General features: G+C 73.6%; 90 protein-coding genes. 44 read left to right on the top strand and 46 right to left on the bottom strand.

All coding sequences use genetic code 11. The features are described 5' to 3' along the window. The 4 genes from VE614_RS19375 to VE614_RS19390 form a co-directional block, all read right to left on the bottom strand. On the bottom strand, positions 1-3,699 hold a 3,699-nt coding region (locus tag VE614_RS19375), incomplete at its 3' end, for a beta-ketoacyl synthase N-terminal-like domain-containing protein (RefSeq protein ID WP_324938280.1). Between the two features lie 72 nt (positions 3,700-3,771). After that, positions 3,772-4,707 carry a thioesterase domain-containing protein gene (locus VE614_RS19380; protein ID WP_324938283.1) on the bottom strand — a complete coding sequence of 312 codons (936 nt, stop codon included), beginning with the start codon at positions 4,705-4,707 and terminating at the stop codon, positions 3,772-3,774. Continuing rightward, entirely contained in the window at positions 4,694-4,957 is a 264-nt protein-coding gene (locus VE614_RS19385) for an acyl carrier protein (protein WP_324938286.1), read from the bottom strand. The genes VE614_RS19380 and VE614_RS19385 overlap by 14 nt, the downstream gene beginning before the upstream one ends. A 25-nt stretch (positions 4,958-4,982) precedes the next feature. Continuing rightward, complete coding sequence (locus tag VE614_RS19390; protein WP_324938288.1) at positions 4,983-6,293, bottom strand: NAD(P)/FAD-dependent oxidoreductase; 1,311 nt, start codon at positions 6,291-6,293, stop codon at positions 4,983-4,985. Between the two features lie 418 nt (positions 6,294-6,711). Between VE614_RS19390 and VE614_RS19395 the strand changes: the two genes are divergently transcribed. Together VE614_RS19395 and VE614_RS19400 are read left to right on the top strand one after the other, a co-directional pair. Continuing rightward, positions 6,712-7,137 carry a DUF3291 domain-containing protein gene (locus VE614_RS19395; protein WP_324938291.1) on the top strand — a complete coding sequence of 142 codons (426 nt, stop codon included), beginning with the start codon at positions 6,712-6,714 and terminating at the stop codon, positions 7,135-7,137. Continuing rightward, positions 7,134-8,690 carry an MFS transporter gene (locus VE614_RS19400; protein ID WP_324938293.1) on the top strand — a complete coding sequence of 519 codons (1,557 nt, stop codon included), beginning with the start codon at positions 7,134-7,136 and terminating at the stop codon, positions 8,688-8,690. The genes VE614_RS19395 and VE614_RS19400 overlap by 4 nt, the downstream gene beginning before the upstream one ends. Before the next feature lie 74 nt (positions 8,691-8,764). Here VE614_RS19400 and VE614_RS19405 read toward each other — a convergent pair whose 3' ends face one another. After that, a complete protein-coding gene (locus tag VE614_RS19405) occupies positions 8,765-8,971 on the bottom strand; it encodes a hypothetical protein (protein WP_324938296.1) in 207 nt (68 codons plus the stop codon). Between VE614_RS19405 and VE614_RS19410 the strand changes: the two genes are divergently transcribed. Further along, the gene (locus tag VE614_RS19410; RefSeq protein WP_324938299.1) at positions 8,970-9,410 is read left to right on the top strand and encodes a YchJ family protein; all 441 of its coding nucleotides are present in this window, start codon (positions 8,970-8,972) and stop codon (positions 9,408-9,410) included. The two genes, VE614_RS19405 and VE614_RS19410, sit on opposite strands and share 2 nt — an antisense overlap. A gap of 21 nt (positions 9,411-9,431) precedes the next feature. Here VE614_RS19410 and VE614_RS19415 read toward each other — a convergent pair whose 3' ends face one another. Continuing rightward, positions 9,432-10,133: a FadR/GntR family transcriptional regulator gene (locus VE614_RS19415; protein WP_324938302.1), complete on the bottom strand. Its 702-nt coding sequence runs from the start codon at positions 10,131-10,133 to the stop codon at positions 9,432-9,434. Positions 10,134-10,264: 131 nt separating this feature from the next. Between VE614_RS19415 and VE614_RS19420 the strand changes: the two genes are divergently transcribed. Both VE614_RS19420 and VE614_RS19425 read left to right on the top strand, forming a co-directional pair. Next, positions 10,265-10,789 carry a gluconokinase gene (locus VE614_RS19420; protein ID WP_324938305.1) on the top strand — a complete coding sequence of 175 codons (525 nt, stop codon included), beginning with the start codon at positions 10,265-10,267 and terminating at the stop codon, positions 10,787-10,789. 75 nt (positions 10,790-10,864) lie between these two features. Continuing rightward, positions 10,865-12,262: a gluconate:H+ symporter gene (locus VE614_RS19425; RefSeq protein WP_324938308.1), complete on the top strand. Its 1,398-nt coding sequence runs from the start codon at positions 10,865-10,867 to the stop codon at positions 12,260-12,262. A gap of 84 nt (positions 12,263-12,346) precedes the next feature. Here VE614_RS19425 and VE614_RS19430 read toward each other — a convergent pair whose 3' ends face one another. Together VE614_RS19430 and VE614_RS19435 are read right to left on the bottom strand one after the other, a co-directional pair. Continuing rightward, on the bottom strand, positions 12,347-13,906 hold the full coding sequence (locus tag VE614_RS19430; protein ID WP_324938310.1) for an APC family permease: 1,560 nt from the start codon (positions 13,904-13,906) through the stop codon (positions 12,347-12,349). Positions 13,907-14,000: 94 nt separating this feature from the next. Continuing rightward, entirely contained in the window at positions 14,001-14,987 is a 987-nt protein-coding gene (locus tag VE614_RS19435) for a hypothetical protein (protein WP_324938313.1), read from the bottom strand. 288 nt (positions 14,988-15,275) lie between these two features. On the opposite strand from VE614_RS19435, the gene VE614_RS19440 reads away from it, so the two are divergent. The 7 genes from VE614_RS19440 to VE614_RS19470 all read left to right on the top strand — a co-directional run bounded on the left by VE614_RS19440 (position 15,276) and on the right by VE614_RS19470 (position 20,309). Beyond that, complete coding sequence (locus tag VE614_RS19440; RefSeq protein WP_324938316.1) at positions 15,276-16,166, top strand: DMT family transporter; 891 nt, start codon at positions 15,276-15,278, stop codon at positions 16,164-16,166. A 43-nt stretch (positions 16,167-16,209) separates the two neighbouring features. After that, the gene (locus VE614_RS19445) at positions 16,210-16,725 is read left to right on the top strand and encodes an NUDIX hydrolase (protein WP_324938319.1); all 516 of its coding nucleotides are present in this window, start codon (positions 16,210-16,212) and stop codon (positions 16,723-16,725) included. 37 nt (positions 16,726-16,762) lie between these two features. Next, a complete protein-coding gene (locus tag VE614_RS19450; protein ID WP_324938322.1) occupies positions 16,763-17,155 on the top strand; it encodes a YidH family protein in 393 nt (130 codons plus the stop codon). Then, a complete protein-coding gene (locus VE614_RS19455; RefSeq protein ID WP_414719609.1) occupies positions 17,143-17,475 on the top strand; it encodes a DUF202 domain-containing protein in 333 nt (110 codons plus the stop codon). Before VE614_RS19450 ends, VE614_RS19455 begins: the two co-directional genes overlap by 13 nt. Positions 17,476-17,615: 140 nt before the next feature. Then, positions 17,616-17,912 (top strand): hypothetical protein, encoded by a 297-nt coding sequence (locus tag VE614_RS19460; protein ID WP_324938327.1) that lies wholly within the window; start codon positions 17,616-17,618, stop codon positions 17,910-17,912. Positions 17,913-18,066: 154 nt separating this feature from the next. Continuing rightward, positions 18,067-19,089: a phosphotransferase family protein gene (locus VE614_RS19465; protein ID WP_324938330.1), complete on the top strand. Its 1,023-nt coding sequence runs from the start codon at positions 18,067-18,069 to the stop codon at positions 19,087-19,089. A 5-nt stretch (positions 19,090-19,094) separates the two neighbouring features. After that, positions 19,095-20,309, top strand: coding sequence for an acyl-CoA dehydrogenase family protein (locus VE614_RS19470; protein WP_324938333.1), 1,215 nt, complete (start codon positions 19,095-19,097; stop codon positions 20,307-20,309). 76 nt (positions 20,310-20,385) lie between these two features. Here VE614_RS19470 and VE614_RS19475 read toward each other — a convergent pair whose 3' ends face one another. Genes VE614_RS19475 through VE614_RS19485 form a run of 3 tightly spaced genes read right to left on the bottom strand, consistent with a single transcriptional unit; the run spans position 20,386 to position 23,446 of the window. Continuing rightward, positions 20,386-20,979, bottom strand: a complete 594-nt coding sequence (locus tag VE614_RS19475; protein ID WP_324938335.1) for a TetR/AcrR family transcriptional regulator — start codon at positions 20,977-20,979, stop codon at positions 20,386-20,388. Positions 20,980-21,005: 26 nt separating this feature from the next. Further along, the gene (locus VE614_RS19480) at positions 21,006-22,685 is read right to left on the bottom strand and encodes a class I adenylate-forming enzyme family protein (protein ID WP_324938338.1); all 1,680 of its coding nucleotides are present in this window, start codon (positions 22,683-22,685) and stop codon (positions 21,006-21,008) included. After that, positions 22,682-23,446, bottom strand: coding sequence for an SDR family oxidoreductase (locus tag VE614_RS19485; RefSeq protein WP_324938341.1), 765 nt, complete (start codon positions 23,444-23,446; stop codon positions 22,682-22,684). Before VE614_RS19485 ends, VE614_RS19480 begins: the two co-directional genes overlap by 4 nt. A gap of 183 nt (positions 23,447-23,629) precedes the next feature. Between VE614_RS19485 and VE614_RS19490 the strand changes: the two genes are divergently transcribed. After that, positions 23,630-24,862, top strand: a complete 1,233-nt coding sequence (locus tag VE614_RS19490; protein WP_324938344.1) for a DUF1343 domain-containing protein — start codon at positions 23,630-23,632, stop codon at positions 24,860-24,862. A 50-nt stretch (positions 24,863-24,912) separates the two neighbouring features. On the opposite strand, the gene VE614_RS19495 is transcribed toward VE614_RS19490, so the two are convergent. Further along, positions 24,913-27,711 (bottom strand): penicillin acylase family protein, encoded by a 2,799-nt coding sequence (locus VE614_RS19495; protein ID WP_324938346.1) that lies wholly within the window; start codon positions 27,709-27,711, stop codon positions 24,913-24,915. Positions 27,712-27,940: 229 nt separating this feature from the next. On the opposite strand from VE614_RS19495, the gene VE614_RS19500 reads away from it, so the two are divergent. Both VE614_RS19500 and VE614_RS19505 read left to right on the top strand, forming a co-directional pair. Further along, positions 27,941-28,543 carry a hypothetical protein gene (locus tag VE614_RS19500; protein ID WP_324938350.1) on the top strand — a complete coding sequence of 201 codons (603 nt, stop codon included), beginning with the start codon at positions 27,941-27,943 and terminating at the stop codon, positions 28,541-28,543. A gap of 179 nt (positions 28,544-28,722) precedes the next feature. Next, positions 28,723-29,463, top strand: coding sequence for a 3-keto-5-aminohexanoate cleavage protein (locus VE614_RS19505; protein ID WP_324938353.1), 741 nt, complete (start codon positions 28,723-28,725; stop codon positions 29,461-29,463). 20 nt (positions 29,464-29,483) lie between these two features. Here VE614_RS19505 and soxR read toward each other — a convergent pair whose 3' ends face one another. Further along, positions 29,484-30,062: a redox-sensitive transcriptional activator SoxR gene (gene soxR, locus VE614_RS19510; RefSeq protein ID WP_324938356.1), complete on the bottom strand. Its 579-nt coding sequence runs from the start codon at positions 30,060-30,062 to the stop codon at positions 29,484-29,486. Positions 30,063-30,191: 129 nt separating this feature from the next. Here soxR and VE614_RS19515 point away from each other — a divergent pair, with 129 nt between their 5' ends. Further along, positions 30,192-30,653, top strand: coding sequence for a MaoC family dehydratase (locus tag VE614_RS19515; protein WP_324938359.1), 462 nt, complete (start codon positions 30,192-30,194; stop codon positions 30,651-30,653). Between the two features lie 13 nt (positions 30,654-30,666). Here the strand turns inward: VE614_RS19515 and VE614_RS19520 are convergent, their stop codons facing one another. The 3 genes from VE614_RS19520 to VE614_RS19530 form a co-directional block, all read right to left on the bottom strand. Continuing rightward, a complete protein-coding gene (locus VE614_RS19520; RefSeq protein WP_324938362.1) occupies positions 30,667-31,290 on the bottom strand; it encodes a TetR/AcrR family transcriptional regulator in 624 nt (207 codons plus the stop codon). Between the two features lie 60 nt (positions 31,291-31,350). After that, positions 31,351-31,587 carry a YiaA/YiaB family inner membrane protein gene (locus VE614_RS19525; protein ID WP_324938365.1) on the bottom strand — a complete coding sequence of 79 codons (237 nt, stop codon included), beginning with the start codon at positions 31,585-31,587 and terminating at the stop codon, positions 31,351-31,353. A gap of 106 nt (positions 31,588-31,693) precedes the next feature. Next, the gene (locus VE614_RS19530; protein ID WP_324938367.1) at positions 31,694-32,845 is read right to left on the bottom strand and encodes an acyl-CoA dehydrogenase family protein; all 1,152 of its coding nucleotides are present in this window, start codon (positions 32,843-32,845) and stop codon (positions 31,694-31,696) included. A 102-nt stretch (positions 32,846-32,947) separates the two neighbouring features. On the opposite strand from VE614_RS19530, the gene VE614_RS19535 reads away from it, so the two are divergent. Next, on the top strand, positions 32,948-33,589 hold the full coding sequence (locus VE614_RS19535) for a TetR/AcrR family transcriptional regulator (RefSeq protein WP_324938371.1): 642 nt from the start codon (positions 32,948-32,950) through the stop codon (positions 33,587-33,589). A gap of 59 nt (positions 33,590-33,648) precedes the next feature. Then, on the top strand, positions 33,649-34,359 hold the full coding sequence (locus VE614_RS19540) for a winged helix-turn-helix domain-containing protein (protein ID WP_324938374.1): 711 nt from the start codon (positions 33,649-33,651) through the stop codon (positions 34,357-34,359). Positions 34,360-34,392: 33 nt separating this feature from the next. Here VE614_RS19540 and VE614_RS19545 read toward each other — a convergent pair whose 3' ends face one another. From VE614_RS19545 to VE614_RS19580, 8 genes are all read right to left on the bottom strand, one after another. Continuing rightward, positions 34,393-35,490, bottom strand: a complete 1,098-nt coding sequence (locus tag VE614_RS19545; RefSeq protein ID WP_324938377.1) for a Zn-dependent alcohol dehydrogenase — start codon at positions 35,488-35,490, stop codon at positions 34,393-34,395. A gap of 47 nt (positions 35,491-35,537) precedes the next feature. Further along, positions 35,538-36,926, bottom strand: coding sequence for an aldehyde dehydrogenase family protein (locus tag VE614_RS19550; protein WP_324938379.1), 1,389 nt, complete (start codon positions 36,924-36,926; stop codon positions 35,538-35,540). A gap of 106 nt (positions 36,927-37,032) precedes the next feature. Beyond that, entirely contained in the window at positions 37,033-37,509 is a 477-nt protein-coding gene (locus VE614_RS19555) for a DUF3574 domain-containing protein (protein WP_324938382.1), read from the bottom strand. Positions 37,510-37,659: 150 nt separating this feature from the next. Then, complete coding sequence (locus VE614_RS19560) at positions 37,660-38,892, bottom strand: MFS transporter (RefSeq protein WP_324938385.1); 1,233 nt, start codon at positions 38,890-38,892, stop codon at positions 37,660-37,662. A gap of 55 nt (positions 38,893-38,947) precedes the next feature. Further along, complete coding sequence (locus tag VE614_RS19565; protein ID WP_324938388.1) at positions 38,948-40,405, bottom strand: citrate:proton symporter; 1,458 nt, start codon at positions 40,403-40,405, stop codon at positions 38,948-38,950. 157 nt (positions 40,406-40,562) lie between these two features. Next, a complete protein-coding gene (locus tag VE614_RS19570; RefSeq protein WP_324938390.1) occupies positions 40,563-42,794 on the bottom strand; it encodes a molybdopterin oxidoreductase family protein in 2,232 nt (743 codons plus the stop codon). A 118-nt stretch (positions 42,795-42,912) separates the two neighbouring features. Further along, positions 42,913-43,530, bottom strand: a complete 618-nt coding sequence (locus tag VE614_RS19575) for a TetR/AcrR family transcriptional regulator (RefSeq protein WP_324938393.1) — start codon at positions 43,528-43,530, stop codon at positions 42,913-42,915. 80 nt (positions 43,531-43,610) lie between these two features. Then, the gene (locus VE614_RS19580; protein ID WP_324938397.1) at positions 43,611-44,210 is read right to left on the bottom strand and encodes a hypothetical protein; all 600 of its coding nucleotides are present in this window, start codon (positions 44,208-44,210) and stop codon (positions 43,611-43,613) included. 189 nt (positions 44,211-44,399) lie between these two features. On the opposite strand from VE614_RS19580, the gene hmgA reads away from it, so the two are divergent. From hmgA to VE614_RS19595, 3 genes are all read left to right on the top strand, one after another. Continuing rightward, on the top strand, positions 44,400-45,749 hold the full coding sequence (hmgA, locus tag VE614_RS19585) for a homogentisate 1,2-dioxygenase (RefSeq protein ID WP_324938399.1): 1,350 nt from the start codon (positions 44,400-44,402) through the stop codon (positions 45,747-45,749). Between the two features lie 63 nt (positions 45,750-45,812). Beyond that, the gene (locus tag VE614_RS19590; protein ID WP_324938402.1) at positions 45,813-46,562 is read left to right on the top strand and encodes a GntR family transcriptional regulator; all 750 of its coding nucleotides are present in this window, start codon (positions 45,813-45,815) and stop codon (positions 46,560-46,562) included. A gap of 22 nt (positions 46,563-46,584) precedes the next feature. Next, on the top strand, positions 46,585-47,736 hold the full coding sequence (locus VE614_RS19595) for a type ISP restriction/modification enzyme (protein ID WP_324938405.1): 1,152 nt from the start codon (positions 46,585-46,587) through the stop codon (positions 47,734-47,736). 66 nt (positions 47,737-47,802) lie between these two features. On the opposite strand, the gene VE614_RS19600 is transcribed toward VE614_RS19595, so the two are convergent. After that, positions 47,803-48,516: a TetR/AcrR family transcriptional regulator C-terminal domain-containing protein gene (locus VE614_RS19600; protein WP_324938408.1), complete on the bottom strand. Its 714-nt coding sequence runs from the start codon at positions 48,514-48,516 to the stop codon at positions 47,803-47,805. A 63-nt stretch (positions 48,517-48,579) separates the two neighbouring features. Here VE614_RS19600 and VE614_RS19605 point away from each other — a divergent pair, with 63 nt between their 5' ends. From VE614_RS19605 to VE614_RS19615, 3 genes are read left to right on the top strand one after another with little or no spacing between them, the layout of a single operon-like run. Further along, the gene (locus VE614_RS19605) at positions 48,580-49,521 is read left to right on the top strand and encodes an ATP-binding cassette domain-containing protein (protein ID WP_324938411.1); all 942 of its coding nucleotides are present in this window, start codon (positions 48,580-48,582) and stop codon (positions 49,519-49,521) included. Next, positions 49,518-50,300 (top strand): ABC transporter permease, encoded by a 783-nt coding sequence (locus VE614_RS19610; protein ID WP_324938414.1) that lies wholly within the window; start codon positions 49,518-49,520, stop codon positions 50,298-50,300. The genes VE614_RS19605 and VE614_RS19610 overlap by 4 nt, the downstream gene beginning before the upstream one ends. Before the next feature lie 59 nt (positions 50,301-50,359). Then, positions 50,360-51,556: a CaiB/BaiF CoA-transferase family protein gene (locus VE614_RS19615; RefSeq protein ID WP_324938417.1), complete on the top strand. Its 1,197-nt coding sequence runs from the start codon at positions 50,360-50,362 to the stop codon at positions 51,554-51,556. Between the two features lie 41 nt (positions 51,557-51,597). Here VE614_RS19615 and VE614_RS19620 read toward each other — a convergent pair whose 3' ends face one another. The 3 genes from VE614_RS19620 to VE614_RS19630 all read right to left on the bottom strand — a co-directional run bounded on the left by VE614_RS19620 (position 51,598) and on the right by VE614_RS19630 (position 53,366). After that, positions 51,598-51,867: a hypothetical protein gene (locus tag VE614_RS19620; protein WP_073942132.1), complete on the bottom strand. Its 270-nt coding sequence runs from the start codon at positions 51,865-51,867 to the stop codon at positions 51,598-51,600. Positions 51,868-51,993: 126 nt separating this feature from the next. After that, positions 51,994-52,806 (bottom strand): anti-sigma factor, encoded by an 813-nt coding sequence (locus tag VE614_RS19625; protein WP_324938424.1) that lies wholly within the window; start codon positions 52,804-52,806, stop codon positions 51,994-51,996. Next, a complete protein-coding gene (locus VE614_RS19630) occupies positions 52,803-53,366 on the bottom strand; it encodes a sigma-70 family RNA polymerase sigma factor (RefSeq protein WP_324938426.1) in 564 nt (187 codons plus the stop codon). The genes VE614_RS19625 and VE614_RS19630 overlap by 4 nt, the downstream gene beginning before the upstream one ends. A gap of 151 nt (positions 53,367-53,517) precedes the next feature. Between VE614_RS19630 and VE614_RS19635 the strand changes: the two genes are divergently transcribed. The 4 genes from VE614_RS19635 to VE614_RS19650 all read left to right on the top strand — a co-directional run bounded on the left by VE614_RS19635 (position 53,518) and on the right by VE614_RS19650 (position 59,629). Then, the gene (locus VE614_RS19635) at positions 53,518-55,044 is read left to right on the top strand and encodes a DUF4331 domain-containing protein (RefSeq protein ID WP_324938429.1); all 1,527 of its coding nucleotides are present in this window, start codon (positions 53,518-53,520) and stop codon (positions 55,042-55,044) included. Positions 55,045-55,153: 109 nt separating this feature from the next. Further along, positions 55,154-56,518: a tetratricopeptide repeat protein gene (locus tag VE614_RS19640; RefSeq protein ID WP_324938432.1), complete on the top strand. Its 1,365-nt coding sequence runs from the start codon at positions 55,154-55,156 to the stop codon at positions 56,516-56,518. Next, positions 56,515-57,972 carry a nickel transporter gene (locus tag VE614_RS19645; protein WP_324938435.1) on the top strand — a complete coding sequence of 486 codons (1,458 nt, stop codon included), beginning with the start codon at positions 56,515-56,517 and terminating at the stop codon, positions 57,970-57,972. Before VE614_RS19640 ends, VE614_RS19645 begins: the two co-directional genes overlap by 4 nt. Before the next feature lie 52 nt (positions 57,973-58,024). Further along, the gene (locus VE614_RS19650) at positions 58,025-59,629 is read left to right on the top strand and encodes a serine/threonine-protein kinase (protein ID WP_324938438.1); all 1,605 of its coding nucleotides are present in this window, start codon (positions 58,025-58,027) and stop codon (positions 59,627-59,629) included. 46 nt (positions 59,630-59,675) lie between these two features. On the opposite strand, the gene VE614_RS19655 is transcribed toward VE614_RS19650, so the two are convergent. Beyond that, positions 59,676-60,479, bottom strand: a complete 804-nt coding sequence (locus VE614_RS19655) for an SGNH/GDSL hydrolase family protein (protein WP_324938441.1) — start codon at positions 60,477-60,479, stop codon at positions 59,676-59,678. Positions 60,480-60,848: 369 nt separating this feature from the next. On the opposite strand from VE614_RS19655, the gene VE614_RS19660 reads away from it, so the two are divergent. The 7 genes from VE614_RS19660 to VE614_RS19690 all read left to right on the top strand — a co-directional run bounded on the left by VE614_RS19660 (position 60,849) and on the right by VE614_RS19690 (position 70,457). Then, the gene (locus VE614_RS19660; RefSeq protein ID WP_324938444.1) at positions 60,849-62,054 is read left to right on the top strand and encodes a S8 family peptidase; all 1,206 of its coding nucleotides are present in this window, start codon (positions 60,849-60,851) and stop codon (positions 62,052-62,054) included. Between the two features lie 140 nt (positions 62,055-62,194). Continuing rightward, the gene (locus VE614_RS19665; RefSeq protein ID WP_324938447.1) at positions 62,195-62,689 is read left to right on the top strand and encodes a hypothetical protein; all 495 of its coding nucleotides are present in this window, start codon (positions 62,195-62,197) and stop codon (positions 62,687-62,689) included. A gap of 1 nt (position 62,690) precedes the next feature. Next, on the top strand, positions 62,691-63,803 hold the full coding sequence (locus VE614_RS19670) for a GNAT family N-acetyltransferase (protein ID WP_324938449.1): 1,113 nt from the start codon (positions 62,691-62,693) through the stop codon (positions 63,801-63,803). 316 nt (positions 63,804-64,119) lie between these two features. After that, complete coding sequence (locus VE614_RS19675; protein WP_324938452.1) at positions 64,120-64,941, top strand: glycosyltransferase family 2 protein; 822 nt, start codon at positions 64,120-64,122, stop codon at positions 64,939-64,941. Continuing rightward, positions 64,938-65,954 carry a glycosyltransferase family 2 protein gene (locus VE614_RS19680; protein ID WP_324938455.1) on the top strand — a complete coding sequence of 339 codons (1,017 nt, stop codon included), beginning with the start codon at positions 64,938-64,940 and terminating at the stop codon, positions 65,952-65,954. The genes VE614_RS19675 and VE614_RS19680 overlap by 4 nt, the downstream gene beginning before the upstream one ends. Continuing rightward, positions 65,951-66,754, top strand: coding sequence for a polysaccharide deacetylase family protein (locus tag VE614_RS19685; protein ID WP_324938458.1), 804 nt, complete (start codon positions 65,951-65,953; stop codon positions 66,752-66,754). Before VE614_RS19680 ends, VE614_RS19685 begins: the two co-directional genes overlap by 4 nt. Further along, entirely contained in the window at positions 66,747-70,457 is a 3,711-nt protein-coding gene (locus VE614_RS19690; protein ID WP_414719611.1) for a lipopolysaccharide biosynthesis protein, read from the top strand. Before VE614_RS19685 ends, VE614_RS19690 begins: the two co-directional genes overlap by 8 nt. A 9-nt stretch (positions 70,458-70,466) precedes the next feature. On the opposite strand, the gene VE614_RS19695 is transcribed toward VE614_RS19690, so the two are convergent. Further along, positions 70,467-71,876: a GH39 family glycosyl hydrolase gene (locus VE614_RS19695; protein WP_324938461.1), complete on the bottom strand. Its 1,410-nt coding sequence runs from the start codon at positions 71,874-71,876 to the stop codon at positions 70,467-70,469. Between the two features lie 165 nt (positions 71,877-72,041). Here VE614_RS19695 and VE614_RS19700 point away from each other — a divergent pair, with 165 nt between their 5' ends. Together VE614_RS19700 and VE614_RS19705 are read left to right on the top strand one after the other, a co-directional pair. Further along, entirely contained in the window at positions 72,042-73,151 is a 1,110-nt protein-coding gene (locus VE614_RS19700) for a DUF5925 domain-containing protein (protein ID WP_324938463.1), read from the top strand. Positions 73,152-73,166: 15 nt separating this feature from the next. Beyond that, a complete protein-coding gene (locus VE614_RS19705) occupies positions 73,167-73,946 on the top strand; it encodes a DUF72 domain-containing protein (RefSeq protein ID WP_324938465.1) in 780 nt (259 codons plus the stop codon). 337 nt (positions 73,947-74,283) lie between these two features. On the opposite strand, the gene VE614_RS19710 is transcribed toward VE614_RS19705, so the two are convergent. Beyond that, a complete protein-coding gene (locus tag VE614_RS19710) occupies positions 74,284-74,655 on the bottom strand; it encodes a GntR family transcriptional regulator (RefSeq protein ID WP_324938468.1) in 372 nt (123 codons plus the stop codon). 71 nt (positions 74,656-74,726) lie between these two features. On the opposite strand from VE614_RS19710, the gene VE614_RS19715 reads away from it, so the two are divergent. The 3 genes from VE614_RS19715 to VE614_RS19725 all read left to right on the top strand — a co-directional run bounded on the left by VE614_RS19715 (position 74,727) and on the right by VE614_RS19725 (position 76,514). Further along, positions 74,727-75,659, top strand: coding sequence for a GNAT family N-acetyltransferase (locus VE614_RS19715; protein WP_324938471.1), 933 nt, complete (start codon positions 74,727-74,729; stop codon positions 75,657-75,659). Beyond that, complete coding sequence (locus VE614_RS19720; protein WP_324938474.1) at positions 75,640-76,143, top strand: DUF402 domain-containing protein; 504 nt, start codon at positions 75,640-75,642, stop codon at positions 76,141-76,143. Before VE614_RS19715 ends, VE614_RS19720 begins: the two co-directional genes overlap by 20 nt. A gap of 233 nt (positions 76,144-76,376) precedes the next feature. Continuing rightward, positions 76,377-76,514 (top strand): hypothetical protein, encoded by a 138-nt coding sequence (locus VE614_RS19725; protein WP_324938476.1) that lies wholly within the window; start codon positions 76,377-76,379, stop codon positions 76,512-76,514. Here VE614_RS19725 and VE614_RS19730 read toward each other — a convergent pair. Further along, positions 76,511-76,960, bottom strand: a complete 450-nt coding sequence (locus VE614_RS19730) for a GNAT family N-acetyltransferase (protein ID WP_324938479.1) — start codon at positions 76,958-76,960, stop codon at positions 76,511-76,513. The two genes, VE614_RS19725 and VE614_RS19730, sit on opposite strands and share 4 nt — an antisense overlap. 168 nt (positions 76,961-77,128) lie before the next feature. Between VE614_RS19730 and VE614_RS19735 the strand changes: the two genes are divergently transcribed. After that, positions 77,129-78,244: a lytic polysaccharide monooxygenase gene (locus VE614_RS19735; RefSeq protein WP_324938482.1), complete on the top strand. Its 1,116-nt coding sequence runs from the start codon at positions 77,129-77,131 to the stop codon at positions 78,242-78,244. Between the two features lie 58 nt (positions 78,245-78,302). On the opposite strand, the gene VE614_RS19740 is transcribed toward VE614_RS19735, so the two are convergent. Then, entirely contained in the window at positions 78,303-79,163 is an 861-nt protein-coding gene (locus VE614_RS19740; protein ID WP_324938485.1) for an esterase/lipase family protein, read from the bottom strand. Between the two features lie 175 nt (positions 79,164-79,338). Then, the gene (locus tag VE614_RS19745; RefSeq protein ID WP_324938488.1) at positions 79,339-79,782 is read right to left on the bottom strand and encodes a MarR family winged helix-turn-helix transcriptional regulator; all 444 of its coding nucleotides are present in this window, start codon (positions 79,780-79,782) and stop codon (positions 79,339-79,341) included. A 108-nt stretch (positions 79,783-79,890) separates the two neighbouring features. On the opposite strand from VE614_RS19745, the gene VE614_RS19750 reads away from it, so the two are divergent. Further along, complete coding sequence (locus tag VE614_RS19750) at positions 79,891-80,265, top strand: cupin domain-containing protein (protein WP_324938491.1); 375 nt, start codon at positions 79,891-79,893, stop codon at positions 80,263-80,265. Here the strand turns inward: VE614_RS19750 and VE614_RS19755 are convergent. From VE614_RS19755 to VE614_RS19765, 3 genes are read right to left on the bottom strand one after another with little or no spacing between them, the layout of a single operon-like run. After that, positions 80,243-80,818: a GNAT family N-acetyltransferase gene (locus VE614_RS19755; protein ID WP_324938494.1), complete on the bottom strand. Its 576-nt coding sequence runs from the start codon at positions 80,816-80,818 to the stop codon at positions 80,243-80,245. The two genes, VE614_RS19750 and VE614_RS19755, sit on opposite strands and share 23 nt — an antisense overlap. 9 nt (positions 80,819-80,827) lie before the next feature. Beyond that, on the bottom strand, positions 80,828-81,796 hold the full coding sequence (locus tag VE614_RS19760; protein ID WP_324938496.1) for a DNA polymerase Y family protein: 969 nt from the start codon (positions 81,794-81,796) through the stop codon (positions 80,828-80,830). Then, positions 81,793-85,368: a DNA polymerase III subunit alpha gene (locus tag VE614_RS19765; RefSeq protein ID WP_324938498.1), complete on the bottom strand. Its 3,576-nt coding sequence runs from the start codon at positions 85,366-85,368 to the stop codon at positions 81,793-81,795. Before VE614_RS19765 ends, VE614_RS19760 begins: the two co-directional genes overlap by 4 nt. Before the next feature lie 141 nt (positions 85,369-85,509). Between VE614_RS19765 and VE614_RS19770 the strand changes: the two genes are divergently transcribed. Then, the gene (locus VE614_RS19770) at positions 85,510-86,544 is read left to right on the top strand and encodes a DUF3533 domain-containing protein (protein ID WP_324938501.1); all 1,035 of its coding nucleotides are present in this window, start codon (positions 85,510-85,512) and stop codon (positions 86,542-86,544) included. A gap of 17 nt (positions 86,545-86,561) precedes the next feature. Here VE614_RS19770 and VE614_RS19775 read toward each other — a convergent pair whose 3' ends face one another. The 7 genes from VE614_RS19775 to VE614_RS19805 form a co-directional block, all read right to left on the bottom strand. Continuing rightward, on the bottom strand, positions 86,562-87,161 hold the full coding sequence (locus VE614_RS19775) for a 2'-5' RNA ligase family protein (protein ID WP_324938503.1): 600 nt from the start codon (positions 87,159-87,161) through the stop codon (positions 86,562-86,564). A gap of 84 nt (positions 87,162-87,245) precedes the next feature. Beyond that, positions 87,246-88,328: a S1 family peptidase gene (locus tag VE614_RS19780; RefSeq protein WP_324938506.1), complete on the bottom strand. Its 1,083-nt coding sequence runs from the start codon at positions 88,326-88,328 to the stop codon at positions 87,246-87,248. 372 nt (positions 88,329-88,700) lie between these two features. Then, positions 88,701-89,603, bottom strand: coding sequence for a S1 family peptidase (locus VE614_RS19785; protein ID WP_324938509.1), 903 nt, complete (start codon positions 89,601-89,603; stop codon positions 88,701-88,703). 220 nt (positions 89,604-89,823) lie between these two features. Next, on the bottom strand, positions 89,824-90,606 hold the full coding sequence (locus tag VE614_RS19790) for a DUF1684 domain-containing protein (RefSeq protein ID WP_324938512.1): 783 nt from the start codon (positions 90,604-90,606) through the stop codon (positions 89,824-89,826). 107 nt (positions 90,607-90,713) lie between these two features. Beyond that, positions 90,714-92,471 (bottom strand): FAD/NAD(P)-binding protein, encoded by a 1,758-nt coding sequence (locus tag VE614_RS19795; RefSeq protein WP_324938515.1) that lies wholly within the window; start codon positions 92,469-92,471, stop codon positions 90,714-90,716. Beyond that, positions 92,468-93,316, bottom strand: a complete 849-nt coding sequence (locus tag VE614_RS19800; RefSeq protein WP_324938518.1) for an amino acid ABC transporter permease — start codon at positions 93,314-93,316, stop codon at positions 92,468-92,470. Before VE614_RS19800 ends, VE614_RS19795 begins: the two co-directional genes overlap by 4 nt. 361 nt (positions 93,317-93,677) lie before the next feature. After that, on the bottom strand, positions 93,678-94,892 hold the full coding sequence (locus VE614_RS19805) for a DUF5685 family protein (RefSeq protein ID WP_414719612.1): 1,215 nt from the start codon (positions 94,890-94,892) through the stop codon (positions 93,678-93,680). A gap of 353 nt (positions 94,893-95,245) precedes the next feature. Between VE614_RS19805 and VE614_RS19810 the strand changes: the two genes are divergently transcribed. Then, entirely contained in the window at positions 95,246-95,683 is a 438-nt protein-coding gene (locus VE614_RS19810) for a cell division protein SepF (RefSeq protein WP_324938525.1), read from the top strand. A 41-nt stretch (positions 95,684-95,724) separates the two neighbouring features. Here VE614_RS19810 and VE614_RS19815 read toward each other — a convergent pair whose 3' ends face one another. Then, complete coding sequence (locus VE614_RS19815; RefSeq protein ID WP_324938527.1) at positions 95,725-96,915, bottom strand: acyl-CoA dehydrogenase family protein; 1,191 nt, start codon at positions 96,913-96,915, stop codon at positions 95,725-95,727. Positions 96,916-97,026: 111 nt separating this feature from the next. Then, positions 97,027-98,575, bottom strand: a 1,549-nt coding sequence (locus VE614_RS19820; protein WP_324938530.1) for an MFS transporter, incomplete at its 5' end; no start/stop codon positions are given.

Below are 98,575 nucleotides of genomic sequence, written 5' to 3' on the forward strand. Positions count from 1 at the left end.
CACCCGCTTGATCGAGTCGATCCCCAGATCGGCCTCGACGTCCATCCCCGGCTCCAGCATCTCCACCGGATAGCCGGTCTTCTCCGCCACCGCCCCCAGCAACGCCTCCATCACACCGGAGACGGGAACGGAAGCAGGAGCTTCCGGCTGGGGCTGAGGCTCGGGAGCCGCCGTGGCCTCGACGGTGACGGCGGAGGAGAGGAAGTTCGCGATGTCCTCCAGCGTGCGCAGCTCGGCGAGTACTTCCGGGTCGACGTCGTCGGAGACCGGATACGCCTCCTGCAACGCACCGAGAATCTGCACCCGCTTGATCGAGTCGATCCCCAGATCGGCCTCGACGTCCATCCCCGGCTCCAGCATCTCCACCGGATAGCCGGTCTTCTCCGCCACCGCCCCCAGCAACGCCTCCATCACACCGGAGACGGCAACCGCAGGGACCTCGGGCTCGGGCTCCACCCCCGCCACGGGCTCCGGCACCGCCGCGGGCTCCACCCCCGCCACGTGCTCCGGCACCGCCGCGGGCTCCACCCCCGCCACGTGCTCCGGCACCACCACGAACTCCGGCTCCGGCTCCGGCTCCGGCTCCGGCTCCACAGCCGGCGCGCCCTCCCCCCGCAGCGCGTCCAGCAGCAACCGGGTCGACCGCTCGTGGGCCGCGCCGATGGCGGCGCCGTGTTCCCGGATGAGCCGTACGGCGGCTTCCGTGGCGGGGTGGCCGCCCGCGCGGACGGCCTCCTCCAGGGCACGAACGGAGGCGTGGACCGTGTCGGCGTGGGCGGTGAGGATCTCCGCCTGGAGTCCGAGGCCTTCGCGGAGCACGGTGGTGACGCCGGTCCCGGTCTCCGGCGGCTGGGGCGCCGAGGCGAGCGCCAGGGGCTGGGACAGGGCGTCGCGGTAGGCCGTACGGCGTTCCTCGGTGACGTAGTTGATGCCGCGCAGCGGGATGCTCGGGCCCTTGCGGGCGGGCTCGGGCCGGGCGGGCGCGACGTGGTCGTCGAGGCCGGTGAGGGGCAGGCCCAGGACGGCGAGTTCGAGGGCGGCGCGTTTGAGGGCGAGTTCGCCGTCCTTGGCCGGGCCGCCGTCCACCGCGAGGGTGACGACGTCGGCGCGGCCTTCGAGGATGCGGTCGACGAGGTCGGTGAGGACGCGCTTGGGGCCGAACTCGACGAAGACGCGGAAGCCGTCGGCGTACATGCGCTCGATGCCCGCGACGAAGTCGACGGGGTGGAGGAGCTGGTCGACGAGGGTGCGCCGGCTGGCGGCGGCGTCGGTGCCGTAGGAGGAGCCGGGGGCGTTGGCGTACACCGGGATGGCGGGGGCGGCGAGCGCCGTGCGCTCCACGGCCTCGCGGAAGGCGTCGGCGGCGTGGGCGACGAAGCCGGTGTGGAAGGCGGCGGAGACGGGCAGCCGGGTGGCGGCGATCCGGCGGCCGGAGGCATCGGCGACCAGCCGCTCGATCTCTTCGGTGGGGCCGCCGACGACGATCTGGCCGGGCGCGTTGATGTTGCAGATGGCGACGTTGCGGTAGGTCGCGATCAGGCCCTGGACGTCGGTGAGGGGCGCGCGGATGGCGGCCATGGCACCGGGGTCGAAATCGGCGGGGGCGTTCTCGGGCGGGGCCATGGCCCGGCCGCGGGCGCGGGCCAGGGTGGCGAACTGGTCGTCGTCGAGGGCGCCGGCGGCCCACAGGGCGGTGAGTTCGCCGAAGCTGTGGCCGATGGCGCCGTCGGGCCGGAAGCCGAGTTCGCGCAGCCAGGTGTACTGGCCGGAGGCGAGGGCGCCGATGGCGGGCTGGGCGTAGTCGGTGCGGCGCAGGGCCGTCTCCTGTGCGCGGCGGGCGGCGTCGGTGAACGCGGGCGGCGGGAAGACGGTGCGGGCCAGGGTGTCGGGGCTTTCGGTGAGCCGGTTGGCGCGGTCGAACGCGGCGCGGACGGGCGGCAGGGCGAGGGCGGCGCCGCGGCCCATGCCGACGTACTGGCTGCCCTGTCCGGCGAAGACGGCGGCGGTCTTCGCGCCGGCGGGCAGGGCGGTGCGGCGGTAGGTGATGCCCTTGGGGTGCTGCCAGGACGCGGCGTCGGGGCGGGCGCGCAGCAGCTCGACGGCGGTGGCGCGCAGTTCGTCGAACTCGGCGTCGGTGCGGGCGGCTATGCCGAGGCGGGCGTGCTGTTCGGGTATCGGGCCCTCGTCGGGGCCGGCGCCGTTGTCGACGCGGGCGGCGAGCGCCTCGGGTCCGGCGGCGTGCCACAGGCCCCAGCGGACGACGGGGCCCAGGACCCGGGCGTCGCCGCCGCGCGCCGAGTCGTGCTCCTCCAGGACCATGTGGAAGTTGGTGCCGCCGAAGCCGAAGGAGGAGACGGCGGCGCGCCGCTTGTCGCGGGCCGGGTCGAGGATCCAGGGGCGGGCCTCGGTGTTGACGTAGAACGGGGTGCTCGCGGGGTCGACGGCGGCGCTCGGGTGCTCGACGTTGATGGTGGGCGGCAGCACCTTCTGGTGCAGGGCGAGGGAGAGTTTGATGAGGCTCGCGGCGCCCGCGGCGGCCTTGGTGTGCCCGATCTGTGACTTGACGCTGCCGATGGCGGCGTAGCCGTGGTCGTCGGTGCCCGCGGAGACCACGGCGGACAGGGCGGACAGCTCGGTGTGGTCGCCGACGGCGGTGCCGGTGCCGTGCGCCTCGAAGAGTTCGACGGAGCCGACGGGGATGTTGGCGTCCTCGTAGGCGCGGCGCAGGGCGAGCTGCTGGCCCTCGGCGCGGGGCGCGTAGATGCTCTTGAAGCGGCCGTCGCTGGAGGTGCCGATGCCGCGCAGCACGGCGTAGATCCGGTCGCCGTCGCGTTCGGCGTCGGCGAGCCGTTTGAGGGCCAGCATGCCGATGCCCTCGCCGATCAGCGTGCCGTCGGCGGACTCGTCGAAGGGCCGGATGAGCTGGCTTCTGGAGAACGCCGGGGTCTTGCTGAAGCACAGGTACATGAGGATCGTGTTCTCGGCGTCGCAGCCGCCGGTGATCATCAGGTCGGCGCGGCCCTCGATCAGCTCGCTGACGGCGAGTTTGACGGCGGCGAGGGAGCTGGCGCAGGCCGCGTCGACGGTGCAGTTGGTGCCGCCGAGGTCGAAGCGGTTGGCGATGCGTCCGGCGACGACGTTGCCGAGCATGCCGGGGAAGGAGTTCTCCTCCCACGGGATGTACGCCTTCTTGAACCGCTCGGCGATCTCCTCCGCGTCCTGCTCGCTGAGGCCGACGCTGCGCACGACCTCCTTCAGGACGGGTGTCTGGAGGCGCGCGGAGAGCGGCTGGGTCAGCGAGTTGGCGCCGGTCACGCCGAGGACGACGCCCGTGCGGGAGGCGTCGTACCAGTCCGCCCGGTCGGCTCCGGCGTCCCGCAGTACGTCCCGTGCGACGGTGAGGGAGAGCAGCTGGAGGATGTCGGTGACCTCCAGGGTGTTCGGCGGCAGCCCGAACTCCATCGGACTGAAGGCGATCTCGGGCAGGAAGCCGCCGCGCCGGACGTAGGTCTTGTCCTCGGCGGCGGGGTCGGGGTCGTAGTAGTCCTCGGGGTTCCAGTGGGAGGCGGGGACGTCCTCGATGCAGTCGGCGGCGTCCACGATGTTGTGCCAGAAGGCGCGCACGTCGCGCGACTTGGGGAACAGGCCCGCCAACCCGACGATCGCGATCGGTGTCTCGGCAAGACGTGGGTAGCGCACGATGGTCCTCCGATGGTCCTGTGGGTCATGCGTGTCGGGTGCGGCGGGGGGTGGGAGCGACGGGCGCGCCGGTCAGCCGCCGGGGCGGGGGCTGACGGGCTGGAGCGGTGCGGTGAGCAGGGCGGCGAGGGCGGCGCCGGTCTCCGGTTCGCCGAGCATCGTGTAGTGGTCGCCGGGCACGTGCCGCAGCCGCACGGGGCGTCCGCTCAGCTCGCTCCAGCCGAGGTCGGGGCTGGCGGGCAGCAGCGAGCGCTCCGGTTTGACGACGGTGACGGTCCGGTCGAGCGGGGCGGGCAGATACCCGGCGGTGCAGCGGTTGTTGCGGACGAGTCCGGCGTGGAAGGCGGTGTACAGCTTGCGCAGCCCGGCCGGTTCGGTCCCGGCGGGCAGCACGCCCTGCGCCACGGCCGCGTCGAGCAGGGCGTCCAGGTCCCGGGTGGCGGCGGAGCCGGTGACCAGGCGGTGCCCGCGGCGGGCGCCGAGGTACATCGCGAACCAGTCGAGCAGCATGGCCGGTTCGAGCGCGTCGTCGGGCCGCTGGAAGGCGGCGACGGGCGCGATCGAGTCGAGGACGACCAGCTCCCGCAGGGTGCCGGCGCGCCCTTCGGCGTCGAGCCGGGCGGCGATCTCGTAGCCGACGACCCCGCCGAAGGACCAGCCGACCAGGGCGAAGGGCCGTTCGGTGAGCCCGGCGGCGGTCAGTTCGGCGAGGCAGCGCGCGGCCAGCTCGCGGACGCCGATGACGGGCGCGGCCGGGTCCAGGGCGGCGGTCACGTACTCGGTGACGGTCCCCAGGTCGCACAGGTACGGTGCGGTGTCCTCGGGCAGCCGGTCCGCGAGGTCCGCCCACGCCGAGGCCGGCAGGGCGCCGGGGTGCACGGCGACGACGGGACGGACCGCCGGGCCCGCCGGGCCGGCCGCCGGACGCAGCGCGCTCAGCAGCGGTCTGGGCGGCGGTGGGCGGCGCGGGGGCCCGGCCGGGCCGGGGGCGGTGTCAGGCCGCGACATGCCGGGTGCTCTCCTCGGCGATGTGCTCGGACAGCGCGGCGATGGTCGGGTGGTACCAGAGCGCGGTGGCCTCCAGTTCGAAGCCGAGCCACTTCTCCAGTTCGCCCGCGAGGATCAGCGCCTCCGTGGAGTCCAGGTCGAACTCGTCGAAGTAGCGCTCGGCGTCGATCTGCTCCCGCTCCACGCCGAGCCGTACGGCGAGCCTCTCGACCAGCCAGGCCCGGGCCTCATCGGCGGTGACACGCTGCATGACGGATTCCCCTCAGTCGGTTCTGTCAGTGCTCTTCGCTGTGCGGCCGGTGCTCTCGCCGTTCGCGGGCGACCGCCTCGGCCGCCTTGCGTCCGGAGACGAATCCGGCCTCGTGGGAGCCGATGAGATCGACGCCGATGCGCGGTGCGTGGAAGTAGGAACCGGCCAGTTTGATCCGGCCGCCGGCCGCGTTGACGTCGTAGATCGTGCGCTGCATGGCCCGTACGCCGAGGTCGATGACGGGATGGGTGAACGGCAGCTCGCGCACCACGAGTTCGTCGCGCGGGACGATCGGCGAGTCGAGGGTGACGAAGTAGTCGTGGCGGGCGGTGAAGCCCTGCAAGGCGTTCATGTGGTACGCGACCCAGGTGCGGGGGCGGCCGTCGACGGTCTTCAGGCCGTAGTTCCAGCTCTGCCAGCGCTCCCGGCGGGGCGGCATGGCGGCGGGGTCGGTGTGCAGGATCGCGCGGGTGGGGCTGTAGCGGACCTTGCCGAGGATCTCCGCCTGGAGCGGGGTGGGCCGCTCCAGCATCGCGAGGGTCTGGTCGGCGTGCGCGGCGAGGACGGCGTAGTCGTAGCGCTCCTCGCCCGCGGCGGTGGTGACGACGACGCCGCCGTGCTGCTCGCGGACCCGGGTGACCGGGGCGCCGGTGCGGACGGTGCCGCTCAGGCCGGCGACGACCCGGCGGACGTACTCGACGCTGCCGCCGGCGACCGTCTTCCACGCCACGGACCGGCCGCCGAGGCCGCCGGGGTCGTGGGACATGAAGAAGGCGATCACCGTGGTGGCGGGCATCTCCCAGATCAGCTCGGCGGGCACCGACCAGACGGCGGTGGCGAGCAGCACCACATAGCCGTACTTGAAGGCGTCGCTGTAGCCGCCGCGGTCCAGGTAGTCGCCGAGCGAGAGGTCGGTGCGCCCCCGCAGGAAGTCGCGGGGGGCCTCGCGGTGGAAGCGTTCGGCGTCCCGCCACAGCGGCAGGAAGTCCGCCGGGTAGCGGGCGGCGATCGCGTTCTCGTCCAGCTCGAACTCGGCGGTGCCGTAGTCGAGTCCGCGGTCGAGGTCGAAGAAGTCGAAGCCGCCGGTGTGGTCCAGGGCGGTCACGCCGAGCTTGTCGAAGAACGCGGTCAGCTCGGGGTACGTGCGCGCGTTGAAGACCACGAAGGCCGTGTCGACGCCGATCGTCCGGCCGTCCTCGTCGACCTCCACGGTGTGGGCGTGACCGCCGGGCCGGTCCTGGCTCTCGTACACGGTGACTTCGACGTCGTCCGGCAGATGATGGGCGGCGGAGAGTCCGGCGATCCCGGCTCCGACGACAGCGACACGGGTGGTCATGGCAGGGCTGCACCTCGGCTCGAACGGTTCGACGACAGGGAAGGGCACGGTGGACGCGACGGCCGATGCGCAGAGGGCTGATACCTCTGAAAGGGGCGCCCCGCGCTGTGCTGGTGCCGCTGGTGCTCGGCGGTTGGCGCAGAAGAACCGTAGGCGCGGCGCGAAATGAGCGTCAATCGGTCCATCGGGGACGGCCTTCGGCCCATCGAAGGCTTCGATCGGAGTGACTCCGGGTGACCCGGGGTGTCCGGATCGGGGGGCGTGGGGGCTCCGGGACCGTGGCTCGCGTGCCGTCCATGGGGTCCGGCGGCGGGATCGGCCGGAATTCACTCGTACGGGGGTGACCGGAATCGGGGGCCCGCGGACTCTGTTGAGAGTGGCGGCCCGATCGGCCGCCGTACGAGCGAGGGGAGCCCGCATGCCCACGATTCCCTGGATGCCCGGCACCGGCCCGGACCGCGGCGCGGCCGGCGAGCCGGGCCGGCCGGTGGTCATGGCCTCCCGGCTGGAGCTGAGGTCGCTGCTGAGCGTGCCCCGGTTCTTCCTGCTGTCGCTGATCGTGTTCCGGCAGGTCCTCAGGTCGCCGGGGCTGATCGGGGCCTCGCTGCGGGCCGAGCCGCTGAAGCGGACGTTCTGGACGCTGTCGGCCTGGCGGGACCGGGCGGCGCTGGAGGAGTTCAACCGGACCGACCCGCACGCGAAGAGCGTGCGCGGGCTGCGCCCGGTGATGAAGGGCTCGGTCTTCGTGTTCTGGAACGCCGAGACCGGCGAACTCCCCATCGGCTGGGACGAGGCGCGGCGCCGCCTCGCCGACCAGGCCGCGAAGGAGGCCCGGCGCGCATGAGCACGGCTCCGGCCGAGCCGGAGGGCGCGCAGCCCGCCGCGGCCCCGCCCCCGGCTCCGGTAGTCCCGCACGCCCGGCTGGTGCTGCTCGCCGCCTGCCTCGGGCTCTTCATGTCGTTCATCGAGGTCACCGCGGCGATCTCCACGCTGCGGGCGCTCCAGGTCGACCTCGGTGTGGCGCCCGCCGACCTCAGCTGGGTGTCGAGCACGTACACCCTGGTGGTCGCGGCCTGTGTGCTCTCCGGCGGGGCGCTGGGCGAGCGGTTCGGGCGGCGCCGGATCTTCCTCGCCGGAGTGGTCCTGCTCGCGGCCGGCTCCCTGGTGGTGGCGGCGTCGGACGGGTACGGGTGGGTGCTGCTCGGCCGGGGCGTCAGCGGTCTCGGCGGGGCGCTGGTGCTGCCGACCTCGCTCGCGCTGATCACCACCACGTTCTTCGTGGACCTGCCGCGCATGCTGCGGTACATCGCGATCTGGGTGTCGGTGTCCGGCATCGGCCTGGCCGTGGGCCCCCTGCTGGGCGGGCTGCTGCTGGAGGTGTCGGGCTGGCGGGCGGTCTATCTGGTGAACACGCCGCTCGCCGTCCTCACCGTCCTGGTCACACTGCGCGCGGTGACCGAGTCCCGGGTGCCGGACCGGCCGCTGGACCTGGCCGGGCAGCTCTGGGCGGTGCTCGGGCTGTCCACGCTGATCTACGGCATCGCGGTCGGCGGCCGGCTGGGGTACGACGACCCGCGGGTCGTCGCGGTCCTCGCCGTGGCCGCCGGGACGCTGACCGCGCTGGTGCTGACCGAACGGCGGGCGCCGGTGCCGATGCTGGACGTGCGGATGATGGGCAACGTCCGCTACGCCGCCGCACTGTGCGTCGCCGCGGCCGCTCTGTTCGTGTTCGTCGGCGTGGTCTTCGTCGAGGTGCTGTTCCTGCAACGGGTGCGGGAGCTGGGACCGTTGGCCACGGGTGTGCGGCTGCTGCCCGCGATGCTCGCCTTCGTGGCGGCCACGTTCGCGGCGCAGCGGCTCGCCGGCCGGGTGCGGCCGGGGCTGCTCCTGGCGGGCGGGTCACTGATCACCACGGCCGCCGCGCTGGTGCTCCTGCTGCAACGCCCGGACGGCGGCTACGGCGTCACCGCGCTCGGTCTGGTGCTGGTGGGACTGGGCAGCGGGCTGGTGGTGGCGCCGTCCACGGCGGCGGCGTTCGAAGTGGTGGAGGGGGCGCAGATGGGCGCCGCGTCCGCTGCGGTGACGGCGTTCCGGCAGGTGGGCTCGGTGCTGGCGACGTCGGTGCTCGGCGCGGTGCTGGCGCTGCGGTTCCTCGGCACCCTGCCGGAGCGGCTGGCCGAGCGCGGCATACCGGAGCGCACCGCCGACCGGGTGCTGGCGGTGGCCCGGGCCGGCGGCAACGGCTCCGCGCGCCGCTCCCCCACCGAGGTGACGGACGCGCTCGCCGACGCCTTCACCGCCGGCGTGCACAGCTCCCTGTGGGTGGTCGCGACCGTCGCCCTCACGGCATCCGCCCTGGCGGCGACACTGCTGGCCCGCAGCCCCCGCAAGAGCTGACCCCCCGGCCCCTCCCAGGCGCGGGGTACTGCGCGACCAGCCACACCTCACCCGCACCCCGATCCGCAGGCATCTCACCCCGGTCCCGGAGGCGACTTGTTCAGTTGCGTACGTCCGGCACCTTCCGCTTCTTCCAGCTGGGGCGGCCGGGGATGGTGGACCGTGAGGCCCTCGGCCCGCAGGATCTCCATGTCGCCGCGCACGACCCGCACACGATGTGCGCATGCCGCGGCGGCGGCACGCTCTTCGCACAGGCGGTGGTGCAGCAGAATGGAGGGCATGTCCCGACGCAGCTCCCCTCACCGGCGCCGCACCGCCCCCGGCCGCACCACCTCCGCCCCCGCCGACAAGCCCACATGCCCTTGCGGCCTCGCGGAGACCTACGACGCGTGCTGTGGCCGATTCCACCGGGGTGCGGAGGCCGCACCGACCGCGGAACGGCTGATGCGTTCGCGCTACAGCGCCTTCGTGCGGCGGGACGAGGCGTATCTGCTGCGCACCTGGCACCCCCGGACCCGCCCCCCGGGCGTCGACGTCGACCCGGGGACGCGGTGGACCGGCCTGGAGATCCTGGACACCGCCGACGGCAGCGCGTTCCACACCACCGGCACGGTGACCTTCCGGGCCTCGTTCCGGGGCGGCGCGCTGCACGAGCGCAGCCGCTTCGAGCGGGTCGACGGGGCGTGGGTGTACGTGGACGGGGACTTCCTCGACGGCTGAGGAGCCCGACGTCCAGGAGCGCTACGGCGCCAGGACGTCCAGCTCCTGGAGCGCCCCCACGGTGATCTCCCGGGTCAGCTGCTCCGCGCGGTCCGCGTCGCGCGCGCGGACCGCCTCCGCGACCCGGACGTGCAGGGTGACGGCGGCCGGGTCGGGGTCCTCGAACATCACGTCGTGCTGGGTACGGCCGGTCAGCACCTCGGCGACGACATCGCCGAGCCGGGCGAACATCTCGTTGCCGGAGGCGGTGAGGATCACCCGGTGGAAGGCGACGTCGTGGAGGAGGTAACCCTCCAGCTGGTGACCGCGCGAGTGCGCGACCATGCCGAGCGCGCACTCGGTCAGCTCCGCGCACTGCTCGGCGGTGGCGTGCTGCGCGGTCAGCCGCGCGGCCACCGGCTCGATCGCGGAGCGCAGCACGGTGAGCGAGCGCAGCTGGTGCGGCCGGTCGGCGCCGGCCAGCCGCCAGCGGATGACCTGCGGGTCGTAGACGTTCCACTCGGCCTTGGGGCGGACCGTGACGCCCACCCGGCGGCGGGACTCGACGAGGTGCATCGACTCCAGGACACGCACCGCCTCGCGCATCACGGAGCGTGAGACGTCGAAGCGCTGCGCCAGCTCGTCGGTGCGCAGGACGCTGCCCGGGGGGTACTCGCCCGCGGTGATCTCGGGGCCGAGGGTGTCCAGTACATGGCCGTGCAGCCCCCGGCCGGGTGTGCTCATGCACACAGAGTACGGGGCGGATCACGCCGCCAAAAAGTCAGACTTATTCATCACAGTCTCTTGAATTCGTCGTACCTAATGCGTTTCAGTTAGCCGAACATCACCGTGTCGACGAAGACAGCGAGGCAGCGATGAAGACCCCCCACGTCGTCGTGGTCATGGGAGTCGCGGGCACCGGCAAGACCACCATCGGTCCCCTGCTTGCCGCCCGGCTCGGCGTCCCCTACGCCGAGGGCGACGACTTCCATCCCCAGGCCAACATCGCCAAGATGACGGCCGGGACCCCGCTCACCGACGAGGACCGCCTCCCCTGGCTGGACGCCATCGGCGGCTGGGCGGACGGCCGGGCCGGACTCGGCGGGGTGGTCAGCTGCTCCGCGCTCAAGCGGTCGTACCGCGACCGGCTGCGGGCCGCCGCGCCGGGGCTGGTCTTCGTGCACCTCACCGGCGACCGCGCGCTCATCGAGGACCGGATGTCGCACCGGCAGGGCCACTTCATGCCCACCGCGCTGCTCGACTCCCAGTTCGCCACCCTCGAACCGCTCCAGGCGGACGAGGCGGGCGTCCCGGTCGACGTCTCCGGCGGCCCGGAGGACATCGCGCGCCGTGCGGCCGAGGCGCTGGAGCAGCTCCCCGGACCGGCCGCCGCCCGGTAACCCCGGTCTTCCTCCCTCCGGCCCCGCCCGCCCGGGCGCCCTCTCCCCCATCCCCGTACCTGCAAGGGAACCCCCGTGACCAGACTCAGCGTCGAGATGCTGGCAGCGGACACCGCCGAGCCCATCACCTCGGCCGGTCATGCCCAGCTGGGCATCGCCGTACTGGCGGGCATCGCCGTCATCGTCCTGCTCATCACCAAGTTCAAGCTCCACGCCTTCCTGGCGCTGACCATCGGGACACTGGCGCTCGGCGCCTTCGCCGGAGCACCCCTGGACAAGGCCATCGCCAGCTTCACCACCGGCCTGGGCTCCACCGTGGCGGGCGTCGGCGTGCTGATCGCGCTCGGCGCGATCCTCGGCAAGATGCTCGCCGACTCCGGCGGCGCCGACCAGGTCGTCGACACCGTCCTCGCCAGGGCGGGCGGAAAGTCGATGCCGTGGGCGATGGTGCTGATCGCCTCCGTGATCGGGCTGCCGCTGTTCTTCGAGGTCGGTGTCGTCCTGCTGATCCCGGTCGTGCTGATGGTCGCCAAGCGCGGCAACTACTCCCTGATGCGGATCGGCATCCCCGCGCTCGCCGGTCTGTCCGTGATGCACGGACTGGTCCCGCCGCACCCCGGCCCGCTCGTCGCGATCGACGCCGTGGGGGCCAACCTCGGCGTGACGCTGGCGCTGGGCGTCCTGGTCGCCATCCCCACCGTGGTCATCGCCGGTCCGGTCTTCGCCCGGTTCGCCGCCCGCTGGGTCGACGTCCCGGCCCCCGACCGGATGATTCCGCAGCGCGCCTCCGACGAGCTGGACAGGCGCCCGAGCTTCGGCGCCACCCTGGCCACCATCCTGCTGCCGGTCGTGCTGATGCTCGCCAAGGCGCTGGTGGGCATCGTCGTCGACGACCCCGAGAGCACCGTCCAGCGCGTCTTCGACGTCGTCGGCTCCCCGCTGATCGCCCTGCTCGCGGCCGTCCTGCTCGGCATCTTCACCCTCGCCCGGCCCGCCGGGTTCGCCAAGGAGCGGGTCCAGGGGATGGTCGAGAAGGGCCTCGCGCCCATCGCGGGCATCCTGCTGATCGTCGGCGCGGGCGGCGGCTTCAAGCAGACGCTGATCGACTCCGGCGTCGGCCAGATGGTCCTCGACATCTCCGAGGACTGGTCGATCCCGGCGCTGCTGCTGGCCTGGCTGATCGCCGTGGCGATCCGGCTGGCGACCGGCTCGGCGACCGTGGCGACCGTCTCCGCGGCGGGCCTCGTCGCCCCGCTGGCCGCCGACATGTCGACCACCCACGCCGCGCTGCTCGTCCTCGCCATCGGTGCCGGCTCCCTCTTCTTCAGCCATGTCAACGACGCCGGGTTCTGGCTGGTGAAGGAGTACTTCGGGCTGAACGTCGGCCAGACGATCAAGACCTGGTCGGTGATGGAGACGATCATCTCGGTGGTCGCGGGGGCGCTGGTACTCCTGCTGTCGCTGATCATCTAGCCGTACGGCCGCCGGCCGTGAGACGGCATGAGACGGACAGGGCCCACCTCCCCCGGGGTGGGCCCTGTCGCGTCCGCCGGTCCGCTACGACCCGTCCGCCGCCTTGTCCAGCTGGAACGCCTCGTTGCCGAGGCCGATGCGGGCGTGGGTCTCGGGGGCGCGGGAGCGCAGCACCATGCCGAGTACGGCGCCGGCGAGGGCCGCCGCGGCGATCAGGCCGGGCAGCACCCAGCTCAGCGCCGACTCCGGGCCGGTGCCCACCAGCACGTCGAAGTCCTTCACGGTGTAGCCGGCGATGACGAGGAGGGCGAGTCCGGCCAGTGTGGAGGTGACCAGCCGCCAGGCCTGCGCGCCCGCGGCGCCCCGGCGGGCGAAGAACACCACGACGGACAGGGAGGCGGTCGCCATCAGCAGGATCACGCCGAGGGCGCCGACGTTGCCGCCCCAGGTGAACAGGTGCAGCACCGGTTCGGTGGGGTCCCCGGCCGGCTTGTCGTCGGCGATCGCGAAGGCGATGACGACGAGCGCCGAGATCACCGTCTGGAGCAGCGAGCCGGTGCCGGGCGCGCCGCTGGCGCCGGTGGTCCGGCCGAAGGCACGCGGCAGCAGGCCCTCGCGGCCCATGGCGAAGGCGTAGCGGGCGACGACGTTGTGGAAGCTGAGCAGCGCGGCGAACATGCCGGTCACGAAGAGGACGTGCAGCACGTCGGTGAAGGTGCCGCCGAGGCGGGACTCGGTGAGGAAGAACAGCAGTCCGGCGCTCTGCTCCCGTGCGGTGCCCACGATGTGGTCGGGGCCGGTGGCGACGGTGATCGCCCAGGAGCTGAGGGCGAAGAAGACGGCGACGAAGCCGACGGCGAGGAACATCACGCGGGGCACCAGGATGTGCGGGCGGCTCGTCTCCTCGGCGTAGACGGGGGCCTGCTCGAAGCCGGTGAAGGCGGCGATGCAGAAGCACAGGGCGGTGCCGACACCGGCGCCGGTGAGGGTGCCGGGGTCGAACGCGGCGAGGGACAGGCCCTGCGGGCCGGGGTCGGCGACGGCGGCGAGGTCGAAGATGACGACGAGCGCCAGCTCGATCAGCAGCAGCACGCCGAGCACGCGCGCGTTGACGTCGATCTTCAGCCAGCCGAGCGCGCCGACGGCGGCGACGGCGGTGAGCGCCGGGATCCACCAGGCGATCTCGATCTCGGCGTAGGTGGCGAGGAGCCCGGCGACCTCGAAGCCGAAGATGCCGTAGATGCCGACCTGGAGGGCGCTGTAGGCGGCCAGGGCGACGAAGGAGGCGCTCGCTCCGGCGGTGCCGCCGAGGCCGCGGGAGATGTACGCGTAGAAGGCGCCGGCGTTGTGCACGTGCCGGCTCATCTCGGCGTAGCCGATGCCGAACAGGACGAGGACCACGCCGAGGATGACGAAGAGGAGCGGCTGGCCCACGATGCCCATCACCGCGAATGTGGTGGGCATGACACCAGCGACGACCATGATCGGGCCGGTCGCCGCGAGCACGGACAGCAGCAGGCCGCCCGTGCCGAGGCGGTCCGCGCGCAGGGCGCGTTCCTCTCCCTTGAAGGTGCTGATGCCGTCGGCGCCGGAGGGGCCGCCCGCCCCGGTGCTCGTACTCGTTCTCGATCTGCCCGTCGTCATCAGGGGACCGTCCTTGTGTCGGGGGTGAGAGGTGAGGGGCTGTCGTGGAGCTGGGGACCCGCGCGGGCGGGCGGAGGGCGGTGCGGGTGCGGGGTCACCCCGTGCCGAGCGCCCGGTCGCGGGCGGCGCGGAAGGCGACGAGCGGGTCCCGGTCCGGATAGGACCACGGCTCGGGCGTGACGTGGTCGCCGATGCGGTGGAACAGGGCGGCGGCCTCGGCGCCCCGGCCCTCGCAGTACTTGGCGTGCGCGAGGAAGTTCAGGTCGACCAGGCGGCGGGGGTGACCGTCGTACTCCCACTCCAGCCACCAGTCGAAGGCGGCCTTCATCACCTGCCGGGCCCGGCGGCCGACCCAGTGCCCGGAGGCGGCGGGGTCGGCGGGCTCGAAGCCGTGCGCGGCCAGCACCCGGTAGCGCTCGGCGTGCGCGATCACGGGCAGGATCGCCAGCGGTGAGTCGGCGGGCGCCTGCTCGGCGGCCCAGGCGGCGAAGTCGTACACCTCGTGCAACGGGTCCGGGCCCGCGTCGGCGCGGCGCTCGGCGAGCCGGGCGACCATCAGATGGTGGGCGTGATGGTGGTCGGCGTACCGCGCGCGCACCTGCTCGAAGGTCCGTACGACCTCGTCCTGGCTGCCGAGGTGCCGCTCCACGAGGAGCAGACCGAGCCAGGGGGTGGGGTCGGCGGGCGTCCGGGCGGCGGCGGCCCGGCAGGCCTCGCGGACCCGGTCGGGTTTCTCCTTGCCGCGCACCGCGCGCCAGACCCGGGCCAGGACGAGCAGCACGCCGGCGTCGGCGGAGTCGGGTTCGGCGAGCAGCCACTCGTGGGCCCAGGCGGCGCTGTACGGCTCACGGGCGAGGACGACGGCGCGGTGGCCGCGCCGGTCCCAGTCGTCGCCCGTGCGGGCGAGCAGGGAGCGGGCCGCCTGCCAGCGCCCCTGGGCGAGCGCGGCGCGGGCGGCGGCGAGTTCGGTGTCGTCGAGAGCCGAGTCGAGACCCCGGTCGCTCCCCCAGGTTCTCGACTTCCCTCGAACAGGGCGGGACCCCCATCGGCCGCGGCCGAGGGGAGGCGGGGACGGGGACACCTCGGACGTTCCTCGGGGCTTTCTCTCAGCTGACTCGGGGACGTGCTCTGCCATCGGTTGATCACGCACAGCAAACCCCCCGCCAAGGCTCGCCGTCAAGCGCCGCTGGTACATGACACGCGTCAACGCCGTTCACACCGGCGGGACTTGCGGGGACGGGCGAGTGGGCGGCCGACCGCCCCGCATTCGTGTGTGATGTGCGTCATAGCGCACCGTCGAAGCACCGCTCAGCATGGCCGGAAGCACCCCGTTTGCCCGGCTCCGCCGAATGATCACCCAGGGAGCAGCTTGTCCATCATGGTTCTGATGCTCGCCCTGAGCGCCGCCTGCTGCCTGGGCTTCGCCTTCGTCCTCCAGCAGAACGCGGCCCAGCGCGCACCCCGCTCCGACTTCCTCTCGCCGCGGCTGCTGCTGGACCTGGCGAAGGTGCCCAGCTGGCTCGGCGGCATCGGCCTGATGGCCGTGGGCATGGCCCTCGGCGCCATGGCGCTCGGCCAGGGGGAGATCTCCCTCGTGGAGCCCCTGCTCGCCACCAATCTGCTCTTCGCCCTCGCCCTGTCCCGGCACCGCACCCGGCAGCCGCTCGGCCGCCAGGGCTGGCTGGGCCTGGCGCTGCTGGCGGGCGGCGTGACCGCGTTCCTGATGGCCGGCGAGCCGCGCGGCGGCCAGGCGGTCACCGATCCGCTGCGGCACTGGCTGATCATCGGCGTGATGGTGGGCGCGGCGCTGCTGCTCACCGGGTACGCGCGACGGCTGCGCCTCGGCTCCGGCCCGGTGCTGCTGGCGGTGGCGGCGGGGCTGCTGTACGGCGTGCAGGACGCGCTGACCCGGGAGAGCGGACAGCGGTTCGAGGAGGGCGGCCTGTCCGGGCTGCTGGCCTCCTGGCAGCCGTACGCCGTGCTGCTGCTCGGCGTGACCGCGCTGGTGCTGGTGCAGAGCGCCTTCGAGACCGCGCCGCTGCGCAAGTCGCTGCCCGCCCTGACCGCGGCCCAGCCGCTGGCCGGCATCGCCTGCGGCGTCGGCTTCCTCGGCGACCGGCTGCACACCGACACCGCGGCGCTGGCCGGGCAGGCGACGGGACTGGCCGCCGTGGTGGGCGGCATCCTGCTGCTCGGCATGCACCCGGCACTCCCGCAGGGCACCGCCGCCGCCCGCGTCCCCGCACTGCAACCCGGCTGAGGCGGGGCCCCGGCGGCGGTGCCGGGCCTGGTTGGATGGCCCCATGAGCGCCGCGGACGAGATCCTGGACATCGTCGACGAGGACGACCGTGTCATCGGGCAGTACCCACGGGGCGAGGTGTACGCGAGAGGCCTGCGCCACCGCTGCGTGTTCATCCTGGCGCGCGACGCCGACGGCCGGATCTTCGTCCACCGCCGCACCCCGACCAAGCTGGTCTTCCCCTCGCTGTACGACATGTTCGTCGGCGGGGTGGTGGGCGCGGGCGAGTCGTACGACGACGCCGCGCTGCGCGAGGCCGAGGAGGAGCTGGGCGTGAGCGGCCTGCCGCGCCCGCGGTTCCTCTTCAAGTTCCTCTACGACAACGGCTCCGGCGGCTCCTGGTGGTCGGCGGTCTACGAGGTCCGCTGCGAGCTGCCGGTCCGCCCGCAGGTGGAGGAGGTCGCCTGGCACGCCTTCCTGCCGGAGACCGAGCTGGCACGGCGCCTGCCCGACTGGGAGTGGGTCCCGGACGGCCTGGCGGCGTACGAGCGGCTGCGGGAGCGGCGCCGGACCGCTTGATCTGCCCCGCCCGGCCCCTGCCGGTACTGTCGTACGCGTGATCGAAGTCCTGCGGAACGCCCGTCTGTGGTTCGCCCCCGCCCGGGTCCGGGACGAGGGCGGCACCCCCGACTACCGGTTCTCGCTGGCGAACGAGCGCACCTTCCTGGCCTGGCTGCGCACCGCCCTGGCCCTGATCGGCGGCGGTTTCGCGGTGGACCAGTTCCTGCCGGACCTGCGCTGGGGCTGGCGGGTGGGCCTGGCGCTCGCGCTGCTGGCGGCCGGCGTGCTGTGCTCGCTGCGCGCCGTCAACCACTGGATCCGCTGCGAGCGGGCCATGCGCCGCGGCGAGGATCTGCCGGTGTCCCGGTTCCCGGCCCTGCTCAGCCTGGTCGTCGCGGTGGTGGCCGTGGCGATGGTCGTCGTGGTGCTGTTCGGATGGGAGGGGTGAGCGAGGCCGCCCCCGGGGAGCGGGACCCGGGCCTGCAGCCCGAGCGGACCCGGCTCGCCTGGCGGCGTACGACCCTCTCCGTGACGGTCGCCGCCGTGCTCGCCATGCGGACCTCCCTGCACGAGGGGCCGGCCACCGCGGGGATCGTGTCCTGCGCGCTGTGCTTCGCGCTCTGGCTGGGCTTCCTGCTGCTCGCCCACCGCCGTATCCGCGCCCTCGCCACGACCGCCCGCCCGGCGGCGCTGTCCCCGCGCCACGCCACGGCGGTGACGCTGTGCACGGTGGCCCTGGCGGTGTGCGCGGCGGCCCTCCTCCTCTAGGGCACCTGGTCGCTTGAGGCACCTCAAGCCGCCCCTGCGGGGTACGCGGACTTCATGCACCCTGTTGACCAGGAATGCCCCTTTCCTTCCCGGGCACCCTCACCACCCTCATGGTCACGTCACGCAGGAAGTGAGCACCCATGACGACCCTCCACCAGGAACACCTCGCCCACTCCCACACCCACGGCCCGGACTGCGGCCACACCCAGGTCCCGCACGGCGACCACGTCGACTACGCCCACAACGGCCATCTGCACCGTGAGCACGGCGGCCACTGGGACGAGTGCGAAGCCGACGGCCACACCACCCATCCGGACCACGAGCACCGGCACGGCGAGGACTGCGGCCACGCCACGGTGCTGCACGGCGACCACATCGACTACCTCCACGACGGCCACCGGCACGCCGAGCACGAGGGCCACTGGGACGACCACTGACGGTCGCCCGGAGCGGCCCCCGACGGCTCCCCGTTTCCCACGGGGAGCCGTCCGCCTATCGTGGCTCTGATCACGTTCGCTCCGCCCACTGGACGGCATACCGACCGGTCGGCATCATGAGTCGGGACCCGTTCACCCGTCCGTAGGAGCGACGATGAGTCCCGACCACCCGCCAGGCCTCGATCCCGAACGGCTGCGCGCCCTGCTCGACCGTGAGCGCCCCGGTCTCGTGCAGGGCCCCCTGACCGGCCGGCTGATCGAGGGCGGGCGGTCGAACCTCACCTACGCCGTCACCGACGGCACGACGAAGTGGGTCGTACGCCGCCCCCCGCTCGGCCACGTCCTGGCCACCGCGCACGACATGAAGCGCGAGCACCGGGTGATCAGCGCCCTGCACCCGACGAACGTGCCGGTGCCCCGCCCGGTCCTGCTCTGCGAGGACGAGGAGGTGCTGGGGGCGCCCTTCTACGTCATGGACTTCGTCGACGGCACCCCGTACCGCACCGCCGACCAGCTCGCCCCGCTCGGCCCCGAGCGCACCCGCGCGGTGGCGCTGGGCCTGGTGGACGCCCTCGTGGAGCTGCACGCCGTGGACCCCGCCGAGGTGGGGCTCGACGGCTTCGGCCGCCCCGAGGGCTTCCTGGACCGCCAGCTGCGCCGCTGGGGCAAGCAGCTGGACGCCTCCCGCAACCGCGAGCTGGCCGGGATCGACGAGCTGCACGCCGCGCTCGGCCGCGATCTGCCCCGCTCCCCCGCCCCGGCCGTCGTGCACGGCGACTACCGGCTCGACAACGTTCTCATCGGCGACGACGACCGGATCAGGGCGATCCTCGACTGGGAGATGTCCACGCTCGGCGACCCGCTGACCGACCTGGGTCTGCTGGTCATGTACAGCATGCCGCTGGGCTTGCCCGGCTCCCCCGTCTCCACCACCGCCGAGGCCCCCGGCCACCCGGCCCCGGCCGAGCTGATCGAGCGCTACGCCGCCCGCTCGGGGCGCGACGTCTCCCAGGTCTCCTGGTACACGGCGTTCGCCTGGTTCAAGCTCGCCGTGATCCTGGAGGGCATCCACTACCGCTACACGCTGGGCCAGACGGTCGGGCAGGGCTTCGATCGCATCGGCGACCTGGTGCCGGTCTTCATCCGGCACGGTCTGACCACTCTTCAGGAAGGCTGACGGACATGGACTTCGCGTTCGACGCGCGCACCGAGGAGCTGCGCGCCAGGCTGCTCGCCTTCATGGACGAGTACGTCCACCCCGCCGAGGCCGTCGCCCACGAGCAGCGGGAGCGGCTCGCCTCGCCGTGGGAGACCCCGGCCGTGGTCGAGGAGCTGAAGGCGGAGGCGAAGCGGCAGGGGCTGTGGAACCTCTTCCTGCCCGACGCCGAGCACGGCGCCGGTCTCACCAACCTCCAGTACGCCCCGCTCGCCGAGATCACCGGCCGCTCCCCGCAGCTCGCGCCGACCGCGACCAACTGCGCCGCGCCGGACACCGGGAACATGGAGGTGCTGGCCCAGTTCGGCGACGAGGCGCAGAAGAAGCAGTGGCTGGAGCCGCTGCTGGCGGGCGAGATCCGCTCGGCGTTCGCGATGACGGAGCCCGAGGTGGCCTCCTCCGACGCCACCAACATCACCACGCGCATCGAGCGGGACGGCGACGAGTACGTCATCACCGGCCGTAAGTGGTACATCTCCGGGGCGATGAACCCGGACTGCAAGATCTTCATCGTGATGGGCAAGACCGACCCGGACGGGCCGGACATCCGCCGCCAGCAGTCCATGGTCCTGGTCCCCCGCGACACCCCCGGCGTCACGGTCGAGCGCGCCATGCGGGTCTTCGGCTACGAGGACCACTGGCACGGCGGCCACGCCGAGGTGATCTTCGATCACGCGCGCGTGCCGGTGGCGAACCTGATCGGCGAGGAGGGCGGCGGTTTCGCCATCGCCCAGGCGCGGCTCGGCCCCGGCCGCATCCACCACTGCATGCGGCTGATCGGCATGGCCGAGCGGGCCATCGAGCTGATGTGCCGGCGGGCGGTCTCCCGTGAGGCCTTCGGCAAGCCGCTGGCCGGGCAGGGCGTGATCCACAACTGGATCGCCGACGCGCGCGTGACGGTGGAGCAGCTGCGGCTGCTGGTCCTGAAGACGGCCTGGCTGATGGACACCGTCGGCAACCGGGGCGCCCACACCGAGATCCAGGCCATCAAGATCGCCACGCCCCGCGCGGTCGTCGACATCATCGACAAGGCGATCCAGCTGCACGGGGCGGGCGGCGTCAGCCAGGACTTCCCCCTGGCCGAGCTGTACGCCGGCGCCCGCACCCTGATGATCGCCGACGGCCCGGACGAGGTGCATCAGCGCTCGCTGGCGCGGCGGGAGCTGAAGAAGTACATGTGAGGCGTGTGTAAGGGGCGGTCATCATGACGACCGCCCCTTACACCTGCCCTCGTTCCCTCGTCGCCCGTACCGCCCGTTACGGCCGCAGCGCCCGCAGCAACAGGTCCGCCAGATGGTCGGCGACCTGCTGCGGGGTGAGCGGGCCGTCGGGGCGGTACCAGGTGGACAGGTGGTGGACCGAGCCGAAGTGGTAGTCGACCACCAGGTCCGCCGGGGTCGCCGTGGAGAAGACGCCCGCCTCCTGGCCCTCCTCGATCAGCGCGCGGAAGCGCTCGTGGTAGCGCCGCCGCTCGGCCCGCACCTGCTTGTTCTTCTCCGGGCTGAGATGGTGCATGGAGCGGAAGAAGATGGACGCGTCGTCCAGGTTCTCGATCGTGGTGACCACGACGTCCGCCGCCGCGTCCCGCACCCGCTTCTCCACCGGTTCGTCGGCGTCCGCGAAGGTGTCGAGACGCTCCTGCTGGAGGCGCAGCACGCGCGCGTACACCTCGTGCAGCAGGTCGTCCTTGGATCCGAAGTAGTGGTACAGCGCCCCCTTGGTGACGCCGGCCGCCTCGACGATCTCCTGCACCGAGGTGCGGTCGTACCCCTGCTCGGCGAAGAGCCGGGTGGCGGCGGCCAGCAGCCGCTGCGGCACAGGAGTCCCGTCGCCCTCCGTCGTCCTGGGCACCGCGCCACCTGCCTTTCCGTGTTGCCTTACCGATTGTGCTGCGTGTTGTCCCGCGTGCGGGAACGCAGTTCCCGACGGAGGATCTTCCCACTCGCCGTCTTCGGCAAGTCGGGCAGGATCTCCACCTGCCGCGGGTATTTGTAGGCGGCCAGTCTCTCCTTGCAGTACGCCGCCAGCTCGTCCGGGGCCGTGTCGGCGTCCGGACGGAGGCTGACATAGGCCTTGACGGTCTCCCCGCGGTACCCGTCGGGCACCCCGACGACGGCCGCCTCGCGCACCGCCGGATGCGTGTGCAGGACGTCCTCGACCTCGCGCGGCCACACCTTGAAGCCGGACGCGTTGATCATGTCCTTCTTGCGGTCGACGACGTACAGCCAGCCCCGCTCGTCCATGAACCCGATGTCCCCGGTGCGCAGCTCGCCGTCCGGGAAGGTCTCGGCGGTGGCGTCGGGCCGCCGCCAGTAGCCGGGCACGACCTGCGGACCCCGTACGACGATCTCGCCGTGCTCCCCGAACGGCAGCTCGGCGCCCTGCTCGTCGACGATCCGCACCACCGTGTCGGGCCCGGGCACGCCCACCGCGAGCGTTCCGGAGGCCGGATCGACGGGCGCCTCCCGGTGCGGCGGCACGGAGGCGCAGGGCGCGGTGCACTCGGTGAGCCCGTAGCCGTTGCGGATGTACGGCCCGAAGCCGGCCCGGAACCTCTCCACCAGGGCGGGCGGCAGCGGGGCACCGCCGGAGGAGATCACCCGGAAGGACGCGAAGTGGTCCCGGGTGGCCTTCGGGTGCGCGGCCAGCGCCATGAAGGCCGTGGACGGGCCGACCGTGTAGTGCGGCCGGTGCTCGGCGAACGCGTCGAGCACCACCCCCGCCTCGAACCGGTACGCCAGCACCAGGGTGCCCGCGCTGTTCAGGCAGGCGCCGAACTCGCAGACCATGCCGGTGATGTGGAACAGCGGTGCCAGCGCGAAGTACACCGGCGCCGCGGGCAGCCCGAGCCCGGTCCGCTGCCGCTCGGCGACGTACATGATGTTGCCGTGGGTGTTGGTGGCGCCCTTGGGCGTGCCGCTGGTGCCGGACGTGTAGCTGATCAGCGCGAGGTCGCCGGGCCCCGGCTCGCGCCCCTCGGGCGCCCGGTGCCCGGCACGGGCCACGGCGGTCAGGTCGTCGGCGTCGGCGGCCCGCGGCAGCCGCTCGAACCCCAGCACCCGGTCGTCGCCGCGGGTCTGGAAGTCCAGTTCGCAGGCGGTGAGCGCGATCCGCACCGGCGAATCCGCCGCCGTGTCGCGCAGATACCCCTCCCAGGCCCGGTCGGAGCAGATCAGTGCCTTGACCTCGCCGTCCCGCAGCACATGGGCCACCTCGCCCGACTTGTACATCGGGTTCACCGGCACCACCACCGCGCCCGCCTTCCAGGCGCCCAGCACGGCGAGCACGAAGTGCGGGGAGTTCTGCAGCAGCACGGCGACCCGGTCGCCGCGCTCCAGGCCCCGGGCGGCGAGATGCCCGGCCACCGAGTCGCTCAGCTCGTCGGCCTCCCGGTAGCTCAGCCGCCCGTCGAAGTAGGTGAGGAAGGTCCGCTCGGGCGCCTCGGCGACCGCGTGCCGCAGGGCGCGCACCAGCGAGTCCGCCGGGCTGACGGGCGCCTTCTGGACCTCCTCCAGCAGGTCCAGCCAGGGCTTGGCCGCGTACCGGGAGCCGGTCACCGCGCCGCCTCCCACTTCCGCTGGAGGTGGTTCATGCTGCCCAGCCAGCGGTCGGGGTCGGCGGCCCGCGCCTGGTAGTACCCGGCGACCTCGGGGTGCGGCAGGACCAGGAACCGGTCCTCCTCGATCCCGGCGAACAGCGCGTCGGCGACCGCCTCCGGCTCGATTGCGGTGGGCGCCAGCACCAGGTCGCCCGCGCTGCCGCTCCCGGTCAGCATGTCGGTCCGCACGCCCTGCGGACAGATGGCGTGCACCTTGACGCCCCGGTGCCGGTACGTCAGCGACAGCCACTCGGCGAAGGCGTAGGCACCGTGTTTGGTGACGCTGTAGGGGGCGGCCCCGATCATGGTGAGCAGCCCGGCGGCCGACACGGTGGACACGAACCGCCCGCCGCCCCGCTCCAGCCACTCGGGGAGCAGCGCGTGCGCCGCCCGCACATGGGCCATGACGTTGACGTCCCAGGCGAGCGCCCACACGTCCTCACCGGCCGCCTCGGAACCGCCCGAGGCGACGCCGGCGTTGGCGCAGTACACGTCGACGGCCCCGCCGAGTGCGTCCCGCGCCTCGTCGACGATCGCGGAGGCGTCGCCCGGCACCGCGACGCCGCCGATCTCCGCGGCGACGGCCTTGGCCTTCCCGGCGTCGAGATCGTTCACCACGACCCGCGCCCCCTCCCCGGCGAACCGCCGCGCCAGCGCGGCCCCGATCCCGCCACCGGCCCCGGTGACCACCACTCCCGCACCCTGCACGGCTTCCACCATCGGTCTCCTTCGACGCGACGCCACACGGCTCTGCCCCCGCGACTCGTCAGACTAACCGGTCGGTATGTCACAAGGAAGGGCGGGCGAAGAAGGGGCGCGGGGAAGCGCGCGACCGGTCCCCCACCGCGCCGCGCCCTGCGACACTCCCTGCGGGAGCACTCCACCACCACCGGAGGTCACCGCATGAAGCTCTCCAGACGCACCCTCCTGGCCACCACCGCCGCCCTGACCGCCACCGCGACCCCCGCCACCGCGGCCCCGCGGGGAACCCGCCGCCTCCGCACCGGCTTCGAACGCCTCGCCGAGGACGGCTACGGCATCCTCCGCGGCGAGCGGGTCGGCATCGTCACCAACCCGACCGGCGTCACGCGGGACGTCCGCCACATCGTCGACGTCATGCACGCCGACGACCGCGTGGACCTGAGGGCCGTCTTCGGCCCGGAGCACGGCTTCCGCGGCACCGCCCAGGCCGGCGGCTCCGAGGGCCGCCACGACGACCCGGCGACGGGCCTCCCGGTCTACGACACGTACCTGAAGAGCGGCCAGGCCCTCGCCGGCATCTTCACCGCCTCCGGCGTGGACACGGTCCTCTTCGACATCCAGGACGTGGGCGCCCGCTTCTACACCTACATCTGGACCCTGTACGACTGCATGGCGGCAGCCCGTCTCGCGGGCAAGCGCGTCGTCGTCCTCGACCGCCCGAACCCGGTCACCGGCCGCGCGGCCCGAGGCCCGGTCCTGCGCAAGGAGTTCGCCACGTTCATCGGCCGGGAGCCGATCGCGCAGGCGCACGGGATGACGGTGGGCGAGCTGGCCCGGCTGTTCAACGGGGAGTTCCTCACCACGCCGGTGCCGCTGGACGTCGTACGGGTGACCGGCTGGAAGCGGTCGGCGTTCCACGACGGCACCGGGCTGCCGTGGGTGCCGCCGAGCCCCAACATGCCGACCCCCGAGACCGCGCTCGTCTACGCGGGCACGTGTCTCTTCGAGGGCACGAACCTCTCCGAGGGCCGGGGCACGACCCGCCCCTTCGAACTGCTGGGCGCGGAGGGCGTCGACGGCCGCTGGGCCGCCGCGGTGAACGAACTCCGGCTGCCCGGCGTGCACTTCAGGGAGGCGTACTTCGCGCCCACCTTCTCCAAGTTCCAGGGGAAGACGGTCGGCGGCGTCCAGATCCACGTCCACGACCGGGCGGCGTACGACCCGGTGCGCACCGGGATCGCCCTGCTGGTGACCGCCAAGCGGGTCTGGCCGGGCTTCGCCTGGCGGCCGGACCACTGGATCGACAAGCTCACCGGCTCCACCCGGGTCCGCACCCTGATCGACGCGGGGGCGGGCACGGACGACGTGGTCGCGGACTGGCAGCCGGAGCTGGCGGCCTTCCGGGCGGTCCGCGAGGAGTACTTGCTGTACTGACGTGCCGGCGGCGGGCCGCGTCCGCCGGCCCGCCGCCGCGCCGGAGCGGCTCACCGGTGTGAGGTGAACTCCACGACCTGCTGATACGTCGGCCGGTTCTGCCAGCCGACCGTACGGTGGCCGATGCCGCCCAGAGCCCGGTGGACGATCGCGTCGGCGCACCACTGGTCGCCCGCCGCGCAGTGCGCGTCGCCGGGGTAGACCTGGGCGGCGGTCTTGGCGGCCGCCTCCTTCAGGGTGCCGATCAGGGTGTCCCGGCAGGCGGTGAGGCTGCCGCCGCCGCAGTACTCGTCCGCGAGCGGGCCCCGCACCCGCTCGCCGAGAACCGCGCGGAGGTCCTTGTCGACATAGCTCCACCAGCCGTACTGGAAGGCGCTGCCCGCGTGGGCGCCGGTCGGGCCGTGGGCGGCCGACGGGGACTCGTCGACGGGCAGGTTGGCGGTGAACGCGGTGTACAGGTCTCTGCCGAGGCCGGGTTCGAACTCGGCCCTCACCAGCAGCGGCCACCAGGCGTCCAGGACGCGGATCGCCTCCGCGTGGCCGTAGGTCTTCGAGCCCGCCGGGGCCACCGTCCGCTTGCCTCCGGCGGACAACCAGGCCTGGAGCCTGCTCACGGCCGTCGCGGCGGCCGGATCGGTGACCGGCGCGCTGGTGACCACCTTGAGCAGGCGGGGCAGCACATGCCCGGCGCGCAGATCGGCGAGGCCCGCGTCGGCCATCGCCTTCACCAGGGACGCCCGGGTCACCCCGCCCGCCTCGACCAGCTTCGCCACCCGGTCGTCGAGCAGGTCGCCGCGGTGCACGGCGCCGTTGCCCCAGGGCGCGGACGGGTAGTCGCGGGCCTGCTTGTTGTTCCAGGAGATGTAGTAGTCCTGGTCGACGGAGTTCGGGTGCTGGGCGGGCGGGGTGTGGTCGGCGTTGTTGGTGGCCGGGTCCCAGTTCCGCCACTCGTACGCGGGCCGCGCCCACACCGGGAACTCCGCGTCGACGCCGCTCGCGCGGACCGGGTTGTCGCCGCTGTTGTAGTACGCGGTGTGCGTGGAGTCGGCGTAGAACCAGTTGAAGGTGTAGTTGATGTGCTGCACGGCCTTCTGGAAGCTCTCGGGTCCGGTGACGTAGCCGGGGTCGTTGAGCATCTGGAAGCCGATGATCGAGTCGGCCTCGTGCAGGAAGGAGGAGCGCAGGGTGGTGTAGGCGACCTTCTTGCCGCCGACGGTCGCGCGGTGGGTGACCGGGCCGTACGCGGTGCGCCAGACCCGCAGGGTGTACGAGCCGGCCGCGGTGCCGTCGGCGACGGTCGGCTTCCACGCGTTCTTCCGCTCCACCTTCTCCATCGGGACGCAGGCGCCCCGGTGGAGGTAGTGGTGGTCGTCCTGGCACAGCTCGACGGCGTAGGTGTCGATGATGTCCTGGCCGGAGGTGGTCGCACTCCACGCGTAGTCCTGGCCGCGGCCCAGCTCGACGTAGAAGCTGAGGCCCGCGAAGGAGGCGCCGCGGGCGCTGATGCCGGGGCCCTGGATCTCCTGGAGCATCAGCAGCTGGGGTGCGAAGTAGCCGGTCTGCGGGCCGAAGACGGCGATCGGGTGGCCGCTCGCGGTGTGCTCGCCGCTCACCACCAGGGCGTTGGACATGCCGCGCCGGGCGGAGGTGACGGCGTTCGCCGCCGCGCCGGCGGAGGCCTCGGCGGCACCCGCTCCGGTGGCGCTGCCCGTGCGGTCGTGCACCAGGGGTTCGCGGGTCACCGATCCGGCGTCGGGCAGCGCGAGGCCCTGCGGGTCGGCGGGTCTCACCGCGTACGGGAAGCTGCCCTCGTGGACGGTGAGGGCTGCCTCGGGGTCGTTGCGCATCCGGAAGGACTCCCAGACCTCGGTGCCCCGGGCGACGCCGTACTCGGCCTGCGCGGCCAGCAGGGAGAGCGCGTTGTTCACCTCGCCGCCGCCCCCGGAGCCGAACAGCGCGCCGATGACGGAGGCCAGGGCGACCAGGTCGGTGGGCTTGAAGCGCTCGATGGTGCCGGCGTTGGTGACGGAGTCCTTGTGGCCGGTCAGGACGTACTCGCCGGGGAAGGAGCGGCCGCTGTCGGAGGCGTCGATGTAGGCGTTGATTCCGTCCACGTAGGCGTGTACGTCGGCGAGGGCCTGCCGGCCGCGCTCGCCGTGCTCGGCGGCGGCCCGGTCGATCTGGGCCTGGAGGTCGGCCTCGGTGTAGGGAGCGTCGCGCCAGAACTCCTGCTCCAGGCCCTGGTTGGCGGCGGCGCCGCCCGCGAACGGGGTCAGTTGCCCGCGCCCGACGTGCCGGAAGACGTCCATCAGCCACAGCCGGTCCTCGGCCGCCGCCCAGCCGGCGCCGAACTCGGTGCCGTAGCGCGTGGTGCCGGTGATGTGCGGCACACCCGTCTTCTTGTCGCGGACGATCGTCACGTCGCCGCGTCCGGCGGGCCGCACGGTGGAGGCGACCTGGTCGGCGGGGACCCCGAAGGACGCGTCGTTGAAGAAGGAGCCCAGGGTGGCGTCGGTGAGGTTCTGGTAGCCGGTGGCGAGGCCGGCATAGGGGCCGAGCTGGTCGTCGGAGTGCGCGGGCCGGGTGCCGAAGGCCTGGTGGAGGAGGATCTGCGCGAGGGTGGCGTTGCCGTTCTGGCCCGGCGGCAGGATGTCGGAACACCGGGCGCCGCAGTGGTCGTTCGCCGCGGCCGCCGGGGCGGCCGGCGCCGCGGGCGCGGCGGCGGCCGGGGAAAGCGGAGTCAAAAGTCCGGCAACGAGAACGCATACGGACGCGCTCTTCAGGAACCCGGGGAATCTGTGGGGAGTTCTCAGTCTGTCGAGCACGTTGCGTGGGGTGCGCCGTGGCATGGCAGCTCCTCCCGACGGGGTGGGCCGGTCGTTACCGCCGGTATCCCCGAGTTTGAAGGTGAACATGCGTCACCTTTGGGTGTCGCCGGGACCCACGATGGCGGCCATCGGAAATCGGATGGCCGCGGAGGGAGCCGAATCGCGTGTCGATACGTCTATTCGGCGACGTCCGTACGACGACGCCGAAGTGACCGAAGTACAGGTGCAGGTGTGACGGAGGTGCAAGGCGATGGCCGGTTTCCGGAGTCTGGCGAGACAAGTACGCGACCCCCGGTGCGACCTGGCGCTACGGCGCTACTCGCTGCGCAAGTGCCTAGAACGATTCGCCCCCTACGGGCATCGGGCCACCTGGGACCATCTCTGCTCCCGGGCGGGATTCGGACCGGAGGACCGCTCCCCCGATCCGGCGCGGCTCGTGGCCGCGCTGGAGGAGCTGGAGGAGGCAAGGACGGTGTGGCTCGCCTATGAGGTGGAGTTCGCCGAACGCCGCAGGAAGGAGAAGCACGACGGCCTGCGCAGGCCGGGCAGTGTGGACGACTGGCACCGGATGACCTGGGGCGGCTTCGGCGTCGCCTGGTGCGACGATCCCCGGGTCCATCCCGACGAGCCGCTGGCCGAGGTGCTGCGGAGACTGATCGCCGCACTGGAGCGCGAACCGGGCTCGGAGTGCCCGGTGTGCGACGGGGAACGGCTGTTCTGGAAGGACGACCTGGATCACGAACCCTCCTCCGGCCCGGTCTGCGCGGACTGCGGGATTCTCGTACCGCGGCCCGTACTGACCCCCGAGGCGCTGGCGTACGCCCGGCGCGGACGGATGCTGGTGTCGGCGTGAGGAAGTAGTCGGGGGTGCGCAGGGGGATGCCGCACCCCCGTTCACAGCGGCTGGTACGGCAACGGGGGCTCGCCGGGCGGCCGGGCACGGGACATGACGACGAGGGCTTGGCAACAGGGGTTCGGCCAGTGGGGCTCGGCGACAGCGCCGCTGTCGGTGCGGTCTGGCAGCATCGAAGCATGGTGCAGGTGTGTCTCAACGGGGCCCGAGGGGCCGCCGACAGCGCGATCGTCCCCCTTACGCCGGAGGTGATGGCCGAGGAGGCCGCGCGCGCCGTCGCGGCCGGGGCCACGGACCTCCATGTCCACCCCAAGACGCCCTGCGGCCGGGACTCGGTGTCCCCGCGGGTGGTCGCCGCGACCCTGGAGGCGATCCGGGCGCGGGTGGCGGTGCCGGTGGGCGTCACCACGGGCGCCTGGGCCGAATCCGATCCCGCGGCCCGGCTCGCGCGGGTGCGTGGCTGGACCGCGCTGCCCGACCACGCCTCGGTCAACTGGCACGAGCCCGGCGCGGAGGAGGTGGCCGCCGCGCTGCTGGAGCTGGGCGTGGGCGTCGAGGCGGGCATCTGGTCGGGGACGGACGGCGCGGCCCGGTTCGCCCGGTCGCCGCTCGGGCCGAGGGTGCTGCGGGTCCTCGCGGAGGTGACGGACCCGGACGGGGACACGGCGGCGCAGTCCGCGCGCGCCCTGCTGTCCGACCTGGGTCACGCGCACGGCCGCCCCGTGCTGCTGCACGGCGAGGACGCCGGCGCCTGGCCGGTGCTGCGCCTCGCCGGCCGGCTGGGGCTCGCGACCCGGATCGGCCTGGAGGACACCTTGGCCCTGCCGGACGGCCGACGGGCCGCGTCCAACGCGGAGTTGGTGAGAGCGGGCCTGGCGGAGTACGGGCGGGCGGCCCGGGAGGGGACGCCCGCCGTCTGACCGCGCCCGCACCCTGCCGGCTAACAGCACGTCCCGGCTTCCTCCTCCGCCTCCGCCGCCTCCGCCGCTGCCACCTTCACCGTTCCCGCCCGCGTCCCACCGTCCGCCTCTCGCGCCGCCGCCGGGCCGCGTCGCCGGGCGCCCGGCCGCTCCGGCAGCAGCCGGGAGCCGGTGAGGCGTTCGCCGAAGGTGTCGCCGGGGTTGGACAGCACACAGCTCTCCAGGGAGAGACAGCCGCAGCCGATGCAGTCGGTGAGATGGTCGCGCAGCCGGTTCAGCTGCTTGATGCGTTCGTCGAGTTCGGAGCGCCAGGCCTCCGACAGCCTGGCCCAGTCCTCCCGGGTCGGGGTGCGCTCCTCGGGCAGTTCGGCCAGCGCCTCCCGGATGGTGGCCAGCGGGATGCCGACCCGCTGGGCGGCGCGGATGAAGGCGACCCGGCGGAGCGTGTCACGGCTGTAGCGGCGCTGGTTGCCGCTGGTGCGGCGGCTGCCGATCAGTCCCTTGGACTCGTAGAAGTGCAGGGCCGAGACGGCGGCCCCGCTGCGCGCGGAGAGCTGGCCGACGGTGAGCTCGTGGATCTTCTCTGGAATCTGGGGCACCCCTCGAACCCTACCCAGCGCGTCACACCTCCGGTCCGTTGACAGGGGCGCCCCACCCGACCATGCTAAGCAGTTGCTTAGGCATGCGGGGACGCATGTGACCGAGTGGCGCGAGCGAGAGGCCGGGACATGGCAGAGCCGAGGATCTTCACGTCCGTCGACGAGCTGAGGGCGGCGGTGGGCGAGCAGCTGGGGTACACCGACTGGCTGGAGGTCGGCCAGAAGCGGATCGACCTGTTCGCGGAGGCCACCGGCGACCACCAGTGGATCCACGTCGACCCGGAGAAGGCGGCCGCCGGACCGTTCGGGACCACCATCGCGCACGGCTATCTCACCCTGTCGCTGCTCCCCCTCTTCGGGCCGCAGCTGATCGCCGTCGAGGGCGTGCGGATGGGCGTCAACTACGGCACCAACAAGGTGCGCTTCCCCGCCCCGGTACCGGTCGGCTCACGACTGCGGGCCACGGCCGTCATCACCGGGGTCGAGGACGTGACCGGCGGCGTCCAGGTCTCGGTCGCCTTCACGGTGGAGCGCGAGGGCGGCGACAAGCCGGTGTGCGTGGCCGAGTCGGTGTCCCGCTACTACCTCTGAGCGCGACCGGGTGCTACTTGGCCCCCACCATCCGCAGCACGAGGTCGGCGTAGAGGGCGCCGACCTCGTCGGGCGTCCAGGGTCCGTCGACGTTGAACCAGCGGGCGACGTCGATGCAGAGGGACAGGACGGCGAGCGTGGTGCCCTTCACGTCGAGCACGTCGAACTCGCCGGACGCCACCCCGTCCTCGATGATCCGGCGCACCTCGTCGTCACACTGGCGGCGCAGGGCCAGGATCTCCGCGCGGGCGTCGGGGCCGAGCGAGTCCAGCTCGTACTGGACGACCCGGGCGGTGGTACGCCCACCGGCGTGCCAGCGGACGAAGGAGCCGACCGCGTCGGCCATCCGGTCGCGGGCGGTGCCCTCGCGGCCGGCCGCCGTGCGCAGGATGTCCAGGGCCTTCTCGTGGCCGATCCTGCTGATGCGGTGCAGCAGTTCTTCCTTGGTCTTGTAGTGGATGTAGAGCGCGGCCGGACTCATCCCGGCACGGCCCGCGATGTCACGGGTCGTGGTCGCGTGGTAGCCGCGCTCGGCGAAGGCCTCCACGGCGGCGATCAGCAGCCGCCGCGCCGCGTCAGGGGTGACCTCGGCCCACGGCTGGCTCTCGCCGCCGGCCGTCTCCTCCGCCGTACTCATCGCTCGTTCGCCCCTCTCGCCGACAGGGGCACCACCATACCGCCGAACCTGAGCGCTCGCTTAGACGCCTCGCTGGGAGGGGGACACGACCCGCCCGGCGTCCTGCCGGTCCCGGATCACCTTGGCGAGGGTGAAGGCGGAGGTGACCAGGTAGAGCACGGCGATGGCGAGGAAGGCGCGCACCCACGGGTCGGCGTCCAGCCGGTAGATGCCGATGGCGGTGGCCGCCATGGCGACGGCGAAGGAGGCGACCGCCTGGCCGTAGAAGGCGGCGGTGTTCTGCTGCTTGTCACTCATGGGGTACAGCGTCGGCGGAGGGGGCCCGCGCCACATCCGCCGCCGTACTCAGAAGGTACTCAGACCGCCGGCCGCGCTCAGGGCGTACTCGGCGCGCCGGCCGCGCTCAGAACGCCGACACCCCCGTCAGCGCCCGCCCGATGAGCAGCTTCTGGATCTGGCTGGTGCCCTCGTAGAGGGTCATCACGCGGGCGTCGCGCAGCAGCTTGCCGGCGGGGTATTCGTCGATGTAGCCGTAGCCGCCGAAGACCTGGAGGGCGTTGTTGGCGGCGCGGACGGCCGCCTCGGAGGCGAAGAGCTTGGCCTTGGAGGCCTCGGTGGCGAAGGGCAGGCCACGGTCGACGAGGCCGGCGACCCGCCAGGTCAGCAGCCGGGCCGCGTCGACGTCCACGGCGATGTCGCTGATCAGTTCCTGGACCAGCTGGTGGTGGGCGATGGTCCGGCCGAACTGCTCGCGCTCGCCCGCGTGGCGCACCGCCGCGTCGAGGGCGGCCTGCGCGATGCCGACGCAGCCGGCCGCCACCGACATCCGGCCCTTGGCGAGGGCGGACATGGCGACGGAGAAGCCCTTGCCCTCCTCGCCCAGCATCGCCGAGGCGGGCACCCGGACGTCCTCGAGGACGAGTTCGGCCGTGGCCTGACCGCGCAGTCCGAGCTTGCCGTGGATGGTGCGGCGGGTCAGGCCGGGGGTGTCGGCCGGCACCAGGAAGGCGCTGACGCCCTTGTGGCCGGGGGCGTCCGTGGAGCGGGCGAAGAGCAGCACGACGTCGGCCCAGGTGCCGTTGGTGATGAACATCTTGGTGCCGTTGACGACGTACTCGTCGCCGTCGCGGACCGCGCGGGTGGCGAGGCTGCCCGCGTCGGAGCCGCTGCCGGGTTCGGTGAGCCCGAAGCAGCCGACCAGTTCGCCGGAGGTGAGGCCGGGCAGCCAGCGCCGCTTCTGCTCCTCGTCCCCCCAGGCCGCGATGGTCTTGGCGACCAGGCCGAGGGAGACGGAGACGATGCCGCGCACGGAGGAGTCGCCGCGGCCCAGTTCCTCGGTGACGAGGCAGTAGGCGAGGTGGTCGCCGCCGGAGCCGCCGTACTCCTCGTCGACGGTGAGTCCGAGGAAGCCGACCTCGCCGAGCTTCTTCACGATGCCCCGGTCGACCTCCTCGGCCCGGTCCCAGGCGACGACGTGCGGGGCGATCTCGCGCTCCACGAAGTCCCGGGCGAGCCGCCGCACGGCGGTCTGTTCCTCGCTGAGTTCCAGGTTCATGGCGCGTCACCCCACAGGTAGGTCACAGGAAGGCCACCGATTGAAAGCGGCACATTTAAATTAGCACTGCTAGTTTCCAGGCGCAGCCCTACTATGTGCGCCATGGCCCGACCGCGCAAGCCCTTGCTCAGCATCGACCGGATCGTCGAGACGGCCCGGGAACTCGTGGACACCGAGGGCCTGGCGGCCGTCTCCACCCGGCGGCTCGCCGCCGAGCTGGGGGTGAGCGGGCCGTCGCTCTACAACCACTTCCGCACCAAGGACGAGATTCTGGAGGCGGTCGCCGACTCGGTGAGCGCCCAGGTCGACCTGTCGATGTTCGAGGACGGCCGGGACTGGCGGACCGCCCTGCACGACTGGGCGGTCTCCTACCGCGCCGCCCTGCGCGACCACCCGAACATCGTTCCGGTGCTCGCCCGCGGCCCCGGCCGCCGCCCCGCCGCGCTGCGGCTCGCCGACGCGGTGTACGGCGCGATGGTCGACGCCGGCTGGCCGCCCGCCCAGGCCACCTCGATCGGCGCGCTGATGCGGTACTTCATCATGGGCTCCGCGCTCGGCTCGTTCGCCGGCGGCTTCCCGGACGACGCCAGCGCGTACGACCCGGCCGACTACCCCCACCTCGGGCAGGCGCACCGCCTCGCCGAGCAGCAGGAGAAGGTGGACGAGCGGGCCTTCGAGACCGGGCTCACGGCCCTGCTGGACGGACTGGCGCAGCAGTACGCGCAGGCCGCGCGGTCCGCGTAGAACGCCCGTGCGGAACGGTTCGGCGAGCGCCGAACCGTCGGTGCCGCATCCTGGGACCCATGACCACCACGGACACCCGGGCGGCCGGACTCGCCGCGTTCGCCGGTCTGATCGCCGACACCACGCGGGCCGCCTGCCTGCTGGCGCTGCTCGACGGGCGGGCGTGGACCGCCGGTGAGCTGGCGCGGCACGCGGGCGTCGCGCCCTCCACGCTGAGCGAGCACCTCGGCAAGCTCGTCGCGGGCGGCCTGCTCGCCGAGGAACGGCAGGGGCGGCACCGGTACGTCCGGCTCGCCGACGCCCGGATCGCCCAGCTTCTGGAGGACCTGGCGGCCCAGGTCACGCCGGACGCGCCCGGGCGACCGCGCGGCCTGCGCGAGGCGAGCGCGGGCTCCGCCATGGCCCGCGGCCGCACCTGCTACGACCATCTCGCCGGGCGCCTCGGCATCGCGGTCACCGACGCGCTGGTCGGGCTGGGCCTGCTGAACCGGGAGACCGGGTTCGCGCTCACCGACGCGGGGCTGGCCTGGTTCGCCGGCACCGGCATCCCGCTCGACCGTGCCGGCCGCCGCCCGCTGGCCCGCGCCTGCCTCGACTGGACCGAGCGCCGCCCCCACCTGGCCGGCACCGCGGGCGCCGCCCTGTGCCGCCACGCCCTCGACGAGGGCTGGTGCGTGCGGATCGGCTCGGAGCGCGCGGTGAAGGTGACGGCACAGGGCGAGCGGGCGCTGGCGGAACTGCTGGGCATCCCGGCGGGATCACTGCGCTGACACCACGTCTGCCCGGCGCGTCCCGGCGCGGCGTCAGAAGACGACCAGCGCCCGGCCGCCCTTGCCCGCCAGCATGTTCTCGAACGCCGCCGGGATGCCGTCCAGGGCGATCCGCTCGGTCACCAGCGCGCCCAGGTCCAGGCGGCCCTCGCGGACGTGCCCGGCGAGCACCGGCAGGTCCCGCGCCGGATCGCTGTTGCCGTAGACGCAGCCGGAGAAAGTGCGGCCCCAGTGGAAGATCTCCAGGGCGTTGAAGGTGACCTGCTGGTCCTTGCCGCCGATGCCGACGACCGTGGTCCGGCCGCCGCGCCGGGTGGACTCCCAGGCCGCGCGGATGGTGACGGCCCGGCCCACGCACTCCACGGCCACGTCCACGCCCTGCCTGCCGGTGAGGGCGCGGATCTCGCGCGGGGTGTTCTCGGAGGCGATGACGTAGTCGGTGGCGCCCGCCGTCCGCGCCAGCTCCTCCTTCTCCGGGGACACGTCCACCGCGACGATCTTCGACGCGCCCGCGATCCGGGCGGCCTGGAGGGCGGCGAGGCCCACTCCGCCGACGCCGAACACGGCGACCGTCTCGCCCTCGCGGACCCGCGCGGAGTGGTGGACGGCGCCGTAGCCGGTGAGCACGGCGCAGCCGAGCAGGGCCGCGTCGGTGAGCGGCACGCCGTCCGGGGCGGGCAGGACGCAGTTCGCCGCCACCACGGTCTCCTCGGCGAACGCTCCCACGTTCAGACCGGGGTGCAGGTCGGTGCCGTCGTCGGCGCGGCGGGCGTGGACGGCGCCGATGCCGCCGAGGGCGTGGGCGCACAGCCACACCTCGCCGAGCGCGCAGGCATGGCAGTTCCCGCAGGACGGCGCCCAGTTGAGGACGACCGGGTCGCCGGGGGCGACATGGGTGACGCCCTCGCCGACGGCGAGCACGGTGCCCGCGCCCTCGTGGCCGAGGACGGCCGGGAGGGGCACCTTCATGGTGCCGTTGGACAGGGACAGATCGGAGTGGCAGACCCCGGCGGCGGCGAGCCGGACCCGGACCTGCCCGGGTCCGGGCTCGGGCAGCTCGATGCCGGTGATCTCCAGCGGGGCGCCGACGGCGGGCACGACGGCGGCACGGACGGCGGCACGGACGGCCATGACAGATGACTCCCTGGGACGGAGAAGTGGCGTGGGACCGGAGTGGGTCAGAACTGGAGGGACTTGGTCTGGAGGTACTCGGCCAGGCCGTGGCCGCCGAGTTCCCGGCCCACGCCCGACTGCTTGTAACCGCCGAAGGGGGCCAGCGGGTTGAACCGGCCGCCGTTGATGTCGACCTGCCCGGTCTCCATCCGGCGCGCGAAGGCGACCGCCGCCGCCTCGTCGGCCGCCCAGACCGCGCCCGCCAGGCCGTACACCGTGCCGTTGGCGATGCGCAGGGCGTCCTCCTCGTCCTCGTAGCGCAGGATCGACAGCACGGGGCCGAAGATCTCCTCCTGCGCGATGGTCATCCCGGGGGTGACGTCGGCGAAGACGGTGGGGCTGACGAAGTAGCCCTGCTCGCGCGGCGCCTCGGGGCCGCCGGCCACCAGCCGGGCGCCCTCGGCGACACCCTGCGCGATGTACCCGAGCACCCGCTCCTGCTGCTTGGCGTTCACCACCGGGCCGATGCGGTCGCCGTACTTCGCGGCGGCGGCCCCGGCGAGTTCCACCGCCTCCTCGTACCGGTCGCGGTGGACCAGCATCCGGGTCCAGGCGCTGCACGTCTGGCCAGAGTTGGACATCACGTTGGCCACGCCCACGTTGACCGCCTTGGCCAGGTCGGCGCCGGGCAGGATCACATTGGCGGACTTGCCGCCCAGCTCCAGGGCGACCTTCTTGATGCCGGAGCCGGCGAGCGCGCCGATCTGCCGGCCGACGGCGGTGGAGCCGGTGAAGGAGACCAGGTCGACGTCCGGGTGCTCGGCGAGCGCCTGGCCCGCGACCGGGCCGAGCCCGGTGACCAGGTTGAAGACACCCGCCGGGACGCCGGCCGCGTCCACCACCTCGGCGAACAGCTGGGCGGTGAGCGGGGTGTCCTCGGCGGGCTTCAGGACGACCGTGCAGCCCGCGGCGAGCGCGGGGGCCACCTTGGCGACGATCTGGTGCAGCGGGTAGTTCCAGGGCGTGATCGCGGCGACCACGCCGATCGGCTCGTGGTAGACGGTGGAGTTGCCGACCTTCTCCTCGAAGGCGTACTCGGCGGCCAGCTCGGCGTAGGAGCCCGCGACCGCGACCGGCGCGCCGACGTGGACGGTCTGCGACAGCTTGAGCGGCGCGCCGAGTTCGGCGGTGACCGTCTCGGCGATCTCCTCGGCCCTCGCCACCAGGCCGTCCCGCAGGGCGGTCAGGCGGGCGGCCCGCTCGGCGGGCGGGGTGGCGGCCCAGCCCGGAAGGGCGGCGCGGGCGGCCCGTACGGCGTTGTCGACGTCCAGCGCCGTGCCGGCCGGCACCTGGCCGATGATCTGCTCGTCGGCCGGGTTCACGACGTCGATGACGTCCGCTCCGGCCGCCGGGCGCCAGGCGCCGTCGATGTACATGCCGTCATGTGCCTTCATCGCGTTCCCTCCGGGCGGGCCTCGTCGTCGCCCCCAAACTAGCGCCGTTAGTTTTACGGCACCAGGGGCGTCCCGCATGGCACGGCTCACCCTGCCCCGGAGCGGCTCAGAAGTCGACCCGCGTCCGGAGGTCGACGCGCGCGACCGACTCCTGCGCGAACCGCTTCTCGTAGGCGCGCCGGATCTCCTCGATCCCCCGGTCCCGCGCCGCCGCCTCGGCCACCGGATACAGCAGGATCAGCTCGTAGGACCGCTCCCTCTCGACCACACCGCGTGCGTCCCGCCACTGCCCGCGTCCCTCCTGCACGGTCAGCCCGTCCGGGAAGGCGGGGGCCACCTCGCGGTCCAGGAACTCGGTGAACTGCCGCTCGGTGACGGCCCGGCCGCCGTCGGGCCGCTCGGTGCCGAAGAACAGCTGGGTCTCGACGTACGGCGTCCCGCGCGGCGGTGCGCCCGTGTCCTCGTCCAGGGCTGCATAGGCGGCCGGCGCGGCGACGGCGAGCAGCAGCCCGGCCGCGGCGACGGCGGTGCGGGGGCGGTTACGGAGGATGAGGTGCGGGGTGCGGGTGTGATGCGTGGTCATGCCGCTTCCCTTACGGGACGCCCCCGTACGGATCCCGGAGCCACGCCGGGATCCGGGGTGCCCGTACGCACGGGGGCCGGAGGCCCGGGGTGGGCGGCGGCCGGGAAGCCCGGAAGCGGGGGCCCGGAAGCCCGGGGCCCGGGTGGCCGCTCAGGCGTCGCTGCGGCGGCGGGCCCGCGGTGTGCGGGTGTGCCGCCCGGCCTCCCCCGCCGCCGGCTGCGCCCGGCCGCGCGAAGCCACCCCGGAGGACAGCAGCAGCAACACCCCGAGCAGCACGAACGGCGCCGCCGCCCCCGCCACCCCGGCGACCAGGCCTGCCGTGGCCGGGGCGGCGACCTGGCCGAGGCGGTTGCCGGTCAGCCGCAGGGCGAGCGCGGTGGACCGGGCGCCCGCGGGGGCGGCCTGCACGACCGTCGTCATGGACAGCGGCTGCCCCACACCGAGGCAGAAGCCGAGCGCGGCCAGCATCAGGGCGAGCGCCCACACCGGCACCGGCACCGCGACGCCCGCACAGAGCACGGCGGCCAGCAGACAGGTCACGGTGAGCAGCGCGGTGCGGCCGAGCAGCCGCAGCAGCGGGGTGAGCACCAGACGGCAGGCGATGGTGGCCGCCGCGCGCAGGCTGAGCAGCAGGCCGATCACCGACGGGGCGATGCCCCGGTGCTCGCCGACCACGGGCAGGTAGGCGGTGAGGATGTCGGTGGCGGACAGCACGGAGAGGCTGATCAGGATGCCCGCGGGCACGCCCCGGGCGCGCAGGATGCGGTGCACGGGCAGGCGGTCGCCCGCCTCCGTACGGGACATGGGGGCCGTACGGCGATGCTCTGTGCGCCACAGCGAGGTCAACGCCACCGCGGCGCCCGCCCCCGCGACGAGCAGGGCGAGCGCGCTGCTGCCCGCCCTGTCGGGGCCGCCGATCAGCGCGCCGGCCGCGATCGGGCCGACGAGCTGGCCGAGGGAGGCGCCGATGGTGAAGTGGCCGAAGTTGCGGTCCTGTTCGTGCGGGGCGGACTGGCGGGCCACCAGGGACTGGGCGCCGATGACGAAGCTGAGGTGGCCGAGGCCCATCACGCCGCTCCAGACCGCCATGGCCCACAGCGAGCCGGCCAGGCCGCTGAGCGCGCAGCCGCCGGAGATCAGCACGACGCCGACCGGCAGCAGCGGCGCGCAGCGGCCGTGGTCGGTACGGCGGCCCAGCGGGACGGCGGCGAACAGCGGGAGCAGGGCGTAGACGCCCGCGATCACACCGATCGCCCGTTCGTCCGCGCCCAGCGCGAGGGCCCGGTAGGAGACGGCGGGCCGGGCCATCGACACCGCCCCCTGCGCGAAGCTGAAGGCGATGACGAGACGGAGCAGCCAGCCGCGGTTCCCACCGGGCCCCATGGTTGTTACCTCCGAGGGCAGTCGAGGGCGACGGACGAGGTGGCCGGCAGGGGCGTCAGATGATGCCGAACAGGAGGCCCGCGCCGAGGATGACCAGGCAGGTGAGGGCGGCCCACTTGACCACGAACCGGGTGTGGTCGCCGAACTCGACCTTCGCCATGCCGACCAGCACGTAGACCGCGGGGACCAGCGGGCTGGACATGTGCAGGGGCTGGCCGACCAGGGAGGCGCGGGCCATCTCCAGCGGCGAGACGCCGTGTGCGGCGCCGGCCTCGGCGAGCACCGGAAGGACGCCGAAGTAGAAGCCGTCGTTCGACATGAAGTAGGTGAGCGGCAGGCTCAGCACGCCGGTGACGAGCGCCATGTGGGGGCCCATGCCCTGGGGGATGACGTCCACCATCCACGTGGCCATGGCGTCGACCATGCCGGTGCCCTGGAGCACACCGGTGAAGACGGCGGCGGCGAAGACCATGCCGGAGACGTTGAGGACGTTGTCGGCGTGGGCGGCGATGCGGGCCTTCTGATCGGGGATGCGCGGGAAGTTCACGGAGAGCGCGAGCGCGGCGCCGAGCAGGAACAGCACCGGGATCGGCAGCCACTCCATGATCATGGCGGTGAGCAGGACGACCGTGAGCAGCGCGTTGAACCAGTAGAGCTTGGGGCGCAGGGTGTCGCGGTTCGGGTCGAGGCCCCGGAAGTCGTCGTCGTCCTCGGCGCCCGCACCTGAGCCGTCGGCGGCCGCACCTGAGCCGTCGGCGGCCGGACCGGAGCCGCCGTCACCGGAGCCGGCGCCCGCACCGAAGCCCCCGGTCAGCCGCTTGCCCTCCGCGTCGGCCCCGGATCCGGCGCCCACCAGCACCGTCTCCTTCTCCTCCACCAGCACCTCGTCCAGCGTCAGCACACCCAGCCGCTTGCGCTCGCGCAGACCGAGCACGTAGGAGAGGCCGATCACGAAGAGCAGGCCGACGGCGAGGGCCGGGATCATCGGGACGAAGATGTCGCTGGCGTCCAGCTTGAGCGCGGTGGCGGCGCGGGCGGTGGGGCCGCCCCAGGGCAGCGTGTTCATCACGCCGTTGGCCATGGCCGCGACACCGGTCATGACGACGAGGCTCATCTTCAGCCGCTTGTAGAGCGGATACAGCGCGGAGACCGTGATCATGAAGGTGGTCGAGCCGTCGCCGTCCAGCGACACGATCGCGGCGAGCAGCGCCGTACCGACCACGATCCGCATCGGGTCGGCCTTGCAGAACCTGAGGATGCCCTTGACGATCGGGTCGAAGAGACCGACGTCGATCATCACTCCGAAGTAGACGATCGCGAACATCAGCATCGCCGCGGTCGGGGCGAGGCTGGTGACGCCGTCGATGACGTAGTCGCCCAGGTGGGCGCCCTTGCCGACGACCACGCAGAACAGCGCGGGGATCAGCACGAGCGCCGCGATCGGCGACATCTTCTTCATCATGATCAGGACCAGGAAGGTCGCGATCATGGCGAAGCCGAGGATGGTCAGCATGAGTGGATACCTAACGTTCGCCCTTGAACTCCCACCTGGGCCGGCGGTGCGATGGACGTTAGGTCCCGTCAAGCAGCGTTAACAAGACGTTGACACGCGAGCAATAAGCGCAAAACTGCTGGTCACAGCTTTGCTCAGGTCAGCGCCCCCGCACACGTCAGGCCATCGGGGCCAGCTCGACCGGAACTCCGTTGAGGACCGCGTTGCCCGACAGCGGGTCCAGCAGGCTGCCGTCGAGGAGCTGGTTGACGTTGACGCCGGGGTCCGCGGCGGCGTGCCGCAGCCGGGTGCCGGGGCGGTCGTGGCCCCAGCCGTGCGGCAGGCTCACCACGCCCCGACGCACCGCGCCGGTGACCTCCGCCACGGCGGTCACCGCTCCCCCGGCGCCCTTGACCCGCACGGACGCCCCGTCGCGTACGCCGAGCCGTTCGGCGTCCTCGGGGTGGATGTGCAGGGTGCAGCGGTTGGTGCCGCCGGTGAGGGCCGGGACGTTGTGCATCCAGGAGTTGTTCGAGCGCAGATGGCGGCGGCCGACCAGGAGCAGTCCGGCGGGTCGTTCGGCCATCGCCCGCTTCAGCCGGGGCAGGTCGTCGGCGATCGGGCCGGGCAGCAGCTCCACCTTGCCGGTGCGGGTCTTCAGCGGCTGCGGCAGGCGCGGGCGCAGCGGTCCGAGGTCGATGCCGTGCGGACGTGCCAGCAGTTTCTCCAGGGTCAGTCCGTCCTCGTGTGCGCCGAAGCCGTCACCGTAGGGACCGAGGCGCAGCATCAGGTCGAGCCGCCGCTCGGGGCCGTTGTCGCCGGTGAGCCGCGCGGCCAGCTCGCGCGGGTCGCGGCCGTGCACCGGGGAGTGGGGGTCCTGGACCGCTTTGCCGAGGGTCTGGTCGATGACCATGGCGTCGACGGCGGCGGGATCGGCGCCGTGCGTGCCCGTCGCCGCCAGGATCAGCCGGGCGAGGATCTCGGTCTCGGCCATCCGGCCGGGCTCCAGCGGGATCGCGGGCCGGGTGTAACGGACCTGGTTGCGGATGGCGAGGGAGTTGAAGGCGAAGTCGTGGTGCGGGCTCTGCGCGGGAGGGGGCGGCGGCAGCACGACGTCGGCGTGCCGGGAGGTCTCGTTGAGGTAGGGGTCGACGCTGACCATGAAGTCGAGTGAGCCGAGCGCCTTGTCGAGGCGGTCGCCGTCGGGTGCGGAGAGCACGGGGTTGGCGGCGATGGCGACGAGCGCGCGGATCGGCTCGCCGTCCGGCGTGGCGGTGTCGATCTCCTCGGCGAGCGCGGAGAGCGGCAACTCGCCCTTCGCCTCGGGGTGCCGGCGCACCCGGGAGTGCCAGCGGCCGAGCGCGAAGCCCTTGCCGGGGCCCGCCGGGCGGGGTGTCCTGTCGGTGGCGGCCTGCGGGAAGAGGGAGCCGCCGGGCCGGTCGAGGTTGCCGGTGAGGATGCCGAGGACGTCGACGAGCCAGCTGGCGAGGGTGCCGTGCGGGACGGTGCAGCTGCCGATCCGGCCGTAGACGGCGGCGGTGGGCGCGGCGGCCAGTTCGCGGGCGAGGACGCGCGGCACCTCGGCGTCCACGTCGCAGGCTTCGGCGACGGCTTCCGGCGTGAAGTCGCGCAGCGCGGCGCGCAGTTCGTCGAGGCCGTGCAGGTGCGGGGCCAGGTGCCCCACGTCGACCAGGTCCTCCGCGAACAGCACGTGCGCGGTCGCCGCGAGCAGCAGCGCGTCCGTGCCGGGCCGGATCGCGATGTGCCGGTCGGCGAGCCGGGCGGTGCGGGTGCGGCGCGGGTCGATGACGGTGAGGGTGCCGCCGCGGGACTTGAGCGCCTTCAGACGGCCGGGGAAGTCGGGGGCGGTGCACAGGCTGCCGTTGGACTCCAGCGGGTTGGCGCCGATGAGCAGCAGGTGGTCGGTGCGGTCGAGGTCGGGCACGGGGATGGCGCCCGCGTCACCGTAGAGGAGTCCGCTGGAGACGTGCTTGGGCATCTGGTCGACCGTGGACGCGGTGAAGAGGCTGCGGGTGCCGAGCGCGCCGAGCAGGACCGGCGGGTAGAGGGCGCCGGCCATGGTGTGCACGTTGGGGTTGCCGAGGACGACGCCCACCGCGTGCGGTCCGTGGCGCTCGGCCACCGGCCGGATGCCCGCCGCGACCGCGTCGAAGGCCTCCTCCCAGGTGGCTTCGCGCAGCTCGCCGTCCCGGCGCACCAGCGGGACGCGCAGCCGGTCGGGGTCGCCGTCGAGGGCGCCGAAGGCGGCGCCCTTGGGGCAGATGAACCCCTGGCTGAAGACGTCGTCGCGGTCGCCGCGGGCACCGGTGACGGCGGTGCCCTCGATGGTGAGGGTCAGCCCGCAGGTGGCCTCGCACAACGGGCAGATACGCAGAGCGGTGCGGGACATCGGGTCCTCCCGGGGGCTGGCGGCGGCGACGGCGCACGGACGACGCCGAGCATACCGACCGGTAGGCATGGAGGGGAGGACTCCGCGCGACTCCCCTCGGCGCAGCCGCCCGGAGGCGTCAGTCCAGCACCCGCCCCAGATAGGAGCGCAGCAGCTCCCGCATCTCCGCGATGATCCGCTCGTCGCCCTGCGGATCCATCCGGAAGGCCAGCTGGACGAGGGTGTCGGCGGTCTCCACGGCGATCAGGAACGTCCGGCGCAGATCCTCGTCGGGGGCGCGGCCGATGAAACCGGAGAGCAGGCCGGTCAGCACGTCGGCGACCCGGTGGTTGGGCTCGCCCTGGCGGGCGCCGACGGGGATCTGGTTGCCGAAGTCGACGAGGGAGAAGCCGGGCGCGGTGCGCTTCATGGCCAGGTACTCGTCCAGCACGGCGTCCAGGGCGGCCCGCCAGTCACCGGCCCGGGCGTCCTTCAGCCGCCCGGTGACGCGCTCGGCGTACCGCTCCAGGTTGCGCTGGGCGAGCGCGTCCGCCATCTGCCGTTTGTTGCCGAAGAAGCGGTAGACCGAGCCGATGGGGACACCGGCGCGCTGGGCGACGGCCCGGGTGCTCAGCGCGTCGTAGCCGACCTCGTCGAGGAGGTCGGCGCAGGCGTCGAGGATCCTGGTCAGGCGTTCGGCGCTGCGGCGCTGGACGGGCGCGCGGCGGAGCGTGGTCGCATGGGGCACGGGCTTCATGATGCCTTTCCGGGGCGGTCCGGTGAACCTCACCCCCCAGTACGCGCACCGGTGGCCCCAGCACTCATCTGGCCGCCGGGTCAGGGCCCGGCACCGGGCGCCGCGGAGCCCGCCGCGCTCGCCTCGGGTGCCGGTTCGGACTCGTCGGGTGCCCGTTCGGACTCGTCGGGCGCCGGTTCGGACTCGGAGACGGTGACGTCGGCCGTGCTCTCGACCGGTTCGCCGTCCACCGCCCACACGGTGCCGTCGTCGGCGTAGAGCCGGGCGGTGACCTGGTGGGTGCCGCGCGGGACGAGGCGGCCGGGCAGCCGGTACTCGGGGCCGCGCAGCTCGGTGACGAACCGGCCGTCGACGAAGAGCCGCGCGGTGCCGCGCCCGGCCACCGCCTCGGCGGGCGCCCCGGCGGGCGAGAAGCGGAAGCCGTCGAGGGTCAGCCGGACCCGCCAGCTGTCGCCGGCCGGGGCGGGCTGCACCTCGACGCCGACCTCGGGGGCGTCCTCCTCGTCCACCTGGCGGTAGGCCCGCCCCTGCTCGTCCCTGTCCTCCAGCACCCTGCCCACGGGCGCGGGTGCGTCTCCGCCTCTTCGCTCTTCTGCGTCACTGGTGCCGCAGCCCGCGGATCCGGCCAGCACGAGGACACAGACCGCGAGCGCGGCGGGGATTCCGCGCGTCCATGACATGCCGGCGAGCGTAGAACACCGGTGCGACACCTCGAATCCCCCTCAGGTCTGGTTCTCGTAGTCCTCCAGTAGTCCGCCGAGAGGAGGGGGCACACGGCCGGCGCGGACCTCTTGCGCGGGAGCAACCGCAATCCTACGGTGATGCATAGGAATCAGGGTCGACCATCACCGGCACAAGGAGCAGTGATCATGACCGATGGGGGCACCGCCCGCGCGAGCGAATCCGAGCGTGGGGGAGCGCGCAAGACCGCCGAAGGGCTGGCGTACTCTTCCGGATTCGGCAACGAGCACAGCTCCGAGGCGGTCCCGGGCGCCCTGCCCGAGGGCCGCAACTCACCGCAGCGCGCCCCGCTGGGCCTGTACGCGGAGCAGCTGAGCGGTACGGCGTTCACCGAGCCCCGGGCGCACAACCGCCGCTCCTGGCTGTACCGGATCCGCCCGTCCGCCGCCCACCCGGCGTTCACCCGCACCGGCAACGGCGCGCTGCGCACCGCGCCCTTCACCCAGACGGTGCCCGACCCGAACCGCCTGCGCTGGAACCCGCTCCCGGAGCCCGAGCCCGGCACCGACTTCCTGAAGGGCCTGTGGACCCTGGGCGGCAACGGCGATGTCACCCAGCGCTCCGGCATGGCCGTGCACCTGTACCACGCCAACGCCTCCATGGCCCGCGTCTTCAGCGACGCGGACGGCGAGCTGCTGATCGTCCCGGAGCGGGGCGGGCTCCTGCTGCGCACGGAGTTCGGCCTGCTGCACGCCGAACCAGGCCATGTGGCGCTGATCCCGCGCGGGGTCCGCTTCCGGGTGGAACTGCTCGACGAGACCGCCCGCGGCTATGTCTGCGAGAACTACGGCGCCCCCTTCCGCCTCCCCGACCTCGGCCCGATCGGCGCCAACGGACTCGCCAACGCCCGCGACTTCCTCGCGCCGGTCGCCGCGTACGAGGACGTCGAGGGCCCGGTGGAGGTGGTGAACAAGTTCTGCGGCAACCTCTGGACGGCCACCTACGACCACTCTCCGCTGGACGTGGTCGCCTGGCACGGCAACTACGTGCCGTACGTCTACGACCTGCGCCGCTTCAACGTGATCGGCACCATCTCCTACGACCACCCCGACCCGTCGGTCTTCACGGTGCTCACCTCTCCCTCGGACACCCCCGGCCTGGCCGGTGTCGACTTCGTCGTCTTCGCGCCGCGCTGGCTGGTCGGCGAGGACACCTTCCGGCCGCCGTACTTCCACCGGAACGTGATGAGCGAGTACATGGGCCTGATCGAAGGCGCCTACGACGCGAAAGCGGAGGGTTTCGTGCCGGGCGGCGGCTCGCTGCACAACATGATGTCCGCGCACGGTCCCGACCGGGAGACGTTCGACAGGGCGAGCGCGGCCGAGCTGAAGCCGCAGAAGATCGACGACGGGCTGGCGTTCATGTTCGAGACCCGCTGGCCGGTGACGCTCACCCCGCACGCGGCCCAGGCGGAGCACCTCCAGCGGGCCTACGACGACGTCTGGCAGGGCCTGGAACGCCACTTCCGCGCGCGGTGACCATGGCGCGCCCCCGCAGTCCCCTGTTGCACCGATGATTCCGCAACCGGTACGGATGACCCCGTGACCTCCTTCGCCCCGGACTCCATCGTCCTGAACCGCAAGCTGCCGCTCTGGTACCAGGTGTCGCAGTCGCTGCGCGCCTCGATACTCGGCCGCTCCCCCCGGGACCCGCTGCGGCTGCCCACCGAGGAGCAGCTCGCCGGGCACTACGGCGTGAGCGTGCTGACCATGCGGCAGGCGCTGAAGGAGCTGGAGGACGAAGGGCTCATCACCCGCCATCGCCGGCGCGGCACGTTCATCGAGCCGAGCGCCCGCCGGGGCTCACCGGTGCGGCTGCTCGGCTCGGTGGACGCGATCGTGGCCCAGCAGTCCGGCATGACGACCGAACTGCTGGAACACGGCCGCGTCCCCGTGCCCGCCGAGGCCGCGGAGTACTTCCCGGACCTCACCGAGGCGGCCGCCTACCACCGGCTGCGCAGCGACGCCGAGACCGGTGAGCCGACCAACCACGCCCGCAACTGGGTCCGCCCCGAACTGGCCGACCGCATCGACCCCGACGACCTGGCGCGCTGGCCGATGACGAAGGTGCTGCGCGATGTCGTCGGCGCGGACATCAGCCGGATCACGGACACCGTGGAGGCCCGCCTCGCCGACCCGGAGACCGCCCGGCTGCTCCAGGTCCCGCTGCTCAGCCCGATCCTGCACTACACGGGCGTCACCTACGACGGGGACGGCCGCGTCCTGGACGTGGCCGTCATCCACTACCGCGGCGACCGCTTCTCCTTCACCGTCACCCTGGACGCCACCTAGCCACACCCGGGCCCGTCGTACGATGCCGGGCGTGACGTACGACGACGCTCCGCCGCTGGCGGACCTCATGCCGTGGTCCGTCGCACCGCCCCGGCTCGGCCGGGGCTGGCCGGCGGCTCCCGACCCCGGCTCGCTCAAGGCCCGCTGGGACGCCTTGGTCCGGGCCGAGGGCGCCGACCGGGAGGCACTGTTCGAACCGACCCGCGCCCGCACCCTGCGCAGCGCGGTCGGCCAGCTGCCCGGCCAGTCCACCGGCACGGAACGCCTGCTGCGCGCCACGGGCCCCGGCCCGGAGCCGGTCCGCGTCCTGCGCGCCCCCTTCGACGAGCAGTGGCTCCTCCCGGACCACCGTCTCATCGACACCGCCCGCCCGGAACTGTGGCGGGTGGCCGGCCCCCGCCAGATCTTCGCCGTGCAGAACCCGGACGACCCGGCGCTCCCCCTCCTGGCGACCTCCGTCCTCCCCCTCCTCGGCCCCGTCCGCCCTCTGTACCGCCGACCCGACGGCACGGAACCCAACCTGGCCCCGGGCCTCCTGGACCACCTGGTCACCCGCCTCGGCCACCCGGTGACCCCGCTGGACGTCCTCGCCTGGACCGTGGCGACGACCGGCCCCGCCCTCACCGTGCCGCTCACCGAGGACCCCGGGCTCTGGGCGGAGGGCCTGGCACTCGGCCATCGCCTCCTGTGGCTGATGCGCCGCGACGGCGAACGCCCCAGACTCCCGGGCGGCCGCCGCCCCTACGTGCGCGCGCCGCTGCCCGCCCGCCCGCTGACCCTGCGCTACGACCGCGAGGAGGAAGCCCTCCACCTCGACGAGGGCCGCATCTCCCCGGTACCCCCGCGGGCCTGGGACTTCGAGGCGGGCGGGGTACGCGTCCTGGAGCACTGGTTCACCGTCCGTACCGCCGTCTCCGAGCCCGGCACCCTCACGGCGATCCGTCCCACGGCCTGGCCCCAGACCTGGACGTCGGAACTCCTGGAGCTGATCACGGTCCTGACCCTGATCGCGGAACTCCTCCCGCAGAAGGGGCAGTTGACGCTCACGTCCCCCATCACGGCGACGGAACTGAAGGAGTCAGGCATCCTCCCGCCCCCGGAAACGACGCGCCGCCCGCCCTCGGTCCTGAACTCCCGGGAGGAAGGCCCGGAAGGCCAACTGGCCTTGCTCTGACCCACCGGGGGCGCGGGGAAGCGCGCGAGCAGCCCCCACGTCACCACGCGGAACGGCACCCGGACCTCACTCCCGCGACGCGAACCCGCCCAGAATCCGCCCCAGCATCAACTCGAACAGCGCCTCGGGATCCATGGGCCCAGGGTCCTCCGAGAAGGCCGCCGCGAGCCGCGGATAGGCCCCGCTCGCCATCTGGCCGCCCAGATAGGCCCCCCGCACCGCGCTCTCCCGCTCCGGCGACCACGGCAGCGCCCGGCTCCGCTCGGCCGTGGCCAGCTCGTTGGCGACGTACGCCGTCACACACCCGTTGAGCATGCCGATGAGCTGCATCTTGGTGCCGTAGGGCGCGTCGAGGGAGTCCAGGCAGGCGAGGCAGTGTTCGAGGAAGCGCAACGCGTGCGGGCTGAACCCGTACACCGGTGACAGCACGCGCGTCAGCCACGGATGCCGGTGCATCAGCGCGCGGGTCTGCCGCGCGATCCGCCGCGCCTCCTCGCGCCAGTCGTCCCCCGGCTCCCACAGCTCGTGCTCCGCGCTGGCGGCGTCCACCATCAGCTCGTACAGGTCCTCCTTGCGGGGGACGTAGTTGTAGAGCGACATCGTGCCGCAGCCCAGCTCGCCCGCGACGCGCCGCATCGACACCGCGTCCAGCCCTTCGGCGTCGGCGATCCGGACGGCCGCCGCCGCGATGTCGGCACGGGTGTACGCCGGTCTCGGCCCGCGGCCCGCCCGCTCGGGGCGCGCCCAGATCACTTCGGGTTCGGCCGCTCGGCCCGCCATCGGTCATCACCTCGCCCACCATCGTAGTTACGTACAGCGTACGTAGTGCGCTATGGTCGAGCCATGACTACTACGTACGCCGTACTTAGTGAGGGTCTGGAGAGGCGTTTCGGCACCGTGCACGCCCTGCGCGGACTGGATCTCGCGGTCGCGGAGGGGACGGTCTGCGGGCTGCTCGGGCCGAACGGCGCGGGCAAGACCACCGCCGTCCGGCTGCTCACCACCCTGCTGCGCCCCGACGCGGGCTCGGCCCGGGTCGCCGGGCACGACCTGGTCCGCGAGGCGGCGGACGTCCGCCGCCGCATCGGTGTCACCGGGCAGTACGCGTCGGTCGACGGCGACCTCACCGGCCGCCAGAACCTGCGCCTGTTCGCCCGGCTGCACCGGGTGCGCGGCCCGGCGCGGGCCGCCGACGAGCTGCTGGAGCGTTTCGGGCTCACCGAGGCCGCCGACCGCCCCGCCTCCACGTACTCGGGCGGGATGCGCCGCCGGCTGGACCTGGCGGCGAGTCTGGTCCGCCGCCCGGAGGTGCTGTTCCTGGACGAGCCGACGACCGGCCTCGACCCGGCCTCCCGCAACGGGATCCGGGAGGCGGTGCGCGCGCTGAGGGCCGAGGGCACCACGGTCGTCCTCACCACCCAGTACCTGGAGGAGGCCGATCAACTGGCCGACGGCATCGCCCTGATGGACCGCGGCCGGGTCGCGCACACCGGGTCGCCCGCCGAACTGAAGGCGGTCGTCGGGACCCACGTCGAGGTGGTCGTCGCCGACGCCGAGGCGATGGTGCGGGCGGCGGGCGTGCTCGACCGGCTCACCGGGGCGCAGCCGGCCTTCGACCACGACCGGGCCGCCGTCGGCGCGGTCACCCGCGACACCACGCTCACCCTGCCCCGCCTGGTGCGCGAACTCGACGCGGCGGGCGTGCCGTTGCTCGACGCGAGCCTCAGGCCCCCGACCCTCGACGACGTCTTCCTGCGCCTCACCGAGAAGGAGCCCGCCGCATGAGCACGCTCGTCCACGACGGCACGGCCATGCTGGGCCGCCAGCTCCAGCGGGCCCGGAACAACCCGGGACTGCTGGTCCTGACCCAGACCATGCCGATCACCATGCTGCTGTTCTTCGGCTACGTCTTCGGCAGCGCCCTCGCCATGCCCGGCACCGAGTACCGCTCCTTCCTGGTGCCGGGGCTGCTGGTCGCGACGGCCGCGGGCGGGGTGATGACCGGGATGTTCCAGGCCGCCCAGGACACCCACCGGGGTGTCACCGACCGGCTGCGCACCCTGCCGATGAGCAGGGCCGCGGTGCCGCTCGGCCAGGCCGCCGCGGACCTGGTCGTCTCGGCGGCGGGCACGGTGCCGTTCCTGCTGGTCGGGCTGGCGATGGGCTGGCGGATCGAGGGGTCGGCGGCCGGGGCGGCGGGAGCCGTCGCCCTGCTGCTGCTGTTCCGGTTCGCCTGCACCTGGGTGGGGATCTTCCTGGGCCTGCTCACCCGTGACGAGGAGGCCGCGGGCCAGCTGGGCGGGGCGACCTTCGTGCTGCCGCTGCTGTCCAACGCCTACATCCCGACCGAGGGCCTGCCGGGCTGGCTGCGCGCGGTCGCCGAGTGGAACCCGATCAGCGCGGTCACCACGGCCGTGCGCGACCTGTTCGGCAACGCCCCCGTGCCCGAGGGCGCGGCCTGGCCGGTGGCGCACCCGGTCGCCGGGTCCCTGGCGTGGTGCGCGGTGCTCGTCACCGTCTTCGCCTCCGCGGCCGTGCACCGGTACGCGCACGGGAACCGGTAGTGACCGCGGGCGTCCGGCACTGCTGACAGGACGGCGGGGCAGGAGCCATGATCCACCCCATGGAGCGTCTCCCCCTGCCCCTGGAGGGCATCACCGTCGTCGCCGTCGAGCAGGCCGTCTCGGCCCCGTTCGCCACCCGCCAGCTCGCCGATCTCGGCGCCCGGGTGATCAAGGTCGAGCGGGTCGACGGCGGCGACTTCGCGCGCGGCTACGACACCGCCGCCCGCGGCCTGGCCTCGCACTTCGTGTGGTGCAACCGCGGCAAGGAGTCGATCGCGCTGGACCTGAAGGACCCGCGCGGCCTGGACGTGGTGCGGCGGCTGGTGGCGGACGCGGACGTGTTCGTGCAGAACCTGGCGCAGGGGGCGGCGGCCCGGCTGGGCCTGGACGCGGCGACGCTGTGCGCGGCGCACCCCCGGCTGGTCGCGGTGGACATCTCGGGGTACGGGGCGTCGGGGCCGTACGCGGACAAGCGGGCCTACGACATGCTCGTGCAGTGCGAGGCGGGTCTGGTGTCGGTCACCGGGACGCCGGAGCGGCCGGTGAAGGCGGGGATCCCGGCGGCGGACATCGCGGCGGCCATGTACGCCTTCTCCGGGGTGCTGGCCGCGCTGGTGCGCCGGGGGACGACCGGGCGCGGCGGGCCGGTGGAGATCTCGATGCTGGAGTCGCTGGCGGAGTGGATGGGCCATCCGCTGCACCACGCGATGCACGACGGCACTCCCCCGGCGCGCACCGGTCTGGCGCACGCGGTGATCGCGCCGTACGACGCCTACGCCACGGCGGACGGGGGACGGGTGCTGCTCTCGGTGCAGAACGACCGGGAGTGGCGGCGGCTGGCCGGACAGGTCATGGGCCGGCCGGAGCTGGGGGCGGATCCGGCGTACGCGACGAACGCGGCGCGGGTGGCGAACCGGGAGCGTACGGACGAGCTGGTGGCGAAGGCGCTGGGAGTGCTCGACGCCGACGAGGCGCTGGCCCGGCTGGAGGGCGCGGGGATCGCCTGCGCCCGGCTGCGGGACGTCCGGGAGGTGGCGGAGCACCCGCAGCTCGCGGCACGGGACCGGTGGCGGGAGGTGGAGTCGCCGGTGGGGCCGCTGCGGGCACTGCTGCCGCCGATCACCCTGCCGGGCGGGGACACCGCGCGGATGGGCGACGTTCCCGCGCTCGGCCAGCACACCGGGGCGCTGCTGCGTGCCGTGGGGATGACGGACGACGAGATCGCAGCCTTGCGCCGGGACGGTGTGGTGGCCTGAGCGCGGGTCCGGGAAGCGGCCCCGGGGAGCGCCGGTGCCGGTCAGTGACCGCCGAACAGGGTGCGGCGGAGCCGGCGCAGCGGGGCGAAGAGCGAGACGCGGCTCACTCGGGCGCCCGTGGCGCTGGGACGGTGCGCGGGCTCGCGCGCGGTCAGCTCACGCATCAGCGAGGTCGCCTCGGCCGTCTTCTGCTGCGGCACGGCGGGACCCGCCAGCACCGCGAGATGGCGATCGAGGCGCGTACTGGTCGCGCTGCTTCCGCAGGTGATCGCAGGGACCCTCGCCCTGCTGCGCACAGTTATCTGTTCCATGTCACTCCCCACCCGTACAAGTCCACCCGGCCCGGGCAGGGTAACCCTATCGCCCCCTCGGGGCACTCGTGTATCGCGGTCACAGGAAACACCTTCCCCGTAAGGGCGTTGACGATCCACCCCCGATCACTTTCCGAATCCGACCGATTCCAGGGCGAGTTGGACAACGGGTCGCGTGGTCGGTTGATCTGATCCTCCCTCGGGCTCGACCGTCACAGCGAGTGATGTCGCCGCCCTGTCCAGGCCCGACGCGACCAACGGCGTGTCGCCGGCGAACAGGCCCAGGGAGCGCGGTTGCGCGTGGGGGCGCATGAGCCACAGCTGATGCACGTGTTCCCCGGGCGGCTCGCCGTACCCGCGCAGGGTCACCACCACACGCCCCTCGGATACGGAAGCGATCACTCCGATCGTGCCGCCCCGCCCGTCCCGGCCGGCCGTCGCGCGGGCGTCCTCGGCGGCCAGAACGTGGGCGATCTCACGTGCCCGGTCCCGTTCCGCGGCCAGTTCGTCCCGGGTCCGGTCCGCCTGGACGGCGAAGAGCGCGGCGACGACGAGGGCCGCGGCGGCGGTCACGGTGGCGAACGGCACGAACAGGGGGCGCGGGCGCGGCGTACGGGCGCGAGCCGGTGGGGGCCGCGAGCCCCAGACGTGCGGCGGCAGCCGCGGGCTGTGGGCGGCGGCCGGAGCCGGTGCCTGCGGTGTGGCCCGTACGGCCGACATGACCCGGGCCCGCAGGCCGGGCGGCGCGGGTTCGGCCGCCGACCAGGCCAGCCGCACCGCGTCCTCGGTCAGCGCCCGTACCTCGGCGGCGCACCGCCCGCAGCGGGCCAGATGCCGCTCGAACCGGTGCCGTTCCACGGAGCCCAGGGCGTCGAGCGCGTAGGGCGCGGCGAGGGAGTGGGGGTCCTCGCGGCCGAGGAGCCGGTCCAGGACGCTCATGCCGCACCCCCGATGCAGTCCCGCAGCCGGGTCAGGCCGTCCCGCATCCGGGTCTTCACCGTGCCCAGCGGCAGCGACAGCCGTTCGGCGACCTCGCGGTAGGTGTAGCCCTCGTAGTAGGCGAGGGTGACCGACTGACGCTGGAGGGCGGTGAGCCGGTGCAGGCAGCGGCGCACCCACTCGCGTTCCAGCCCGGCCTCCACCTCCTCGGCGACCTGGTCGAAGGCGGGCGCCTGGGCCCGCAGCGCCTCCCGCCGCTCCCGGTCGACGGCCGCGCGGGCGCTGCGCACCCGGTCGACGGCGCGCCGGTGGGCGAGGGTGAGCACCCAGGCGAGCGCGCTGCCGCGCCGGGGGTCGAACCGCCCGGCGGACCGCCAGAGTTCGAGCAGCACCTCCTGGGCCACCTCCTCGGACTGGGCCGGATCCCGCACCACGCGTTTCACCAGCCCGAAGACCGGTCCGGACACCAGTGTGTACAGGTCCTCGAAGGCCTGCTGGTCGCCGCCCGCCACGCGCAGCAGAAGCTCGTCCGCCTCCACCCGCTCCCCCCTCCCTGTCACCTCTCGGACGGGATTACGGATCAGCGGGCCGAAAACGCGGGTCGCGGCGCGAGGAAAAGGCGGAACAAAAATATTTCTCCACCGACCAATCCGGTCGACGGCCCGCTGCGAATCCCCGGCGTCAGGCACATCGGCACGGAGGACGGACGGCATGACAGCTATCTCCAGGAGCGGGGCGGGACGCGGCGTCGCGGCCCTCGTGTGTGGCGCGCTGGCCGCCGGGGGGCTCGCAGCCGCCGGCGTGGCCGCGCTGCAGCCGGGGGAGGCCGCCGCCTCCAGTCACCGCGAGGCCCCGCTGATCTCGGGCACCCCGCAGTACGACACCACGGATCTCTACGCGTTCGTGAGCCCGGACCGGCCGGACACGACGACGATCATCGCCGACTGGATCCCCTTCGAGGAACCGGCCGGCGGGCCGAACTTCTTCCCCTTCGCGGAGGACGCCCAGTACGACCTGCGCGTCGACAACGACGGCGACGCGCGGGAGGACCTGGTCTTCCGCTACACCTTCCGCACGCACGTCAAGAACGAGAAGACCTTCCTGCACAACACCGGTCCGGTCGACAGCCTGGACGACCCCGACCTCAACGTCACCCAGACGTACACCCTGGAACTCATCCGGCTGGAGAACCTGCGCGCGGTGTCCCGGACGAAGATCGCCGACCGGGTGCCGGTGGCGCCGTCGAACGTCGGCAAGGCGTCGATGCCGGACTACGCCAAGCTCCGGCGGCAGGCCGTGCACCAGCTGGCGGGCGGCGCCAGGACCTTCGCCGGGCAGGCGGACGACCCGTTCTTCCTGGACCTGCGCGTCTTCGACCTGCTGTACGGCGGGAACCTCTCCGAGGTCGGCAACGACACCCTCAAGGGCTACAACGTCAACTCCATCGCCCTCCAGGTGCCGACCCACATGATCACCGAGTCGGCGCACCAGCCGGTCGTCGGCATCTGGACCACCACCCAGCGCCGCACGGCCAAGGGCGGGTTCACCCAGGTCTCCCGGCTGGGCAACCCGCTGGTGAACGAGGTCGTCAACCCGCGGCAGGACAAGGACGTGTTCAACGCGTCCACGCCCCGGGACGACGCGAGGTTCCTGAAGAACGTCACCCACCCCGAACTGCCCAAGCTGATCGAGGCGATCTACGGGATCGAGGCCCCGGCCGAGCCCCGCAACGACCTCGTCGACGTCTTCCTCAAGGGCGTCGAGGACCTCAACCAGCCGCCGCACGTGACCCCGGCGGAGCAACTGCGCCTGAACACCTCGATCAAACCGGCGAAGCGTCCCGAGCGGCTCGGCGTCCTCGACGGCGACACCGCGGGCTTCCCCAACGGCCGGCGGCTCACCGACGACGTGATCGACGTCGCCCTCCAGGTCGTCGAGGGCGAACTGGTCGGCGCCGAGAACGACCTGGGCGACGCGGTCGACGCCAACGACAGGGAGTTCGAGAAGGCCTTCCCGTACGTCGCCCTGCCGACGGAGGGCTCGCGTGGCCCGCTCGCCCAGGGCACCTCCGGTGACGCGGACGTCCGCAGCCAGCTCGGCGACGCCCTGCGCCCCGCCGGTTCCGCCGGGGACGACACCCCGCTCATCGCCGCCTCGGCGGGCGCCGGCGCGGTGGGCGTGCTGCTGATCGGCGCCGGGCTGGCCTGGTGGCGCCGCAGCCGGGGCCGCGCCTACTGACGGCCCCGCACAGACCGGCGCGGCCCGCCCCTCCCACTCCCCACGCGCGGGCCGCGCCACCCCCTTCCCCACCCGGACGGCACGACCGCACGACCGCACGAGGAGAGGCATGGTCCCCCGCACGACGAACGACACCATCGAGCCGCCGCCCCGGCGCCCACGCCGCACCGCCCGGCTCGCCGGCTGCGCCGCCCTGCTGGCGATCGCCCTGACGGGCACGTCCCTCGCGGCCGGCGACGGCCGGGACGGCGAGCGGCGGCCGGTCTCCTCGGCACCGGTCTCCCCGGCCCTGCTCTCCCACGGCGACCTGGACACGGGCGTCACCGCGCTCCAGGCCCACCTGCGCGCCCAGCCCCGGGACTTCACCGGCTGGGCGACCCTCGCACTGGCATACGTCGAGCAGGCCAGGACCACCGGCGACCCCTCCCGCTATCCGAAGGCCGAGCGCGCCCTGGACCGCTCGCTGGCCCTGCGGCCCGGCAACGACCAGGCCCTCGCGGGCCGCGCCGCCCTGGCCGCCGCCCGGCACGACTTCACCGGCGCGCTGCGCGACGCCGGCCGGGCGCTGAGGCGGAACCCGTACAACGAGCGGGCCCTGTGCACCCGTGTCGACGCCCTCGTCGAACTCGGCCGCTACGCCGAGGCCGCGCGGGCCGCCGACCTCGCCGACACCCGGCGGCCGGGGGTGCCGGTCTTCACCCGGTACGCGTACGTGCGGGAGTTGCGCGGCGACGTCCGCTCCGCGCGCCGGGTGCTGGCACAGGCGCTGCGCTCGGCCACCGCGCCCGGCGACGTGGCGTACGTGGCCACCGCCCTCGGCCGGCTCGCCTTCGACCAGGGCGCGTACCCAGCCGCGCTGCGCCACTACGCCCGCGCCCTCGCCGCCGACGACACCCACCTGCCCGCGCTGGAGGGGCTGGCACGCGTCCAGGCCGCGCGGGGCGACCGGGCGGCGGCGATCCGGACCGCGGAACAGGTCGTCGCCAGGGCCCCGCTGCCCGGGCCGCTGGTACTGCTCGGCGAGCTGTACGAGGCGGCGGGCGACGAGGAGCAGGCGCGCGAGCAGTACGCGCTGGTCGACGCCTGGACCGCGCTCGCCCGCTCGGGCGGCCTCAACCCCGACCTGGACACCGCCCTCGCGGCGGCCGACCACGGCGACCCGAAGACGGCGCTGCGCGCGGCCCGCGCCGAGTGGGAGCGCCGCCGCAGCGTGCACACCGCCGACGCCCTCGCCTGGGCCCTGCACCGCAACGGACAGGACGCGCAGGCCCTCGCCCTCGCCCGCCGGGCCACCGCGACCGGCTACCGCAACGCCGCGTTCCACTACCACCGCGGCATGATCGAACGCGCCCTGGGCCGCGACGGGGACGCCCGGGCCTCCCTCACCAGGGCCCTGGACCTGAACCCCGGATTCTCCCCACGGGGCGCCCGGGAGGCCAGGGCGGCGCTGAAGAGCCTGGAGGCCGCCGAGTGAGACTGCGTCACCTCGCCGCCTCCGCCCTCGCCGCCTGCGCGCTCGTCCTGCTGCCCGCCGGGGCCGCGGGCGCCCATCCGCTGGGCGACTTCACCGTCAACCAGTACGACGGGCTGGTCGCCGCCCCCGGGGAACTGCGCGTCGAGCACATCGAGGACTTCGCCGAGATCCCGGCGGCCCAGGCCGGCCCGGACATCGAGCGGCTGGGCGTGGACCGCTGGGCCCGGCAGCGCTGCGCACGGGCCGCGCGGGACAGCGTGGTCACCGTCGGCGGGCGGGAGGTCGCGTTCACCGTCGTCTCCGGCTCCGGGCAGGTCCGGCCGGGACGGGCGGGCCTCGTCACCCTCCGCGTGGAGTGCCGGCTCACGGCCCCGCTCCCACGGGGCAGGGCGACGGCCGTCGGCTTCCGCAGCGCGGCCCCCGGCCCCGGCTGGCGGGAGATCACGGCCCGCGGCGACCGGACGACCCTCACCGCGTCGGACGTGCCCGAGGAGTCCTCCTCCCGCCGACTGACGCGTTATCCCGAGGCCTTGCTGTCCTCACCGGCCGGCACCACCTCCGCGTCCCTGCGGCTGCGCCCCGGCGGACCCGCCCTGGCCATGGAGGAGCGGGACGGCGACGCGCCCGCCGCTTCCGTGCTGCCGCGCGGCGCCGACCGGTTCACCCGCGCCCTGGACTCCCTGGTCTCCCGCCATGACCTCACCCCCGGCTTCGCCGCCCTCGCCCTGGCCGTCGCGCTGGGTCTCGGCGCGCTGCACGCGCTCGCCCCGGGGCACGGCAAGACGCTGATGGCCGCGACGGCGGTGGCGCGCGGCGGCCGGGCCCGGCCGCGGGACGTCCTGCCGCTGGCCGCGTCGGTGACCGTCACCCACACCCTCGGCGTGGTCGCCCTCGGCCTGCTGGTCACGGCCGGATCGGCGGCGGCGCCCTCGGTGGTCGCCTGGCTGGGCATCGCGAGCGGCGCCCTGGTGACGGCGGCGGGAGTGGGCCTCGTACGCCGGGCCTGGCGCAACCGGGGGCACGGGTACGCACACACCCATGGGCACGGGCACGAACACGGACATGGGCACGGGCCCGAACACGGACATGGCCCCCACACGCACACGCACCCGCACGCGCACCACCCCTCCCTCCGCGGCACCCTCTTCCTCGGCTTCGCCGGCGGGCTCGTGCCCAGTCCCTCCGCCGTCGTCGTGCTCGTCGGCGCGGCGGCGCTGGGGAAGGCCTGGTTCGGGCTGCTGCTCGTCCTCGCGTACGGTGCCGGGCTCGCCCTGACGCTCACCGCGGCCGGGTTCGCCGTGTTCCGGCTGGGCACGGGCGTGGCCCGGGCGCTGCGGCGCGCGGGCCCGCTGACGGCGGCCGTGCGGCGTACCGCTCCGCTGGGGTCGGCGTCCGTCGTGGTGGCCCTGGGGGCCGGATTGGTGCTCAAGGGGGCGGCAACCGCACTCGGGTGAGCTACTTTCAGGGAAAACAGGGATTTCGCCCGGATCCGAAGAGGGGGCGCCCGTGTCCGACGTACCGGGCCGTGAACGGCTGATCGCGGGTCGCTACCGGCTGCTGTCCCCCCTCGGCGAGGGCGGTATGGGGACCGTGTGGCGGGCCCGTGACGAACTGCTCAACCGCGAGGTCGCCGTCAAGGAGGTGCGCGCCCCGGCCGGGCTGCCGGGGTCCGACGTGGAGCGGATGTACGCCCGGCTGGAACGGGAGGCGTGGGCCGCCGCGCGGGTCGCGAACCGCAACGTGGTGACGGTCTACGACGTGGCGGCCGAGGAGGGCCGCCCGTGGATCGTGATGGAGCTGGTGCGGGGCATCTCGCTGGCCGAACTGCTGGAGGCGGAGGGCCCGATCGCCCCCCGGCGGGCGGCGCACACCGGCGCGGAGGTGCTGGCCGCGCTGCGGGCGGCGCACGCGGCGGGGGTGCTGCACCGGGATGTGAAGCCGGCGAACGTGCTGCTGTCGAACGACGGCCGGGTGGTGCTCACCGACTTCGGGATCGCCATGGTCGAGGGCAGCTCCGCGCTGACGATGACCGGCGAGGTGGTCGGCTCGCCCGAGTTCCTGGCCCCGGAGCGGGCACTGGGCCGCACGCCCGGCCCCGAGTCCGATCTGTGGTCGCTGGGCGTGCTGCTGTACGCGGCGGTCGAGGGCCACTCGCCGTTCCGCCGGGACACCCCGCTCAGCACCCTGCGGGCCATCGTCGACGAGGAGTTGCCGCCCCCGCGCCGGGCGGGACCGCTGGGTCCGGTGATCGAGGGCCTGTTGCGCAAGGACCCGGCAGAGCGGCTGTCCGCCGAGCGCGCCGAGCGGGACCTGCGGCTGATCGGCGCCGGGGGCACTCCGCCCGGGGACGGCGCAGCGAGCGGGGGCACGGCCCCGACGACGCCGTACGCGCCGTACGACCCGCCCGTCTCGGCGTCCTCCCCGCCGCCGCGGAAGCCGGCCGGCCGCACCGGCCCGGTCCCCGAGCCGCCGCCCCGCCGCCGAGCCGCTCTCGCCCTGGTCGCGGGTCTGGCGGTGCTGGCGCTGGCGCTCGCGGGGCTGACGTACGCGCTGCTGAACCGCGAGGACGGTGGCGGGAACGCGGGCGGCGCCCTCACCCCCACCCCGACCGCGCGGCAGAGTTCGCCCGAGCCGACGGACGAGGAGACCACCGAGGACCCGCCGTCCCCCGCCCCGTCCGCGACACCGAGTCCGAGCCCGAGCGAGAGCGGCCCGGGCAGCACTCCGCCGCCGCAGTCGGTGACCGTGACGGTGACCGGTGCCCGCACCGAGTACTCCGGCCCGTGTCCGCCACCGGCCGCGCGCGCACCGGAGTTCACGGCGACGTTCACCGTGGGCCGGGTGCCGACGGAGGTCGTGTACCAGTGGGTGGGCCAGGACGGCGAGCCGTTCGACGGGGGCTGGAAGACGCTGTCGTTCCCGGAGGGCGGCGACCGGAGCGGGCACGACCGGGTGACCGTGACGACGTACGACGACAGCGGCACCTTCGAGGACGCCATCGGGGTCGAGGTCCGCGAGCCGGTGCACGCCGCCTCGGAGAAGGTGCCGTTCTCGGTGACCTGTGTGACGGAGACCCCGTCGGACGGGGTCTCCGCTTCACCGAGTACGTGAGGGTCTCACCCGGTGCGTGAGGAGTCCACCGGGTGGGGTGAGGGGGTCAGGCCGCGCTGCGGAACACCGGCAGGTAGCCGCCGGACTGCCCGTTGGTGGTGGGGTGGTAGGACTCGCTGATGTTGAGCCAGCTGACGCTGTGGAGCCAGGAGCTGCCGGAGCAGATCTCGTGGCCGGTGAAGGTGGAGCGGACGTCACCGAAGGTGAAGCCGTGGTCCATGGCGCGCTTCTCGATCGCGGCGTTCAGATGGTCGGAGGCCTGGTTGATGGCGCTGCGCTTGGCCTCGGACAGGCCCAGGCAGGTGGTGCCGAGCTTGTAGAAGCGGGGGTAGCCGAGCACGACGACGTGGGCCGCGGGTGCCTTGGCGCGGATCGCCGAGTAGACGGCGTCGAGTTTGCCGGGCAGCGTCGTGTCGACGTACGCCTTGGCGGTGTTGATACGGCTGATGCAGGCGCTGTCGGACTGGGTGACACAGGTCGTCATGACGTCGCCGAAGCCGGCGTCGTTGCCTCCGACGCTGATGGACACGAGGCCCGTGCCGGCGCCGAGCGGGGTGAGCTGGCCGTTGCGGACGTCGTCCGTGCGGGCGCCCGCGCAGGCGGTGAAGTGGAAGGACGAGGGGGCGTTGGCGGCGGCCCACAGCTGGGGGTAGGCCTTGGTGCTGCGCTTGCAGTCGCCGCTGGAGCTGATGTAGCTGCCCGCGCCGAGGCCGGAGGAGTAGGAGTCGCCGAGCGCCACATAGCCGGTGGCTGCGGCGTCGGTCGCGTGGGCCGCGGCGGCTCCGGTGAGCGTCGCTACGACGCCGAGGAAGACCGAACTCACGTATGCGACAAGTCGGGAACGTCTCATGGAACCTCCCTTTAGCAGGATGTCTGCCACAACCGTCGTACCAACTACGCGTGTTGACGGGAAGTGTCCATGCCAAGTCTTTCGCATGCGTTCGCGATCGCTTCCAGCATCGTTCTCGACCGCTTTTCGGACCGTTAGCGGTCACTTCCGGCCCGATCCCCTGCCGCACCCCTGCCCTTGATTTCGCGTACATGACAGATTTGTTGACGGGTGCTCAACTCCCTTGTTCCCCACCCGTGATGCACCCACGCTTGATCCCAGCCCGCGGCGGTACGCCACGCTCCGGGCCGTGTGCGCGAGCACGCGCACATCCCCCACAGACGCAGCGCCCCACCGGGCGCGCGCCGCCCAGAGGAGGACCCCCTCGTCATGGCACACCTGCGGAGCAACAAGGTGCGGCTCGCCGCGATAACCAGCCTGGCCACCGCCGCACTCGTGGGCGGACTCACCGCCCTCCCCGCCCAGGCCGCCCCGGCCGAGGGCACCGTGCTCGCGGCCGGCTCCCCCACCGCGATCAAGGACAGCTACATCGTCACGCTCAAGAAGGACGCCGGCTTCAAGGCCGCGTCGAGCCGGGGCAAGGACCTCGTCGAGGAGTACGGCGGCGCCGTCGGGAAGACCTTCGGCAGCGCGCTGAACGGCTACACCGCCACCCTCTCCGCGACCGAGGCGAAGAGACTCGCCGCCGACCCGGCGGTGGCCGCCGTCGAGCAGAACCAGCGCGTCTCCATCGACGCCACCCAGACCAACGCCCCCTGGGGCCTGGACCGCATCGACCAGACCTCGCTCCCGCTCTCCGGCACCTACACCTACCCGGACAGCGCGGGCACCGGCGTGACCGCCTACGTCATCGACACCGGCGTGCGCATCAGCCACTCCCAGCTCACCGGCCGTGCCGTCAACGGCTACGACGCCGTCGACGGGGACACCACCGCCCAGGACGGCAACGGCCACGGCACCCATGTGGCCACCACCATCGCGGGCTCCACCTACGGCGTCGCCAAGAAGGCGAAGATCGTCGCGGTGCGGGTGCTGAACAACAGCGGCTCGGGCACCACGGCCGGCGTGATCGCGGGCATCGACTGGGTGACGAAGAACCACTCCGGCCCCTCGGTCGCCAACATGTCGCTCGGCGGCGGCGTCTCCACCACCCTGGACACCGCGGTGCGCAACTCCATCGCCAGCGGCGTCACCTACGCGGTCGCGGCGGGCAACAGCAACGCCAACGCCTCCTCGTTCTCCCCGGCCCGCGTCTCCGAGGCCATCACCGTCGGCGCCACCACCAGCACCGACGCCCGCGCGAGCTACTCCAACTACGGCTCGGCGCTGGACATCTTCGCGCCCGGCTCCTCCATCACGGCGGGCTGGCACACCAGCGACACCGCGACCAACACCATCTCCGGCACCTCGATGGCGACCCCGCACGTCGCGGGCGCGGCCGCGGTCTACCTGGCCGGCCACCCCTCCGCCACCCCGGCGCAGGTCGCCTCGGCACTGACCGCCGGCGCCACCACCGGCAAGGTGACCAGCCCCGGCAGCGGCTCCCCGAACCGGCTGCTGAAGCTCGTCCCGTGACGCTCCCGCGGCGGGTGTGACCCACGGTTCCCCGGAGGTGCGCGGCGCCTCCGGGGAACACCTGCGCGGTCTTGACGGCCCCCTCGGCACTGGGCCACATTGAAGCCCGGCATCCGGCGCTTCGGGGGGCAAAGTCGCCCATGCAGACCATTCGCAGCACAACCGAACCAGGCGGAACAGATACGACGGACACGGCCGACACAGCGGACACGGCCGACACGGCGGACACCGCGGACACGACGGAGGGCGCCGAACGGACGCGGTCAGGGCCGGGGAGGGATCTGACGGCGCTGCTCGCGGGCGCCGCCACCGCCGTCGGCGGGCTGGGCGCGCTGCTCGCGTTCACCGGCCACGCCTCGCCGCTGCGCGGCCCGTTCGTCCTCTTCTTCCTGCTCGCGGCACCGGCCGCGGCGATCGCCGCCGCGCTCACCGGTCTGGAACCCTTCGGCCGCACCGTCGCCTCGCTGGCGGGGGCGGTGGCCGTCGACATGCTGGTGGCGCAGGTCCTGCTGGCCACGTACCACTGGTCGGTGCGCACCGGACTGGCGGCGGTGACCGCCTTCAGCGCCCTCGTTCTCCTGCTGGTCGCAGTGCGGCGCCCGCGCGGCCGCACGCCGAGAAGTCAGGGCTGGTGACGTGGACGTCAGCGTGTACCGCCCCGGTGAGCTGACCGCCGCCGACCGGGCGGCGTGGACCGCGCTCCAGGCCAAGGCGCATCTGCACGGCGCGCCGGAGCTGGCGAACCCGTTCCTGTCCCCCGAGTTCGCGCTCGCGGTGGGCAGGTACCGGCGCGGGGTGCGGATCGCGGTGGTCCGGGAGGGCGGCGACCCGGTCGCGTTCCTCCCGTTCCAGCGGTCCGCCGCCGGGGTGGGCCGGGCGATCGGGCTCGGCGTCTCCGACGCGCAGGGCGTGGTGCACCGGCCCGGGTTCACCTGGGACGCGCGGGAGCTGCTGCGCGCCTGCGGGCTCGCGGTCTGGGAGTTCGACCACCTGGTGGAGGGGCAGCGGCCGTTCGCGGCCGGGGTCACCGGCACCTTCCCGTCCCCGGTCGTGGACGTCGACCAGGGCTACGACGCCTATCTCGCCGGGCTGCGCGAGCGCTCGCCGAAGTTCACCCGGACCACGCTCGCCAAGGAGCGCAAGCTGGGGCGTGACGCCGGTGAGGTCGTCCATGTGCACGACGAGCGGGATCCGGCCGCGCTGCGCACCCTCATGGGGTGGAAGTCGGCGCAGTACCGCCGCACCGGCCGCAGCGACCGCTTCGCCCAGGACTGGATCACCGATCTGGTCCACCATCTCTTCCACACCCGCACCGACCGGTTCGCCGGGATCCTGTCGGTGCTGTACGCGGACGGCCGGCCGGTCGCCGCGCACTTCGGGCTGCGCAGCGAGCGGATCCTCGCCTGCTGGTTCCCGGCGTACGACCCGGCGTTCGCCAGGTACTCCCCGGGTCTGGTCCTGCATCTGCGGATGGCCGAGGCGGCCGCCGCCGACGGGATCGCGTATCTCGATCTGGGCCGGGGCCAGAAGGAATACAAGGACTCCCTGAAGACCCGGGAGATCCAGGTGTCGGAGGGGTGGGTGACCCGTCGTCACCCGGTGGCGTTCGGACACCGGGCACACCGTGCCCCGGTACGGGCCCTGCGCAATGCCGTGGTGTCCCGGCCGGAGCTGTTCGAGCCCGCCGACCGGCTGCTCAGAAGAGTGGGAAAGATCCGCTCGGAACGGGAGAAACCTGCGGAATCGTGAGGCCTGCTTGCAGGTCTTGCCCTATGGACTCATTCGTCAATACCGTCGTACATCTCACCCGTACCGGACCATCACGCAGCGGACCAGGGGAGGGCTCAGGGCCGCGGTGGCGCCGGGCGGGGCGCGGTAGGGGGGTGCCGTACTCGGCCGGCGTGCGCGCGTACGCGTGTGCGGGCGGCCGGGACGTGCCGCGCAACCGGCTGCCCGTTTCACGGGGCCGGCGAGTTGTGCCAGTGACACAACCCCCCTTTCGAACCGGACACACAGCCGGGCCGCCCGGGGGCGGGCGGTCCACCGGACGAGAGGGACCAGACTCATGAGCAGTTCAGTACTGCGCCCGGCCGCGGACGAGGGACCGGCCAGGGCGACCGCGTACCGGCCGATCTCCTCTCACCTGGCCATCGCGCCGCCGGTGAGCGTGGTCATACCCGCCATGAACGAGGCGGAGAACCTTCCCTACGTCTTCAAGACCCTGCCGGCCTGGATCCACGAAGTGGTCCTGGTCGACGGCAACTCCACCGACGACACCGTCGAGGTCGCCCGCGCGCTGTGGCCCGGCGTGAAGGTCGTCCGGCAACGCGGCAAGGGCAAGGGGGATGCTCTGAACACCGGGTTCGCGGCCTGCACCGGCGACATCATCGTGATGGTCGACGCCGACGGCTCGGCCGACGGCAACGAGATCGTGTCGTACGTCTCCGCGCTGGTCTCGGGCGCGGACTTCGCCAAGGGCTCCCGCTTCGCCAACGGCGGCGGCACCGACGACATGACGTTCATCCGCAAGCTCGGCAACCGCACCCTGTGCGCCGTCGTCAACCGCAAGTTCGGCGCCCGCTACACCGACCTCTGCTACGGCTACAACGCCTTCTGGCGCCACTGCCTGGACAAGATCGACCTGGACTGCACGGGCTTCGAGGTCGAGACCCTGATGAACATCCGGGTGGTCAAGGCGGGCCTGAAGGTGCAGGAGATACCGAGCCACGAGTATCTGCGCATCCACGGCACCAGCAACCTCAGCGCCGTGCGCGACGGACTGCGGGTGCTGCGCGTGATCCTGCGGGAGCGCTCCAACCGGCGGACGCTGCGCCGCCGTACGCGCACCTCCCCGATGCTGGACGCGGTGCGGGGAGAGGTGTCGTGAGCGGTACGGGAAGAGAGGCCCCGGGCGCTCCCGGGATCGGGATCTCCGTCGTGATCTGCGTCTACACCGAGGACCGCTGGGCGGAGATCCTCGCCGCGGTCGCCTCGGTGCGGGCGCAGTCCCGGCCGGCGCTGGAGATCCTGCTGGTCGTCGACCACAACCAGGCGCTGCTGGACCGGCTGGCCCGGGAGTACAAGGAGGCCGGGGACGTGCGGGTGCTCGCCAACGCGGGCCCCCGCGGGCTGTCCGCCGGCCGCAACACCGGCATCGCCGCCTCGCACGGCGAGGTGATCGCCTTCCTCGACGACGACGCCGTCGCCGAACGGGACTGGCTGCGCCACTTCGCCGAGGGCTACGCCGACCCCCGGGTGATGGCGGTCGGCGGCCGTACGGTGCCCGTCTGGGCGTCTGGCCGCCGTCCCGTCTGGTTCCCGGAGGAGTTCGACTGGGTGGTGGGCTGCACCTACAAAGGGCTGCCGCCCGGCCGGGTGCGGGTGCGCAACGTGCTCGGCGGCAACGCCTCCTTCCGCCGGACCGCGTTCGCCGCGGCGGGCGGCTTCGCCACCGGCATCGGCCGCGGCGGCGACAAGCGCCCGCTGGGCTGCGAGGAGACGGAGCTGTGCATCCGGCTCACCCGGGCGGTGCCCGGCGCGGTGCTGCTGATCGACGACCGGGCGGTCATCCGCCACCGGGTGCCGGCGGACCGCGAGCGGTTCGGCTACTTCCGCACCCGCGCCTACGCCGAGGGCCTGTCGAAGGCGCTGGTGGCCCGGAGCGTGGGCGCGGGCAAGGGGCTGGAGTCGGAGCGGCGGTACGCCACCCGCGTCCTGCCCGCCGGGGTGGCGCGCGGACTGCGCGACGCCGTGCTCGCCCGGCCGGGCGGCGCGGGGCGGGCCGGGGCGATCGTCGCCGGCGTGCTGACGGCGGCCGGCGGTTACGTCGTGGGGAGTGCACGGGCGCGCCGGGGCGGAGCCGCGTTCTCCGTGGCGCCGGCCGAGGGGGAGAACGGATGACCGAGGACGCCGGTGTGCCGATCCTGATGTACCACGCGGTCGCCACCGACCCGAACGACGCGACCCGCACCCTCTCGGTCACCCCGGAGGCGTTCGCCGCCCAGATGGAGCTGATCGGCGACCTGGGCCTGACCCCGGTCACCACGGCCGACCTGGCCGCCCGCTGGCGCGACGGCCGCCCGCTGCCGCCCCGACCGGTCCTGGTCACCTTCGACGACGGCTACGCGGGGGTGCACGCGCACGCCCTGCCCGTGCTCGCCCAGCACGGCTTCCCGGCCACGCTGTTCGTCACCACCGGCTGGCTCCGGGGCCCGTACGACACCGGCGGCGCCCCGGACACCATGCTCGACTGGGACCAGGTGCGCGAACTGGCCGGCGCGGGGGTGGAGATCGGCGGCCACAGCCACAGCCATCCGCAGCTCGACCAGCTCGACGACGAGGCCCTGCGCCTGGAGCTGACCCGCTGCCGCGACCTGGTCGCGGATGAACTCGGGGTGCCGCCGGTGTCGTTCGCCCATCCGTACGGCTACTCCAGCCGCCGGGTGCGGCGGGAGGTGCGGGCGGCCGGGTTCGCGCAGGCGCTCGCCGTCGGCAACGCGCTGGCCCGGCACCGCCAGGGGCCGTACGCGCTGCGCCGGGTCACCGTGCGGCGCGGCACCCGCGTCGAGGAGTTCGCCCGCCTGGTCGAGGGCCGCGCGATCGCCCGTATGTTCGCCACCGACCGTGCCCTGACCAAGGGGTACGCCGTGGTCCGCAGAGCCCGACAGGTCCGCCGGAAGGCCATCCGTTCCCGTGTCTGACACGACCACCACAGCCCAGCCCGCCACGTCCGCCGGAGCGGAGGAGGCGCCGCCCGGGCGGCCGGGCGGCGGCCAGTTGTTCCGCAACGCCTACGCGCTGATGCTCAACACCGGTGTCTCCGCGGTGCTGGGCCTCGGCTTCTGGCTGGCGGCGGCCCGCTACTACTCCGAGTCGGCGGTCGGCCAGGGCTCCGCCGCGATCGCCGCGATGAAGCTCCTGGCGGGCCTGACCGCGGTCACCCTGACCGGCGCCCTGGCCCGGTTCATACCGGTCGCCGGGCGCTCCACCGGGCGGCTCGTCCTCCGTACCTACGCGGGCAGTTCGCTGGTGGTGGCGCTGGCGGCCGGGGGGTTCCTGCTGACGCTGGACCGGTGGGGGCCGTCGTACGGCTTCCTGGCCGGGCCGGTGAACGGGCTGGGTTTCGTGGCCGCCGTGGTCGCCTGGAACCTGCTCACCCTCCAGGACGGGGTACTGACCGGGCTGCGCAGCGCGCTGTGGGTGCCGGTCGGCAACACCGCGTTCTCCGCGGTGAAGCTGGGCCTGCTGGTCGGGTGCGCGGCGGCCGTCCCGACGACCGGTGTCTTCGTGTCCTGGGTGGCGGCGACCGCCGTCTCGGTGTTCCCGCTGGGCTGGCTGGTGTTCCGGCGGCTGGTGCCCCGGCACGCGCGGGCCACCGAGGGGCACGCGAAGGCGCCGTCGCTGCGCGAGGTCGGGCGGTTCCTCGCGGGCGACTACACCGGCTCGCTGTTCTCGCTGGCCGTGGTCTATCTCGTCCCCGTGATCGTGGCCGCCCGGGTCGGCTCCGAGGACAACGCGTACTTCTACGTCACCGCGACCATCGGCGGCACGGTCAACCTGCTCGCCGTCAACATGGGCGCCTCGCTGACCGTGGAGGGCTCCCACGACCCGGGCCGGCTCGCCGCCGACACCCGCGCGGCGCTGCGCCGGATGGCCCGGATCATGCTGCCGGTCTGCGCGGTGCTGTTCCTCGGGGCGCCCTGGATCCTCGGCGTGTTCGGCGCGGGTTACGCGGACGCGGCCACCCCGCTGCTGCGCTGGTTCGCGGTCGGCGCGGTGCTGCGCGTGGTGATGGAGACGTACTTCGCGGTGCTGCGCGCCCAGAGCCGCACGGCGGGACTTGCCTGGCTCCAGGGCCTGCTGTGCGCGCTGGTGCTGGGGCTGACGCTGCTGCTGCTCCCCCGGATGGGGCTGACCGGCGCGGGCGTCGCGGAGGTCGTCAGCGTCGCGGTGATCGTGGCGGTCGCCGCGCCCCGGCTGTACCGGACGGTGCGGGCGGTACCGTCCGGGGCCGGACGCACCGAGGGTGCGGCGGTGAACGGCGAGGGCGCCGGTCCGGGGCCGGGAGAGGTGCCCGCCCCGCCCGCGGCCCGCCGCCGCGGACCGGGCTGGGCGCTCGACCCCGGCGCCCTCGCGCTCGGCGTCCACGCCGACTTCGACCACCTGGAGCGCCGCCCGGACGTCCGCCCGGGGCCGGGCACGCCGCCCGCGGGCATCCCCGTCGTGGCCGGCCCGGAGGTGGCCGCGCCGTGCGAACGGAAGGCAGCCGAGCCGGTGGAGGCCGGGGCCGGAACCGAGACGGACCGGAAGGAGGCGGCCGAGCCGGTGCGGCCCGCCGAGACGGCGGTCCCGCCGCCCGCGTCGCCCGCCCCGCCGACGGCCTGGTGGCGGCGGCTGCCGCCGACCCGCCTCGGGGTGGTCCTGGGCTGTCTGCTGACGGCCGCCCTGCTGCTGTACTGGGTGCCCGCCGCCCGGCTCGGCGAGGCCGATCTGGACCGGATGGGCGGACTCGGGCTGGTCTCCGTGCTGCCCGCCCCGACGCTGGCCGGCGCCGGACTGCTGGTGGTGGTGTTCGCCTCCCTGCTCCGGCTGGGCCGGGAGCACCGGACGCTGCTGCTGGTGACCCTGCTGGCCACGGTGGTGTCGCTGCACGCGCTGCCCGCCGTGATCGAGGCCGAGCCGCGGTTCGCGACCGCCTGGCAGCACCTCGGCTTCCTCGACCACATCGACCGGACCGGGACGGCGGTGCCGGACCTGGACGCGCGCTGGAGCTGGCCGGGCTTCTTCGCGGCGGCCGCGTTCGTCGCCCAGGCCTGCGGGGTCACCGACTTCACCGAGGTCATCCGCTGGTGGCCGACGGCGCTCCAGCTGCTGTACCTGGCGCCGGTGTTCCTGCTCGCCCGGTCGCTGCGGGCGAGCTGGCGGGCCCGCTGGACCGGCGTGTGGATCTTCGTGCTGAGCGGCTGGGTCGGCCAGGACTACTTCTCCCCGCAGGGCTTCACCTATCTCCTCCACCTCGTCCTCGTCGCGATCCTGCTGGTCTGGTTCCGCGCCCCGCGCGTGATCTGGACGCGGCTGCGGCCCGGCGAGGCGGAGGTGGGGGCGGCGAACCGGCGCCAGCGGGCGGTGCTGCTGCTGGTGGTGATCGGCCTGTTCCTGGCGACCGTCCCGGCCCACCAGCTCACCCCGTTCGTGATGCTGGGCGTGGTCACGGTGCTGGTGGTCGCCGGCCGCTGCGAACCGCGCGGGCTGCCGCTGCTGTTCGGGGTGGCGGTGGTGTCGTGGATCGGTTTCATGGCGGAGCCGTACTGGTCCGGCCACTTCGACGAGCTGTTCGGCGGGGTCGGCGGGGTCGGCGGCAATGTCTCCTCGTCGGTGTCCGGCCGGATCGGGGGCGGCAGCTCCGCCCACCAGCTGGTGCTGTACGCGCGGGTGGCGCTGGCCGGCGGGGTGCTGGCGCTGGCCTGCTGGGGCTGGTGGCGGCGGCGCGCGCACCGGTACCGCGAGCGTTCGCTGCCCGTCCTCGCCTTCGTGCCGTTCCTCGGCTTCGGCATGCAGTCGTACGGCGGCGAGATGGCGCTGCGTGTCTTCCTGTTCGCGCTGCCCGGCGCGGCTCTGCTGGCCGCCCTCGCGCTGTTCCCGCGCACCGGCGTCACCGCGGAGGAGCGGGACCGGGCCGGCCTCGCCCCGCTGGCCGCGCTGACGGCCGGACTGGTGCTGATGGGCGGCTTCCTGGTGGCCCGCTGGGGCAACGAGCCGTTCGAGCGGATCCGGCCCGGCGAGGTCGCCGCCATGGAGTACGTGTACGCCCACGACGATCCGAGCGTGCGGCTGCTGTGGCTCAGCGACGACACGTTCGAGAACGTGACACCGGCGATGCCGTGGGGCGCGCGGGACATGGAGAAGGTGGAGTACGTGCCGACGCCGGCGCCGGCCGACCCGGCGCTGGTGTCGGGGCTGGTCGAGGCGCTCCAGGAGGCGGGCCCGAACTCGTATCTGATGGTCAACCGCGGTCAGGTCACCTATCTGACGATGGACGCCGGCTACGCCCCCGCCTGGGAGCCCCGGCTGCTCCACCACCTGGACCGGCGGCCGGAGCTGCGGAAGGTCCTGGCCAACGAGGACGTCACGATGTACGCGCTGCGCGAGCGGCCCGCGGGTCCCGTGCCCGAGGCTGACCCCGGCCCGGCCGGGCCGCGCGTGACCTGGACGCCGTGGTCGGTGGTCGGGGCGCTCGCGGCGGCGGTACTGATCGTGCTGCTCGCGGCCCGCGAGGTGGTGCGGGTCGCGGTGCGGCCCGGCGTGCGGCAACTGCGGTGGCTGCAGAGCAGCTTCTGGTTCTCGCTGCCGCTGCTCGCGGTGCTGCTGGCCTCGCTGGTGCAGCGGTTCCTGACCATCGCGTGACGGACACCCCTAGCGGGTCAGCCACTTCACCTCGTACGCCTGGAGATCGACGGTCCGGCCGTCGACCGTCGCGCTCAGCGCCCGGTCGCGGGTGTTGACGACGAGGACCGTCCGGTCGGTGGCGAGGGCGCGGACCTCGGGGTCCGCGGTGATGGCGGCGTACGCCGTCCCCGGCGGGAAGGCGGCGGCGAACCGGGAGAGAAGGTCGTACATCGGCAGCTTCCCGCCGCCGGCCGCGGTGTCGGTCGGGGTCCACAGGCAGCCGGGGCACTCGGGGCCCCGCTCGGCCTCCGGGTTCCAGTAGAAGCCGGAGGAGGCGCCGCCCTCGACCATGGCGATCATCCCGGCGGCCTGCACGGCGGTCCGGCGGGCCTCCGACCAGCCATGGCGTTGATCGTCGCCGTCGGCGGGTTCCACGTAGTACTCCGCCCACCACAGCGGCAGCTCGCCGCCGGTCTGCCGGCGCACCCACTCCCCCACCGCGGTGAACTTGGCGGTGGCGGCGAACTCGTCGGGCAGCAACTCGTCGTCCCGGGTGTAGCTGGAGCCGTCCACGACCACGAAGTCCGCGCCCGCCTTGTGCCGGTTCCAGTAGGCGAAGGCGTCCAGGACCCGCTGGTCCAGCGCGCCCCACGGGCCCTTCGGCGCGGCCGAGGCGTACTCCTGGCGCGGGTCGAGGCTGTCCATGACCAGGTAGGGGCCGCCGACCATGAGGTCCTCGTCGACCTCCTTCAGCGCCCGGTACACCCGGTTGTACATGCGGGTGTAGCCCTCGTGGTCCCAGCGGTGCCCGGCGTCGTCCCAGAAGCCCTTGAACTCGTTCCAGACGATGAAGTGCCGTACGTCCGGATAGCGCTTGGCGACGGTCGCGGCGAGCGCGGCGAAGTCGTCGTAGTGCTCCGGCTCGGGCGCCGTCTCCAGGGCCGCCTGGCTCCAGTCGGTCCGCCCGGCGCCGGCCTCGCCGCCCTTCATCCAGTCCGGGGCGCAGCACAGGGTGATGACCGGGGTGGCGCCGGAGGCGCGCATGAAGTCGACGCGCCGGTCCAGGGCCGCGAAGTCGTAACGCCCCCGCACCGGCTCGGGGTTGTCGGCGCCCCAGCCCATGATGTGCTGGTTCTGCGGCAGGCGGGCGCCCTTCAGCCGGTTCTCGACGCGTGCGACGGCCCGCGGGCTGCCCTCGCCGGCGCTGAACTGGGTGTGGGTGAAGCCCCAGCCGACATCCGGCCGCAGCCGCTGCGGCGGGGTGACGGGCGTGCCGTGCGCCCCGGCGCCGCCGGGCGAGGTGCCCTCCGTGTTCGCGCCGCCGCCGGACGGCGTGCCGGCCAGGGTCACCAGCAGGGCCACGACGGCCGCCGGCACACCGAGCAGCGCGGCCAGCCGCCACCGCCGTACCCCCGGAGCCCACCCATGACGTGCCATCGAGGGCAACAGTAACGGCGGGAGCGGGCACGGGGGCAGATGTCGCGCAGAAGCAACGAAGGGGTGGGCAAGGGGCACTCCAGGACGAGAGGCCCGGACGACGACACTCCGCGCGCACCGCGGAAACCGGGTGCGTGCGGCGCCCCGGTGCCCGATCATGACGGCATGTCCGCGAACCCACACGACGCACTGCCGATCCGGCTCAACGTCGACGACAGCGACTCGCCCTCCGACGTCGTCGACGCGCTGTTCCTCGGCCGCTTCGCGACGGGCGAGCAGCCCTACTCGCACGCCGCGAACATCGACCGCGTCCGCTCCGGGGCGACCCTGCTGCCGCCGGACGCGCGCGTGCTGCGGGTGGCCCGCGACGACGACCGCAGCGCCACCCTCGCCGAGGGCGACGGCTGGACGGTGCTCGTCTCCCGCTGGAACCGGGGCGCCGACGTCACCGTGACGGCGACCAGCGCCGACCTGGCGGCGAAGGTGCTGAGCGAGGCGACCGACGGCGCGGCCGACGAGCCCGAGCCGCAGCCGGAGAACGTCACGATGGGCTTCTGGTACGTCTCGCCGAGGCGCGGCCCGCACCGCACCACCCGGCAGATCTCCGCGGGCACCTGGGACGAGGTGCGGCCCAACTACACCGCGCCGGTCGCGGAGGCGATGGACCGGCTGATGAGGACCACCCCGGAGGACATCGCGGGCCGGCTGCTCCTGCTGCACGGCCCGCCCGGCACCGGCAAGACCTCCGCGCTGCGCACCCTGGCCCGCTCCTGGCGGGACTGGTGCCAGGTGGACTGCGTGCTGGACCCGGAACGGCTGTTCAGCGATGTCGGCTATCTGATGGACATCGCGATCGGCGAGGAGGACGCGGCCGGCAAGGGCCGCTGGCGGCTGCTGCTCCTGGAGGACTGCGACGAGCTGATCCGCGGCGAGGCCAAGCACACCGCGGGGCAGGCGCTGTCCCGGCTGCTCAACCTCACCGACGGGCTGCTCGGCCAGGGCCGCAACGTGCTGGTCGGGGTCACCACCAACGAGGACCTGGAGCGGCTGCACCCCGCCGTGGTGCGCCCCGGCCGCTGTCTGGCCCGGATCGAGGTGGGTCCGCTGACCCGGACGGAGGCGATCGACTGGCTGGGGCCGGAGGTCCCCGGCCGGGAGCGGGCCGTCGGCCGGGACGGAGCGACGCTGGCCGAGCTGTACGCGCTGCGCCGGGGCACCTCCCCGACGGCGCTGCCGGAGCCGCGGGGCGGCTCGGAGGCGGGGCTGTACCTGTGATGCTTTGATGGGGGTATGCCTCTGCATGTCGGCACGTCGGGGTGGCAGTACAAGGACTGGAAGGGCCGGTTGTACCCGTCCGACGTGCCCACGCGGCGGTGGCTTGAGGTGTACGCGGAGCACTTCGCCACGGTCGAGATCAACAACGCGTTCTACCGGCTGCCGGCGCGGGAGACCTTCGAGGCGTGGCGGGACCGGGTGCCCGGCGACTTCGTCGTCGCGGTCAAGGCGAGCCGGTACCTGACCCACATCAAGCGGCTGAAGGATCCCGAGGAGCCGGTGGAGCGGCTGATGACCCACGCGGCCGGGCTCGGCGACCGGCTGGGCCCCGTCCTGCTCCAGCTGCCGCCGACCCTGCGCGCCGATCCCGGCCTGCTGGACACCTGCCTGCGCCGCTTCCCGGCGTCGACGCGGGTCGCCGTCGAGCCGCGGCACGAGTCGTGGTGGACGCCGGAGGTCCGCCGGGTGCTGGAGTCCCGCGGCGCCGCGCTGTGCTGGGCCGACGTCCTCTCCCGCCCGGTCACCCCGCTGTGGCGCACCGCCGACTGGGGTTACGTCCGTTTCCACCAGGGCCGCGCCCACCCCTGGCCGCGCTACGGCCGGCAGTCCCTGGAGACCTGGCTGCGCCGGATCGCGGAGGCGTTCGACGACGGCCGGGACGTGTACGCGTACTTCAACAACGACCCCGGCGGAGCGGCCGTGCGGGACGCGATGGCGTTCGCCCGTACGGCCGCCGCCCGGGGCCGCACGGCGACCCGCGCACCGACCGCGCTCACGACCGCGCCCGACGGGTGACCACACGCCGGGGCACGGCGCCCCGGCCCGGGACCACTCCCCGGCCGCCACGCCCCGGCCGCCACGCCCCGGCCGGGGGCCGCTCCCTGGACCCCGCGCCCCCGATCCGGGGCCACTCCCCGTCTGCCGTACCTCTCCCGGCCGGGACCACTCCCCACGCGCCGCGCACCCGGCCCGGGGCCGCTCCGGGACACTGCCCCCCGCACCAGGGCCCCGTCGGCCGTCGTCCCGACCGGCCCGGGGACCCTTCCCGTCTGCCGCGCTCCTCCGGCCCGGGCCACGCGCCACGCGCCCCGTCCGGGATCACCACGCGTGCGCCAGGCCCCCCGGCCAGGGATCACTCCCCGTACGCCGCCCGCAGTGCGTCCCGTACGGCCGCCAGTGCGCCGTCGCGGTCCGCGCCCAGGCGGCGGGCCCGGTCGGCGTAGGCCTGGGCCGCCGACGCCAGCTCCCGCTCCGCCGCCGGGCCCGCCGCGGCCACGAACGTGCCGCCCCGGCCCCGGGTCTCGATCACGCCGTCCGTCTCCAGCGCCCGGTAGGCCTTGGCGACGGTGTTCGCCGCGAGCCCCAGCGACTCCGCCAGCCCGCGCACCGTCGGCAGCCGGTATCCCACCGGCAGCTCTCCCGACCGCGCCTGCGCGGAGATCTGCGCCCGCACCTGCTCGTACGGCGGAGCGGCACCCTCATCGATGTGGATCTTCAAGGTCACGGGGCGATTGTCCCGTACCCCCCGGAAAACGGGAGGCACCATGCCCCGTTCCCCGCGTAACGTGCGCCGATATGACCGTCATCGCGCGTGAGCTGCGTCCCGGCGTACGGGACGACGCCGAGGGCTTCGCGGAGGTCCGGAGCCTGGCCCTGCCCTTCATGCTGGACACCCCGGACTCCGTCCTGCACAACCTCACCCACAGCCATCCCGACGCCGGCTTCCGGCAGTTCGTCGCCGAGGAGGACGGCGAGATCATCGGCACGGCGCAGGCCGGCCTCGCCCACGACAGCCCGGAGCCGGGCCAGGGGTACCTCAACGTGTACACCCACCCGGAGCGGACCCGGCGCGGCGCCGGCTCGCTGCTGGTACGCACCGCCGAGGAGTATCTGGCGGGGCTGGGCGCGACCCGGCTCTTCTCCTGGGTGCTGGACGAGCCCGCCCACCGGGCCTTCGCCGAACGGCACGGCTACCGGCCCAGCCGCTCGGCGCACTTCCTGCGCCTGGACCTGGCGCACGGCACCCTGCCGCCCCGGCAGGACCCGCCGCCGGGGGTCGGACTGCGCACGGGCGCCGACTACGCGGACGACCCGCGCCCCCTGTTCGAGCTGGACGCGGAGGCCACGGCGGACGAACCGAGCGACATCGGGGCCGAGTTCACCGACTTCGAGGCGTGGGTCGAGGAGACCTGGAGGCATCCGCTGCTCGATCTGGAGCTGACCTCGGTGGCGGTCGCCGACGGCCGCCCGGTCGCCTTCAGCGCGGCCCACACCGACCGCGCCCGCCGCCGCTACGGCTCGGCGATGACCGGCGCCGCCCGCGCCTTCCGCGGCCGGGGTTTGGCGAAACTCGCCAAGAACGACTCCCTGCACCGGGCGCGCGCCGCCGGGTACCGGGAGGCGTTCACCGGCAACGACACCGGCAACGGCCCGATGCTCGCGATCAACACGTGGTTCGGGTACCAGATCTGCGCCACGGAGGTGCGCCATGTCCGCGAACTCGGCTGAACCGGCGGGCCAGGTGGCCGTCGTCCTGGTCAAGGCGGGCCGGACGAAGATCCGCTACGCCGCCGACCTGCTCGCCGACGACGGCACCCGGGTCGCCGTCCGTGCCGCCTGGGCGGGTGAGGGCGTCCGTGACTTCGGCTTCGTGCGGTTCGAGCCGGGGGATGTCTTCACCGAGTACTACTGGCGCGACCGCTGGTACTCCGTGAAGGAGGTCCGCGCGGCCGACGGCACCCTGAAGGGCTGGTACTGCGACATCACCCGCCCCGCCACCCGCACCGGCGCCGAGCTGGTCGTCGAGGACCTGGACCTGGACCTGTGGCGCTCGGCCGACGGCTCGGACGTGCGCCGCCTGGACGAGGACGAGTTCGCCGAGAGCGGCCTCGCGGAGCGCGATCCGGGGGCCGCACGGGCCGCTCTGCGGGCGCTCGACGAACTGGAAGCCCTGGCCAGGGCGGTGGGCGGCCTGGAATCCCTGCTGAGCTGACCCGCCGCCGTCTCACGCCGTGTCACCGGCCGGTGACACGGCGCTCCTCGCGCGGGCACAGAGCGCAGTCGGCCCATCACGCCGGTTTGCCGGGGCCCCAACGGTGACACCCGCCACTGGCAACCAAATCGTGACAGCCGCCACAGACTATTCGGGCGGCGATGAGGAAGTCTCACCGAACGGGTCTACCTCCGTGAGAACGCGGAACTCGGTAGTCCCACAAGGAGGCAGACATGCGCCGTGTGACCGTGCGGAAGCCCCTGAAGACGTCGGACGCGCGCCGGATCCGCGAAGAGGCGGTCGACGAGCGTCCCGCCGGGCGGCCCGAGGTGCGCAAGGACATCGCGCGCACCTGGTGGCCGGAGAGCTAGTCCAGGAGCTTGCGGTAGTGGATCCGGTCGTACGGCCCGTCGACGCGCCGCTCCACGACCTCGTATCCGTACTTGGGGTAGATCTTCTGGTTCTCCCACATCATCGCGTTCGTGTAGAGCCTGATCTCGGACAGGCCGAGCACGCCCGCGTGCGCGTCGACGAACCGCAGCAGCCGTCGCCCCACGCCCTGGCCATGGGCGTCGGGGTGGACGGCGATGCTGTCCAGGAACAGATGGTCCTCGTACGCGTCCAGGACGACGAGACCGGTCACCGGTTCACCGGTGACGAACACCCGCCCCGCGGCCACGTCCGCCGCGTGGTCCGCCTCCATGGGCTGGGGCACCACCCCGATGCGGGCGATGTAGTGCCGGTAGGCCGCGTCGGTCACGGACTTCACGGCGGGAGTGTCGGCGGCGACGGCAGGCCGGATCTCCAGGTTGCGCATGCCCCGCACGGTACCTGCCTCAGCGCAGCCTGAGCGCTCCCTTAACGGCACCATAAGGATCTCCGTCAGCCGCCCTCGGCGGGCGATTTCGCGGGCTCTCGGGGCTAGCTTCTGATCACCCCACGGGATCACCGGAAAGCACCGACCGCCCCTCCTAGGAGTTCCTCCATGCCCGCACCCCGCCGCAAGGCCGCCGCCACCGTCGCCCTCGGCCTCGGCCCGCTCGCCCTGACCGCCCTCACGGCGGTGCCCGCGTCCGCGCACGGGTCGATGGGCGACCCGGTCAGCCGGGTCGCGCAGTGCTACGCGGAGGGCCCGGAGAGCCCGTCCTCACAGGCGTGCAGGGCGGCGGTCGCGGCGGGCGGCACCCAGGCGCTCTACGACTGGAACGGCATCCGCATCGGCAACGCGGCCGGGCAGCACCGGGCACTGATCCCGGACGGCAAGCTGTGCAGCGCGAACAACGAGGCGTTCAAGGGCCTCGACCTGGCCCGTGCCGACTGGCCCGCGACCAGCGTGCGCAGCGGCTCGTACACCTTCAAGTACCGCGTGACCGCCCCGCACAGGGGCACCTTCACGGTGTATCTGACCAAGCCGGGCTACGACCCCGCCCAGCCGCTCGCCTGGGACGACCTGGACCTGGCGAACCCGGTGGCCACCGCCACCGATCCGGCGGCGGCGGGCGGCTTCTACACGTTCTCCGGCACGCTGCCCGAGCGCACCGGCAAGCATCTGCTGTACGCGGTCTGGCAGCGCTCGGACAGCCCGGAGGCCTTCTACTCCTGTTCCGACGTCACCTTCGGCGGCACCACGAGCGGCACTCCGGCCGACGCCCCGGGCAGCGCCCCGGACGGCGGCGACACGGCGAGCGGCGACACCGCCACCGACAGCGGCACCGGCAGCGACAGCGACAGCAACAGCGACAGCGACAGCGACAGCGACAGCGGTACGAACGTCGGTGCCGCCCCGGCTCCGGTCGCCTCCGCCCCGTCCCAGGAGCAGATCGAGGCCGGTGCCGAGCACTCGACCATCGAGAACCACGGCCACGGCGACGACGACCACCGCACGACGGCGGAGCCCGCCGCGGCGGCGGCAGCCGCCGGATCGGCGCAGGCCGACCAGCCCAAGGCGGCGGGCGCGTCGCAGAACCTCGCCGAGACCGGCGGCGACAGCGGCACGGCGTACCTCGCCGTGGGCGGCGCGGCGGCGCTGGCGCTCGGCGCGGCGGCCCTGTTCGCCTCGGTCCGCCGCAAGGCGGTGACCGGCGGCCGGCACGGCCGCTGAGGCGATAGGGACTGCGGGGTCCGGCCGGCGGCTCAGGCCGGCCGGACCCCGGCGGCCGTCAGCTGAAGGCGGCGGCGCAGGTGGTGGGCCTGGCGTTCGCCGGGTCGAGCGCGTTGGCCACCTCGTGGAAGGCGATCCGGTCGAACAGCCCGATCGCCAGGTGCTCGGAGAGGTCGGCCGGGCACAGGTCCTGGAGCAGCACGTTGCGTACGTTCGGCCCGTCCAGGAAGCCGCTCCGGTACGGCGTGACGACCTGGTCGTACCGGGTCGCGAGCACCGTGTAGCGGACGCCGGGGACGGTGTCGCCGCCCGCGTTGAGCCGGTCCAGGAAGTCGGATCCGGCGATCTGGTCGGCGAGCGCGGGGGTGGCGGTGGTGAGGAGGTCCTCGGCGCCGGGGAAGTACGGCAGCAGCGCGGTGAGTCCGCCGAGGGTCGTGCCGTGGTTGTCGGGAGCGATGCCGACGAGCGCGTTCACCTCGGCGGCTCCACCGAGGAACTTGAGGTAGTGACGGGGCATCATGCCGCCCTGCGAGTGGCCGACCAGGTCGGCTTCGGCGGCGCCGGTGGCGGCGAGCACCTTGTCGACGAACGCGTCGAGTTCCTCGGCGGACTTCGCGACGGGCCCGAGCCCGTGGAAGAACGGGACGCCGGGGAGCCGGCCGTAGTCGAGGGAGTAGACACAGTACCCGCGTGCGACCAGGTACGGGGCGAGGCCCAGCCAGTTGTCGACGGCGTTGCCCAAGGTGCCGTGGACCAGGACGACGGGCCGGGGATGGGCGGTGGAGGGCTTGCAGGAGTAGTCGTTCCAGCCGCGGCTGGGAGCGTCGCCCGCGCGGGCGGTGGTGGCGGGGACGAGGGCGACCGCGACGGCCAGCAGCAGGGCGGCCACGGATCTGCGGACACGGTTCCAGGGCAGCATCGGGTGATCTCCTGACGGCTCGTGGGGAAGGAGGTTCGCCTGCCTTACGCCCTGTGATCCGGATCACGGGATGCTGTTCACTCGTCAAGTTACGGACGAGTAGCACCAAGGGGAAGTTGCGCGACGGTAAAAACACGCGACGCCGGTCGATGCCGGGGCGTGCCCTGTCGCCGCTCTACCAGGTGGGCCGGACGGGCCCGTGCGGCGCGATCCGCCCCAGCTGCTCCCGCAGCACCCGTACCTCGCGCTCCCCCAGCAGCGCGCTCCACTCCGCCACGACCTCCGCCGCCGCCTCCTCCGCGGCCCGCGTACAGGCCCGGCCCCGCTCGGTCAGCTCCAGGAGCCGGGCCCGGGCGTCCACGGGATGCGCCCGCCGCTCCACGTACCCCTTGCGCACCAGCTCGTCGACGAGCTGGCTGGCCGCCTGCTTGGTGACCCCGAGATGGGCGGCGAGTTCGGTGACCGTGGCCCCGCCCCGGGCGAGCCGGGTGAAGGCGAAGCCGTAGGCGGGCCGCCCCTCGAACCCCCGGGCGACGACACCTTCGTTGATGCGCCGGGTCAGCTCCCCCGCGGCGGCGAGCAGGGCGGCGGTCAGGGACAGGGCATCGGAGTTCTGCACCAGGAGATTGAAACACCCTTGACCAGATGGTCAAGCAGGTTGACCATTGAGGCGGAAGAGATGGTCAAGCGCCTTGACCGTCCGCCATCCGTTCGAGAGGGAGCCGCCATGCCCGTCATCCGTCCCGCCGACGCCCTCGTCCACGAGCTGCACGGTGCCCGCTTCATCTCGCACGCCTCCCCACGCACCGGCAGCGAGGAGCTGTGCGCCTGGCGCGGCGAGATCCCCGCGGGCACCGTCGCGCCGGAGCACACCGTCAGCCGCGAGGAGATCCTGCATCTGCTCGACGGCGAGCTGCGGGTCACCCTCGACGGCCGTGCCGCGCACCTCGCCCCCGGTGACACGGTGATCGTCACCGCGGGCACGGCCTTCCGCGTCGAGAACCCGGGCGAGCGGACCGCCGTCACCTGGGTCACCACCTCCGTCGGCCTGGAGGCGGAACTGGCCGACGGGACGCGGATCAGCCCGCCGTGGGCCCGCTGACGCCCGTGCGGTCGACGACCACCCCGCGGTCCCCGGCACGGAACGAGCGGACGTCCAACTCCGCCCGGAGCGCGGCCCGTTCGACCGGCCCCGCGTTCCGGTCGCCCACGGACACCCCCGGGGCGCCGGCGACCCGGAAGCCGGTGGCGCGCGCGAAGGCGGTGCCCGGGGCCCAGCCGGGCGGGAGCACGGCGGTGACCCGGCGGACCGCGGGCGCGGCGGACAGCAGGGCCCGCGCGACCGCGCCGCCGATGCCGCGCCGCCGCCAGTGCGGGGCCAGCAGCCAGCAGCCGACCGCGCAGCTCTGCGGGTCCGGGTGGCCGAGCACGGCGTCGACGAGCCCGGTCACCCGCCCCTCGGCCTCCAGGACGAGCAGCCGCTTCCGCTCCGGCGCACAGCCCGGCGGCAGCGCGTAGTACATGCTCTGCACATCGCCCGGCCCGGACGGCTGCCCCGTGGCGGCGACGAACCAGTCCTCGCAGGCGGCGAAGAGTTCCAGCACACCCGGCTCGTCCTCGGGGACGAAGTCGCGCACCTTGATCCTCAGAGCCATCGGATCAATCTACGCCGCCAGTCTTCCCGGCATCACCGCGCGTGGCCCGAACTTGGCCCGCGCGCGGTCGGCGACCTCCTCGATACGGCGGATCCGTTCGTCCGCGGGGTCGAAGGTGAGCTGGTGGGAGGCCTGTTCGGCGGGGGTCAGACCCTCGGCGCGCAGGGCGATCGCGCGGACCCGGGCGCGCTGGAGGCCGAGGGCGTCGTACATGCCGTAGACCGTCTTCGCCAGCGCCGCCGAGTGGGCGGTGGGCTCGGGCAGGGTACGGGAACGGGTCGTCGCGGAGCGGTCGGCGTAGCGCACGGTGAGGGTGAGGGTGCGGCAGACCTTCTCCACGGCCCGCAGCCTGGCGCCGATCTCCTCGGCGGCCGAGAGCAGGGCGCGGCGGTGCCGCTCCGGGTCCAGTTCGTCGCGGGCGAAGGGGCGTTCCGTCGCCAGGGAGCGGGAGACGGCGTTCGGGACCACCCGGCCGCGGTCGATGCCGTTCGCCTTCTCGTGCAGTTCGCGGCCCGCCTTCGCGCCGACCAGGCGCTGGAGCGTGGACAGCGGTGCGGCGGCGACCCGGCCGAGGGTGTCGAGGCCGTACTCGCACAGGGTGCGGGCGGTCGCGGTGCCCACGCCGGGCAGGACCGCGACGGGCTGGCCGGCGAGGAACTCCGCCACGTCGTCCTCGGGGACCGCGCAGGTCAGCCCCGGCCGGGCGGCGCGCAGCGCGATCCGGGCCAGCATGGGGCCCGGTCCGGCGCCGATCACGCAGTCGACGCCGAAGTGGGCGAGGGCGCGGACCCGGATCACCGAGGCGAGTGCGACGGCGTCGCGCCCGAAGTAGCGTTCGGCGCCGCCCAGATCGGCGAGCGCCCCGTCCGGTGGCAGCGCCTCGACGACCGGCGTGAACTCCTCCAGCAGCCCGAGCAACTGGGGCAGGGCCGCCTCGTACATCGGCGGCAGCTGGAAACGTACGCAGAGGATGGTCATCCCGCACTCCCCGGACTCTGGTGCCACAACTTCCTTGTCTGTGAAGGTTCTTGCCCCGCGGGGCGCAGATCGGCCCAGGGGTGCATCTCGTACCCCGTGGGCATGCGGACGGTCCGGGACCGGTGGTGGTCCATACGGTCCCGGGCGGCCGAGCCGGCCGGGGCGGGCAGCCCGTCGGAACCGGCGAGCCGCCCCCGCGCGGGCCCCTGGCCGTCGTCGGGCGGGGAACCGTCACCGAAGGAGGGCCCGCCGTCGGCCGCGGGGCCGGTGCCGGGCGCGCCGGCGAGCCGGGCCGCGACCCCCTCCAGCCCTTGCTCCCGGCGCAGTCCGGCCAGTTCGGCGAGGTTCCAGGCGGCGGCGCCCACCACACTGACGCTGCGCGGTCCGCGCCGCTGGACCACACCGCGCACCAGCAGCAGCCAGGAGTGGAAGACGGTGTGGGCGCAGGCGTCGTGGGAGTCGTCGAAGAAGGCGAGGTCGACCAAGCCGGTGCCGTCGTCCAGGGTGCTGAAGATGACCCGCCTGCCGGACCGGATCGGCGGTGTCTGGGTGGCCGCCTTGGCGCCCGCGACCAGCACCGTCTCCCCGTGCCGGGCCTCGCGCAGCCGACGGGCGCTGACCACGCCCAGCTCGTCCAGGAACGTCCGGTGGTCGTCCATCAGGTTGCGCGAGGCGTCCATGGAGAGCACGCCCAGCTCGGCGCTGAGCCGTTCCTCCGCGGAGAGGTCGGGCAGCCCGGCGGAGGCGGTCCGCCGTCCGCCGGACAGCGGGAGCTGGCCTCCGCCGCCGCCCGCGCCACGCGCGCCGCGATGCAGTTCGGTCAGGTGCAGTTGCAGGTCGCGGCGGTTGGCGCCGAACGCGTCCAGCGCGCCGACCTGGGCGAGCCGCTGGGCGAGCGGACGGCTCGGACGGGCCCGTTCCCAGAAGTCGAGCAGGGAGGAGTACGGCTGCCCGTCCTCGATCCGTCGCGCCTCTGCCTCGCTGATGTTGTGGACGTCGGAGAGGGCGAGCCGGAGTCCCCACGTCCCGGGCGACGACGGCGATTCAGACACCAGTTCGATCCGGTGGGCGACCCCCGACGTGTTCACGTCCAGCGGCAGGATCGGCACCCCGCGTCGCCGCGCGTCCGCCAGCAGCAGCCGCTTGGGGTACATCCCCGGGTCATGGGTGAGCAGCCCGGCGTAGAAGGCGGCCGGGTGATGGGCCTTCAGCCAGGCCGACTGGTACGTCGGCACCGCGAAGGCGACCGCGTGCGCCTTGCAGAAGCCGTACGACCCGAAGGCCTCGACGATCTCCCAGGTGCGCCGGATCGTCTCCGCGTCATAGCCGCGCGCCGCCGCGTGCTGGGCGAACCAGAACCGGATCCGCCCCTGCGACTCCGGGTCGGACAGCCCCCGGCGCACCCGGTCCGCCTCACCGCGCCCGCAGCCGGTCATGATGTCGACGATGTGGATGATCTGCTCGTGGAAGACGACGACCCCGTACGTCTCCTTCAGCGGCCCCTCCAGATCCGGGTGCGGGTAACGCACCGGGGCCCGCCCGTGCCGCGCCTCGATGAACGGCCGCACCATGTCGGCGGCGACCGGACCCGGCCGGAACAGCGAGATGTCGACCACCAGATCGTGGAAGGTGGCCGGCTGGAGCCGCCCCACCAGGTCCCGCTGGCCCGGCGACTCGATCTGGAAGCAGCCCAGCGTCTCCGCGGAGCGGATCAGGCCGTACGTCGCCGGGTCGCCCGGCGGCAGCGCGTCCAGGTCGACCTCGGCGCCCGACGCGCGCTTCACCTCGGCGACCGCGTGCGCCATCGCCGACTGCATCCGCACGCCCAGCACGTCCAGCTTGAGCAGCCCCAGGTCCTCCACGTCGTCCTTGTCGAACTGCGCCATCGGGAAGCCCTCGCCGCTGGTCGGCATCACCGGCGTACGGGAGAGCAGGGAGGCGTCGGAGAGCAGCACACCGCAGGGGTGCATGGCGACCCCGCGCGGCAGCGCGTCCAGCGCCTCGACCAGCTCCCACAGCGGGCCGTACCGCTCCTTCTCGGCGGCGAGCGCCCTCAGTTCGGGCAGCTCCTGAAGCGCCGCGCGGGCGTCGCGGGCACGGATGTGCGGGAAGGACTTGGCGAGCCGGTCGATCTCGGCGGGGTCCAGGGACAGGGCCGCGCCGACGTCCCGGATCGCGTGCCGCACCCGGTAGGTCTCGGGCATCGCGACCGTGGCGACCCGCTCGGCGCCGAACCGGCCGATGATCGCCCGGTAGACCTCCAGCCGGCGCGCCGACTCCACGTCGATGTCGATGTCGGGCAGCACGACCCGCTCCCTGGACAGGAAGCGCTCCATCAGCAGCCGGTGCTCGACCGGGTCGGCGTGCGCGATGCCGAGGAGGTGGTTGACGAGGGAGCCCGCGCCGGAGCCGCGCGCGGCCACCCGGATGCCCATCTTCCGTACGTCGTCGACGACCTGGGCGACCGTCAGGAAGTAGGAGGCGAAGCCGTGATGGGCGATGATGTCCAGCTCCTCGTGCATCCGCTCCCAGTAGGCGCGCCGGCCCGCGTAGCCGTGCAGCACCATGCCGGCCGCCGCCCGGGAGGCGAGCACCCGCTGGGCGCTGCGGCGGTCCGCGCCGACCAGGTGCGGCTCGGGGAAGTGGACGGTGCCGATGCCGAGGTCGTCCTCGGGGTCGACCAGGCACGCGGCGGCCGTGGCCTGGGTCTGCTCCAGCAGCCGCAGGGCGGCCTCGCGCCGGTATCCGGCGGCCTCCACGATCCGCTCGGCCGCCTCCCGCATGGCCCCCGCGCCCTTGAGCCAGGCCTCACCGGAGTCCAGCTCCTTGGCCGGGTCGACCGGGACCAGACGACGGGCGGCGTCCAGCACGTCGGCGACCCGTCCCTGGCCGGGATCGGCGTACCGTACGGCGTTGCTGAGCACCGGGCGGACGCCCTGCTCGGCGGCGAAGCCGACGGTCCGCGCGGCCAGCCGCAGCGAACCGGGGCCGGTGCCGGTGCGGCCGTGCCAGACCGCCTCCAGGCGCAGGGCGTCACCGTAGACCTCCCGCCAGGGGGCGAGGAGCCGCGCGGCCCGGTCGGGGCGGCCCGCGGCGAGGGCCCGGCCGACGTCGGAGCCGGGGCCGAGCAGCACGGTGAGACCGTCGGCGTGGTTGTCGCCCCACGGCAGGACGGGGGTGCCCTCACTCCGGTGCGCGGCGGTGACCAGGCGGCACAGGTCGGCCCAGCCGCGGGCACCGTCCCGGGCGAGGAAGGTGACGCGCGGAGTCGACTCGTCGACGAAGGCACCGCCGCGCACGGGGGTGCGGCGGCGCCGGTCCCGGCGTGCGGGGCCGGACTCGGGGGCGACCGCCGCCGGGTCCACCGCCAGGTCCACGCCGAACAGCGGGCGCACGCCCGCACGGGCGCAGGCCTTGGCGAAGCGGACCGTGCCGGCGAGGGTGTCGCGGTCGGTGAGGGCGAGGGCGTCCATGCCGCGTTCGAAGGCGCGCCCGGCCAGCCGCTCCGGGTGCGAGGCGCCGTAGCGCAGGGAGAACCCGGAGACGGTGTGCAGATGCGTGAAGCCCGGCATCGCACCTCCCGCCATCTCCGCTATCGAACATCCGTTCCAACGTGCTCACCACCACCATAGACCAAATCCCGAACATGTGTACGACAGCCGTTCGGGCCCCTCCCACCTGCGGAAACACCCGTCGCGCCAGAGCGTGGGGACATGACACAGACCACCTTCCTCCGCGAGGTGACGGACGCCGTCACCCCGCGGGCCACCCTGCTCGTCCTCGGTGTGGTCGCCCTCCAGTTGCTGTTCATCGCCTCGTACGTGGGAGCGCTGCACCACCCCAGGCCCAGGGACGTGCCCTTCGGAGTGGTCGCGCCGCAGGCCGTCGCCCGGCAGACGGTCACCCGGCTGGAGCGGCTGCCCGGCTCGCCCCTGGACCCGCGGGCGGTGGCCGACGAGGAGACGGCCCGCGAGCAGATCATGAACCGCGACATCGACGGCGCCCTGGTGGTGAACCCGGCCGGCCCCACCGACACGCTCCTGGTCGCCTCCGGCGGCGGCACCGCCCTCGCCCGCGCGCTGGAGTCGCTGACCACGACCCTGGAGAAGACCGAGCGGCGCACCGTGCGCACCGTGGACGTCGCCCCCGCCTCTCCCGGGGACTTCAACGGGCTGTCGTCGTTCTACCTGGTCGTCGGCTGGTGCGTCGGCGGCTACCTGTGCGCCTCGATCCTCGCGATCAGCACCGGCGCCCGGCCCGCCAACCCGCGCCGGGCGATGATCCGCCTCGCTGTGATGGCCGCGGTCTCGATCGTCGGCGGCCTCGGCGGCGCGGTCATCGTCGGGCCGGTCCTGGACGCCCTGCCCGGCAGCGTGGCGGCACTGTGGGGGCTCGGCGCGCTGATCACCTTCGCGGTCGGCGCCGCCACCCTCGCCCTCCAGGGCGTCATCGGCATCGTCGGCATCGGCCTGGCGATCCTGCTCGTGGTGATCGCGGGCAACCCCAGCGCGGGCGGCGCCTTCCCGCTGCCGATGCTGCCACCGTTCTGGGCGGCGATCGGCCCGGCCCTGCCGCCGGGCGCGGGCACCTGGGCGGCCCGCTCCATCGCGTACTTCAAGGGCAACGACGCCACCGGCGCCCTCCTGGTGCTGTCCGCCTGGGCGGCGGTGGGCATCGCGGTGACCCTGCTGGCGGCGCGCACGCGTGAGCGGCGCGGGGAGGAGCCCCTGCGGACGCAGGTCCCGTAGCCGCCCGCCGGCCGGACCTACCCCTCCCGCGGCCCGCGGATCTCCCCGGTGCCCAGTGCGATCGTGGCCCGGGGCCGCATGGGCCCCTCACCGCGCCGGGAGAGCAGGACCACCTCGTCGACCACGGCCGGCAGCGAGCCGAGCCGGGCGGCGCACTCGGCGGCCAGGCGCCTCGGATCCTGGGTGCGGCCGAGGGACAGATGCGGGGTGAAGCGTCCGCCGCGCCCCTGGCAGAGCGGGAACCGCAGCACCAGCTCCCGGTGCAGACGGGACCACGGCGCCCGGTCCGCCGCGGCGGGATCGAGCCACACCGTCGCGTAGTGCCGGTGCCGGAAGGAGCGCACTCCGGCCAGGCGCGCCGGGAACGCCGGGCTCCGCGCCGCCGCGGCACCGAGCAGCGGCAGGGCCCGCGCGAACTCCTCCTCCGGCACGAAGCCGAACAGCAGGTTCACATGCGGGGGCCACCGCCGTACCTGCGGATCGTGCTCCCAGCGAATGTCCTGGATCACCGGCCACAGCCCCGGCGGCGGCAGCCATGCCACCGCCGTCCGCGGGGTCGGCGCCACCTGGAGTGCGTCCACCTGCCCGGCCCCGTCGAAAACCGGGTTCCCGTCCACATCACCAGGATCGCCGCCGGCGGCCCGCGTACGAAAGTCCCGCCCCTCGCGCGCGGGGCGGGACTTCACCGTGTGCGGAACGGGTCAGCCGATCTGTGTGCCCGTCGCCGACAGCGCCTCGGTCACCGGCTGGAAGAACGTCTCCCCGCCGGAGGTGCAGTCGCCGCTGCCGCCGGAGGTGAGGCCGATGGCCTTGTCGCCGGAGAACAGCGCGCCGCCGCTGTCGCCGGGCTCGGCGCAGACGTCGGTCTGGATGAGTCCGTTGACGATGTCGCCGTTGCCGTAGTTCACGGTGGCGTCCAGGCCGGTGACCTTGCCGGAGTGCACCTGCGTGGTGGAGCCGCTGCGGGTGACCTCCATGCCGACGGTGGCCTCGGCCGCACCGGTGATCCGCTGGGCCGAGCCGTTGTAGAGGTTGACCTCGCTCGGGTGGTCGACCTCGGCGGTGTACTTGACGAGGCCGTAGTCGTTGTCCGGGAAGCTGGAGACCTCGTTCTCGCCGATGACGGTCCCGGCCGAGTCCGACCACGTGGTGATGCCCTCGGTGCAGTGGCCGGCGGTCAGGAAGTACGGCTCCCCGCCCTTGACCACGTTGAAGCCGAGCGAGCAGCGCCCGCCGCCGTCGGTGATGGCGTCACCGCCGGCGATGAAGGGCCTGAACTCCCCCTTGGTGCGCTGGAGTTCCACCACCGTGCCGAGCCGGTCGACGACCTGGCTCAGCTTCTTCCACTCGGCCGCGGAGACGGTGCGGTCGGCGGTGACGACGACCTTGTTGGTGGCCGGATCGGTCACCCAGGCCGTACCGGGGATGGTGGCGTCCTGCCGGAGCGCCGTACGGGCGCTCTTCAGCTCGGCGAGGGAGTGCTCGACGATTCTGGCCTGTGCGCCGGCCTCCTCGACCACCTCGGCGGCGGCCTCGTCGAGCACGTTCACCACCAGGGTCCTGGCCCGGGCGTCGTAGTAGGTTCCGGCCGCGTCCGCGCCGAGGTCCCGGTCCAGCGTCGAGGCGAGCTTTCCGGCCGCCAGGGCGGACAGGGTCTTGACCGCCGGGGTCTCCGTCGGCTCGCTGGCGTTCGCAGTCTGGAAGGTCACTCCCGCGGCGACCAGTGCGGCGATGCCCGCACCTGCCACGGCGGCCCGCCGCTTGGGTATGCGTCGGTGCTTCAACTCACGTCCTCCTGTGGGGGGTCGGCCCGCTGGTGGTTATGGGGACCACCACAGGCCGGAAGGCTTGGTTGACGGGCGCCCACTCTTCCGAACCGCACAGCGAGCGCACAAGGTCCACTTCCGGACGCGCACACGGTGACCACCGCGCGCCCCCCACCCCTTCACCGCCCCGCCCGCCCAAGGGAATTCGCGCTGCAAACGCCTACGCGTGAGTAATCGTGTACAGGGCGGTGAGGTCTAGTCCTGACTGATTATCACCGCCGCCTCTCCGGCACCGGAGGCATCGGAAGCCTCGGCGGCTCCCAAGGGAAACCCCCGCACACGGTGCGTGTGCGGGGGTTCGAGGTGGTGCCGCCGGTTACGGGTGGAGGCTCAGTAGACGTTGACGCCGTACGCGCTCAGGGCCTCGGTGACCGGCTGGAAGAAGGTCGTGCCACCGGTGCTGCAGTTGCCGCTGCCGCCGGAGGTCAGACCGTAGGCGGTGCCGTTGCTGCCGTAGAGCGGGCCGCCGGAGTCGCCGGGCTCGGCGCAGACGTTGGTCTGGATCAGACCGGAGACGATGTCGCCGCCGCCGTAGTTGACGGTCGCGTTCAGGGCGGTGACCCGGCCGCTGTGCGTACCGGTGGTGGAGCCGTCCCGGATGACGGTGGTGCCCACGGCCGGGGTGGCCGCGCGGGTGATGTCCACGCCGTTGGCGGTGCCGGGCCGGCTGACGGACCCGCTGTAGCGCACGAGGCCGTAGTCGTTGCCCGGGAAGCTGGAGCCGGCGGTGGAGCCGATGACCGTGGTGCGCCCGGAGTTGGAGTACCAGGTGCCCGCGCCGTCGGTGCAGTGACCGGCGGTCACGAAGTACTGGGTACCGCTGCCGTCCTGGACGTTGAAGCCGAGGGAGCAGCGCCAGCTGCTCGCGTAGATGGCGTCGCCGCCCTGGATCAGCTTGGTGAACTTCCCGGGCGTGCGCTTGATGGTGAGCGCGTCGGCGTTGGCCCCGGCCTGTTCCTTGATCTTGGCGATCTCGGCCTGGGAGACCGTGCTGTCGACGGTCACGACCAGGCGGTTGGTCTTGCCGTCGACGGCCCAGGCGGTGCCCGGGACGTCGGCCTTGAGCACCGAGGCACCGGCGCTCTTCAGCTCGGTGGCGCTGAACGTGGCGGTGTCGGACGCGTTCGCGCTGGGGATCGCGATCGCGGCGGCGGCCACGAGTCCGGCGGAAACGGCGGTCAGCCGGGTCCGTCTCGATATGCCGCTGCGGGGGGTGGTGCGCTTGATCCTCACTTTTCGTTCCTCCACAAAGGAAGTTGGGGGCCCGCGTGGGGTTGGGGCCCGTGAGGCGCAGCCGGGGGCACGGGCGTCCGGATTCCGAACACGCCGTGCCCCTGACAAGCGCTGGGTGGGAGTATTCGGCCAAACGGCCGGTAGGCGCAAGGGTGCCTTTCGGCCGTCAAGATTTGAACCAACTGTCTGGATCGCCCCCCGCACGGCCGCCGATGTCGCGTCAGGCCAGCTGCCGCTCCCCCGCCGCCACGGCCACGTCCAGGACGTTCCCCGGCGGCGGGAAGGGGCAGATGAAGTGGTCGGCGAAGGCGCACGGCGGCAGCTGGGACCGGTTGAAGTCCACCGTCGTACGGCCGTCCGGACCGGGCGCCGCGGGCCGCAGGAACCGGAAGCGGTAACTGCCGTTCCCGCTGGTGGCATCGGCGAAGACGGCCCACAGCGAGCCGTCGCCCTCCACCGACACCTGAAGGGTGTGCTCCCGCCCGTCGAGGGTGAACGCCAGCTCTCCACCCAGCCCGAGCCCGCGCCGCCGCCCGTCCGCGTTCTCCACCCGTACGGTGCGGTCCTCGCAGTACGCGGCGAACCGCCCCGGCACCGACCAGCGCGGATCGTAGGGCGTGGCGTCGATGCCGCGGAACCGGCGGCGGGGCTCGGCGGCCGGATCGAAGTCGCGTACCCCCCATTCCCCTTCGCGGACCAGCACGACGAGCCGTCGTTCGCCGTAGCCGACCCGCGCGGCGGACGCCGGGCCGGCGTCGGCCGCCAGCCGTATCCGGCCATCGAAGGGCTCGCCGCCGACGGTCAGCCCGTCCGGGCCGGCGGCGGTCAGGACGACCGCGTCGCCGTCGGTGGTCCAGTTCCCCGGGATGTCCGGAAGTCGCCCCTCCGGATAGTCCTCCAGCCAGTGGGTGGCGGTCAGGGCGAGCGGCCCGTAGGGGGCGGAGACCGCCTCCAGGCGCCCCTCGTGCCACTTCTTCCACTCTTCGGACGCGTCCGTCGTCATGTGATCAAACCCTTCCTTAACGGGTCAGGTGACCCGCAGTGTGAGCGCTTTCCCGGCGCCGCGGTATTCCGTGCGGTGCCCCGCCCGGCACTGCGTGCGTACGTGCCTCAGGCGGCGGCCCGGCCCACCGGTTCCCGAAGGAACGTCAGCACCGCCCGGGCCGCCGCGTCGTTCTGCCGGAACGCCGGTCCCCCGGAGCGCGGCCGGGTGAACGCGCCGGCACCCCGCGCGTCGGTGTGCGGACCGAGCGCGAACCGGCGCGGATGCGGACGGCCGGACCGGTCCAGCACCCGCCCGTCGACGGGGTCCACACGCAGCAGCCCGTCGGGGGTGGCGGCGGCCCCCTCGGCGTACAGCTCCCTCAGCAGCGGGTCCCGGGACCGGGCCGCCGCGGGCTGCGGCAGCCGCGCCTCGACCAGCGCCCGGGCCTCCACGGCGAACCCCGGCACGGTCGGGCTCGCCGCCCGGAACACCCCGCCCTCGGCGCGCACTTCCATGTCGGCGCCGACGAACCGCAGCACACCCGCGCGGGACAGCGCGAGCATCTGCCGCAGCCGGGGACCGGGCGGCCCGGAGGCCAGATAGCTGAAGAAGCCGTGCCACCAGGGGCCGATGTCGCCGAGCCGGGTCAGCCGGCCGTACACGGAGAGCAGAGCGCCGAAGACGGCCAGGTCGGGGCTGTGCGCGGGGTCGTGACGCCGCCTCAGGTCGGCCTCGACGTGGCGGCGCAGTCCGGCCTGGAACGCCTCGTGCGAGGTGTGACGCACCCCGGCCAGCGGCCGGTCGAGCGCGGCCAGGTCCAGCCGGTCGGCGGGGTCGGGCACGGCGGCGGCGACCAGGGCCGCCCGCTCGGCCGGGTCGTCGGCGGCGGCGTACGCCCGCTCGAAGAGGCCCCGGCCGAGGCCCGTCCGCTCGGGGTGGGCGGTGAACAGCCGGTGGTAGTGGGCGTATCCCAGCTCCTTCTCCACCAGCGGCCACACGTCCCGCCGGAAGTCGAAGCCCTCCGGCCGGGCGAGCAGCGCGTCCACGTCGGCGGGGCCGAAGAACCGGGGCAGCGGCGGCGGCGTGCCGCCCAGGCGGTAGCCGATCTTCGAGCGGTACGGCACTCCGCGCCGCGATCCGACGTACAGCACCGGCTCCCGCCCGGACGGCAGGTAGGTGTCCCCCTCGAACCGCCCGCCCCGGCCCTCGGTGAGCAGCACCATCAGGTCGACGAAGGCCAGCCCGAAGCCGCGCACCAGGACGGGCTCGCCGGGCCGCAGCGGGGTCAGGTCGCTGTCGGCGGTGAAGTCGGGCGGCAGATGGACGAGGCCGTGGGCGCGGGCGTACGCGCTCAAGGCCGCCTGCTTCTCGTCGGGTTCGGCGTCGAGGTGACCGAGGGTGAGGATCACCAGGTCGGCGAGGAGGGGGCGCGGCCGGCCGGCCAGCCACACCCGCTGGCGGCCCTCGCGCGGCCCGGAGACGCGCAGGGCGCGGCACGGATGGTGGTGCACGGTGACCTCCGGGGGCAGCGCGGCCACCGCCCGGTGGTAGGCCCAGCGCAGATAAGAGCCCTGGACCGGGCGGCCGACGAAGGCGTCCCCGTCGAGCCCCGCCCACTCGTGCAGGGTGGGGCCCTCCCGGACGGGTCCGGCCATCTCCACGCTGGCGTCGGTGAAGACGGTGACGTCCTCGGCCCGGGAGTTCATCCAGAGCAACGGCGACTGCTCGGTGCGCCAGATCCGTCCGGGGCCGGGCGGGTAGGGGTCGACGAGGTGGATGTCGAGGCCCGCGCCGGGCGCCAGTCCGGCGGCGTTGGCGGCGATCCGCTCCAGGACGCCGGTGCCGCGCGGCCCGGCTCCCACGATGACCAGGGAGGCTCTCATCGGCCCGGCTCCGTACCGCGCGCGTAGCGCTTCTCGACGTAGTACTGGCCGACGCCGAGCACCGAGGTGACGACGGTGTACCAGACGGTGGCCACCATCAGCAGCGGGATGACCTGGTAGGTCTGGTGGTAGACGAGCTGGGTCGAGTACAGCAGGTCCTGGACGGCGATGACGCTGACGATGGAGGTGCCCTTGAGGGTGCCGATCAGCATGTTGCCGGCGGGCGGCACGATGGAGCGCATCGCCTGCGGCAGCACGATCCGCCACCAGCGGCGCCACCGGCTCAGTCCGAGCGCCTGCGCCGCCTCGATCTGCCCGCCGCCGACGGACAGGATCCCGCCGCGCACCACCTCGGCGGCGTACGCGGCCTCGTGCAGGGTCAGTCCGATGACGGCCACGGCGACCGGGCCGAGCAGGTCGACCGTCCTGATCCCGAGGATCTGCGGGTAGAGCGCCCCGATGTTGAACCACAGCAGCAGCTGCACCAGCATCGGGATCGACCGGAACAGCCAGACGTATCCCCAGCTGACGGCTCTGAGCACGGGGTTGGCGGAGAGCCGGGCCGCCGCGAGCAGGGTGCCCAGCGCGAAGCCGAGCACCATCACCGCGGCGGTCAGCCACAGGGTGAGCCACAGTCCGCGCAGCACCGAGGCCGAGGTGAAGTAGTCGGCGACGACACCCCACTGGAAGGCGTCGTTGCGCAGCACGGAATCGACGGCGAGGCCGAGCAGGACGAGGACGACGGCGGCGGCCAGCCACTGGCCGTAGCGGCGTTGGGGGACGATGCGCGCGGCGTCGGGGGAGACGGGGGGCGCCGAGGTGTGGGCAAGGGTGTCGGAGGACATGCGAAGGCTCCGTGGCTCGAAGAACACGGTGATGCCTTCACACGGGCGCCGAAACGGCGTGGTCCACGGCCGAGCCCCTCAGCACGGCCGCCGGTCGAGCGTACGGGCCCGGTCGGCCGGCCTGTCAAGGCCGTCCGGATGGTGAGCCGCCCATCTCATTTCCGCGGGGCATGGTTGACGGGCCGTCGGAACGCCTGTTCCACTTGGCCCATGCATTCGCAGCAGCGGCTGGTCACGCGCTCCCACATCGACTTCGGTCGAGTGTGGTCCTCTTCCTGTTGAGCCGGCCCTCCACGCCCTGCTGCTCCTTCTCCTCCTTCCTCGCCTTCACACACACCCCTCCCCTCAGCACATCCGCGGCTCAGCAGCCGTCGCAGGGGCAGCAGCAGTCACAGCTGGGGCAGTCGCAGTCGCGGCAGCAGCCCTCGCGCTTCTTGCGGGACCACGGTCCCTCGTACTCCTTGGCGCAACACAGCTTGCAGGTGCAGCACAGCAGCCAGAACATCCCGCATCCGGCCCAGAATCCGCGCCGCCCCCTCGGCGGCCGGGGCGCGGGCCCGCCTCCGAATCCACCGAAGTCACCGCCGCCCCCGCCGAAGCCCCCGCCACCGTGCGCTCCGCCACCGTGCACTCCGCCGCCGGCGTACGGGGTGTGCGGGCCACCCTGCTGGGGCGGCGCGCCGTGGGGCCCCGCCTGGTAGGGAGGCTGCGGCTGCCCGTACGGGCCGGGCTGCTGCGGCGGGCCGTACGGTCCCGGCTGGTGCGTCGCGCACGCGGGCACGGTGCCGAAGGCCCGGTCCACCGAGCGCCGCAGTTCGTGCACGAGGAGCAGATGGGCCAGCCGGCCGTCGGTGAACTCCACCTCGCGCAGCGCGAGGCGGATGCCGTGCACGGCGTCGTCGGCGAGCCTGCGGGCCTCGGTGAGGGAGGTGCCGGTGGCGGTGAGCGGGTTCCAGGCGCCTGACGCGGCGTCAGCCGCCATGTCCTCCACGGCGTCCAGGAGGTGGGCGAGCCGCCCGAAGAGCCGCCCGGCCTCGGCCAGCGGCGCGGCGTTGCCGGGGCGCCCGGCGAGCAGCGCGGTGTGCGCGAAGGCGGCGGCGGTGGCGGTCTCGGTGGGTTCGGTGACGGTGAGGAGCGGGGTGCCCGGCCCGGCCAGCGCCTCGATGCCGAGCTGCCGGTCCACGGCGTCGACCAGCACGGCGGTGTCGAAGCCGACGGCCGTGCCGCCGCGGGCGCCGGCGCGGCCCCAGCTGCCGGCGACCCGGCGGGCGGCGAGCGCCACCGGGCGGCGGGCCAGCAGTCCGTCGCCGTCGGCGACGTGGTCGCGCACCTTGGCGGAGGCGAGCACCAGGGAGACGGCCGCGGCGAGCCGGGCGCCCTCGCCCTGGGCCACGGACGCGGCGCGCATCCCGCGCAGCGGGCACGGTCCGGCCGTGCGCCGCCACCGGCCGCCCTCGCGCTCGCCCTGAGCCTCCGTCAGAACCGAGACGAGCAGCCCGTCGTAGTTGGTCACCACCCGGGCGAGCTGGCCGTGGTCGGAGCGGAGCGCGAGGCACAGGCCGCACAGATGCGCCATCCACTCGGTCTTGAGCCGTTCACCGAGACGATGACCGCAAGGCCGGACTATTCCGAACAAAACACTTCCCCCGTGGTCCGTACGACGCGGATTCGGCCGCATCGTATCGGCCACTTCGTTCACCCGTACGCACCGCCCGTCACCCGGACGCCGCGAAGAATCATATTTCACTCACAGTCAGCAGCGGCATACGTCAACACCCTTGGGGTATCCGGGCTCTCGACGGATTCGCTGTGCACCAGTACCGTCACAAACCCCCCGCGCGGCGTCTATCCACTTGGCGCGACATCCGCATCATGGACGACCATGGGGAATGCGGAAGGCACGAAAGACCGCTGTGAGAGGAGGCGTCCATGGGATCGGTGCGCAAGGCGAGTGCGTGGCTCGGCCTCGTCGACGACAACGATGACGAGCGCTACTACGACGACGAGACTTACGAGGGGAACGAGCCCGGCGACGCCTGGGTCACGGACCCGCGGGTGAAGGTGGCTTCGGACACCGCCGAGGAGAAGGGCCGCCGGATCGGCACCGTGACCCCGGACAGCTTCCGGGACGCGCGCGCCATCGGCGAGCTGTTCCGGGACGGGGTCCCGGTGATCATGAATCTGACGGCCATGGAGCCGGCCGACGCCAAGCGCGTCGTCGACTTCGCCGCGGGGCTCATCTTCGGGCTGCGCGGTTCGATCGAGCGGGTCTCGACCCGGGTGTTCCTGCTGACCCCCGCCCACACGGAGATCGTGAACGGCGACCCGGCCGCGCACCGCGCGGACGGTTTCTTCAATCAGAGCTGAGGCAGGGCCGATCCCCGGCCCCGCCTCCGCTCCCCGGCGGCTTACCGGAACGCGTCCAGTCCGGTGAGCGCCTTGCCCAGCACCAGCTGGTGCATCTCGACGGTGCCCTCGTAGGTGAGCACCGATTCCAGGTTGGTCGCGTGCCGCATCACGGGATACTCGAGGGAGATGCCGTTGGCACCGAGAATCGTGCGGGCCGTACGGCAGATGTCGATGGCCTCGCGGACGTTGTTGAGCTTGCCGAAGCTGACCTGCTCCGGACGCAGGCGGCCGGCGTCCATCCGTCGCCCCAGATGGTGGGCGAGCAGAATCCCCTTGTGCAGTTCGACCGCCATGTCGGCGAGCTTGGCCTGGGTGAGCTGGAACCCGCCGAGGGGCCGCCCGAACTGCTCCCGGGACTTCGCGTAGTCGACGGCGGTCTCGAAACAGGTGCGAGCCGCGCCCATCGCGCCCCACACGATGCCGTACCGGGCGTGCGAGAGACAGCTGAGCGGGCCGCGCAGCCCGGTCACGCCCGGCAGCACCGCGTCGGCGGGCAGCCGTACGTCGTCCAGGACCAGTTCGCTGGTGACGCTGGCGCGCAGGGACCACTTGTGCTTGATCTCGGGCGCCGAGAAGCCGGGGGCGTCGGTGGGCACGGCGAAGCCGCGGATGCCGTCGTCGGTCTGCGCCCAGACGACGGCGACCCCGGCGACGGAGCCGTTGGTGATCCACATCTTGCGGCCGTTCAGCACCCAGTCGGTCCCGTCCTTCTTGGCGTACGTCCGCATGGCGGCGGGGTCGGAGCCGTGGTCGGGCTCGGTGAGACCGAAGCAGCCGATGACCTCCCCGGCCGCCATCCGCGGCAGCCAGGTCTGCTTCTGCTCCTCGTTGCCGAAGCGGTGGATGGCGTACATGGCGAGGGAGCCCTGCACCGAGACCAGGGAGCGGATGCCCGAGTCGGCGGCCTCCAGCTCCAGGCAGGCGAGCCCGTACTGCACGGCGCTGGCGCCCGCGCAGCCGTACCCGTCGAGGGACATGCCGAGCGCGCCGATGGCGCCGAGCTCCCGGGCCAGCTCACGGATCTGCGGCAGCTCACCGCTCTCGTACCAGTCGGCGACGTACGGCAGCACCCGGTCCGCCGCCCAGCCACGCACGGTGTCCCGGACGGCCAGGTCCTCCGGTTCGAGGAGATCGTCCAGGCCGAGCGGGTCGGCGGGATCGAACGGCGGCAGCTTGGCGGACGTGGACACGGGCACCCTCCGGCGGCTCGTGAGCAGCGGCACCAGCTCTGACCAGCACCGCCAGTCTCGGATTCAGGGCGACGCTACGACGCGGTCTCCCGATCGTCCAGCGTCAGCCGCTCAGGCGGACACCCGGGACTCGGCCACCTCACGCGGCGCCGGCACCTCGGCCTTGGCGCCCTCCGGCTCGCAGTGCATCACCCGCGGCAGACGCAGCGCCATCGCCGCGCCGAGCAGCAGCAACCCCGCGCTGACCAGCAGCGTCACATGGAGTCCGTGCACGAAACAGTCCCGCGCGGCGCTGCGCAGGGCCGCGCCCGCCTCGCCGCCGAGCCGGCCCGCCACGGCGTAGGCCTCGCCCAGCGAGTGGCCCGCGGCGGCCGAGGCGTCCGCGGGCACCCCGGGCACCGAGGTCAGGCCGGGCGTGTAGGCGGCGTTCATCACGCTGCCGAGCAGGGCGATACCGATGCCCGCGCCCAGCTGGTACGAGGTCTCGCCGATCGCCGCCGCCCCGCCGGCCTGCTCCTGCGGGGCCTCGCTCAGCATCGACTCGTACGCGCCGAACAGCGTGGTCTCCAGGCCGAAGCCGAGCAGCACGAACCCGGACAGCATCAGCGCGGCGTTGTCCTCGCGGCCCATCGCGGTCAGCAGCACCACGGCGCCCGCCGTCAGGCAGAAGCCGAACACCACCATCCGGCGCGGGCCGAACCGGCGCAGCATCCGCGCCCCGAACAGGCCCGCCGCCATCGCCGCCACGGTCAGCGGCAGCAGCCGCAGCCCGGTCTCCAGCGGGGAGAGCCCCAGCACCAGCTGGAGGTACTGCGCCGCGATCAGCTCCAGGCCGACCAGGGCGAGCATGGCCAGCACGATGCAGCCGACGGAGGTGCTGAACGCCGGCCGGGCGAACATTCTCAGATCGACCAGCGGATACGCCCGCCGCCGCTGCCGTCGCACGAAGAGCGCCAGCAGGACGGCGCCGACGAGCAGCGGCACGACGGTGAACGGGCCGGTCATGTCCTCCCCGCCGCCGAGCCGCTTGACGCCGAGCACGGCGCCGAAGAGTCCGGCGGCCGCCATCAGCGCGCCGACCACGTCCCAGGGGCCCTTGCCGTCCCCCCTGGACTCGGGCAGCAGCAGCCGCCCCACCGGCAGGCTGACCAGCATCAGCGGAATGTTGATCAGGAAGACCGAGCCCCACCAGAAGTGCTCGACCAGGAACCCGCCGAGTACGGGCCCGGTGGCGGCGCCGATCGCGGCGACGGCCGTCCAGACGCCGATGGCCGTGGCCCGTTCGCGCCGGTCGGGGAAGACGGCGCGCAGGATGGACAGCGTGGCCGGCATGATCATCGCGCCGCCGACTCCGAGCAGCACCCGGGCGGCGATGAGGACCGTCGGCGTGTCGGCCATCGCGGCGACGGCGGACGCCACGCCGAACAGCGTGTAGCCGCCGAGGAGGACTCGCCGTCTCCCCACCCGGTCGCCGAGCGTGCCGAAGAGGATCAGCAGCGAGGCACAGACCAGGGGGTAGGCGTCGACGATCCAGAGCAGGGCGGTGGAGCTGGGCCGGAGGTCCTCGGTGACCGCGGGGACGGCGACGTGGAGGACGGTCGCGTCCAGGGCGACCAGCAGCAGGCTCACACAGAGGACGAACAGGACGACCCAGCGGTTG

Source organism: Streptomyces sp., from assembly GCF_035645055.1.
GTDB lineage: Bacteria > Actinomycetota > Actinomycetes > Streptomycetales > Streptomycetaceae > Streptomyces.

Bases quoted from the DNA above. Each gene is read 5' to 3' on its own strand.
- VE614_RS19380 (WP_324938283.1), bottom strand. From the start codon at position 4,707: ATGTCGCGGCCTGACACCGCCCCCGGCCCGGCCGGGCCCCCGCGCCGC.
- VE614_RS19385 (WP_324938286.1), bottom strand. From the start codon at position 4,957: ATGCAGCGTGTCACCGCCGATGAGGCCCGGGCCTGGCTGGTCGAGAGG.
- VE614_RS19390 (WP_324938288.1), bottom strand. From the start codon at position 6,293: ATGACCACCCGTGTCGCTGTCGTCGGAGCCGGGATCGCCGGACTCTCC.
- VE614_RS19395 (WP_324938291.1), top strand. From the start codon at position 6,712: ATGCCCACGATTCCCTGGATGCCCGGCACCGGCCCGGACCGCGGCGCG.
- VE614_RS19400 (WP_324938293.1), top strand. From the start codon at position 7,134: ATGAGCACGGCTCCGGCCGAGCCGGAGGGCGCGCAGCCCGCCGCGGCC.
- VE614_RS19410 (WP_324938299.1), top strand. From the start codon at position 8,970: ATGTCCCGACGCAGCTCCCCTCACCGGCGCCGCACCGCCCCCGGCCGC.
- VE614_RS19405 (WP_324938296.1), bottom strand. From the start codon at position 8,971: ATGCCCTCCATTCTGCTGCACCACCGCCTGTGCGAAGAGCGTGCCGCC.
- VE614_RS19415 (WP_324938302.1), bottom strand. From the start codon at position 10,133: ATGAGCACACCCGGCCGGGGGCTGCACGGCCATGTACTGGACACCCTC.
- VE614_RS19420 (WP_324938305.1), top strand. From the start codon at position 10,265: ATGAAGACCCCCCACGTCGTCGTGGTCATGGGAGTCGCGGGCACCGGC.
- VE614_RS19430 (WP_324938310.1), bottom strand. From the start codon at position 13,906: ATGACGACGGGCAGATCGAGAACGAGTACGAGCACCGGGGCGGGCGGC.
- VE614_RS19445 (WP_324938319.1), top strand. From the start codon at position 16,210: ATGAGCGCCGCGGACGAGATCCTGGACATCGTCGACGAGGACGACCGT.
- VE614_RS19455 (WP_414719609.1), top strand. From the start codon at position 17,143: ATGGGAGGGGTGAGCGAGGCCGCCCCCGGGGAGCGGGACCCGGGCCTG.
- VE614_RS19460 (WP_324938327.1), top strand. From the start codon at position 17,616: ATGACGACCCTCCACCAGGAACACCTCGCCCACTCCCACACCCACGGC.
- VE614_RS19465 (WP_324938330.1), top strand. From the start codon at position 18,067: ATGAGTCCCGACCACCCGCCAGGCCTCGATCCCGAACGGCTGCGCGCC.
- VE614_RS19470 (WP_324938333.1), top strand. From the start codon at position 19,095: ATGGACTTCGCGTTCGACGCGCGCACCGAGGAGCTGCGCGCCAGGCTG.
- VE614_RS19485 (WP_324938341.1), bottom strand. From the start codon at position 23,446: ATGGTGGAAGCCGTGCAGGGTGCGGGAGTGGTGGTCACCGGGGCCGGT.
- VE614_RS19490 (WP_324938344.1), top strand. From the start codon at position 23,630: ATGAAGCTCTCCAGACGCACCCTCCTGGCCACCACCGCCGCCCTGACC.
- VE614_RS19495 (WP_324938346.1), bottom strand. From the start codon at position 27,711: ATGCCACGGCGCACCCCACGCAACGTGCTCGACAGACTGAGAACTCCC.
- VE614_RS19500 (WP_324938350.1), top strand. From the start codon at position 27,941: ATGGCCGGTTTCCGGAGTCTGGCGAGACAAGTACGCGACCCCCGGTGC.
- VE614_RS19505 (WP_324938353.1), top strand. From the start codon at position 28,723: ATGGTGCAGGTGTGTCTCAACGGGGCCCGAGGGGCCGCCGACAGCGCG.
- VE614_RS19515 (WP_324938359.1), top strand. From the start codon at position 30,192: ATGGCAGAGCCGAGGATCTTCACGTCCGTCGACGAGCTGAGGGCGGCG.
- VE614_RS19520 (WP_324938362.1), bottom strand. From the start codon at position 31,290: ATGAGTACGGCGGAGGAGACGGCCGGCGGCGAGAGCCAGCCGTGGGCC.
- VE614_RS19525 (WP_324938365.1), bottom strand. From the start codon at position 31,587: ATGAGTGACAAGCAGCAGAACACCGCCGCCTTCTACGGCCAGGCGGTC.
- VE614_RS19530 (WP_324938367.1), bottom strand. From the start codon at position 32,845: ATGAACCTGGAACTCAGCGAGGAACAGACCGCCGTGCGGCGGCTCGCC.
- VE614_RS19535 (WP_324938371.1), top strand. From the start codon at position 32,948: ATGGCCCGACCGCGCAAGCCCTTGCTCAGCATCGACCGGATCGTCGAG.
- VE614_RS19540 (WP_324938374.1), top strand. From the start codon at position 33,649: ATGACCACCACGGACACCCGGGCGGCCGGACTCGCCGCGTTCGCCGGT.
- VE614_RS19545 (WP_324938377.1), bottom strand. From the start codon at position 35,490: ATGGCCGTCCGTGCCGCCGTCCGTGCCGCCGTCGTGCCCGCCGTCGGC.
- VE614_RS19550 (WP_324938379.1), bottom strand. From the start codon at position 36,926: ATGAAGGCACATGACGGCATGTACATCGACGGCGCCTGGCGCCCGGCG.
- VE614_RS19555 (WP_324938382.1), bottom strand. From the start codon at position 37,509: ATGACCACGCATCACACCCGCACCCCGCACCTCATCCTCCGTAACCGC.
- VE614_RS19560 (WP_324938385.1), bottom strand. From the start codon at position 38,892: ATGGGGCCCGGTGGGAACCGCGGCTGGCTGCTCCGTCTCGTCATCGCC.
- VE614_RS19565 (WP_324938388.1), bottom strand. From the start codon at position 40,405: ATGCTGACCATCCTCGGCTTCGCCATGATCGCGACCTTCCTGGTCCTG.
- VE614_RS19570 (WP_324938390.1), bottom strand. From the start codon at position 42,794: ATGTCCCGCACCGCTCTGCGTATCTGCCCGTTGTGCGAGGCCACCTGC.
- VE614_RS19575 (WP_324938393.1), bottom strand. From the start codon at position 43,530: ATGAAGCCCGTGCCCCATGCGACCACGCTCCGCCGCGCGCCCGTCCAG.
- VE614_RS19580 (WP_324938397.1), bottom strand. From the start codon at position 44,210: ATGTCATGGACGCGCGGAATCCCCGCCGCGCTCGCGGTCTGTGTCCTC.
- hmgA (WP_324938399.1), top strand. From the start codon at position 44,400: ATGACCGATGGGGGCACCGCCCGCGCGAGCGAATCCGAGCGTGGGGGA.
- VE614_RS19595 (WP_324938405.1), top strand. From the start codon at position 46,585: ATGCCGGGCGTGACGTACGACGACGCTCCGCCGCTGGCGGACCTCATG.
- VE614_RS19600 (WP_324938408.1), bottom strand. From the start codon at position 48,516: ATGGCGGGCCGAGCGGCCGAACCCGAAGTGATCTGGGCGCGCCCCGAG.
- VE614_RS19605 (WP_324938411.1), top strand. From the start codon at position 48,580: ATGACTACTACGTACGCCGTACTTAGTGAGGGTCTGGAGAGGCGTTTC.
- VE614_RS19610 (WP_324938414.1), top strand. From the start codon at position 49,518: ATGAGCACGCTCGTCCACGACGGCACGGCCATGCTGGGCCGCCAGCTC.
- VE614_RS19615 (WP_324938417.1), top strand. From the start codon at position 50,360: ATGGAGCGTCTCCCCCTGCCCCTGGAGGGCATCACCGTCGTCGCCGTC.
- VE614_RS19620 (WP_073942132.1), bottom strand. From the start codon at position 51,867: ATGGAACAGATAACTGTGCGCAGCAGGGCGAGGGTCCCTGCGATCACC.
- VE614_RS19625 (WP_324938424.1), bottom strand. From the start codon at position 52,806: ATGAGCGTCCTGGACCGGCTCCTCGGCCGCGAGGACCCCCACTCCCTC.
- VE614_RS19635 (WP_324938429.1), top strand. From the start codon at position 53,518: ATGACAGCTATCTCCAGGAGCGGGGCGGGACGCGGCGTCGCGGCCCTC.
- VE614_RS19640 (WP_324938432.1), top strand. From the start codon at position 55,154: ATGGTCCCCCGCACGACGAACGACACCATCGAGCCGCCGCCCCGGCGC.
- VE614_RS19655 (WP_324938441.1), bottom strand. From the start codon at position 60,479: ATGAGACGTTCCCGACTTGTCGCATACGTGAGTTCGGTCTTCCTCGGC.
- VE614_RS19660 (WP_324938444.1), top strand. From the start codon at position 60,849: ATGGCACACCTGCGGAGCAACAAGGTGCGGCTCGCCGCGATAACCAGC.
- VE614_RS19665 (WP_324938447.1), top strand. From the start codon at position 62,195: ATGCAGACCATTCGCAGCACAACCGAACCAGGCGGAACAGATACGACG.
- VE614_RS19675 (WP_324938452.1), top strand. From the start codon at position 64,120: ATGAGCAGTTCAGTACTGCGCCCGGCCGCGGACGAGGGACCGGCCAGG.
- VE614_RS19685 (WP_324938458.1), top strand. From the start codon at position 65,951: ATGACCGAGGACGCCGGTGTGCCGATCCTGATGTACCACGCGGTCGCC.
- VE614_RS19695 (WP_324938461.1), bottom strand. From the start codon at position 71,876: ATGGCACGTCATGGGTGGGCTCCGGGGGTACGGCGGTGGCGGCTGGCC.
- VE614_RS19700 (WP_324938463.1), top strand. From the start codon at position 72,042: ATGTCCGCGAACCCACACGACGCACTGCCGATCCGGCTCAACGTCGAC.
- VE614_RS19705 (WP_324938465.1), top strand. From the start codon at position 73,167: ATGCCTCTGCATGTCGGCACGTCGGGGTGGCAGTACAAGGACTGGAAG.
- VE614_RS19715 (WP_324938471.1), top strand. From the start codon at position 74,727: ATGACCGTCATCGCGCGTGAGCTGCGTCCCGGCGTACGGGACGACGCC.
- VE614_RS19720 (WP_324938474.1), top strand. From the start codon at position 75,640: ATGTCCGCGAACTCGGCTGAACCGGCGGGCCAGGTGGCCGTCGTCCTG.
- VE614_RS19725 (WP_324938476.1), top strand. From the start codon at position 76,377: ATGCGCCGTGTGACCGTGCGGAAGCCCCTGAAGACGTCGGACGCGCGC.
- VE614_RS19730 (WP_324938479.1), bottom strand. From the start codon at position 76,960: ATGCGCAACCTGGAGATCCGGCCTGCCGTCGCCGCCGACACTCCCGCC.
- VE614_RS19735 (WP_324938482.1), top strand. From the start codon at position 77,129: ATGCCCGCACCCCGCCGCAAGGCCGCCGCCACCGTCGCCCTCGGCCTC.
- VE614_RS19740 (WP_324938485.1), bottom strand. From the start codon at position 79,163: ATGCTGCCCTGGAACCGTGTCCGCAGATCCGTGGCCGCCCTGCTGCTG.
- VE614_RS19750 (WP_324938491.1), top strand. From the start codon at position 79,891: ATGCCCGTCATCCGTCCCGCCGACGCCCTCGTCCACGAGCTGCACGGT.
- VE614_RS19755 (WP_324938494.1), bottom strand. From the start codon at position 80,818: ATGGCTCTGAGGATCAAGGTGCGCGACTTCGTCCCCGAGGACGAGCCG.
- VE614_RS19760 (WP_324938496.1), bottom strand. From the start codon at position 81,796: ATGACCATCCTCTGCGTACGTTTCCAGCTGCCGCCGATGTACGAGGCG.
- VE614_RS19765 (WP_324938498.1), bottom strand. From the start codon at position 85,368: ATGCCGGGCTTCACGCATCTGCACACCGTCTCCGGGTTCTCCCTGCGC.
- VE614_RS19770 (WP_324938501.1), top strand. From the start codon at position 85,510: ATGACACAGACCACCTTCCTCCGCGAGGTGACGGACGCCGTCACCCCG.
- VE614_RS19790 (WP_324938512.1), bottom strand. From the start codon at position 90,606: ATGACGACGGACGCGTCCGAAGAGTGGAAGAAGTGGCACGAGGGGCGC.
- VE614_RS19795 (WP_324938515.1), bottom strand. From the start codon at position 92,471: ATGAGAGCCTCCCTGGTCATCGTGGGAGCCGGGCCGCGCGGCACCGGC.
- VE614_RS19800 (WP_324938518.1), bottom strand. From the start codon at position 93,316: ATGTCCTCCGACACCCTTGCCCACACCTCGGCGCCCCCCGTCTCCCCC.
- VE614_RS19805 (WP_414719612.1), bottom strand. From the start codon at position 94,892: ATGGCGCATCTGTGCGGCCTGTGCCTCGCGCTCCGCTCCGACCACGGC.
- VE614_RS19810 (WP_324938525.1), top strand. From the start codon at position 95,246: ATGGGATCGGTGCGCAAGGCGAGTGCGTGGCTCGGCCTCGTCGACGAC.